This is a genomic window from Brachybacterium halotolerans subsp. kimchii (genome assembly GCF_020792675.1).
GTDB classification, from domain to species: Bacteria; Actinomycetota; Actinomycetes; order Actinomycetales; family Dermabacteraceae; genus Brachybacterium; species Brachybacterium halotolerans.
In genome coordinates, this window is the sequence record NZ_CP086254.1 from 1082060 (window position 1) to 1195000 (window position 112941).

Annotated in this window: 109 protein-coding genes (2 of these 109 only partly in view); 21 read left to right on the forward strand and 88 right to left on the reverse strand. The window is 72.7% G+C overall.

Going from position 1 to position 112941, the window contains the following annotated elements; all coding sequences use genetic code 11:
• The 22 genes from Bra3105_RS04840 to Bra3105_RS04945 form a co-directional block, all read right to left on the reverse strand.
• Positions 1–664, reverse strand: the 5' portion of a protein-coding gene (locus Bra3105_RS04840) for an RluA family pseudouridine synthase (RefSeq protein ID WP_228358828.1). Its footprint begins 266 nt before the window's first position; only the first 664 of its 930 coding nucleotides appear in the window; the start codon lies at positions 662–664; the stop codon falls past the left edge of the window.
• Complete coding sequence (gene lspA / locus Bra3105_RS04845; RefSeq protein ID WP_228358829.1) at positions 661–1392, reverse strand: signal peptidase II; 732 nt, start codon at positions 1390–1392, stop codon at positions 661–663. Before lspA ends, Bra3105_RS04840 begins: the two co-directional genes overlap by 4 nt.
• The gene (locus Bra3105_RS04850; RefSeq protein ID WP_228358830.1) at positions 1389–2105 is read right to left on the reverse strand and encodes a DivIVA domain-containing protein; all 717 of its coding nucleotides are present in this window, start codon (positions 2103–2105) and stop codon (positions 1389–1391) included. Before Bra3105_RS04850 ends, lspA begins: the two co-directional genes overlap by 4 nt.
• A 172-nt stretch (positions 2106–2277) precedes the next feature.
• A complete protein-coding gene (locus Bra3105_RS04855) occupies positions 2278–2568 on the reverse strand; it encodes a YggT family protein (protein WP_200501114.1) in 291 nt (96 codons plus the stop codon).
• A gap of 7 nt (positions 2569–2575) precedes the next feature.
• A complete protein-coding gene (locus tag Bra3105_RS04860) occupies positions 2576–3064 on the reverse strand; it encodes a cell division protein SepF (protein ID WP_200501115.1) in 489 nt (162 codons plus the stop codon).
• Positions 3065–3234: 170 nt separating this feature from the next.
• Complete coding sequence (gene pgeF / locus Bra3105_RS04865; RefSeq protein ID WP_228358831.1) at positions 3235–4041, reverse strand: peptidoglycan editing factor PgeF; 807 nt, start codon at positions 4039–4041, stop codon at positions 3235–3237.
• A 13-nt stretch (positions 4042–4054) separates the two neighbouring features.
• On the reverse strand, positions 4055–5437 hold the full coding sequence (gene ftsZ / locus Bra3105_RS04870) for a cell division protein FtsZ (protein ID WP_200501274.1): 1383 nt from the start codon (positions 5435–5437) through the stop codon (positions 4055–4057).
• Positions 5438–5723: 286 nt separating this feature from the next.
• On the reverse strand, positions 5724–6818 hold the full coding sequence (locus tag Bra3105_RS04875; protein ID WP_228358832.1) for a cell division protein FtsQ/DivIB: 1095 nt from the start codon (positions 6816–6818) through the stop codon (positions 5724–5726).
• Positions 6818–8416, reverse strand: a complete 1599-nt coding sequence (gene murC / locus Bra3105_RS04880) for a UDP-N-acetylmuramate--L-alanine ligase (RefSeq protein WP_228358833.1) — start codon at positions 8414–8416, stop codon at positions 6818–6820. The genes Bra3105_RS04875 and murC overlap by 1 nt, the downstream gene beginning before the upstream one ends.
• A 198-nt stretch (positions 8417–8614) precedes the next feature.
• Positions 8615–9706, reverse strand: coding sequence for an undecaprenyldiphospho-muramoylpentapeptide beta-N-acetylglucosaminyltransferase (murG, locus tag Bra3105_RS04885; RefSeq protein WP_228358834.1), 1092 nt, complete (start codon positions 9704–9706; stop codon positions 8615–8617).
• Complete coding sequence (ftsW, locus tag Bra3105_RS04890) at positions 9706–11373, reverse strand: putative lipid II flippase FtsW (RefSeq protein ID WP_228358835.1); 1668 nt, start codon at positions 11371–11373, stop codon at positions 9706–9708. Before ftsW ends, murG begins: the two co-directional genes overlap by 1 nt.
• The gene (gene murD / locus Bra3105_RS04895) at positions 11370–12914 is read right to left on the reverse strand and encodes a UDP-N-acetylmuramoyl-L-alanine--D-glutamate ligase (RefSeq protein ID WP_228358836.1); all 1545 of its coding nucleotides are present in this window, start codon (positions 12912–12914) and stop codon (positions 11370–11372) included. The genes ftsW and murD overlap by 4 nt, the downstream gene beginning before the upstream one ends.
• A complete protein-coding gene (gene mraY, locus Bra3105_RS04900; RefSeq protein WP_200501122.1) occupies positions 12911–14011 on the reverse strand; it encodes a phospho-N-acetylmuramoyl-pentapeptide-transferase in 1101 nt (366 codons plus the stop codon). Before mraY ends, murD begins: the two co-directional genes overlap by 4 nt.
• Positions 14008–15618 carry a UDP-N-acetylmuramoyl-tripeptide--D-alanyl-D-alanine ligase gene (locus Bra3105_RS04905; RefSeq protein WP_228358837.1) on the reverse strand — a complete coding sequence of 537 codons (1611 nt, stop codon included), beginning with the start codon at positions 15616–15618 and terminating at the stop codon, positions 14008–14010. Before Bra3105_RS04905 ends, mraY begins: the two co-directional genes overlap by 4 nt.
• Positions 15619–17241 carry a UDP-N-acetylmuramoyl-L-alanyl-D-glutamate--2,6-diaminopimelate ligase gene (locus Bra3105_RS04910; protein ID WP_228358838.1) on the reverse strand — a complete coding sequence of 541 codons (1623 nt, stop codon included), beginning with the start codon at positions 17239–17241 and terminating at the stop codon, positions 15619–15621.
• Positions 17238–19088, reverse strand: coding sequence for a peptidoglycan D,D-transpeptidase FtsI family protein (locus tag Bra3105_RS04915; protein ID WP_228358839.1), 1851 nt, complete (start codon positions 19086–19088; stop codon positions 17238–17240). The genes Bra3105_RS04910 and Bra3105_RS04915 overlap by 4 nt, the downstream gene beginning before the upstream one ends.
• Before the next feature lie 3 nt (positions 19089–19091).
• Entirely contained in the window at positions 19092–19586 is a 495-nt protein-coding gene (locus Bra3105_RS04920; RefSeq protein WP_228358840.1) for a cell division protein FtsL, read from the reverse strand.
• Positions 19587–19613: 27 nt separating this feature from the next.
• Entirely contained in the window at positions 19614–20597 is a 984-nt protein-coding gene (gene rsmH, locus Bra3105_RS04925) for a 16S rRNA (cytosine(1402)-N(4))-methyltransferase RsmH (RefSeq protein WP_228358841.1), read from the reverse strand.
• 162 nt (positions 20598–20759) lie between these two features.
• Complete coding sequence (gene mraZ / locus Bra3105_RS04930; RefSeq protein ID WP_109275379.1) at positions 20760–21191, reverse strand: division/cell wall cluster transcriptional repressor MraZ; 432 nt, start codon at positions 21189–21191, stop codon at positions 20760–20762.
• Positions 21192–21734: 543 nt separating this feature from the next.
• The gene (locus Bra3105_RS04935) at positions 21735–22133 is read right to left on the reverse strand and encodes an SCO2097 family morphological protein (RefSeq protein ID WP_200501129.1); all 399 of its coding nucleotides are present in this window, start codon (positions 22131–22133) and stop codon (positions 21735–21737) included.
• Positions 22134–22279: 146 nt separating this feature from the next.
• Positions 22280–23515 (reverse strand): DNA polymerase IV, encoded by a 1236-nt coding sequence (gene dinB / locus Bra3105_RS04940; RefSeq protein ID WP_228358842.1) that lies wholly within the window; start codon positions 23513–23515, stop codon positions 22280–22282.
• 115 nt (positions 23516–23630) lie between these two features.
• Positions 23631–24062 carry a hypothetical protein gene (locus Bra3105_RS04945; RefSeq protein ID WP_228358843.1) on the reverse strand — a complete coding sequence of 144 codons (432 nt, stop codon included), beginning with the start codon at positions 24060–24062 and terminating at the stop codon, positions 23631–23633.
• A gap of 159 nt (positions 24063–24221) precedes the next feature.
• Between Bra3105_RS04945 and Bra3105_RS04950 the strand changes: the two genes are divergently transcribed.
• Positions 24222–25115: a spermidine synthase gene (locus tag Bra3105_RS04950; protein WP_228358844.1), complete on the forward strand. Its 894-nt coding sequence runs from the start codon at positions 24222–24224 to the stop codon at positions 25113–25115.
• A gap of 39 nt (positions 25116–25154) precedes the next feature.
• Here Bra3105_RS04950 and Bra3105_RS04955 read toward each other — a convergent pair whose 3' ends face one another.
• Together Bra3105_RS04955 and Bra3105_RS04960 are read right to left on the reverse strand one after the other, a co-directional pair.
• On the reverse strand, positions 25155–25370 hold the full coding sequence (locus tag Bra3105_RS04955) for a cold-shock protein (protein ID WP_228358845.1): 216 nt from the start codon (positions 25368–25370) through the stop codon (positions 25155–25157).
• Positions 25371–25476: 106 nt separating this feature from the next.
• The gene (locus tag Bra3105_RS04960) at positions 25477–26436 is read right to left on the reverse strand and encodes a PAC2 family protein (protein ID WP_228358846.1); all 960 of its coding nucleotides are present in this window, start codon (positions 26434–26436) and stop codon (positions 25477–25479) included.
• Between the two features lie 145 nt (positions 26437–26581).
• On the opposite strand from Bra3105_RS04960, the gene Bra3105_RS04965 reads away from it, so the two are divergent.
• Complete coding sequence (locus Bra3105_RS04965) at positions 26582–28897, forward strand: HelD family protein (RefSeq protein WP_228358847.1); 2316 nt, start codon at positions 26582–26584, stop codon at positions 28895–28897.
• Between the two features lie 186 nt (positions 28898–29083).
• Here Bra3105_RS04965 and nrdR read toward each other — a convergent pair whose 3' ends face one another.
• Positions 29084–29557 (reverse strand): transcriptional regulator NrdR, encoded by a 474-nt coding sequence (gene nrdR, locus Bra3105_RS04970; protein WP_228358848.1) that lies wholly within the window; start codon positions 29555–29557, stop codon positions 29084–29086.
• A gap of 90 nt (positions 29558–29647) precedes the next feature.
• Positions 29648–30019: a LysM peptidoglycan-binding domain-containing protein gene (locus Bra3105_RS04975; protein WP_228358849.1), complete on the reverse strand. Its 372-nt coding sequence runs from the start codon at positions 30017–30019 to the stop codon at positions 29648–29650.
• A gap of 179 nt (positions 30020–30198) precedes the next feature.
• On the opposite strand from Bra3105_RS04975, the gene lexA reads away from it, so the two are divergent.
• Positions 30199–30879, forward strand: a complete 681-nt coding sequence (gene lexA, locus Bra3105_RS04980; protein WP_228358850.1) for a transcriptional repressor LexA — start codon at positions 30199–30201, stop codon at positions 30877–30879.
• Between the two features lie 21 nt (positions 30880–30900).
• Here the strand turns inward: lexA and Bra3105_RS04985 are convergent, their stop codons facing one another.
• Both Bra3105_RS04985 and hflX read right to left on the reverse strand, forming a co-directional pair.
• Complete coding sequence (locus Bra3105_RS04985) at positions 30901–32871, reverse strand: ATP-dependent DNA helicase (RefSeq protein ID WP_228359604.1); 1971 nt, start codon at positions 32869–32871, stop codon at positions 30901–30903.
• 176 nt (positions 32872–33047) lie between these two features.
• Positions 33048–34652: a GTPase HflX gene (hflX, locus tag Bra3105_RS04990; RefSeq protein ID WP_228358851.1), complete on the reverse strand. Its 1605-nt coding sequence runs from the start codon at positions 34650–34652 to the stop codon at positions 33048–33050.
• Between the two features lie 96 nt (positions 34653–34748).
• Here hflX and Bra3105_RS04995 point away from each other — a divergent pair, with 96 nt between their 5' ends.
• The gene (locus Bra3105_RS04995; protein ID WP_228358852.1) at positions 34749–35366 is read left to right on the forward strand and encodes a class I SAM-dependent methyltransferase; all 618 of its coding nucleotides are present in this window, start codon (positions 34749–34751) and stop codon (positions 35364–35366) included.
• A 149-nt stretch (positions 35367–35515) separates the two neighbouring features.
• On the opposite strand, the gene dapF is transcribed toward Bra3105_RS04995, so the two are convergent.
• Together dapF and miaA are read right to left on the reverse strand one after the other, a co-directional pair.
• Positions 35516–36424 (reverse strand): diaminopimelate epimerase, encoded by a 909-nt coding sequence (gene dapF / locus Bra3105_RS05000; protein WP_228358853.1) that lies wholly within the window; start codon positions 36422–36424, stop codon positions 35516–35518.
• 10 nt (positions 36425–36434) lie between these two features.
• Positions 36435–37376, reverse strand: a complete 942-nt coding sequence (miaA, locus tag Bra3105_RS05005; protein WP_228358854.1) for a tRNA (adenosine(37)-N6)-dimethylallyltransferase MiaA — start codon at positions 37374–37376, stop codon at positions 36435–36437.
• Between the two features lie 109 nt (positions 37377–37485).
• Between miaA and Bra3105_RS05010 the strand changes: the two genes are divergently transcribed.
• Both Bra3105_RS05010 and Bra3105_RS05015 read left to right on the forward strand, forming a co-directional pair.
• Positions 37486–37968, forward strand: a complete 483-nt coding sequence (locus tag Bra3105_RS05010) for a type III secretion system chaperone family protein (RefSeq protein ID WP_227488213.1) — start codon at positions 37486–37488, stop codon at positions 37966–37968.
• A 150-nt stretch (positions 37969–38118) separates the two neighbouring features.
• Positions 38119–38862, forward strand: a complete 744-nt coding sequence (locus Bra3105_RS05015) for a glycerophosphodiester phosphodiesterase (RefSeq protein ID WP_228358855.1) — start codon at positions 38119–38121, stop codon at positions 38860–38862.
• A gap of 52 nt (positions 38863–38914) precedes the next feature.
• Here Bra3105_RS05015 and miaB read toward each other — a convergent pair whose 3' ends face one another.
• The gene (miaB, locus tag Bra3105_RS05020; RefSeq protein WP_228358856.1) at positions 38915–40456 is read right to left on the reverse strand and encodes a tRNA (N6-isopentenyl adenosine(37)-C2)-methylthiotransferase MiaB; all 1542 of its coding nucleotides are present in this window, start codon (positions 40454–40456) and stop codon (positions 38915–38917) included.
• A gap of 169 nt (positions 40457–40625) precedes the next feature.
• On the opposite strand from miaB, the gene Bra3105_RS05025 reads away from it, so the two are divergent.
• Genes Bra3105_RS05025 through Bra3105_RS05040 form a run of 4 tightly spaced genes read left to right on the forward strand, consistent with a single transcriptional unit; the run spans position 40626 to position 43911 of the window.
• On the forward strand, positions 40626–41345 hold the full coding sequence (locus Bra3105_RS05025; protein WP_370646038.1) for an amino acid ABC transporter ATP-binding protein: 720 nt from the start codon (positions 40626–40628) through the stop codon (positions 41343–41345).
• 56 nt (positions 41346–41401) lie between these two features.
• A complete protein-coding gene (locus Bra3105_RS05030) occupies positions 41402–42373 on the forward strand; it encodes a glutamate ABC transporter substrate-binding protein (RefSeq protein ID WP_228358858.1) in 972 nt (323 codons plus the stop codon).
• A 24-nt stretch (positions 42374–42397) separates the two neighbouring features.
• Positions 42398–43045, forward strand: a complete 648-nt coding sequence (locus Bra3105_RS05035) for an amino acid ABC transporter permease (protein ID WP_200501147.1) — start codon at positions 42398–42400, stop codon at positions 43043–43045.
• The gene (locus Bra3105_RS05040; protein ID WP_228358859.1) at positions 43042–43911 is read left to right on the forward strand and encodes an amino acid ABC transporter permease; all 870 of its coding nucleotides are present in this window, start codon (positions 43042–43044) and stop codon (positions 43909–43911) included. Before Bra3105_RS05035 ends, Bra3105_RS05040 begins: the two co-directional genes overlap by 4 nt.
• Positions 43912–43939: 28 nt before the next feature.
• Here Bra3105_RS05040 and Bra3105_RS05045 read toward each other — a convergent pair whose 3' ends face one another.
• From Bra3105_RS05045 to Bra3105_RS05105, 13 genes are all read right to left on the reverse strand, one after another.
• Positions 43940–44572: a regulatory protein RecX gene (locus Bra3105_RS05045; protein WP_152353559.1), complete on the reverse strand. Its 633-nt coding sequence runs from the start codon at positions 44570–44572 to the stop codon at positions 43940–43942.
• A gap of 107 nt (positions 44573–44679) precedes the next feature.
• The gene (gene recA / locus Bra3105_RS05050) at positions 44680–45801 is read right to left on the reverse strand and encodes a recombinase RecA (RefSeq protein ID WP_152353560.1); all 1122 of its coding nucleotides are present in this window, start codon (positions 45799–45801) and stop codon (positions 44680–44682) included.
• A gap of 284 nt (positions 45802–46085) precedes the next feature.
• Complete coding sequence (locus tag Bra3105_RS05055) at positions 46086–46310, reverse strand: DUF3046 domain-containing protein (protein ID WP_152353561.1); 225 nt, start codon at positions 46308–46310, stop codon at positions 46086–46088.
• A gap of 1 nt (position 46311) precedes the next feature.
• Positions 46312–46617 (reverse strand): helix-turn-helix domain-containing protein, encoded by a 306-nt coding sequence (locus Bra3105_RS05060; protein ID WP_152353562.1) that lies wholly within the window; start codon positions 46615–46617, stop codon positions 46312–46314.
• A gap of 339 nt (positions 46618–46956) precedes the next feature.
• Entirely contained in the window at positions 46957–47487 is a 531-nt protein-coding gene (locus tag Bra3105_RS05065) for a CinA family protein (RefSeq protein ID WP_152353563.1), read from the reverse strand.
• Positions 47484–48092 (reverse strand): CDP-diacylglycerol--glycerol-3-phosphate 3-phosphatidyltransferase, encoded by a 609-nt coding sequence (gene pgsA, locus Bra3105_RS05070; RefSeq protein ID WP_152353564.1) that lies wholly within the window; start codon positions 48090–48092, stop codon positions 47484–47486. The genes Bra3105_RS05065 and pgsA overlap by 4 nt, the downstream gene beginning before the upstream one ends.
• A 71-nt stretch (positions 48093–48163) precedes the next feature.
• Positions 48164–51142, reverse strand: coding sequence for an FtsK/SpoIIIE family DNA translocase (locus tag Bra3105_RS05075; RefSeq protein ID WP_407650912.1), 2979 nt, complete (start codon positions 51140–51142; stop codon positions 48164–48166).
• A gap of 237 nt (positions 51143–51379) precedes the next feature.
• Positions 51380–53080: a ribonuclease J gene (locus Bra3105_RS05080; protein WP_200503562.1), complete on the reverse strand. Its 1701-nt coding sequence runs from the start codon at positions 53078–53080 to the stop codon at positions 51380–51382.
• A 15-nt stretch (positions 53081–53095) separates the two neighbouring features.
• Positions 53096–54016: a 4-hydroxy-tetrahydrodipicolinate synthase gene (dapA, locus tag Bra3105_RS05085; protein WP_228358861.1), complete on the reverse strand. Its 921-nt coding sequence runs from the start codon at positions 54014–54016 to the stop codon at positions 53096–53098.
• Between the two features lie 71 nt (positions 54017–54087).
• Positions 54088–54819, reverse strand: a complete 732-nt coding sequence (gene thyX / locus Bra3105_RS05090; RefSeq protein WP_200503564.1) for an FAD-dependent thymidylate synthase — start codon at positions 54817–54819, stop codon at positions 54088–54090.
• Between the two features lie 29 nt (positions 54820–54848).
• Positions 54849–55595 (reverse strand): type 1 glutamine amidotransferase, encoded by a 747-nt coding sequence (locus tag Bra3105_RS05095; RefSeq protein ID WP_255719683.1) that lies wholly within the window; start codon positions 55593–55595, stop codon positions 54849–54851.
• Between the two features lie 110 nt (positions 55596–55705).
• Complete coding sequence (locus tag Bra3105_RS05100) at positions 55706–57043, reverse strand: MurT ligase domain-containing protein (protein ID WP_407650899.1); 1338 nt, start codon at positions 57041–57043, stop codon at positions 55706–55708.
• A 29-nt stretch (positions 57044–57072) separates the two neighbouring features.
• On the reverse strand, positions 57073–57810 hold the full coding sequence (locus Bra3105_RS05105; protein ID WP_228358864.1) for an HAD-IA family hydrolase: 738 nt from the start codon (positions 57808–57810) through the stop codon (positions 57073–57075).
• A gap of 69 nt (positions 57811–57879) precedes the next feature.
• Here Bra3105_RS05105 and Bra3105_RS05110 point away from each other — a divergent pair, with 69 nt between their 5' ends.
• Both Bra3105_RS05110 and Bra3105_RS05115 read left to right on the forward strand, forming a co-directional pair.
• The gene (locus Bra3105_RS05110) at positions 57880–58674 is read left to right on the forward strand and encodes an AzlC family ABC transporter permease (protein ID WP_228358865.1); all 795 of its coding nucleotides are present in this window, start codon (positions 57880–57882) and stop codon (positions 58672–58674) included.
• Positions 58671–58985, forward strand: coding sequence for an AzlD domain-containing protein (locus tag Bra3105_RS05115; protein WP_200503568.1), 315 nt, complete (start codon positions 58671–58673; stop codon positions 58983–58985). The genes Bra3105_RS05110 and Bra3105_RS05115 overlap by 4 nt, the downstream gene beginning before the upstream one ends.
• On the opposite strand, the gene Bra3105_RS05120 is transcribed toward Bra3105_RS05115, so the two are convergent.
• The 6 genes from Bra3105_RS05120 to Bra3105_RS05145 all read right to left on the reverse strand — a co-directional run bounded on the left by Bra3105_RS05120 (position 58986) and on the right by Bra3105_RS05145 (position 65715).
• The gene (locus Bra3105_RS05120) at positions 58986–59483 is read right to left on the reverse strand and encodes a hypothetical protein (RefSeq protein WP_228358866.1); all 498 of its coding nucleotides are present in this window, start codon (positions 59481–59483) and stop codon (positions 58986–58988) included.
• 2 nt (positions 59484–59485) lie between these two features.
• Positions 59486–60241 carry a 4-hydroxy-tetrahydrodipicolinate reductase gene (gene dapB / locus Bra3105_RS05125; RefSeq protein WP_228358867.1) on the reverse strand — a complete coding sequence of 252 codons (756 nt, stop codon included), beginning with the start codon at positions 60239–60241 and terminating at the stop codon, positions 59486–59488.
• Between the two features lie 56 nt (positions 60242–60297).
• On the reverse strand, positions 60298–61647 hold the full coding sequence (locus tag Bra3105_RS05130) for a M16 family metallopeptidase (protein ID WP_228358868.1): 1350 nt from the start codon (positions 61645–61647) through the stop codon (positions 60298–60300).
• 109 nt (positions 61648–61756) lie between these two features.
• Positions 61757–64012, reverse strand: a complete 2256-nt coding sequence (locus Bra3105_RS05135) for a polyribonucleotide nucleotidyltransferase (RefSeq protein ID WP_200503627.1) — start codon at positions 64010–64012, stop codon at positions 61757–61759.
• A 256-nt stretch (positions 64013–64268) separates the two neighbouring features.
• Positions 64269–64538, reverse strand: coding sequence for a 30S ribosomal protein S15 (rpsO, locus tag Bra3105_RS05140; protein WP_152353576.1), 270 nt, complete (start codon positions 64536–64538; stop codon positions 64269–64271).
• Between the two features lie 166 nt (positions 64539–64704).
• Positions 64705–65715: a bifunctional riboflavin kinase/FAD synthetase gene (locus Bra3105_RS05145; RefSeq protein WP_228358869.1), complete on the reverse strand. Its 1011-nt coding sequence runs from the start codon at positions 65713–65715 to the stop codon at positions 64705–64707.
• A gap of 343 nt (positions 65716–66058) precedes the next feature.
• Here Bra3105_RS05145 and Bra3105_RS05150 point away from each other — a divergent pair, with 343 nt between their 5' ends.
• Positions 66059–67633 (forward strand): L,D-transpeptidase family protein, encoded by a 1575-nt coding sequence (locus Bra3105_RS05150; protein WP_228358870.1) that lies wholly within the window; start codon positions 66059–66061, stop codon positions 67631–67633.
• Between the two features lie 190 nt (positions 67634–67823).
• Here Bra3105_RS05150 and truB read toward each other — a convergent pair whose 3' ends face one another.
• From truB to Bra3105_RS05185, 7 genes are all read right to left on the reverse strand, one after another.
• Positions 67824–68774 carry a tRNA pseudouridine(55) synthase TruB gene (gene truB / locus Bra3105_RS05155; protein WP_228358871.1) on the reverse strand — a complete coding sequence of 317 codons (951 nt, stop codon included), beginning with the start codon at positions 68772–68774 and terminating at the stop codon, positions 67824–67826.
• Positions 68774–69280: a 30S ribosome-binding factor RbfA gene (gene rbfA / locus Bra3105_RS05160; RefSeq protein WP_200503575.1), complete on the reverse strand. Its 507-nt coding sequence runs from the start codon at positions 69278–69280 to the stop codon at positions 68774–68776. Before rbfA ends, truB begins: the two co-directional genes overlap by 1 nt.
• A complete protein-coding gene (locus tag Bra3105_RS05165; protein ID WP_228358872.1) occupies positions 69273–70688 on the reverse strand; it encodes a TRM11 family SAM-dependent methyltransferase in 1416 nt (471 codons plus the stop codon). The genes rbfA and Bra3105_RS05165 overlap by 8 nt, the downstream gene beginning before the upstream one ends.
• A 130-nt stretch (positions 70689–70818) precedes the next feature.
• Positions 70819–73749, reverse strand: a complete 2931-nt coding sequence (gene infB / locus Bra3105_RS05170) for a translation initiation factor IF-2 (RefSeq protein WP_228358873.1) — start codon at positions 73747–73749, stop codon at positions 70819–70821.
• Positions 73750–73845: 96 nt separating this feature from the next.
• Positions 73846–74178 carry a YlxR family protein gene (locus Bra3105_RS05175; protein WP_323188847.1) on the reverse strand — a complete coding sequence of 111 codons (333 nt, stop codon included), beginning with the start codon at positions 74176–74178 and terminating at the stop codon, positions 73846–73848.
• A gap of 55 nt (positions 74179–74233) precedes the next feature.
• Positions 74234–75376, reverse strand: a complete 1143-nt coding sequence (gene nusA, locus Bra3105_RS05180; protein ID WP_228358875.1) for a transcription termination factor NusA — start codon at positions 75374–75376, stop codon at positions 74234–74236.
• Position 75377: 1 nt separating this feature from the next.
• A complete protein-coding gene (locus Bra3105_RS05185; RefSeq protein ID WP_200503580.1) occupies positions 75378–76049 on the reverse strand; it encodes a ribosome maturation factor RimP in 672 nt (223 codons plus the stop codon).
• Positions 76050–76281: 232 nt separating this feature from the next.
• Between Bra3105_RS05185 and Bra3105_RS05190 the strand changes: the two genes are divergently transcribed.
• Positions 76282–77355 carry a DUF4439 domain-containing protein gene (locus tag Bra3105_RS05190; RefSeq protein ID WP_200503581.1) on the forward strand — a complete coding sequence of 358 codons (1074 nt, stop codon included), beginning with the start codon at positions 76282–76284 and terminating at the stop codon, positions 77353–77355.
• Between the two features lie 117 nt (positions 77356–77472).
• Here the strand turns inward: Bra3105_RS05190 and Bra3105_RS05195 are convergent, their stop codons facing one another.
• Both Bra3105_RS05195 and Bra3105_RS05200 read right to left on the reverse strand, forming a co-directional pair.
• Entirely contained in the window at positions 77473–79254 is a 1782-nt protein-coding gene (locus Bra3105_RS05195; RefSeq protein WP_228358876.1) for a proline--tRNA ligase, read from the reverse strand.
• A 111-nt stretch (positions 79255–79365) separates the two neighbouring features.
• Positions 79366–79644, reverse strand: coding sequence for a hypothetical protein (locus tag Bra3105_RS05200; protein ID WP_228358877.1), 279 nt, complete (start codon positions 79642–79644; stop codon positions 79366–79368).
• A gap of 300 nt (positions 79645–79944) precedes the next feature.
• On the opposite strand from Bra3105_RS05200, the gene Bra3105_RS05205 reads away from it, so the two are divergent.
• From Bra3105_RS05205 to Bra3105_RS05225, 5 genes are read left to right on the forward strand one after another with little or no spacing between them, the layout of a single operon-like run.
• Positions 79945–81573: a sugar ABC transporter ATP-binding protein gene (locus tag Bra3105_RS05205; protein WP_228358878.1), complete on the forward strand. Its 1629-nt coding sequence runs from the start codon at positions 79945–79947 to the stop codon at positions 81571–81573.
• Complete coding sequence (locus tag Bra3105_RS05210; RefSeq protein ID WP_228358879.1) at positions 81570–82577, forward strand: ABC transporter permease; 1008 nt, start codon at positions 81570–81572, stop codon at positions 82575–82577. The genes Bra3105_RS05205 and Bra3105_RS05210 overlap by 4 nt, the downstream gene beginning before the upstream one ends.
• The gene (locus Bra3105_RS05215; protein WP_228358880.1) at positions 82574–83575 is read left to right on the forward strand and encodes an ABC transporter substrate-binding protein; all 1002 of its coding nucleotides are present in this window, start codon (positions 82574–82576) and stop codon (positions 83573–83575) included. The genes Bra3105_RS05210 and Bra3105_RS05215 overlap by 4 nt, the downstream gene beginning before the upstream one ends.
• Positions 83576–83631: 56 nt before the next feature.
• Positions 83632–84507 carry a class I SAM-dependent methyltransferase gene (locus tag Bra3105_RS05220; protein ID WP_228358881.1) on the forward strand — a complete coding sequence of 292 codons (876 nt, stop codon included), beginning with the start codon at positions 83632–83634 and terminating at the stop codon, positions 84505–84507.
• 4 nt (positions 84508–84511) lie between these two features.
• Positions 84512–85366, forward strand: a complete 855-nt coding sequence (locus tag Bra3105_RS05225) for a class I SAM-dependent methyltransferase (protein ID WP_228358882.1) — start codon at positions 84512–84514, stop codon at positions 85364–85366.
• 6 nt (positions 85367–85372) lie between these two features.
• On the opposite strand, the gene Bra3105_RS05230 is transcribed toward Bra3105_RS05225, so the two are convergent.
• The 9 genes from Bra3105_RS05230 to rpsB form a co-directional block, all read right to left on the reverse strand.
• Positions 85373–86221 carry a GNAT family N-acetyltransferase gene (locus tag Bra3105_RS05230; protein ID WP_228358883.1) on the reverse strand — a complete coding sequence of 283 codons (849 nt, stop codon included), beginning with the start codon at positions 86219–86221 and terminating at the stop codon, positions 85373–85375.
• Between the two features lie 13 nt (positions 86222–86234).
• Positions 86235–87575 carry a M50 family metallopeptidase gene (locus Bra3105_RS05235; RefSeq protein WP_228358884.1) on the reverse strand — a complete coding sequence of 447 codons (1341 nt, stop codon included), beginning with the start codon at positions 87573–87575 and terminating at the stop codon, positions 86235–86237.
• Between the two features lie 76 nt (positions 87576–87651).
• A complete protein-coding gene (locus Bra3105_RS05240; protein WP_200503591.1) occupies positions 87652–88200 on the reverse strand; it encodes a hypothetical protein in 549 nt (182 codons plus the stop codon).
• 124 nt (positions 88201–88324) lie between these two features.
• Positions 88325–89677, reverse strand: coding sequence for a dual-specificity RNA methyltransferase RlmN (gene rlmN / locus Bra3105_RS05245; RefSeq protein ID WP_228358885.1), 1353 nt, complete (start codon positions 89675–89677; stop codon positions 88325–88327).
• Positions 89674–90588 (reverse strand): phosphatidate cytidylyltransferase, encoded by a 915-nt coding sequence (locus Bra3105_RS05250; protein ID WP_228358886.1) that lies wholly within the window; start codon positions 90586–90588, stop codon positions 89674–89676. Before Bra3105_RS05250 ends, rlmN begins: the two co-directional genes overlap by 4 nt.
• A gap of 34 nt (positions 90589–90622) precedes the next feature.
• Positions 90623–91189 carry a ribosome recycling factor gene (gene frr / locus Bra3105_RS05255; protein WP_228358887.1) on the reverse strand — a complete coding sequence of 189 codons (567 nt, stop codon included), beginning with the start codon at positions 91187–91189 and terminating at the stop codon, positions 90623–90625.
• Between the two features lie 177 nt (positions 91190–91366).
• Positions 91367–92125 carry a UMP kinase gene (gene pyrH / locus Bra3105_RS05260; RefSeq protein ID WP_200503594.1) on the reverse strand — a complete coding sequence of 253 codons (759 nt, stop codon included), beginning with the start codon at positions 92123–92125 and terminating at the stop codon, positions 91367–91369.
• A gap of 193 nt (positions 92126–92318) precedes the next feature.
• Complete coding sequence (tsf, locus tag Bra3105_RS05265; RefSeq protein WP_228358888.1) at positions 92319–93143, reverse strand: translation elongation factor Ts; 825 nt, start codon at positions 93141–93143, stop codon at positions 92319–92321.
• 99 nt (positions 93144–93242) lie between these two features.
• Entirely contained in the window at positions 93243–94265 is a 1023-nt protein-coding gene (gene rpsB / locus Bra3105_RS05270) for a 30S ribosomal protein S2 (protein ID WP_228358889.1), read from the reverse strand.
• 523 nt (positions 94266–94788) lie between these two features.
• Between rpsB and Bra3105_RS05275 the strand changes: the two genes are divergently transcribed.
• Positions 94789–95406 (forward strand): murein hydrolase activator EnvC family protein, encoded by a 618-nt coding sequence (locus Bra3105_RS05275; protein WP_228358890.1) that lies wholly within the window; start codon positions 94789–94791, stop codon positions 95404–95406.
• 10 nt (positions 95407–95416) lie between these two features.
• Here the strand turns inward: Bra3105_RS05275 and Bra3105_RS05280 are convergent, their stop codons facing one another.
• The 18 genes from Bra3105_RS05280 to Bra3105_RS05365 all read right to left on the reverse strand — a co-directional run bounded on the left by Bra3105_RS05280 (position 95417) and on the right by Bra3105_RS05365 (position 109757).
• Positions 95417–96478, reverse strand: a complete 1062-nt coding sequence (locus tag Bra3105_RS05280; RefSeq protein ID WP_228358891.1) for a tyrosine recombinase XerC — start codon at positions 96476–96478, stop codon at positions 95417–95419.
• Between the two features lie 81 nt (positions 96479–96559).
• On the reverse strand, positions 96560–97837 hold the full coding sequence (gene dprA, locus Bra3105_RS05285) for a DNA-processing protein DprA (protein ID WP_228358892.1): 1278 nt from the start codon (positions 97835–97837) through the stop codon (positions 96560–96562).
• Complete coding sequence (locus tag Bra3105_RS05290; protein WP_228358893.1) at positions 97837–99402, reverse strand: YifB family Mg chelatase-like AAA ATPase; 1566 nt, start codon at positions 99400–99402, stop codon at positions 97837–97839. Before Bra3105_RS05290 ends, dprA begins: the two co-directional genes overlap by 1 nt.
• Positions 99399–99806 (reverse strand): YraN family protein, encoded by a 408-nt coding sequence (locus tag Bra3105_RS05295; protein WP_200503600.1) that lies wholly within the window; start codon positions 99804–99806, stop codon positions 99399–99401. The genes Bra3105_RS05290 and Bra3105_RS05295 overlap by 4 nt, the downstream gene beginning before the upstream one ends.
• A gap of 146 nt (positions 99807–99952) precedes the next feature.
• A complete protein-coding gene (locus Bra3105_RS05300; RefSeq protein WP_109275318.1) occupies positions 99953–100255 on the reverse strand; it encodes a DUF2469 domain-containing protein in 303 nt (100 codons plus the stop codon).
• Complete coding sequence (locus tag Bra3105_RS05305; RefSeq protein WP_228358894.1) at positions 100252–101127, reverse strand: ribonuclease HII; 876 nt, start codon at positions 101125–101127, stop codon at positions 100252–100254. Before Bra3105_RS05305 ends, Bra3105_RS05300 begins: the two co-directional genes overlap by 4 nt.
• Positions 101128–101135: 8 nt before the next feature.
• On the reverse strand, positions 101136–101945 hold the full coding sequence (gene lepB, locus Bra3105_RS05310; protein WP_228358895.1) for a signal peptidase I: 810 nt from the start codon (positions 101943–101945) through the stop codon (positions 101136–101138).
• 10 nt (positions 101946–101955) lie between these two features.
• Positions 101956–102531 carry a signal peptidase I gene (gene lepB / locus Bra3105_RS05315; RefSeq protein WP_228358896.1) on the reverse strand — a complete coding sequence of 192 codons (576 nt, stop codon included), beginning with the start codon at positions 102529–102531 and terminating at the stop codon, positions 101956–101958.
• Between the two features lie 2 nt (positions 102532–102533).
• A complete protein-coding gene (rplS, locus tag Bra3105_RS05320) occupies positions 102534–102884 on the reverse strand; it encodes a 50S ribosomal protein L19 (RefSeq protein ID WP_200503602.1) in 351 nt (116 codons plus the stop codon).
• A gap of 290 nt (positions 102885–103174) precedes the next feature.
• Positions 103175–103906 (reverse strand): tRNA (guanosine(37)-N1)-methyltransferase TrmD, encoded by a 732-nt coding sequence (gene trmD / locus Bra3105_RS05325; protein WP_228358897.1) that lies wholly within the window; start codon positions 103904–103906, stop codon positions 103175–103177.
• A gap of 3 nt (positions 103907–103909) precedes the next feature.
• Positions 103910–104464, reverse strand: a complete 555-nt coding sequence (gene rimM, locus Bra3105_RS05330) for a ribosome maturation factor RimM (RefSeq protein ID WP_200503604.1) — start codon at positions 104462–104464, stop codon at positions 103910–103912.
• Positions 104465–104569: 105 nt separating this feature from the next.
• On the reverse strand, positions 104570–104812 hold the full coding sequence (locus Bra3105_RS05335) for an RNA-binding protein (RefSeq protein WP_200503605.1): 243 nt from the start codon (positions 104810–104812) through the stop codon (positions 104570–104572).
• A gap of 1 nt (position 104813) precedes the next feature.
• Entirely contained in the window at positions 104814–105314 is a 501-nt protein-coding gene (gene rpsP / locus Bra3105_RS05340; protein ID WP_228358898.1) for a 30S ribosomal protein S16, read from the reverse strand.
• Between the two features lie 202 nt (positions 105315–105516).
• Entirely contained in the window at positions 105517–106890 is a 1374-nt protein-coding gene (locus Bra3105_RS05345) for an Nramp family divalent metal transporter (RefSeq protein WP_228358899.1), read from the reverse strand.
• A 65-nt stretch (positions 106891–106955) separates the two neighbouring features.
• Positions 106956–107462 carry a MarR family winged helix-turn-helix transcriptional regulator gene (locus Bra3105_RS05350; RefSeq protein ID WP_228358900.1) on the reverse strand — a complete coding sequence of 169 codons (507 nt, stop codon included), beginning with the start codon at positions 107460–107462 and terminating at the stop codon, positions 106956–106958.
• Positions 107459–107695, reverse strand: a complete 237-nt coding sequence (locus Bra3105_RS05355; protein WP_228358901.1) for a hypothetical protein — start codon at positions 107693–107695, stop codon at positions 107459–107461. The genes Bra3105_RS05350 and Bra3105_RS05355 overlap by 4 nt, the downstream gene beginning before the upstream one ends.
• Before the next feature lie 146 nt (positions 107696–107841).
• Positions 107842–108483 carry a DivIVA domain-containing protein gene (locus Bra3105_RS05360; protein ID WP_228358902.1) on the reverse strand — a complete coding sequence of 214 codons (642 nt, stop codon included), beginning with the start codon at positions 108481–108483 and terminating at the stop codon, positions 107842–107844.
• 77 nt (positions 108484–108560) lie between these two features.
• Positions 108561–109757 (reverse strand): amidohydrolase family protein, encoded by a 1197-nt coding sequence (locus tag Bra3105_RS05365; RefSeq protein ID WP_200503610.1) that lies wholly within the window; start codon positions 109755–109757, stop codon positions 108561–108563.
• Between the two features lie 113 nt (positions 109758–109870).
• Here Bra3105_RS05365 and Bra3105_RS05370 point away from each other — a divergent pair, with 113 nt between their 5' ends.
• On the forward strand, positions 109871–110797 hold the full coding sequence (locus Bra3105_RS05370; RefSeq protein ID WP_228358903.1) for an SRPBCC family protein: 927 nt from the start codon (positions 109871–109873) through the stop codon (positions 110795–110797).
• 25 nt (positions 110798–110822) lie between these two features.
• On the opposite strand, the gene ffh is transcribed toward Bra3105_RS05370, so the two are convergent.
• Both ffh and Bra3105_RS05380 read right to left on the reverse strand, forming a co-directional pair.
• Complete coding sequence (ffh, locus tag Bra3105_RS05375; RefSeq protein ID WP_228358904.1) at positions 110823–112412, reverse strand: signal recognition particle protein; 1590 nt, start codon at positions 112410–112412, stop codon at positions 110823–110825.
• Positions 112413–112555: 143 nt separating this feature from the next.
• Positions 112556–112941 carry the final stretch of a [protein-PII] uridylyltransferase family protein gene (locus Bra3105_RS05380; RefSeq protein ID WP_228358905.1) on the reverse strand. It continues 1963 nt past the right edge of the window, so the window shows 386 of its 2349 coding nt (coding positions 1964–2349); its start codon lies beyond the right edge, outside the window; its stop codon occupies positions 112556–112558.

A 112941-nucleotide genomic window follows, 5' to 3' on the forward strand; every position in this document is an offset into this window, starting at 1 on the left:
CGGGCAGCTCCTCCATCACGTCGTAGTGCGTGACCGAGGGCTTCCCGTCGCGCAGCACGGCGAACTTGTAGTGATGGTTCGGCGAGCGTCCGATGGGCGAGTCGATCGTGCCCTGCGGCGGCATGGGCCGCCCCTGGCACAGCGCGTGGTAGGTCTTGGAGACCTCGCGGGCGCGGAAGGCATCCTTGAGCACGGTGTAGGCGCGCTCGGTGCGGGCGACGACCATGAGGCCGCTCGTGCCCACGTCCAGGCGGGAGACGATCCCGCGCCGCTCGGGGTCGCCCGAGGTCACGATGCTGACGCCCGCGCCGGCGAGGTGCCCGAGGACCGTCGGCCCGCTCCAGCCCGCGCTGGGGTGGGCGGCCACGCCCACGGGCTTGTCGATCACCACGATGTCGTCGTCCTGGTGCACCAGCCCCATGCCCTCGACGATGCTCGGACGCACCTCGAGAGGCGGCGCCTCCTGCGGGATGCGCACGGTGAGCATCGCGCCGGGCTCCAGGCGGGTCGAGCGCGCGGGCATCGCGCCGTCCACCTCGACCTCGCCGGCCATCACGAGGTCCGCGGCGCGTGTGCGCGAGAGTCCGAACAGACGGGCGATGCCGACGTCCACGCGCTCGCCCGCGAGACCGTCGGGGACGGGGACGGTGCGCTCCTCGCTCATCGCGGCGGCTCCTGGGAGGTCGGGTCGGCGGGGGCGGTCGGATCGGCGGTCGCGTCCGGGCCGGCGGGGGTGGCCGGGCCGGCGGGGGTGGCCGGGCCGGCGGGTGCGGCCGGGCCGTCGGACCCGGTCGCGTTCTCGGCGGCCGACGGGTTCGCGGGGCGGCCGATCAGTCCCAGCAGCACGACGAGCAGGGCGCCGCCGGTCACGCCCATGTCGGCGACGTTGAAGATCGGCCAGTGCGGCAGCTGCAGGAAGTCGACGACCCAGCCGGTGAAGGGGCCGGGGGCCCGCAGCAGCCGATCGTGGATGTTCCCGAGCGCTCCGCCGAGCACGAGGCCGAGGGCGATCGCGTAGGGGCGCGAGCGCACCGAGCGCAGGGCGAACACCACCACGGCGACGGCGATCACGATCTGGACGATCGTCACCACGGGAGTGATGCCCGAGCCCATCCCCCAGGCCGCGCCCGAGTTGTACAGCAGGTTCAGCTGCAGGATCTCGCCGAGCAGCGGCTGCGGGGTGAGCGGTGCGAGGTGCGCCTCCGCCCAGTGCTTGGTGACCTGGTCGAGGATCAGGATGACCGCGGCGACCACCACGACGACGATCAGGGTCGTCGTGCGGGTGATGCCCCGCAGCCCGCTGCCCCCGACCTCGCCGGAGACCGTCGAACGGCGGCGGCCGCCGGACCCGTCAGGTCCGGCGGCCGCCGACTCGGTGGATCTGCGGCTCACAGGCCGAAGTTCGCGTGCTTGTCCTGGGTCTCGCTCGTCTCGAGCTCGCTGAGCTGGTTCTCCAGGTAGTTGCGCAGACGGTTGCGGTAGTCGCGCTCGAAGGTGCGCAGCTTCTCGATCTTCTTCTCGAGATCGGCCTTCTTGGTCTCGAGGTCGTCGAGCGTGGTGCGCGACTTCTCCTCGGCCTCGCCGACGATCCGCTGGTGCTCGTCGTTCGCCTCGGAGATGAGGCGGTCGCGCTCGGCCTCGCCGTTGCGCACGTGCTCGTCGTGCAGGCGGTTGGCGAGGGCGATGATGCCGGCGGCCGACTGGTCGGGCGTCTCGGCGACGGCGGCCGCGGCGTCCTGCGTGGACTGCGCATCGGCGAGGGCGGCGGTGTCCGCCTCCGTGGCGCCGGTCTCGGCGGTCGCGGCCTCGGGGGCCGCGGTGCTCTCGCTGACCGCTGCGGTCTCGGAGGTCGCGTCCTCGGCCGGCTCGGCCGGAGCGGCGGCCGAGGCGGCGGAGCCGTCCTGCGCGGAGCTCTCGAGCTCGGCGACGCGGTTGTGCGCCTCCTCGAGCTCCTTGGTCAGCCGGGCGTTCTCGTCGATGAGCTCCTGCAGGCGCGGAAGCACCTCGAGGTCGAGGTAATTGTCGACCTCGTCCATGTCGTAGCCTTCGGAGAACCGAACCGGGGTGAACCGCTTGTTCTCCAGGTCCTCGGGCATCAGAGCCATGGGTCACCTTCTCGTACGTCGTGTGGTCAACGCGCCGCTCAGCGTCGCACTGCACAGCGTAGCGGATCGCGCGCGGTGCCACGGCCAGGTCGTGAACCCCGCCGCCGTGGCAGGCGCCACGTCCTCGGGTCGAGCCTCTCGGCCCGTCGGTGCGCGGGCGTCGGCGCGGGCCTCAGATCGCGATGCCCCAGAGCACGCGCATCAGCAGGGAGCACACCAGCAGCAGGATGAGCAGGCTGAGGTCGAGGGAGAAGCTTCCCAGCCGCAGGGGCGGGATCACCCGGCGCAGAGCGCGCACAGGAGGATCCGTGAGCGTGAAGACGATCTCGAACAGCAGCAACACGATGCCGCGGGGCCGGAAGTCGCGCGCGTACGAGCGGATCCAGTCGAGCACGAGACGTGCCAGCAGGACCAGCGTGTACAGCAGCAGCGCGAGGTAGAGGATCGAGGCGATCAGCTGCACTGCGCGCTCAGCTCTGGTTGTAGAAGCTGCCCTCGTCCGTGGTGGACTCGCCGTCCACCTCGACGAACTCCGGGGAGAGCAGGAACACCTTCCCGGTGATGCGCTCGATGCTGCCGCGCAGCCCGAAGACCAGACCGGCGCAGAAATCGACCATGCGCTTGGCGTCGCCGTCCTGCATGTCGCTCAGGTTCACGATCACCGGCACGCCGTCCCGGAAGGACTCGCCGATCGCCTTGGCGTCGTTGTACGAGCGCGGGTGAATGGTGGTGATGCGCTGCATCGTGTCCTCCGACGGGTGGCTGACGGCCACCACGCTGCTCTGGCGCTGACGGATCGGGGTCACCTGCGCCTCCCGCTCGTGGGCCGGCTCCGGCGCGCGCTCGGTGCGGCGCACGGGCGCCACCTCGTCGCGGCGCGGCTGCTCGTCCTCGTAGTAGTCCTCGTCGACCTCGTTGGCGAGGCCGAGAGCGACCATCGCGTTGTGCCAGGCTCCCATGGTGCTCTCCCTGTGCATTCGTTCGTCCGCTGCGGTTGGTGGGACTCCGGGGAAGCACGGGGAGTGCGCGGGAGTCCCGGTCAAGAACCTACCGGAGGGTCGGGACGCTCCGACGGACGTGGACGGCGTGTCGTCGCCCGGCGTGTCGCATCACCTGCGGTCGCGGCGGATCAGTCGCGCCGGATGACTCCGGCGAACCGGCCCGTGCGCTGCGCACGGCGGTAGGAGAACAGGGCGTCGGTCTCGAGGGTGCACGGGTGGTCGTCGTCGACGGCCGACGGCTCCAGCCCCGCTCCCTCGAGGATCGCGCGCGCTCCGGCGCGCAGGTCGAGGGCGGGGGTGCCCTGACGCGTGGTCGCCCGGACGGCGGGAAGATCCGCGGAGGCCCGGGCGCGCATCTCCTCGGGCACCTCGTAGCAGGACCCGCAGATGCCGGGTCCGATGGCCGCCTGCATGTGCTCGGGGCGGGCGCCGAGCGCCCGCATCTCTTCGAGCGTGCGCTCGAGCACTCCGCCGAGAAGACCGGCGCGGCCCGCGTGCGCCGCCGCCACGACGCCCGCCTCGGCGTCGCTGAGCAGCACCGGGAGGCAGTCGGCCACCATGATCGCCAGGGCCACGTCCCCTCGGTCGGTGACCAGCGCGTCCGCGGTCACCACCCGCCGCTCCCCCGCCTCCGACGCATCCGCCGCATCTCCCGCGGCTGCCGCTTCTCCCGCGGCCGCTTCCGAGGCCCGCAGCACGTGCACGCGGTCGGAGTGGACCTGCTCGACGAAGACGAGGGGCGCGCCGATGCGCGCGGCGATCAGCTCGCGGTTCCGCGTCACGGCCTCCGGGGCATCGCCCACGTGGTGGGCGAGGTTCAGACCGTCGAAGGGAGGCTCGGACACCCCGCCGAGACGGGTCGTGAACAGGGCTCGGGCCCCGCGAAGCCGCGGGGCCCGAGCACCGGTGACGGCCGTCGGCCGCTGGTCGTTCACTGCTGCCGATCGCTCACTTGAGGAACGAGGGCAGGTCCAGGTCGTCGTCGTCGGCCGGGGGCTCCTCGACGCGCGGCGGGCGCACCGGGGAGGACTGCGGCTGGACGGGCGCCGGCTGGACGGGCTGCGCCTGCTGGGGCGCCTCCTCCTCGACGTCGGCCGGATCGGCCGCGGCGGGCTCGGCGGCCGGCGCCTGCTGCGACGGCGTGAAGCTCTGCTGGGGAGCGCCCCAGCCGCCGCTGGTCGCGGTCGACGCGGAGTCGGCCGAGCGCACCGGGCGCGGCTCGGGGCGGGCCGGGGCCGACGGCGAGGGACGGCTCGCACCGAAGGCGCGGGCGGCGCCCTCCTGTCGGGAGGCGCGGTCCGATCCGCCCGCGGCCAGGCCGCGATCCCCGCGGTCCGATCCGCCCGAGCGCACGGCGCTCGAGGAGTCGGTGCGCGGGGTGGGCCCGCCGCCCTCGAAGCCGGCGGCGATGACGGTCACGCGGACCTCGTCGCCCAGGGCGTCGTCGATGACGGAGCCGAAGATGATGTTCGCGTCCGGGTGCGCGGCCTCCTGCACCAGGCGGGCGGCCTCCGAGACCTCGTACAGACCCAGGTCGCTTCCGCCCTGGATCGAGAGCAGCACTCCGTAGGCGCCGTCGATCGAGGCCTCCAGCAGGGGGCTGGAGACCGCGAGCTCGGCGGCCTGCAGCGCGCGATCGTCCCCGCGGGAGGAGCCGATGCCCATCAGGGCGCTGCCGGCTCCCTGCATGACGGACTTCACGTCGGCGAAGTCGAGGTTGATCAGGCCCGGGGTGGTGATCAGGTCGGTGATGCCCTGGACGCCGGAGAGCAGGACCTGGTCCGCGCTCTTGAACGCGTCGAGCATCGAGACCTGCTTGTCGGCGATCGAGAGCAGGCGGTCGTTGGGGATGACGATGAGGGTGTCGACCTCGGACTGCAGCGCCTCGATGCCGGACTCGGCCTGGCTCGAGCGGCGACGGCCCTCGAAGGTGAAGGGGCGGGTGACCACGCCGATGGTCAGAGCGCCCAGGCTGCGGGCGATCTTGGCGACGACGGGCGCGCCGCCCGTGCCGGTGCCGCCGCCCTCGCCGGCGGTCACGAAGACCATGTCGGCCCCGCGCAGGACCTCCTCGATCTCCTCGCCGTGGTCCTCGGCGGCCTTGCGGCCCACCTCGGGATCGGCGCCGGCGCCGAGGCCGCGGGTGATCTCCTTGCCCACGTCGAGCTTCACGTCGGCATCCGACATGAGCAGCGCCTGGGCGTCGGTGTTGATCGCGATGAACTCGACGCCCTTGAGGCCGGACTCGATCATGCGGTTGACGGCGTTGACACCGCCGCCGCCGATGCCGACGACCTTGATGACAGCGAGATAGTTCTGGGATCCGGCCACGTTCAGGTCCTTGCTCTTGTCGTACTCGTGCTGATGAGAGAGGGGCGAGATCCACGAACCCTGACCCTCGACCTCGAGTTGAGGTTGGGACTTCTCCGCTCTCATCCCTTGTCTCGACGCTATGGACGAGGTCTGATCGGCGCAACGACCGACCTGCGCGTGTCGCGGCGTGTTGCGTTGATCTGTGTGGGTCCGTCGTCCGACGGTGCGCCGCGGACGGGCTCGCAGGGTCGTCGGCGTGAAGGCCGGGGAGCTCCCGCCTCCGCGGGCGGGCGCTCCCGCCGCCTCAGCGGGTGACGGGGGCGACCGGGCTGGTGACGTCGATCTCGCTGCCCGGCTGCGTGAGCAGGGTCGTGGCGACCTTCGCCTTCAGCTCGCTGTCCTGCGCATTGCCCCACACGATGGTCTTCGTCCCGGAGTCGCTCTTCACCGTGAGCGTCACGTCGTTCGTGGAGGACGCGGTGATGCCGGTGACGGTGCTGCGCATCGAGTCCGGCAGGGCCGCGAGGACGGAGAGCATGGAGCCGGAGATCGCGTCGGTGTCGCCGCCCTTCCCGCCGATCGTCAGCGGGACGAGCTCCTTGTCCTTGCCCGCGGCCTCGGGGAGCTCGACGCCGTCCGCATCGAGGATGTGCGTGGAGCCGTCGGAGTCCTTGAGGGTCGCCAGCGGCGTGCGCTCGGTGACCTCGACGCTGAGCGTGCTCGGCCACTTCTTGGAGACCTGTGCCGTCTTCACCCCGGGCACCTTCTCGACCTCCTTCTCCACGGCGCCCGAACGCACGAGCAGCATGCTGTGGTCCTCCTGCGGAGCCGCGGCGTCGGTGACCGCGGATGCGTCCACGTAGCCGGCGCCGCTCACCGTCACCTCGTGCACGCGCAGCGGGGGGATCGTGATCGCGACGACCAGCAGGACGATCAGGGCGAGGACCGTGCCGGCGGTGCCGAGGATGATCGCGCGGCGGCGGCGCCGCCAGGGGCGCGCCCGCAGCATCCCGCCGAAGCGGTCGGCGGCCTGGACGACGCGACCCCGGCCCGTCGTCTCCTCGTGCGACGCGTCGGCGCCCGTGCGTCCCTGCGCAGCCGGGGTCGACGCGGACCCGGAGGCCGCGGTGCGCTGCGCGGAGCTCTTCTGCTCCGCCGAGCCCGGACGCTGCGCAGGGCGCTTCTGCGCCGCGGTCCCCTGGCGCTGCGCGGCGCTCTTCCGGGACGCGGGCGCCTGCCGCTGCGCGGGCGCCGCGCGCTGCGCCGAGGTCTGGCGCTGCGCAGGGGTCTCGCGCTGCGCGGGTGCCTGACGGCGAGGGGCCGCCGGGCGCTCGTCGGCCGACGGGCGGGCCTCCGGGACTCCGGGGCGAGGCCGCGGAGGGGTGGGACGGCGCGCCATCAGGACAGCTCACCGCCGAGCGCTGCGAGCACCCCCGGGGTCGCCTCGACGATGTCCCCCGCTCCGAGCATGAGGACGATGTCGCCGTCCTCGGCGGCGGCCGCGAGGGAGGGTGCGACCTCGGCGCGATCGGTGAGCGCGTGCAGCACGGCGCCCGGCTCGGCACGATCGGTGATGGTGCGCGCGTCGATGGCCGGGTCGAGATCCTCCCGGGCGCCGTAGACGGGCATCACCCAGCTCTCGTCGGCCCGGCCGAGGGCGCGGGCGAAGTCCTCCGCGAACGCGCGGGTGCGCGAGTAGAGATGGGGCTGGAAGGCGACGAGCACGCGCCCGGTGGAGCCGACGATTCCCCGGGCGGCGGCGATCGTCGCCTCGACCTCGCGCGGGTGGTGGGCGTAGTCGTCGAACACGGGCACTCCCCGGACCACTCCGCGCAGGTCGAAGCGGCGGGAGGCGCCGGCGAACGGGCCGACGCCCGTCGCCAGGGCGCGCGCCATCGCCGCGGGGTCCGGCGTCGAGGCGGAGATGCCCGCGGGATCGGCGACGTCGGCGGTCTCGTGTCCGTCCGCGGCCAGCAGGGCGAGGGACCCGGCCAGCGCGCCCATGGCGTTCAGCACGTTGTGGTGCCCGGTGACGTGCAGGTCCAGCTCGATCTCGCCGACAGGGCCTGCGACCCGGGCGTGGGTGCCGGTGGCCTCGGGCGTCTCATCGAGCAGACGCCAGTCGGCGCCCGAGGCGCGTCCGTAGGTCTGGACGTCGACGCCGCGCCCGGCGGACCGCTCCCCCAGCGCCGCGGCACCCGCGTCGTCGGCGCAGACCACGAGCGTGCCGCCCGGGACGACACGGTCGACGAGGGCGTCGAAGGCGGCCACGAGGGTCGCCTCGTCGCCGTGGAAGTCCAGATGGTCGGCCTCGAGGTTGGTGACCACGAGCGCGGAGGGGGCGAAGGCGAGGAAGGAGCCGTCGGACTCGTCGGCCTCGATCACCGCGAGCGCAGCGTCCGGACCGGCCTCATCGGTCGGCCGCTCGGAGTCCGCGTCCTCGCGCAGCCCGGCATTGCGGCCCAGGTCCGGGACGGCGGCGCCGAGGGCCCAGGCCGGGTCCGCGTCCGTGCCGCGCAGCGCGAGCACGGCCATGGCGGTCGTCGACGTCTTGCCGTGGGTGCCCGCGACCGCGAGCAGTCGGCGATCCTGCAGCAGCCCGGCGAGGGCCGCGGCGCGATGAATGACGGGGATGCCGCGCTCGCGGGCGGCGATCACCTCGACGTTGTCGGCGCGCACGGCGGTGGAGACGACGACGAGATCGACGTCGTCGGCCAGCAGGCCCGCGTCGAAGCCGATCCCGATGCGGGCGCCCGCCGCGCGCAGCGGGCCGATGAACTGTCCGTCCTGCGAGTCCGAGCCGCTCACGGCGAGCCCCGCTTCGAGGGCGAGCCTCGCGACGGCGGACATGCCCGCACCGCCGATGCGCACCACGTGGATCGAGCGCACGGGGCCCTGGGGCCATGCGGAGTCGGTGACCACGTCTCCGGGACGGAGCATCGTGCGCACCCCGTCGGGCAGGGCGGGAAGGTCGTCGGAGGCAGCGCGCGGGGTCATGCGCCCACGGTAACCGGCGCCCCTCGGAGCCTCCCGGAGGCTCTCCGCGCGTCGTCGGTCACGTGCCCGGGGAGAGCCGGACGGGACCCCGCGACGGAACCCCGCGGCCGGCTCGCGGAGCGGCCACCCACAGTGGGGTGAACTGCTCTGGGACCAGCAGCGCCGGGGCCGGCCCCGGTGGGGTAAGCAGCGCTGGGATCAGCCGCGGTGGGCGGCGGCGAGGACGAGACCGGCGAGGCGCTCGGCGGCGTCGGTGATGCCGAAGGCACGGGAGGCCTCGGACATCGCCCGCAGACGCTCGGGGTCGCTCAGCAGCGGCAGGATCGTGCCGGTCATGACCTGCTCGTCGAGGTCGGCGTCGGAGATCATGAGGGCGCCGCCGGCGCTCACGACCTCCTGGCCGTTCAGCGCCTGCTCGCCGTTGCCGACCGGCAGGGGCACGAACACCGCGGGCAGGCCGACGGCCGTGAGCTCGCTGACGGTGCCGGCCCCGGAGCGGGTGACGGCGAGGTCGGCGGCGGCGTAGGCGTCCTCCATGGCGCTCACGTATTCGACCAGCTGGTAGCCGTCGCGGTCCGCGAGGGCGGCTCCGACCTCGGTCTTCCCTCGGCCGGTGACGTGGAGGATCTGGCCGCCGTGCGCGAGCACCGTCTCCGCGCTGTGCACGACAACCTCGTTGAGGTGCTGGGCACCCAGGGACCCTCCGGTGACCAGCAGCACGGGGCGCTCCGGGTCCAGTCCGAAGGAGCGCACGGCGTCGGTGCGGCGGGCGGCGCGGTCGAGGGCCGCGATGCCCTCGCGCATGGGCATCCCGATGCGGCGGGCACCGGGCAGCGGGGTGTGCTCGAAGGCCGTGAGCACGGCCGCGGCCCCGCGGGCACCGAGACGGTTGGCGAGGCCGGGCCGGCGATTCGCCTCATGGATCAGGCGAGGGATGCGCGCGGAGGCGGAGGCGAGATAGGCGGGCGGGCACACGTAGCCGCCGAAGCCGCAGACAGCGCCGACGCCTCGGTCCTTCATGAGTGCGCGCACCTCGCGCAGGCTGCCGCCGAAGCGGGCCGGGAAGCGCAGCGCAGCGCCGTTGGGACGGCGAGGGAAGGGAACCTTCTCGATGGTGGCGAGCTCGAGGCCCGCGGCCGGGACGAGGTGGGCTTCCAGGCCGTCCGCCGTGCCGAGAGCGAGCACCTCGGCCTCGGGGTCCAGCTCGCGGATCTTCGCGGCGGTGGCGAGCAGGGGCGAGACGTGGCCTGCGGTGCCGCCTCCGGCCAGCAGGACGGTCGGTGCGTTCATCAGCGGGCGTATCCCTCGGTGTCGGGGCGGGCAGTGGGCTCGGCCGATCGGGCCGACGGACGAGCAGGGGTGCGGCGCGCGGTGCCGGTCGAGCGGGCTCCAGCGGATCGTCCGCCGGTCGCGCGCGAGCCGCCGGAGCGGGTTCCGGTCCCCCGGGCGCCCGAGCTGCGGGATCCGGCGCCGCGGGACCCTGTGGTGCGGGTCCCGGAGCTGCGGGCCCCGGCACCGCGGGAGCGGGAGGACGGGGCCGCGGTGCGGGCGCGCCCGCCGGAGGCGGCTGCGCGCGTAGTGGTCGCCTTCGCGGTTCCTGCCGTCGCCTTCGTCTTCCGCGACGACGCCCCGCCTGCCGACTTCGCCCCGCGGCGACCGCGGCGACGACGACGCGTCCCCTCTCCCCCGCGGCTCGCGGGGATCACCGCGAGAGCGCTGCGCACGGTGCCCATGCGGGCGGTGAGCGCCTCCTGGGCGCCGGGCTCGTGGCGGGCGAAGGACAGCAGCATGCCCAGGGCCAGCATGGACGCGACCAGGGCGGAGCCGCCGGAGGAGATGAAGGGCAGCGGCACGCCGAGCACGGGGAGCATGCCGGTGACGACCATCATGTTCACGAAGGCCTGGCCGAGCAGCCAGGCGCCCACGCCGCCGATGGTGATCTGGATGAACGGGTCCCGGGCGCGGGTGATCATCCGGAAGAGGATGAGCGCGAGCACGGAGAACAGCAGCAGCACGCCGAGCGTGCCGATCAGCCCGAGCTCCTCGCCGATGATCGCGAAGATGTAGTCGTCCTGGGCGGCGGGCAGGCGCCCCCACTTCTGGCGCGACTGCCCCAGACCGACGCCCCACCATCCGCCCTCGGCGAGGCCCATGAGGCCCTGGTCGGACTGCAGGCAGGAGTCGCCCTCGCAGGTGCCGTGCAGCCAGTTGCCGATGCGGGCCATGCGGTTGGCGTTGGTCAGGGCGAAGAAGAGGATCGCGGCGACGCCCACGCCGCCGCCGAGCACGAACCAGCGCCGCGGCACGCCGCCGATCCAGAGGGAGCCGGCGACCAGCATCGCCATGATCATCATCGTGCCCAGGTCGTGGCCCAGCAGCACGAGGCCCAGGGCGACCACGATGACCGGCACCACGGGGATCACGAGATGCATCGTGCGGTGCAGCAGCGGGCGCTTGCGAGTGAGGATCGCGCCGAGCCAGACGGCGAGCGCGAGCTTGAGGAGCTCGGAAGGCTGCAGGGTCTGGCCGGCGATGCGGATCCAGTTCGTGTTGCCGCCGGCGGCGACCCCGATGCCCGGCACATGCACGAGGCACTGCAGGGCGATGCCGAGACCGAGCAGCACCCAGGCGAACCTCTCGTAGGTGCGCGGGGGCAGGAACGCGGCGACGAGCAGGCCGACGAGCCCGATCAGTGCGAACTTCCCCTGTGCGAGAAGGCCCGCGAACGGGGAGTCGCCCTTGGCGATGCTCACCACGGAGCTGCTGGAGAGGACCATCACCAGGCCCGTGCCGATGAGCAGGGTGCCCACGCAGATCAGGCCGTAGAAGTCCAGGACCGGGGAGCGGCCCCAGTCGCCGAGGCCGTTGCGCACGCGACCGCCGACGTCGCCCAGGGGGCGGTCCTCGTCCGGGCGCACCACAGCAGGGGCCCGACGGGGCGTCTGCTGGGGGCTCATGCGCGTCCTTCCGGTCCGTCCGGCTCCTGCGTGTCCTCGGCGTCCTGCGTCCCGGTGGCCGCGCGGGCGGCGGCGGCGAAGAGGTCGCCGCGCTCGGCATAGTCCGTGAACTGGTCGATCGAGGCCGCGGCGGGTGCGAGGAGCACCGCGTCGCCCTCCCGTGCCAGTCCGGCCGCCGCGTCGACGGCCTCCCGCATCAGTCGGGAACGTCCTTCGGGATCCTCAGTGTCACCCGCGGGCACGCGCACGCGGGGTATTGCGGGGGCGTGTCGCTCGAGCGCCTCGCGGAAGGGCGTGTCGTCGGATCCGATGAGCACGACGCCGCGGAGGCGTCCGGACACCTCGGCGACCAGCGTGTCGACGTCGGCCCCCTTGGTGTCGCCGCCCGCGATCCAGACCACGTGCTCCATGCCGAGCAGGGAGGCGCGGGCCGCGTCGGGATTGGTGGCCTTGGAGTCGTCGACGAAGGCGATGCCGGTGCCGACCGCGACGATCTCGCTGCGATGGCTGCCGGAGCGGAAGGCGCGCAGCCCCTCGCGCACGGCCGCCTGGGAGACGCCGTGGGCGCGGGCGAGGGCCGCGGCGGCGAGCGCGTTGAAGACGACGTGGGGCGGGGCGCCGTGGGGGCCCAGGTGCGCCAGGTCGGCCAGCGAGCCGAGCTCGGCGGCCTGACGGCGGCGGTCCTCGACGAAGGCGCGGTCCACGAGCAGGTCGTCGACGACGCCCAGCTCGGACGGGCCGGGGGCGCCCAGGGTCACGCCCACGGCACGGGCGCCCTCGACGACGTCGGCGTCCTCGACGAGCCTCCGGGTGAGGTCGTCGGCCGTGTTGAAGACGCAGGCCACGCGGACGCCCTCGAAGATCTTTCCCTTGGCGCGGGCGTAGGCCTCGAGGCCGCCGTGCCAGTCGAGGTGGTCCTCGGTGATGTTGAGGACGGCCGCGGCCTCGCAGTCCACGTGCTGGGTCCAGTGCAGCTGGAAGCTCGAGAGCTCGACGGCCAGGACGTCGAACCCCTCGGGGTCGAGGGCCGCCTCGATCACGGGCAGGCCGACGTTCCCGCAGGCGACGGCGCGCAGCCCCTCGGCGCGCAGGATCGTCTCGAGCATCGTCACGACGGTGGTCTTGCCGTTGGTGCCGGTGACGCCCAGCCAGGCGGGGCCGTCCGGCGCCTGCATGCGGCGCGCGAGCTCGACCTCGCTCCACACCGGGATGCCCGCGGCGGCGGCCTGCGCGAGCAGGGGCTGGTCGGGACGCCATCCGGGGGAGGTGACCACGAGGTCGACGTCCGCGTCCTCGGGCAGGGCGAGCGTGTGCTCGGCGCCCAGCCGCACCTCGACGTCGAAGACCTCGAGGATGCGGGCGCGCTCGCGGTTGCGCGGGGTGTCCGCCGCGTCGACGACGATCACGCTCGCACCGCGCTGCATGGTCTGGTCGGCGACCGCGTACCCGGAGACGCCGAAGCCGACGACGAGGATCCTGAGGCCGGCGACGTCCAGGCCCGGCCAGGGGCGCGCGTCGACCGGCGAGCCGTCCGAGCTCACGAGGCGATCCCCGGGAGCGCGTCGAGGTAGAACAGGCCCAGCCCGGCCGCGCCGAGGACGCCCGCGATGATCCAGAAGCGGACCACGATCGTGACCTCGTTCCAGCCCTTGAGCTCGAAGTGGTGCTGGAGCGGCGCCATCCGGAACACGCGCTTGCGGGTGAGCTTGAAGCTCGTGACCTGGATGATGACCGACAGCGAGATGATCACGAAGAGGCCGCCGATGATCGCGCCGAGCAGCTCGGTGCGCGAGACGATCGTGAGGCCTGCGAGAGCGCCGCCCAGGGCGAGGGAGCCGGTGTCGCCCATGAAGATCTTCGCGGGCGAGGTGTTGTACCAGAGGAAGCCGATGCACGCGCCGCCGATCGCGGCCGCGATGATCGCCGTGTCCAGCGGGTCGCGCGCGCTGTAGCAGTGGGCGGAGTCGAGCAGGAGGTGCCCGCTCGTGCAGGTCTGGCGCCACTGCCAGAAGGAGATCACGAGGTAGACGCCCGCGAAGATGATGGTGGCGCCGGTGGCGAGGCCGTCGAGCCCGTCGGTGAGGTTCACGCCGTTGGACCAGGCGGCGACCAGGAAGTTCGCCCAGATCGCGAAGAGCACGAAGCCGATCGTGGTGCCGGCGAAGGCGAGATCGAGCCAGGGCAGGTCGCGCACGAAGGAGAGGCGCGTGGACGCGGGCGCATGGCCCGAGTCGTTGCGGAACAGCAGGGCCATGACGGCGAAGGCCGTCGCGATGGCGAACTGGCCGATGAGCTTCTGGTAGGCCCGGAGGCCCAGGCTGCGCTGGCGGGTGATCTTGATGAAGTCGTCGAGGAAGCCGACGACGCCCAGTCCCGTCATCAGGAACAGCACGAGCAGGCCAGAGGCCGACGGCGGCTGCTGGGTGATGAGGTGGGCGACCGCGTACCCGATCAGCACCGAGAGGATGATCGCGACGCCGCCCATGGTGGGGGTGCCGCGCTTGGTGGAGTGCGAGGTCGGTCCGTCGTCGCGGATGAACTGCCCGTAATGGCGCTTGACGAGCACCCGGATGTACAGCGGGGTGCCGATGAGCGCCAGGACGAGCGCGGCGCCGCCGGCGATGATGATCGCGATCATGCGCGTGCGCCTCCTGCGTCTCCCGGCTCGTGGTCGTCGGTCGTGGGTGCCGGCCCGGTCGTCGCCGGGTCCGTCGCCGTGTCCTGCGAGTCTGCCATGCCGTGGGCCGCCGGGACGTGAGCACCTGCGGATCCGTCGCTCGGCGCGGCGGCCGGATCTCCCCCGCCGCGCTCGCGCGCGTCGAGGGCATCGCGCAGCGGTTCGGCGAGCGTGCGCAGCCCGGCGTCGCGCGAGGACTTCAGCAGGATGACGTCGCCCGGCTCCACGATCTCGACGAGGCGCTCGAGGGCGGCGTCGAGGTCGGGGACCTCCTCGGACTCGTCGCCGAAGCTGCCCTCGAGGCAGGCGCCCCGATGGATCAGCCGGGCCCCGGGGCCGACGGCGATCAGCTGGGAGATGTTGAGGCGCACGGCGAGGCGGCCCACCTCGTCGTGCAGGCGCAGGGAGTCCTCGCCGAGCTCGAGCATCTCGCCCAGCACGGCGATGGTGCGCCGGGTGCGGCCCAGATGCGCGAGGGTCTTCAGGGCCTGGCGCATGGAGTCGGGGTTCGCGTTGTAGGCGTCGTTGAGGATGAGCACGTCCCCGGCGGCGTGCACGGCCTCCATCCTCTGCCCGGAGCTGAGGTGCAGGCGCGGCAGCAGGCGCGCGACGTCCTCGAGGTCCATGCCGAGCACGAGGGCGGCGGTCGCGGCGGCGACGGCGTTCAGCGCCTGGTGCTCGCCGAGCAGGTCGAGGGTGATCTCGCGGGTGTCCGCGGGGATGGCGCTGCCGTCCAGGCGGGTGAGGCCCTCGGGGACGGCGAGGGTGAGGCGGGCGCGGGCCTGCTCGTCGAGGCGGAGGTCCTGGACGCGCACGTCGCCGGAGGCCATGCCCCACGTGGTGACGGGCGCCGAGGTGCGCGAGGCCATGCGCGCGACGCGGGCGTCGTCGGCGTTGAGGATCGCCCGGCCCGCGGGCTGGAGGGCCTCGACGATCTCCCCCTTGGCCTGCGCGATCGCCTCGACCGATCCGAACTCGCCGAGGTGCGCGCTGCCGACGTTCAGCACGAGGGAGACGTCGGGCGGGGCGATCGCGGTGAGATGGGCGATGTGGCCGATGCCGCGGGCGCCCATCTCCAGCACGAGGAAGCGGGTGTCCTCGGTCAGGGACAGCACCGTGAGCGGCAGGCCGAGCTCGTTGTTGGGGCTGCCGGAGGGCGCGACCGTCGGCCCGATCTCCCGCAGCAGCGCACCCAGGAGGTCCTTGGTGCCGGTCTTGCCGGCGCTGCCCGTGAGGGCGACGACGCGCAGGTCCTCGCGGCGCGCGCGGGCGCTCGCGAGCTGGACGCGGGCCAGGTCGGACAGGGCTGTCACGACGTCGGCCACGCGCACGGCGGGGACGTCGACCGCGTCGGTGACCAGGGCGAGAGCCGCGCCGGCGTCGCGGGCGGAGTCGACGAAGCGGTGGCCGTCGACGTTCTCGCCGTGGAAGGCGGCGAACAGGTCGCCCTCGCGCACGGCGCGGGAATCGATGCGCGCCTCGCCGGTGACCTGCTCGGTGCCCGTGGCGCCGCCGATCAGCTCACCGCCGGTGAGGTCGGCGATCTCCTGGGCTGTGATGGCGAGCATTCAGCGTCCTTCTCGGGGTCGGGTCGGGGCGTCGTCCGGATCCACGGGCGCGGCGTCGGACCCGGGGAGTCGTCGCCGCAGCTGCACGCGATCATCGAACGGAAGGACTGTATCGCCGATCGTCTGGCCGGTCTCCGCGCCCTTGCCGGCCAGGAGGATGGTGTCGCCCACGTCGGCCAGCTCGCACGCGAGGTCGATCGCGCGCTCGCGACCGGCGACGACGTGCACCTCGGCGGAGGTGTCCGCGGGGATGCCGGCGCGCACCTGCTCACGGATCGAGGCGGGGTCCTCGCTGCGCGGGTTGTCGTCGGTGATGATCACGACATCGGCGAGGTCGGCGGCGACGGCGCCCATGTGCGGCCGCTTGCCGGCGTCGCGGTCGCCGCCCGCGCCGATCACGGCGAGGAGCCGCCTGGTGCCCGGCACCGCGCGCAGGGTGGCGAGGGTCTTGGCGAGGGCGTCCTCGGTGTGGGAGAAGTCGACGACCCCGCGCACGGGCTCCTCGGCGACCAGCTCCATCCGTCCGGGCACGCGGCCGGAGCGCGAGATCGCCTCGCGCACCTCGGGGCCGCCGCGGCCGACGGCCTCGAGCAGGAGCAGGACGGCGACGGTGTTGGCGACGTACGGCATGCCCGGGATCTGGGAGTTCAGATCGTGGGTAGAGCCGTCGGCCTCGCGCACGCGCAGGGAGCTGCCGAAGGCATGCGGCTCGACCTGCTCGACCACGACGTCCGCGGAGCGGGCCGGGTCCGTGGTGAACGTCGTGACCGGGATGGACGACTCGCGGGCGAGCCGCGTGCCCCAGTCGTCGTCCACGCAGACCACGCCAACGCGCGCGTGCGCGGGCGCGAACAGGGAGGCCTTGGCGCGGAAGTAGTCCTCCATCGTGGGATGGAAGTCCAGGTGGTCCTGGGAGAGGTTGGTGAAGGCGACGGCGTCGAAGGCGATCTCGTCGGCCCGGTGCTGGACCATCGCGTGGCTCGAGACCTCCATGACGCACACCTGCACGCCGCTCTGGAGCATGCGCGCGAGGATCCCCTGCAGGTCAGGCGACTCCGGGGTGGTGCGCACGGTGGTGACCACGGCGTCCTCCCCGTCGCCGTCGCAGTACTCGGTGCCGTTGGTGCCGATGACGCCGGCCGGCACCCCCAGGGAGAGCAGGGTGCGGTGAAGCATCGTGGCGACGGACGTCTTGCCGTTCGTGCCGGTGACGCCGATCATCGTGAGCCGCTGCGAGGGGTCGCCGTAGACGGCGGCCGCGGCGCGCGCGGTCGCCGCACGGGGATCGTCCAGGACCAGGGCGACCAGGCCCGCGCGCACGCACTCCTGGGCGCCGACGGGATCGGTGAGGGCCGCGAGCGCGCCCGAGGCCGCGGCCTGGGAGGCGAAGCGGGCGCCGTGGGTGCGGGCCCCGGGCAGGGCGCAGTAGAGGTCGCCGGGCTCGACGGCGCGGGAGTCCAGGGTCGCGCCGGTCAGCACGATGGCGTCGTCCGCAGGACCGACCACCTCCGCCCCGAGCAGACGGGCGAGCTCCCCCGCCGTGATCCGCGGGGCCGCGGAGACGCCTTCTCCGTCCTCGGCGCGCCGGGGACGGGGCGGGACCGCGCGGGGATGACCGCTCACCACTCGTCCTCCAGGGTCTTGCCCTTCGTGCCGGTGGGCGCGATGCCCTGGGTCTGGAGGGTGTACTGCATGAGCTCGGAGAACGCGGGGGCGGCCGCCGTGTTGCCCGAGATGAAGGTCTTCAGTCCGTACACGAACACGCCGATGGCGATCTCCGGGTCGTCGATGGGTGCCATCCCGATGAAGGACGCGGTGTAGCCGGCCCCGCTCTCCGCCGTGCCGGTCTTGCCGCCGACCGCGTAGTTCGGGACGGCCGCGTTGGACGCGGCGTCGTCGTCGATGTCATTGTCCATGAGGTTGCGGATGGTCCGCGCGGTCTCGCTCGAGCAGGCGCGCACGCCCTTGGCGGTGGTGGCCGCGGTCAGCGTGCCCTTCTCGTCGCGGGTGCCCGCCACGATCGTGGGCTGCATGCGCACGCCGTCGTTCCCGAAGGCGCCGATCGCGGCGGTCATCTGGATGGGGGTCACGGAGTACCCCTGGCCGAAGGCGATCGTGAAGCGCAGGCGACCCGCCCAGTCCGCCACGGGGTGCAGGATGCCCTCGGACTCCCCGGGCAGGCCGATGCCGGTCTTCTCGCCGATCCCGAAGGCCTTGAGCGTCGCATAGCGCTGCTTGTCGGAGACGGTCTTGGAGATCTGCACGGTGCCCACGTTCGAGCTGTTCTTCAGCACGCCCGCGAGGGTGAGGTGCTGGGTCTCGTGCGGGTGGGAGTCCTTGATGCGGTTGCCGTCGAAGTCCATCGTGTAGGGCACGGTGTAGTGGGAGGACGGCGTGACCTTCTTGTGCTCGAGAGCGCACGCCACGGTGAGGAGCTTGCCCGTGGAGCCCGGCTCGAAGACGTTGGACAGCGACTGGTTGCCCAGGTACTCCGGGTCGGTCTTGCCGGGCTTGTTCGGGTCGAACGTCGGGTAGTCGGCGAGGGCGAGCAGCTCGCCGGTGCGCACGTTGTAGATGACGGCGCTGCCGGCGTCGGCACCGAACTTCTTCACGGTCTCGGCGACGACCTGCTGGGACTTCCACTGCAGGTTCTCGTCGATCGTGAGCACGAGGTCGTCGCCGTCGACGGCCTCCACGGTGGTCTGCTTGCCGGTGGGGATGACCTGGCCGCCGGCGCCGCGCTCGTAGCGGACCTTGCCGTTCTTGCCGCGCAGGTTCTTGTCGTACTTGTACTCGGCGCCGGCGAGCGCCGCACCGTCGCCGCCCATGAAGCCGATGACGTTGGCGCCGATCTCCCCGGCCGGATAGATGCGCTCGGAGACGCGGTCCGATCCGATCCCAGGGATCTCCTGCGAGATGACGGCTTCGCGCACGTCGGGCTCGACGTTCTTGCGCAGGTAGAGGAAGCCGCGCTTCCCCGTGAGCGTCTTCTCGAGATCGTCGACGTCCTCGTCCAGCAGCGGGGAGAGCACCTTGGCGGCGGCCTTCACGCCGGTGCCCAGATCCTTGTCCTTGGGCTTGAAGTCGCCGACCTGCAGCTGGTTCACCCAGAGGTCGTAGCGCTCGACGCTGCGTGCGAGCACGGCGCCGTTGCGATCGACGATCTCTCCGCGCAGGGCGGTGATGGTGCGATCGGTGGTGCGCTGGTCGACCGCCTCGGCGGCGCGCGCGCTCGCGTCCAGCCCCTGCACCCAGACCAGGCGGCCTCCGAGCGTGACGGCACCGGCCCCCATGAGCGTGAGCATGAGGCGGCGGCGCATCAGCGGCTCGCCCACGCGCGGGGCCGGGATCACCGGATGCGCGGGTCGGGTCTGACGGCGTCGGGACGACGACGCGCCGCGCGCCGATCCGGACGACGCGCGCGAGGACGAGGAGCCCGAACGTCCTCGGTCACGGGAGTTCGAGGCCATCGATCAGTCCCCCTCGTTGCCCATTCCGTGGTACGTCTCCGCGTCCTCGTAGATCGAGGCCGCGGGGATCGAGGACGATTCTGCCCCTGAGGCGCCCTGGACCGTCTGCGCCTCGCCGACGACCTTGCCATTTCCCAGATCGATGTAGCCCGGGTCCCCGGCCTGGACCATGCCCAGATCCTTCGCGCGCTTGCCGAGCTCCTGGGGAGTGCTCAGTTCGTCCTCCTGCTCCTGCAGCCCCTGGGACTGCTCGGTGAGCTTCTGCGAGGTGGACTGAAGGCGGGTGATCTCGTAGCTGGTGTCGGACATCTGGATGTTCAGGAACAGCACCGCGGCGAGGGTGACCACGGCGATCAGGGTGCACAGGATCGCGAACGGGAGCGGGCTGCGGCGCGTCGACGGCGCGGCGACCACCGCGAGGCGGGGCCTGGCGGAGGTGCGGGCGACGGGTCGCGCGGCGCGGCGGGGTGCGACGCGGGGTGCGGTGCTGATGGCCATGATGCGTTCCGATTCGTCGGTCGTTCGTCAGTGTGCGGGTCGGAGGCGCTCGGCGGCGCGCAGGCGCACCGAGGCGGAGCGGGCATTGGACCCGCGCTCGGCCTCGTCGGCCTGGAGCGCGCCGCGCGTGAGAGCGGCGAAGGTGGGCTTGTGCTCCTCGAGCTCGAAGGGCAGGTCCGGAGGCGCCGAGGAGCGGGTGCGACGGGCCAGGGCCGACTTCACGAGCCGGTCCTCGCCCGAGTGGTAGGACTCGACGACCACGCGGCCGCCGACGCCGACGGAGTCGAGGGCCCCGTCGATCGCGCGGGCGAGGATCGCGAGCTCGTCGTTCACGGCGATCCGCAGGGCCTGGAAGGAGCGCTTGGCGGGGTGTCCGCCGTGCGCGCGGGAGGCCGCGGGGATCGCACGGTCCAGGAGGTCGACGAGCTCTCCGCTGCGCTCGAGGGGGTGCTCGGCGCGCTCGGAGACGATGCGGCGGGCGATGCGCGGGGCGAAGCGCTCGTCGCCGTACTCCCGCAGGATGCGGGCGAGCTCCTTCTCGTCGAGGTCGCGCAGCAGGTCGGCCGCGGTGGGGCCTCCTGAAGCGGGATCCATGCGCATGTCCAGGGGTGCGTCGGCCGCATAGGAGAAGCCGCGCTCGGACGTGTCGATCTGGAAGCTGGAGAGCCCCAGGTCCATCATCACGGCCGACGCGGTCAGCCCGCGCTCGGCGAGGACCTCGGGGATCGCGTCGTAGGTGGCGTGCACGAGGTCGATGCGGTCGGCGAAGCCGTCCTGCGCGAGGCGCTCGCGGGCGAGCTCGAGGGCTGCGGTGTCACGGTCGATGCCGATGAGGCGGGAGTGCGGGCAGGCGGCGAGCACGGCGCTGGCGTGGCCGCCCATGCCGAGCGTCGCGTCCACGTAGACGGAGCCCGGCTCGACCAGAGCCGGAGAGAGGAGATCGACGCACGCCTGGAGCATGACGGGAGCGTGGCGGTCCTGGGCTCGGACCGGATGCTGGTTCTCGTCCATGCCACCGCCTCTCCTGCGTGATGCGTGCTTCTCGATCGTCGTGGTGCGGCATCGCGTGCTGCTCGTGGTGCCGTCCGGCGGGATTCCTCGTCGCTCCCGACCCGCCACCGGGGAAGTTGCGTCGGGGCGGGAGCGACGAGAGGTCTCGCGGGACGGAGTCCCTCAGAACAGGCCCGGGACCACCGACTCGGCGGTCTGGGCGAAGCCCTCCTCCTTCTGCTCGAGGTAGGTCTCCCACGCGGGGAGCGACCAGACCTCGAGGCGGTCCAGAGCGCCGATCACGGCGCATTCCCGGTCCAGGCCCGCGTAGGTGCGCAGCTGGCCGGGGATCGTGATGCGGCCCTGCTTGTCCGGGATGACGTCCTCCGCCCCCGAGAGCAGCACACGCAGGTAGTCGCGCGTGCGCTGATCCGTGGTCGGAGCCCGCCTGGCCTCCTCGAGCTTCTGGCGGAACTCGGCCAGGGGGTACACCGCGATGCAGTGCTCCTGTCCCCGAGTCATCACCAGGCCCGAGGCGAGCTCGTCCCGGAACTTCGCGGGAAAGATCAGGCGGCCCTTGTCGTCGAGCTTGGGCGTGAAGGTTCCGAGGAACATCCGCGCCCCCTTTCTCGACGAGGGATCACCATCTCCCTCCTGCACGCCCCACTTTACCCCACAACTCACCACTTCCCGCTACCCATTCGTCGAACCGACCTCAGATTCGCGGCATCAGGGCAGGTCAAGAGTGTGGAGCGGGGTGGAGGGAAATCCTGCGGCACAGCCGTTCCAGGGCGTGTCCGTGCCTGGCGGGGCCGTCGAACCCTGGGAACGCGTTCAGCAAGAGCGCAGGTCACTGCCCCTCGGAGGCCTTCGGCGGGGGAACCGGGCATGCGCGGGACGGAAGGTGGGGCGAAGTGGGGGGACTCCGGGGAGCGGAGTGGAGGGGTCCCGGGGAGCGGAGTGGGGAGACCCCGGGGAGCGCAGTGGAGGCGCGCGGCGACGAGGCGCGGTCACACGCAGCGCGGGGGCGCGGTGGAGCGCCGAGGGGAGCGCCGAGGGGAGCTCCGCACAGGGCCCGGACAGACGACGACCCCGGGCCGAGGGCTCGGGGTCGCGGGTGGTGACGCGGTGGTGGGGCGCGGTGGAGAGGGCGGGCGTTCAGCCCCGGGGATCATCCCCCGAGCGCTTCTCCCAGCGCTCCTCCATGCGGCGCATGAAATCGCTGCCGCCGTTCTCGGGCTGCCGGGGCTGCTCGCCCCCATCGCCCTGATCGGCGGCCGGACCGCCAGGGCGGCTGCGCGGCGAGGTCACGGCGTAGACCGCTCCGGCGAGCATCAGCAGGAATGCCAGCACGCCCAGCCAGATGTAGTTCAGGGAGACCCCGAGGACGAGGACGCCGAGCCCGACGACGACTCCGGCGAGGCCGAGGACGATGCGGCGGCGGTCGCGCCGGTCCTGGGCGCCGGAGCGGAAGGCGCGGGCGAGCCGGGGATCGTCGGCGAAGAGCTGACGCTCCATCTCATCGAGCATCTTCTGCTCGTGCTCCGAAAGCGGCATCGTTCCGGCTCCTTGTCCCGTGCCGTGTTCCCTGCGGCTGAACGCGATCGACGTGGGCGGCTCGAGCCCCATCGTCGATCCCCTAAGGATACTGCCGCCCGCCGGGGAATGGGAACTCGTCGGCCCACCGCATGACACTCTCCCTCTCACGTCCCGGACGCGTCTCCCCGGGCACCTTCCTGCTGGGCTCCGTCCTCTCCCGCTGCGTCCGGCGCGCGGAGGGTCGATCCGCGGGAGAGGCTTCCCGAGCCGAAGCGGTCGCGCGCGCGGTCCATCGCGCTCTCCAGTCCCTGCCAGCCGGTTCCGCGGCCGGAGAGCTCGGCCGCGGCGGGCTGCGCGCTGGTCTCCTGCAGGCGCTCGGCCCGCACCCCGGCCAGGCGCACCGCCGGCATGCGCGGCACCTCCCTCTCCCAGAGGGCGACCACGTGCTCGCGAAGACGCTCGCCGCTCGCCGTCGGCTGATCCATGGTGGCCGATCGGGTGATGGTGGTGCCGTCCGGCGAACGGAGCTTGACGGAGACGGCGCGCGCGGCGAGGTGACTGCGGCGCAGGCTGCGGGACACCTCGTCGGCCATGAGGGTGAGGCGGCGACGCACCTCGGCGGGGTCCACGAGGTCCTCCTCGTAGGTGCGTTCGGTGCCGACGCTGCGATCGCGCACCCGCGTGCCCAAACCGGTGCGGTCCTCCCCCGCCGCGAGCCGCGCGATCATGGGGGCCTGGGGGCCGACGGCGCGACGCAGGGTCCCCGCGGGGATGTCGCGCAGCTGACCGACGGTGCGCACCCCGAGCCGTTCGAGCGCCTGCTGCGCCTTGGGGCCGACGCCCGAGATGACGCCCACGGGCAGCGGCGCGAGGAAGGCGGCGGTCTGCTCGGACGGGACGATCAGCATGCCGTCGGGCTTGGCACGGGCGGACGCGATCTTCGCGACCGCCCGGGACACGGACCCTCCGACGCTGCTGGGCAGGTCCAGCTCCTCGCGGATGCGGGTGCGCAGGCGGTGGGCGATCTGCTCGGGCGATCCGAACAGGCGGCGGGCACCGGAGATGTCGAGGAAGGCCTCGTCGACGCTGATCTGCTCGATCGCGGGCGTCACCTCCCGGAGCAGATCCATGACCTGCGCGGAGACCTCGCGGTAGCGGTCGATCCGCGGCGGGACGATGACCAGGTCGCGCGCGAGGCGGCGGGCGGTGACCATCGGCATGGCGGAGCGGATGCCGCGCTCGCGCGCCGGATAGCTCGCCGCGGCGACGACGCCGCGCGAGCCCGCACCCCCGACGACGACCGGCAGACCCTGCAGGGCGGGATCGTCGCGGATCTCGATGGAGGCGAAGAAGGCGTCCATGTCCAGGTGCAGGATCGTGCAGTCCTCCGTGCCCGACATCCGTGCTCCCTCCGATGCTCCTCCCCCGCGCCCGCGCGTGCGGGCCGGAGCGCACCATGGTAATCGGCGCGGGGCAGGCCCCGGAGGTCCCGGAGGAGCCCTCGTGCCGGGGGCCTCACCCGGCGAGCGCGACTGCCTCCGAGGGGGCGAGGGAGGCCAGCAGCTCCTCGCGGACCTGGGCGATGCGTGCGCGGGTCCCCTCGCGGTGCAGTGCCAGCAGGACGGGATCCGGGGTCGCGCGCTGGTCGCGGTCCAGGCGGTCGCGCTCGACCACGAAGCGCGAGGCGTCCTCCGCCCAGCGCCGGCGATCCCCGCCCATGCGGTCCAGCGCCGTCCACACGTTCAGCGGCAGCTTGCGCCGACGGGTCCGGTTCGCCCGCGTGACGAGGACGCCCGCGATGCGCAGCGCCGCACGGTGCACGAGCTCGTAGGAGGCGCGCGGGTCGGTCCCGGCGAGCTCCTGGGCGCGTGCGAGCATCGCCTCGGCCCTCTCGAGGGCGGCGAGATCCTGATCCAGGTGGACGAGCTCCGCTGTGTGCGTGGTCATGGTGGGAACGCTAGGCGGAGGCACCGACATCCGACGCGGGAGCGTCGGTGCTGTGGACGCAGGGCACCTGGGGAGGACCGACGGCCCGCGCGCGGTCCGCCCGCACCGCCCCCGCGTGCAGAGACCAGTGCGCGCGCCTCCCGGCCCTAGAGTGTCCGGGTGACCCCACCACCCCGCGGCCGTCGCCGCAGCTCCTCGGAGGCGCCGTTCCCCGATCTCGGGCCCGTCGGCGAGGCCATCCCCATCACGACCGGCAGCGCCGAGCTCGTCGTCGAGTCCGACGGATCGGTGCTGCTCCTGGTCAACGGCGTGCCCTCCTCGCACCTGGATCCCGATCCGGAGCACCTCGTCTTCGAGTACATGCGGTGGATGCGCACGGCGATGCGCTGCTGGGCCGCCGAGAGGCGCGCCGGGGACGGGAAGGACGGCGACGGCTCGCCGCGGCGCGGGCTCGAGCTCGCCGTCGCGCATCTGGGCGGCGCCGGATGCGCGCTGCCCCGCACCCTCGCCCATGACTGGCCGCGCGCCCGCCAGATCGTCGTGGAGCTCGACGCACTCCTCGCCGAGCACGTCAGGACCTGGTTCTCCCTCCCCCGCTCCCCGCAGCTGAGGATCCGCGTCGACGACGCCGCACATGCCCTCGCGGACTGGCGCAAGGACCGCTTCGACGTGCTCACCCGCGACGTCTTCGCGGGAGATCGCACCCCGTCCTCGCTCACCTCGGTCGCGGCCGCCCGACACGCCCGCCGCGTGCTCACCGCAGACGGCCTCTACCTGGCCAACTGCGCCTCCCGCCCCGGATCGCGGCTTCTCGCCGACGAGCTGACCACGCTCTCGAGCGTGTTCGCGCATGTCGGCGCGATCGCCGAGCCGGCGCATCTCAAGGGCAGGCGGCGCGGGAACTGCGTGCTGCTCGCCTCCGACGTCCCGCTGCCCGCCTCGCTCGACCGGGCGCTGCGCTCGGATCCGGTGGCGGTGCGACTGGCCGCCGGGGAGGACGCGGCGCGGATCGCCGCCCCGGGAACGGTGCTCGAGGGCGCTGCGCAGGGCTGATGCGCGGCGGCCGCAGCCTCCCGGGAGGAGGGCCGGACCTCAGAGCGGGCGGACCTGCTCGGCCTGCGGCCCCTTCTCGCCCGGCACCACGTCGACCTCGACCCTCTGGCCCTCCGTGAGCGTGCGGTAGCCGTCCATGTCGATGCGGCTGTGGTGCACGAAGACGTCGGCCCCGGGCCCGTCGACCTCGATGAAGCCGTAGCCCCTCTCTCCGTTGAACCACTTCACGGTGCCCTGCACGGTGCTCTCTGCCATGGAAAGCGTCACTTCCTGTGTCCTGCGATGGTGCTCTGCTGCGTGCCCCGAGGGCGCGCGATGACCGGCGCCCGGCGGCTCGCCGATGCGGCCGACGGGCCCGTCCTCAGGGGACCTCGGGGCCGGAACCGGGCCCCCGCCCCGATCCGCCGCCGGTCCCGTCGTCCTCCTCGCCGGCGAGGAAGCGCTCGAAGCGGTCGGCGAGCTCCTCGCCCGTGGGCAGGTCCATCGTGGTGCTGAAGACGCCGTCGCTCTCGGTGGACTGCGCGTCGTACTGCTCCTCGAGGGCCGCGACCATGCTGAGGACCTCCTCGTTGTCGGTGAGGGTGCTCTCGAGCGCCGCGCCCGCGGCCTCGGTGAGATCTCCCAGGTCCACCAGCGGGATGTCCAGGCCGGCGCCCTCGCTGACACGGCGCAGCAGCGCGAGCGCGCCCGCCGGGAAGTCGGTGCGCGTGAGGTAGTGCGGGATCTGCGCGGCGTAGCCGATCGCAGGGTGCCCGGCCTTGCCGAGCTCGTGCTCGAGGAGCGCGCCGAACGATGCCGGGACCACGATCTCCCCTCCCTGCTCGGGCTCGTGCGCAGGGATCAGGTCGGGGTCGTTGGCGTGGGTGATCATGGCGATCGGCCGCGTGTGCGGCATGGCCATGGGGATCGCGCTCATGCCCACGACCTTCTCGACGTCGAAGAACTCGATGAGGTCGATCACGGCCTGGCTGAGGCGGCGCCACTGCAGGTCCGGCTCGGGGCCGTCGAGGTAGAGGAACGGCCGGTCGCCCTCGTCGTACATGAGGTACAGGGACATCTCGGGGACGGTGACCTCGGTGTACACCGCGCCGTCGAAGACCGCCTGCGGGCGGGAGCCGCGGTAGTCCACGAGCTCGTCGACGTCGAAGGTCACGATCCGCACGTGGCGCAGGGAGTCCTTGAGGTAGGTCGAGGCGATCCGGCACGAGTTGCCGGCGTCCACGAGACCCGGGAGTGCGTGCACGAGCGTCAGGCGGCCGCGGGGAACCGCGGCGATCACATCCGCGGACTCGTAGGCGTAGAGGTCACGGGGGTCACGCATCGATGCACCTCGCTCCTCGCAGTCGCCGTCGAGCAGGGCTTTTCCCCGCGTTCGACGCGTTCCACCATAATGGATCGCCATGTCATCGCGCGCACAGGATCAGGGCGGCACCCCCTCGTGCGCGCGGCCACCGGAAGGACGCCCCGTGGAGCCAGCAGAACCCCGGCCAGATGCGCCAGCGAGCGAGGAGGCGCACGTCGCCCGAGAGATCGCCCTCGAGCAGGACTACGCGGACCGCCTGTACGCGCGCGTGGACGAGCTGATGGCGCAGATCCAGACCAGCCTGGACGAGGTCCAGGGATCGCAGGACGCGGCGACGCATCAGAACCGCTCCGAGCGGGACGCGTTCATGGCGCTGTACGAGGACCGGCTCGCGCTGCTGCGCACGGTGAGCTCGAGCGTCGTGTTCGGCCGGCTCGACACGGACGAGGGCGAGCGCCACTACATCGGCCGCATCGGCCTGTTCACCCCCGAGCGCGAGCAGCTCCTCGTGGACTGGCGCGCCCCGGCCGCGGCCGCCTACTACCAGGCGACCAGCCTCGAGCGGCTGGGCGTGCGTCTGCGCCGCCACCTCATCTCCCAGGGGCGCGCCGTCGTCGGACTCGAGGACGACGTGCTCGACCAGTCCATGCTCGCGCAGGGCGCGGGAGGCGAGGAGGTCGTGCTGCAGGGCGAGGGCGCGCTCCTGGCCGCCGTATCCTCGCAGCGCACCGGGCGCATGGGCGACATCGTCGCCACCATCCAGGCGGAGCAGGACCGCATCATCCGCTCCGCGAACCGCGGGGTGATGGTCGTCCAGGGCGGCCCGGGAACCGGCAAGACCGCCGTCGCCCTGCACCGCGCCGCCTACCTGCTCTACACCCATCGCCGCCGCCTCGAGCACTCGGGCGTGCTGATCGTCGCTCCCACGCGCGGCTTCCTGCGCTACATCGAGCGCGTGCTGCCGAGCCTCGGCGAGTCCGGCGTGGTGATGTCGACCCCGGGCGGGCTCTTCCCCGGTGTAGAGACGACGCTGCACGAAGCGCCCGAGGTCGCGCGCCTCAAGGGCGCGGGCGCGATGGCCGAGCTGCTCTCGCGCGCGGTGAAGCAGCGTCAGCTGGTGCCGGAGCGGGATCTCGAGCTGTCGATCGACGGCACGCCCCTCAGGATCACCCGGAAGATCCTGGCCGATGCCCGCCGCGAGGCCCGCTCGACGCACAAGCCGCACAACGCCGCGCGCGCCGTCTTCGTGCGCGCGGCCCTGGACCGGCTGGTCCAGCGGTACGAGGCGGAGCTCTCCCGCCGCGGGACCACGGTGATCCCGGAGGACAGACCGGGATACCTCGACGACCTTCGCCGTGACCCCGAGGTGCGCCGCGCGCTGAACCTGGCGTGGCTGCCGTACACCCCGGAGTCGTTCCTGAGGGTCCTGTTCGCGCATCCCGAGCGGCTGCGCGCGGCCGCCCCGCGCTCCCTCGCCGGAGCGGATCTCGACCTTCTCGTGCGCTCCAAGGACGCGCCGTGGACGATCGAGGACGTGCCCCTGCTCGACGAGGTCGCGGAGCTGCTGGGCGAGGACGACCAGGCCCAGCAGGCGGACGCCGAGCGCTCCCGCCGACGCCGCGAGGCCGATCTCAGCTATGCGCGCGAGGTCATCGAGAACATCGACACCTCGGGGATCGTGCGCGACGAGGACCTCGCGGACCGCATGGACCGCGCCTCCGACGGCCGCACGCTCGCAGAGCGGGCCGCGGAGGACCGCAGCTGGACCTACGGGCACGTGGTCGTGGACGAGGCGCAGGAGCTCTCGGCGATGATGTGGCGCACGCTCATGCGCCGCTGCCCCTCGAAGTCGTTCACGATCGTCGGCGACGTCGCGCAGACCTCGTCGTCGGCGGGGACCTCCTCGTGGGAGCGCGCGCTCGCCCCGTACGTCGAGGATCGTCTCGAGGTCGAGCCGCTGAGCGTCAACTACCGCACGCCGCGTCGCATCATGGACGTGGCGCAGGCCGTGGCCGAGTCACGCGATCTCCCGATCACCGAGGTCACCTCGGTGCGCGAGGGCGACTGGCCGGTACTGCTGCACTCGGCCGACGGCGCGGGACTGCCGGACGCCGTGGCCGACGCCGTCGCCGCGCAGCAGGCCCAGGCGATCGGGCGCCTCGTCGTCCTCACTCCGGGACGGCTGCTCGAGGATGTCGTGCGCGCGCTGCGGGCACGGGACGAACTGGGCCGCATCGGCACCGGGAGCCGCGGCATCGACGACCCGATCGCCGTGATGACCCCGCAGGACGCCAAGGGCCTCGAGTTCGACGGGGTGGTCCTCGTGGAGCCCGCGGAGATCCTCGCCGATTCCGAGGGCGGCGCCGGCGACCTCTATGTCGCGATGACCCGTGCGACCCAGCGCCTGGACGTGGTGCACGCTCGGGAGCTCCCGGCGGGTCTCACCGGCCCCGCGGTCGATTCCTCACCCCGGACATGAGAAGACCGGCGGCCGTGGCTTCCCCTCCACGACCGCCGGTCGGCGGCGCGCCCGCTGGGCGCACCCTGAACATCTTAAGGGCATGACGGCCGTGCTTCGGACCGTTTTCCACCGATCGACACGGATCCCCCACGATTCCCGCGGCTCGCAGGCCTCGTATCGAGGGCCGACGGGCCGCTCCGCGACTCAGGACGCCGCGCCTCCGCTGCCGGCGGACGCGTCCTGACGCAGCTCCGAGATCGCGGACTCGAAGTCGTCGAGGGAGTCGAAGTCCTGGTAGACGCTCGCGAACCGGAGGTACGCGACGACGTCGAGCTCGCGCAGGGGCTGGAGGATCGCGAGGCCCACGGCGTGGGCGTCGACCTCGGCCTGGCCGCTCTGGCGGATGGTCTCCTCGACGCGCTGGGCGAGGACAGCGAGCTGGTCGTCGCTGACCGGACGGCCCTGGCAGGCCTTGCGCACTCCCGAGATCACCTTGGAGCGACTGAACGCCTCGCTGACTCCCGAGCGCTTGACGACCGAGAGGGATGCCGTCTCGATCGTGGAGAAGCGCCGCGAGCAGTTCGGGCACTGGCGGCGACGCCGGATCGAGGCGCCGTCGTCGGCAGTGCGCGAGTCGACGACGCGCGAATCGGGGTGGCGGCAGAACGGGCAGTGCACGTCCTCCAGCCTACCGGGCGCACCGCGGGGCGGAGAGCGGAGCCATGAGGCTCCCGTCGCACTGCCCCTGACGGATCAGGGGGCGCCGACTCAGGCGGCGTCGACGCTGCCCTCGGGGAGCTCGAGCGACTGCCCCTCGGTGATGCGGGGGCTCGAGAGGCCGTTGAGCGAACGCATCTCGCGCACGAAGTCCTGCGGGTCCTCCCCGGCGGGCGCGTACTGCTCGGCGTAGTCGCTGAGGGTGTCCCCCGCCTGCACGGTCACGGTGACCGGCTCCTGCGGATCGCCCGCGAAGGCGGAGGGGACGCCGAGGACGAGGACGCCCAGCAGGGCGACGAGGATCCCCGCGAGGAACGCGATGGCGGCCAGCAGGATGCGGCCGCGACGGGTGAGCTGCAGTCGAACACCCTTGCGAGCAGAGGCCTGCTCGGCGTGGGCCGAAGAGGTGGGGAGGGGAAGCATGGTGGCCATTGTCCGAACTCCTGTTCGATCGAATACGTGTACGACTGTAGGCCCGTCGTGCGCGACACGCAAGACCTTCCTCGAACACATGTTTGGAATCAAGCCGCCCGACGCCTAGGCTGGGCGACGAGTCCCACTGAATCGCAGGGGTGGGACAGACGAAGCGAGGAGCCGCGCAGATGACCCCGACGACCTCTGGTCCCGACCTGACCGACGACGGCCTCACCGCGCGCCAGCGACGGATCCTCGAGACGATCACCGCCGCCATCGAGCGCCACGGCTACCCGCCGACCATGCGCGAGATCGGCGATGCCGTCGGCCTCACCTCCCCCTCCTCCGTCTCCCATCAGCTCCAGGCGCTCGAGCGCAAGGGCTTCCTTCGCCGCGATCCGAAGCGCCCGCGCGCGCTCGAGGTGGTGCTGCCCGATGACGCCGGCGAGCCGACCCTCGCGCCCGTCGAGGCGATCGGCGCCGCCGCGGCCTCCGCATCGGTGAGCGTGCCGCTCGTCGGCCGGATCGCCGCCGGCATCCCGATCACCGCCGAGGAGCAGGTGGAGGACGTCTTCACCCTCCCCCAGCAGCTCGTGGGCGACGGGGAGCTGTTCCTGCTGCAGGTCGTCGGTGACTCGATGGTCGACGCCGCGATCTGCGACGGCGACTGGGTCGTCGTGCGCTCGCAGCCGGTCGCGCAGAAGGGCGAGATCGTGGCGGCGATGATCGACGGGGAGGCGACGGTCAAGACCTTCGCCCAGAGCGACGGCCACGTCTGGCTGATGCCGCACAACCCCGCGTTCGCCCCGATCCTGGGCGACCACGCCGAGATCCTCGGCAAGGTCGTGGCGGTGCTGCGCGCCGTCTGACGCGCGCCCATCGCCCCGCGCTCACTCCCCCGCGCGGGCCAGTCGTCCGAGGGCGGCGAGGGCGACCTCGGGATCCTGCGTGGGCCACAGCGGCGGCATCGCCTCGCGCAGCACGGCCCCGTAGCGCTTGGTGCGCAGACGCGGGTCGAGCACCGCGACCATGCCGCGGTCCTCGTGCGAGCGGATCAGTCGCCCTGCCCCCTGCGCGAGCAGCAGCGAGGCGTGGCGCACCGAGACCTGCATGAAGCCGCTGCCGCCCTCCGCGTCCGCCCGCTCGGAGCGCGCGGAGGTCAGCGGATCGTCGGGGCGCGGGAACGGCAGACGGTCGATGGTCACCAGGCGGCAGGTGCGTCCCTGCACGTCCACGCCCTGCCACAGGCCGATGGTCCCGAACAGGCTCGCGGTGTCGTCGCCGCGGAACTGCTCGACGAGCCGGGGCAGGGAGTCCTCCCCCTGCAGGCCGATCGGCAGGTCGAGTCGCGCGCGCACGTGCTCGGCGGCGGCCTCCGCTCCTCGCCGCGAGGAGAACAGGCAGAGCGCCCCGCCGTGCGAGGCCTCGACGAGCTCGGTGAGGTGGTCGAGCATCGCGAGCGACGGGCCCTCACGGCCGGGCGCGGGCAGGTGGGAGGCGACGTAGAGGATCCCCTGGCGGCGATAGTCGAAGGGGCTGCCCACGTCGATCCCCGCCCACGCGCTGCGGTCCTCGAGCGGGGGGACGTCCTCGGCGTCCATGCGTCGGCGCGAGCCCAGTCCGATGGCGCGGGCGGACGGCTCGAAGCGTCCGCCGAGGGCGAGCGTCGCGGAGGTGAGCACGGCGGTGGTGTCCTCGAGGATGCGTCCGCGCATGGCGCCCGCGACGTCGAGCGGGGCGACCTGGAGGCTCGAGCGGCCGGTGCGCTCGGAGTGGGAGACCGAGACGACATCGTCCTCGTCGGGCGCGGTGAGACGCTCGCAGACATCGACGATCTCCTGCAGGTTCGCGCGCACCGCCTTGCGGGCGCCGGCCGCGGTCGGTGCGTCGCCGCCCGCGTCCTTGGCGTCGGCGTGCGCGCCGCGCGCCTCCGTGCGCAGGTGCGTGAGGGCGTCGGTGGCGGCTGCGGGCAGGGCGCCCATGACGCGTCCGTCGGGCAGCTCGGGCAGGACCGTGTTCAGCTCCTCGCCGGCGTCGTCGAGCGCGGTCGCGGCGACGCCGAGACCGCGCAGCTCGCGCACGGCTCCGCGCACCATGCCCACGGTCAGCTGGTCGGTGACGGCGCTCGTCACGCGAGCGGTGAGCTCGTGCGCCTCGTCGAAGACCACGGCGTCGTGGTCGGGGATGATGCCGTGGTTGTCGAAGGAGTCGATCGCGAGCAGCGCGTGATTGGTGACCACGAGGTCGACCTCGCGGGCGACGGCGCGGTTGCGCTCGGCGAAGCACTGGTCCACGAGCGGGCAGTGCCCTCCCAGGCACTGCGAGCCGGTCACCGAGACCTGGTGCCAGGCGCGGTCGGAGACGGGCATGTCCAGATCGTCGCGGTCGCCGGTGTCGGTGAGCGCAGACCACTCGCGCAGCCGCTTCACCTGCTCCCCGAGGCGTTCGGAGGAGCCGCTCGCGGGATCGGCGGCGGTCTGGGAGAAGAGCGCCCCGGGGTCGATGTCGCTCGGGTAGCCGCCGTCGATCTTGTGCAGGCACAGGTAGTTCCCGCGCCCCTTGAGCAGGGAGAAGGTGGGGGTGCGCGGGAGGTGCGGGGCGAGCGCCTCGACGATGCGCGGGAGGTCCTTGCGCACGATCTGCGACTGCAGGGCGATGGTCGCCGTGGAGATCACGACCGGCCGTCCCGTCACGACCGCGTGGCGCAGTGCGGGCACGAGGTACGCGAGGGATTTACCCGTGCCGGTGCCGGCCTGGACCAGCAGGTGACGCTGTCCCTCGAGGGCCGTGTCGACCGCGTTCGCCATCCGGGTCTGGCCCTCGCGGCGCGTCCCCTCCAGTCCCTCCACGGCGGCGTCCATGAGCACGTCGAGATCGGCGATCGGCGACGCGGAGGCTTCAGGGGCGGCAGGCACCGGCCCACCCTAGCCGCGGGCCGTGCGCGCATCGCCGAGGCGCGTCGGGGCCCGCGGAGGTGACGCGTCACGTCGGCCGGGGAGGGGCCGATGCTCGGGAGCGGCCCCTCAGGCACAGCGCCTCAGGCGTCGACGAGCGACCGGATCTCCGCGGCGAGCGCGGAGTCGACCCGGGCGTGCAGGCGCGTGCCCTCGGGCAGGTGCTCCTCGCCGAGGATCTCGCCGGTCGAGTGGGCGCGCGAGACGAGGTCGCCGCGCGTGTACGGCACGACCGTGTCGATCTCGACGGCCGGCCGCGGGAGGCGCTCGGCGATGAGGTCGCGCAGTTCGTCGACCCCCTCGCCCGTGCGCGCGGAGACCACGGCGGACTCCCCTGCCAGGCTGCGCAGGCGCGCGATCGTCTCGGGCGACGCGATGTCGGCCTTGTTCAGCACGATGATCTCGGGGACGTCGAAGCCGTCGATGTCGGCGAGCACACCGCGCACCGCCCGGATCTGGCCCTCGGGATCAGGATGCGAGGCATCCACCACGTGGAGCAGCAGGTCGGCGTCGCCGACCTCCTCGAGGGTGGAGCGGAACGCCTCGACGAGCTCCGTGGGCAGGTGTCGCACGAAGCCCACGGTGTCGGCGTAGGTGAACTCGCGGCCGTCGGGCGTCTGAGCCCGTCGGACCGTCGGGTCCAAGGTCGCGAACAGGGCGTTCTCCACGAGGACGCCGGCGCTCGTGAGCCGGTTCAGCAGCGAGGACTTCCCGGCGTTGGTGTAGCCGGCGATCGCGACGGCGGGCACCTCGCGGCGGTTGCGGTCGGCGCGCTTGGCCTCGCGGCTCGGGGCCATGTCCCTGATCTCGCGGCGCAGCTTGGACATCCGCGTGCGGATGCGACGGCGGTCGAGCTCGATCTTCGTCTCGCCGGGTCCGCGCGAGCCCATGCCGGCGCCGCCCGCGGCGACGCGCCCGCCGGCCTGACGGGACATGGACTCGCCCCAGCCGCGCAGGCGCGGCAGCAGGTACTCGAGCTGCGCGAGCTCGACCTGCGCCTTGCCCTCGCGGGACTTGGCGTGCTGGGCGAAGATGTCGAGGATCAGCGCGGTGCGGTCGACGACCTTGACCTTGACGATGTCCTCGAGGGCGCGGCGCTGGCTGGGCGCGAGCTCGCCGTCGGCCACGACGGTGTCCGCACCGGTCTCGGCGACGATCTCGGCGAGCTCCGCGGCCTTGCCCTTGCCCAGGAAGGTCGCGGGGTCGGGGTGCTGGCGGCGCTGCATGACGCCGTCGAGCACCTCGGAGCCGGCGGTCTCGGCGAGCGCGGCGAGCTCCCGCAGGCTGTTCTCGGCGTCATCGGAGTTGCCGGAGGTGTAGATGCCGGCGAGGACCACGCGCTCGAGGCGCAGCTGGCGGTACTCGACCTCGGTGACGTCCTCGATGTCCGTGCGGATGCCCGCGACGCGGCGCAGGGCGCGGCGGTCGGCGAGGTCGAGCTGCTCGCCGTCGGTGTCCGAGGCGTAGGTGACGGCGGAGACGGAGGCGTCGCCGCGCGCGAGGATCCGACGGGTCAGGGGGTCGCTGCTCGTGCGCTCGTCCGCTCCGGCGACCTCCTCGCCGCCGTGCTCCTGCGCGGGGGCGTTCTCGGAGTCCGGGTGAAAAGCGATCGGCACGGTGGCGGCCTTCTTCCTGTGGGGTGCGTCGGGCGGGTGCTGCGGGGATCCGCCGGGGCGGATCGTGAGCATCAAGAATCCCACGGCGCGGCGCGCGGGGCGAGAGATTTATGCCCAGGGCGCATCGGCCGACGCGGTCCCGGCGCGGCGGATGCGTACGCTGTGTCCGTGTCCGAGCACTACTTCTCCCCCACCAGCGCGACCGACGCCTCCCGCCTGCCGCTGACCGCGCGGCTCGCGGGCGCCGAGAGGGACCTCGTCAGCTCCCGCGCGGTGTTCTCCGCACGCGGGCTGGACAAGGCGACCGCGGTGCTCCTGGACCGTCTGGACACGCTCGCCCCGGTGCCGTCCGGGGCGCGGATGCTGGATCTGGGCTGCGGGTGGGGGCCGATCGCGCTCAGCGCCGCGCTGCTCCACCCGGACGCAGACGTCTGGGCGGTCGACGTCTCCGAGCGCGCCCGCGAGATCACCGCGGAGAACGCCGAGCGGCTGGGCCTGCGGGTGCGCGTCGCCGCACCCGACGACGTCCCCTCCGACCTGCTGTTCGACACCATCTGGTCGAACCCGCCCATCCGGATCGGCAAGCAGGAGCTGCACGATCTCCTGCTGCGCTGGTGCGGACGCCTCTCCGCGCAGGGGACCGCCGGCCTCGTGGTCGGCAGGAACCTCGGCGCGGATCCCCTGGCCGCATGGCTGGACGAGCAGCTGCCGGGTCGCACGGTGCAGAAGGTCGCGAGCGCGAAGGGCTTCCGGATCCTCGAGGTAGGACCGCTCGCGGGGTCCTGAGCGCGCCCCTCCCGGGCGCATGCGAGCACGGCGCGCGATCCGACGCGATCCGACGCGATCCGATCTGCAGAGCGTGAGCCGTGCGGCTTCCGATCGAGCGATCGGCTGCCGACCGGACGATCGGCGGCCGATCGTCCCCTCGGGACCGGTCAGGCGTGCGGGAGCGCGGTCTCCCCGTCGGCCACGAGCTGCGCGGGGCCGGCGAGGGTGACCTGGCCGTCCTCGGCGCGGGCGACCTCGAGGGTCCCGCCGGGCACGTCGACCCGCCAGGGTCCGCTGCCGTCGTCCCCGGCCCAGAGGGCGGAGACCACGCCGACGGCCGCCGCGCCCGTCCCGCAGGACTGGGTCTCGCCGACGCCCCGCTCGAAGACGCGCATCGCCACGTGCGCGGGACCGCGGCGGACGACGAACTCGATGTTCGCCCCGTGCTCGGGCTCGGGGTCGAGGCCCGGGCGGACGGCCAGGTCGAGATCCTCGAGGACCAGGTCCTCGGGCAGCTCGACGACCGCATGGGGATTGCCCATGTCCGCGTCCCACGCGGGCAGCTCGCGCCCGGCGATGCGCACCGTGCGGACGGGCCCGTCGGACACGCCGGCGGGGCCCATGCCCACGCGCACCTGCCAGGGGTCGCCCGGGCTCGGCGGATCCGCCAGGACCTCGAGGCGGCGCACGCCGGAGCGGGTCCAGATGTCCAGGGGCGCCTCGCCTCCGGGCAGGCGCCCGGCGCGCGAGAGGAAGGCGGCGAACACGCGCACGCCGTTCCCGCACATCTCCGCGACCGAGCCGTCGGCGTTGCGGTAGTCCATGAACCATTCGGGGGCGTCGTCGGGGGCGTCGATGCCGGCGGCGCGGGTGCGCACCACGCGGATCACGCCGTCGCCGCCGATGCCGCCGCGACGGTCCGCGAGCGCCGCGACCACGGAGGCGTCGAGCGCGAGAGCGCCCTCCGGGTCGTCGAGGATCACGAAGTCGTTGCGGGTGCCGTGCCCCTTGGTGAAGCGCAGCGCGAGGGGCGCGGAGGCGGCGGCCGCGGAGGACTCGTCACGGTGTGTCGGCATGCCCGGAAGCCTACGCGCGCACCTCCGCGCGATGCGCGGCGACGAGGTCCAGCGCACGTGCGAGGAGATCGTCGGAGGACGCCGGCAACCAGGCCACGCGCTCGTCGCGCCGGAACCAGGTGTCCTGCTTGCGCACCAAGCGCCGGGTCCCGGCGACGGTCGCGTCGATCGCCTCGCGGCAGGTCATGGCGTCGTCGAGGACGGCGAGCGCCTGCTCGTACCCGATCGCGCGGCGCGCGGTCGCGCCCTCGTCGAGCCCCTGCGCGCGCAGGGCGCGGACCTCGTCGAGCAGTCCCTGCTCGACCATCCGATCCACGCGCACCGCGACCCGTGCACGCAGGTCCTCGCGTTCACGATGCAGTCCGATCTGCAGCGTCGCGGGGTCCAGGTGCTCGCGCCGCGGGAGGTAGGCGCGGAAGGATCCTCCGGTGATCTCGCCGACCTCGAGGGCGCGCACGATGCGTCGCGCGTCCTGCGCTCCGATGGCCGCGGCGGCCTCGGGGTCGGTGCGCTCGAGCTCGGCCCGCAGGGAGGCGACACCCTCGCTCTCGGCGCGCCGCTCCAGTCGCGCACGGACCTCGGGATCAGTGGGCGGGAAGCGGATGTCGTCGAGGAGGGCGCGCACGTACAGACCGGATCCGCCGACGACGACGGGCACGTGCCCGCGGGCGCGGATCTCCGTGATCGCCGCACGGGCCTCGCGCTGGTAGGCGGAGACGCTGGCCTCCTGCGTCACCTCGAGCACGTCCAGCAGATGGTGGGGGACGCGCTCGCGCTCGGCGGCGCCGACCTTCGCCGTGCCGATGTCCATGCCGCGGTAGAGCTGCAGGGCGTCCGCGTTGATGATCTCGCCGTCCAGGCTCTCGGCGAGGTCGAGGGCCAGGTCGGACTTGCCCGTGGCGGTCGCACCGACGATCGCGAGGATCGGCAGGTGCGGGGCGGGCGCGGGCATGCTGCGCACTGTACCCGGAGTGCCGTGGACAACCCCCGCGGTGCCCTCGCGCGCGCAAGGGGCTAGTGTGGGGCCCGTCCCGATCGCCCCTACGTCCACGAGGTTCCAGGTGACACAGCAGCAGGCCTCCTCCGCCACCGCGTCGATGGAGGGTCTGGACCCGATCAGCACCGACCGCGTCGAGGCGGCGCTGTCCGGCCACGGCTACGCCTTCGTGGAGGACACCGATCATCCCGAGGTGCTGCGCGCGCGGTTCGACGACTACCGCTTCCAGTTCATGCTCACCGGCGAGGCCGGCAGCGTGCTGCAGATCCGCGGCCGCTGGAACCGCTCCGTCTCGCGCGCCCACAAGCCCGAGATGCTCAAGCTCTGCAACGAGTGGAACATGAGCCGTGTCTGGCCCAAGGTGTACGTGCGACGCGAGTCCGAGGGCCTGCTGGGGCTGTACGGCGAGGTCACCTCCGACTTCAGCTCGGGCGCCTCCGATCAGCAGATCGACCGCGCGATCGAGTGCGGGCTGCGCACCGTCATCGCGTTCTTCCACGAGCTCGAGGAGCGTCTGGGCGCGGAGGTCGACGAGCTCGACGACTGAGCCCGCCCGTTCGGGGGATCCCCCCCCCCCGGGAGCCGGGGCCCGACCGCGCTGACGTCCGTGCCGCAACACCGCGTACGTGCCGATCGCCGAGGCCGTCCAGAAGATCCTCGACGAGAACCATGACGACCTGCAGGAGGTGATCGGCTGATGCAGCCGAAGATCGTAGGACACCGCGGCGCCGCGAGGCTCGCTCCCGAGAACACGCTGCGCGCCTTCCGCGCGGGCGTCGACGCGGGCGCGGACCTTCTCGAGTGCGACGTGCACCTGAGCGCCGACGGGCAGCTCGTGATCATGCACGACACCACGATCGACCGCACCGCCGCCGAGGACTCCCCGCTGCGCAGCGGGTCCCTCGCGGAGCTCACCCGCGCCGAGCTCGACACCGTGCTGCTGCCGGACGGCGAGAGCGTCCCCTCCCTCGAAGCGGTCCTCGACATCGCCCAGGGCGCGGGCGTCCCGATCTTCGTCGAGGTCAAGGCGGTCGCGGCCGCCGAGCAGACGGCGCAGCTGCTCGTCGACCGGGACCTCGACCAGAGCAGGGACGGGGTGGCCCCCGCCTGGATCATCTCCTTCAAGCCCGAGGCGCTGCGCGCCGCCCGGGCGGTGGCTCCGCAGATCCCGCTCTCGGCGATCACGCACGTCGCCGACGAGGACTTCTGGGCGCTCGCCGAGGAGCTGCGGACCGAGGCGGTGAGCCTGCAGATGTCGAAGCTGCCGGACGCCGACGTCGCCCGCGCCCGCGAGGCCGGGCATCTCGTGAACGCCTGGACCATCAACGACGAGGAGCCGCTGCACCGCGCCGTCGCCCTCGGCGTCGACACGGTCACGAGCGACGACCCGGCGTGGGCCCGCCGCGTCCTCGCGGGTCGCGGGGGCGTCGGCGCGCACTGACCCGCGTCAGCGCGGGCGGAGGATCACCGGCACGGCCGCGGACCGGGCGTCGTCAGCGGGCGCGCAGGGTCGGCATGCCGAGGCCGACGGGCCCCTGCGGGGCCGGTGCCCCGGTCCCGCACGCATCCCCGTCGTCGAGGCCGCTCTCGCGTGCCTCCCAGGCGTCGCCCGAGCGGGTGCGGCGGACGGCGAACGGACTGTCGGCGATGAGGTAGTGCCCGGCCGCGCGGGTGACCGTCGTGGTCACGAGGTCGCCGGGGCGCGGCCGCTCTCCGTCCGCCGTGTCCTCGGGCAGGGCCACGTGCACGAGTCGGTTGTCCGCCGCGCGGCCCGAGATGCGGTGGGTGTCCGCGTCGCGCGTGCCCTCGCCCTCGGCGATGAGCACCTCGACCTCGCGGCCCTCGAAGGCGCGGTTCTCCTCGAGGCCGATGCGCTCCTGGAGCGCGGTGAGCCGCTCGAAGCGCTCGCGGACGACCTCGGGCGGGACCTGGTCCTCCATGGTCGCGGCGGGCGTGCCCGGGCGCACCGAGTACTGGAAGGTGAAGGCGCTCGCGAAGCGGGAGGCCTCCACGACCTCGAGGGTGCGCGCGAAGTCGTCCTCCGTCTCGCCGGGGAAGCCGACGATGATGTCCGTCGTGATGGCCGCATGCGGGATCCTCTCGCGCACGCGGTCGAGGATGCCGAGGAACTTCTTCGACCGGTAGGACCTGCGCATGCGCCGCAGCACGTCGTCGGAGCCGGACTGCAGCGGCATGTGCAGCTGGGGCATCACCGCGGGGGTCTCGGCCATCGCGTCGATGACGTCGTCCGTGAACATCGCCGGGTGCGGGGAGGTGAAGCGGACGCGCTCGAGGCCGTCGATCTCCCCGCAGGCGCGCAGCAGCTTCGCGAAGGCGCCCCGGTCCCCGAACTCCACGCCGTAGGAGTTCACGTTCTGCCCCAGCAGGGTCACCTCGATCGCGCCGCTCGCGACGAGGTCGCGGACCTCCGCCAGCACGTCTCCGGGTCGGCGGTCGCGCTCCTTGCCGCGGAGGGAGGGGACGATGCAGAAGGTGCACGTGTTGTTGCAGCCCACGCTGATCGACACCCAGCCCGCGTAGACGGATTCGCGGCGCGTGGGGAGCGTCGAGGGGAAGACCTCGAGGGACTCCAGGATCTCGACCTCGGCGCGGGCGTTGTGGCGGGAGCGCTCGAGCAGCACGGGCAGGGAGCCGATGTTGTGGGTGCCGAAGACGACGTCGACCCAGGGCGCGCGCTCGGTGATCGCGGAGCGGTCCTTCTGGGCGAGGCAACCGCCCACGGCGATCTGCATGCCGGGGTTCGCGTCCTTGCCGGGGCGCAGGGCGCCGAGGGTGCCGTAGAGGCGGTTGTCGGCGTTCTCGCGCACGGCGCAGGTGTTGAAGACGACCACGTCGACCTCGCCGCGGCGGGGATCCGCTGCGGCGGGCGCGGCGACGTAGCCGGCCTCCTCGAGCAGGCCCGTGAGGCGCTCGGAGTCGTGGACGTTCATCTGGCAGCCGAAGGTGCGGACCTGGTAGGTGCCGCGGGCGGCGGAGGCGGCGTCGGCGTTCTGCGGGGCGAGCACGGAAGTCATGATGCGACCAGGGTACGACCCGTCCACGGGGGCTCCGCGAAGGTCACCATGGGGTAACGGACCGGGCGGAGCAGGGATGCGGGCGGCCGGGAGAGCGTACGGTCGCGCCATGACCCAGACCACATCTGCGTCCCGGAGTGAGTCCGGGACGGCCCCTCCTCTCGTGACGATGCGAGAGGTGCAGAAGCATTTCGGGGACCTCCACGTGCTCCGGGACATCGATCTCGAGGTCGATGCGGGCGAGGTGGTCGTGGTGCTGGGCCCCTCGGGTTCCGGGAAGTCGACGCTGTGCCGCACGATCAACCGCCTGGAGACCATCGACTCCGGCGACATCACGATCGACGGCAGTCCGCTGCCCTCCTCCGGCCCCGGGCTCGCGCGGCTGCGGGCGGAGGTGGGCATGGTCTTCCAGTCCTTCAACCTCTTCGCCCACAAGAGCGTGCTGGACAACGTGACCGTCGCCCCCATCAAGGTCAAGAGGATGCCGCGCCGGGAGGCCGAGGAGCTCGGCATGAGGTTGCTCGAGAGGGTGGGCGTGGCCGACCAGGCGCAGAAGCTGCCCGCGCAGCTCTCGGGCGGGCAGCAGCAGCGGGTCGCGATCGCGCGCTCCCTGGCGATGCAGCCCAAGCTCATGCTGTTCGACGAGCCCACGTCGGCCCTCGACCCCGAGATGATCAACGAGGTCATCGAGGTGATGACCGACCTCGCCCGCGAGGGGATGACGATGATCGTTGTCACCCACGAGATGGGCTTCGCCCGCCGCACGGCCGACAGGGTCGTGTTCATGGACGCGGGACGGATCCTCGAGGTCGCCCCGCCCGACCGGTTCTTCACCGCGCCCGAGTCCGAGCGCGCGAAGGACTTCCTGTCCAAGATCCTCCACCACTGACCGCACTGACCGCCGTGCGAAGCCGCTCGGCACCCGAGGCACCGAAGGAGCCCGTCATGTCACGCCAGCGTCCCGATCACGTCCCCACCGAGCACCAGCCCTCCCCCACCGGTCCCGCCGTCCGCACGGGCCTCTCCCTGCGCCCGGGCACCCCCAGCCGTCGCGTCTTCCTCACCGGGACGGTCGGCGCCGCCGCGGCGCTCACCCTCGCCGCGTGCGGCGGAGGCGACGACGCCTCCGACGACGTCGCCGATGTCGACTCCTCGAGCTTCGAGGAGGGCTCGACGATGGCGAAGCTCGCCGACGCCGGGAAGATCACCGTCGGCACCAAGTTCGACCAGCCGCTGTTCGGCCAGGCGGGCCCCGACGGCAAGCCCACCGGTTTCGACGTCGAGATCGCGAAGATGATCGCCGCGGCCCTCGGCATCAAGGCCGACAAGATCGAGTGGACCGAGACCGTCTCGGCGAACCGCGAGCCGTTCATCCAGAACGGGCAGGTCGACATCGTGGTCGCGACCTACACGATCAACGACGAGCGCAAGAAGGTCGTCGACTTCGCGGGCCCGTACTACACGGCCGGCCAGGCGCTCATGGTGAAGAAGGGCGACGACGCGATCACGGGACCGGACGATCTCAAGGACAAGAACGTCTGCTCGGTCGAGGGCTCGACCCCTGCGCAGAACATCGAGGACAACTACCCCGACGCGAAGCTCGTCACCTTCGACACCTACTCCAAGTGCGTCACCGCCCTGGACAACGGTCAGGCCGACACCGTCACCACCGACAACGTGATCCTGGCCGGCTTCGTCGCGGCCGACAAGGACAAGCTGCAGATGGTCGACGACGGCAAGACCTTCACGAAGGAGCCCTACGGGATCGGTCTGAAGAAGGGCGACGACGACTTCCGCGAGTTCATCAACGACACCCTCCAGAAGGCCTACGACGACGGCAGCTGGGCGGAGGCCTGGAAGTCGACGGCCGGGCAGGTCCTGCCCACCCCGGATCCGCCGAAGATCGACCGCTACTGAGCGCCCGCCTCCGAGCCGCCGCCCATGGGAAGCCTCCTCGCCTCGCGCGCCGCCGTCTGGGACGCGTTCACCACCACCCTCTTCCTCGCCGTCACCGCCGGAGTGCTCGCACTGCTGGTGGGGACGCTGCTCGCCGCCATGCGGGTCTCCCCCTACGCGCCGCTGCGCACCGTGGCGACCGTGTACACCGAGTTCCTGCGCAACACCCCGCTCACGATCGTGTTCTTCTTCTTCGTGTTCGTGACCCCCTCGATGGGGTTCACCTTCGCCTACAAGGTGGCGGCGGTGATCGCGCTGACCTGCTACACCTCGGCGTTCGTCGCGGAGGCGGTGCGCTCGGGCATCAACTCGGTGGCGGTGGGGCAGGCGGAGGCGGCGCGCTCGCTGGGCATGTCGTTCGGCCAGAACCTCGCGATCGTGGTGCTCCCACAGGCCTTCCGCACGGCGATCCCTCCGCTGATCAGCGTGCTCATCGCTCTTGTGAAGAACACGTCGGTCGCCGGCGCCTTCAGCGTGCTCGAGCTGTTCGCGCTCTCGAAGCGGCTGACGAACGCGCACTCCTCGGACGTCATCGCGATCCTCGTGGGCATCGCGCTGTGCTATCTGGTCATCTGCATACCGCTGGGGCGTCTCGCGGCGGCCCTCGAACGGAAGGCGGCGTTCGCACGATGAGCAGCGGTCCTGTCCTGTACGACGTCCCCGGGCCCGACGAGAAGCGGCGCGAGCGCCGCGTGAGCTGGGTGGTCGGCGCCTTCCTGGTCATCGTCCTGGTGGTGCTGGGGTGGCGTCTCGCCTCCAACGGCGTGTTCGACGACCGCTGGCGGATCCTCGTCGAGGCGCCCCCGAACTTCGCCGGCTACCAGGTGCAGGACATCTGGTCGGCCGTCTTCCGGGGACTGCTCAACACGCTGCTGGCCGCGGTGATCTCCCTTCCGCTCGCGATGATCCTGGCGATCCTCCTGGTCTCGCTCCGCTCGGCGCCGTGGCGCGGTCTGCGGTGGCTCGCCTCGGCGGTGATCGAGATCTTCCGTGCGCTGCCCGTCGTGCTCGTCATGCTGTTCGGGATCCTGGTGCTCCCCGGCGCCTCGCCCCTGGTCGCCGTGGTCTTCGGCCTCGTCGTCTACAACGCGGCGGTCTTCGCGGAGATCCTGCGCGCGGGCATCAGCGCGCTGCCTGCAGGCCAGACCGAGGCCGCGTACTCGCTGGGGATGCGCAGCGGTCTGATCTACCGCACGATCCAGCTGCCGCAGTCGGTGCGCATGATGCTCCCCTCGCTCATCGCCCAGGGCGTCGTCCTCATCAAGGACTCCTCGCTCGGGTACATCGTGGGCTATGCGGAGCTGCTGCGCCAGATCAGCCGGGTCGCCGACGCGCTCACCAACGCCGACTACCTGCTCCCGCTGCTGGCCGTGGGCGCCGCCGTGTTCGTGACCCTCAACGTGTTGCTCTCGCGCCTGGCGGTGTGGGTCCAGCGCCATGGGCGTCTGCAGCGCCGGGGCGCCCGCGTGGCGCGCACCGCAACTCTCGTGGAGGAGTGACCCGCCCGCCGCAGCGCCCTCAGCGTCGTCAGCGCCCGGTGGCGGCGAGGAGCTCGCTCGAGACCACGCGCCGGATGAGCGCGCCGTCGTAGCCGCGACGGCGCAGGTACCCCTCGAGGCGGCGGGCCATGCGGGCGCGCTCTGAACGATCCTCCATGTCGGTGCGGCGGCTCTCGGGTGCGATGCGGCAGCGCACGAGCTCGCGGCAGCGCTCCTCCTCCTCGAGCTCCGCGTGCTGCGGCGTGCCCGCCTGCGCCACCAGCGCCGCGTCGATGTCGGCGTCCGCGACGCCTTTCGCCTCGAGCTCGCGCCGCAGCGCCTCGTCCGCCAGACCGCGGAGCTCCCGGCGCTGCATCACCCAGTCGCGGGCGAAGGCCGCGTCGTCGATGAGGTCCGCGCGGGCGATCCGCTGCATGACCTCGTGGGCCACATCGGCCGGGACCTCGCGCTCGCGCAGGCGCGCGGACATCTCCCCGGCGCTGCGTCGCCTGGTGGCGAGCAGGCGCATGAGATACCGGCACTGGGAGACGACCTGCTTCTCGCGCTCGCGCTCGGCTTCGGTGGGCTCGGCGGGAGCGCGGGCGAGGATCTCGTCGGTGCGCGCGGCGAGGTCGCGCTGCACGGGGGCGCGGTGCGCGGGCGTGGGGTGGGTCGGTGTCATGGCTCAGGGGTCCTGGGGACGAGAGCGCGCGACGGCATGGGATGCATGCCGCCGCGCGCTGGGTCGGATTCCGTCCCGGTCATGGCTGACCGATCCGGGTGGCCGGATCAGATCGTCGCCGGGACGTCCTCGTCGAGGAACTCGCCGGCGTCGAAGGACTCACCCTCGGCCTCGGCCGGAGCCTCCTCCTTGACGGCGTACTCGCCCACACCGAGGGTCTGCAGGATCTTCTGCTCGATCTCGGCGGCGAGGTCCGGGTTGTCCTTGAGGAACTGGCGGGCGTTCTCCTTGCCCTGGCCCAGCTGGTCGCCCTCGTAGGTGAACCAGGCACCGGACTTGCGCACGATGCCGTTCTCCACGCCCATGTCGATGAGACCGCCCTCGCGGGAGATCCCCTCGCCGTAGAGGATGTCGAACTCGGCCTGCTTGAAGGGCGGGGCCATCTTGTTCTTCACGACCTTGACGCGGGTGCGGTTGCCCACGGAGTCCTGACCGGTCTTGAGGGTCTCGATGCGGCGGATGTCCATGCGCACGGAGGCGTAGAACTTCAGGGCCTTGCCGCCCGTGGTGGTCTCCGGGCTGCCGAAGAACACACCGATCTTCTCGCGCAGCTGGTTGATGAAGATCGCGGTGGTGCCCGAGGAGGACAGCGCACCGGTGAGCTTGCGCAGCGCCTGGGACATGAGGCGCGCCTGCAGGCCGACGTGGGAGTCGCCCATCTCGCCCTCGATCTCCGCCTTGGGCACGAGCGCGGCGACGGAGTCGACGACCACCACGTCCAGGGCGCCGGAGCGGATCAGCATGTCGGCGATCTCGAGGGCCTGCTCACCGGTGTCCGGCTGGGAGACCAGCAGGGCGTCGGTGTCCACGCCGAGCTTCTTCGCGTACTCGGGATCCAGGGCGTGCTCGGCGTCGATGAAGGCGGCGATGCCGCCGTTGCGCTGGGCGTTGGCGACCGCGTGCAGGGCCACCGTGGTCTTGCCCGAGGACTCCGGGCCGTAGATCTCCACGATGCGGCCACGGGGCAGGCCGCCGATGCCGAGGGCGGCGTCGAGGGCGACCGAGCCGGTGGGGATGACCTCGACCGGAGGGCGGGTGTCATCGCCCAGGCGCATGATCGAGCCCTTGCCGAACTGGCGGTCGATCTGGGCGAGGGCGTTGTCGAGGGAGGACGCTCGGTCCTTGGACGCGCGGTCCTTGGGTGCGGAGCTGGACTTCGCTGCGGGCATGTTCTGTTCCTTCCGGGGAGCCGGTGCGACCGGCGGATGCGTGCCGTGCGGCCACACTAGGTCGACGGTCGGACATCCGGGAGGATCCCGCCCCGCCTGTGGATGGAGGGCCCCTGTGGAGGACCCGTGGGCGAGGGCGGATCGGTCCTGTGCGGAACCGGTCGTCGGGCGCCACGATACCCGAACAGATGTTCGAACGCACGTATGCGACACGCGGCGCGCCGGTCGTCCGGCGCGCCGCGTGGAAGAAGGGCCCGCGTGCTGGCGAGGCGCCCTGCGGCCCCTCAGCGATGCCGCAGCTCGGGAGGGATCTCCCAGCGCCGCGACTCCGGGACGTCCATCTCGTCGCACAGAGCGGTCCAGACCGCCCGCACGTCCTCGCCCTGGGCGATCGCCTGGGCGGGGGTGCGGTGGCCGAGCCGCGCGAGGGCGAGCTCCTGCGTGTACGTCGTCGCGAGGGTGCGCCCGAAGACGTGGTCCGCGAGCTGCGTGTACTCGCTGCGGCGCACGTCAGGCGGCGCCGACGAGGCTCTCGGTGCCGTCGGCCAGACCCTCGGGGATGGTGTCGGGGATGCTCATGCCCTCGGCCACGGCGATGCGGTCGGAGACCTCGCGCAGCACGAAGGACAGGGGCATGCCGAGCGCCTCGGTGACCGAGGAGAGCAGCTCGCTCGAGGCCTCCTTCTGGCCGCGCTCGATCTCACTGAGGTAGCCCAGCGAGACGCGGGCGTCCGAGGAGACCTGTCGGAGGGTGCGACCCTGGGAGCGCCGGGTCTCGCGCAGGACGTCGCCGAGCTCCTGGCGGAAGAGGATCATGGGTCGGACTCCCTTCGTGTGCGCGGGGGCGGCCGTGGCCGCATCCGCGTGTGCGTGCGTGTCCCTGCGGGGGGTGCGGAGCGCCCCGGCGGGGAGCTGCGCTCCCGCGCGCAGGGTCCCGGGACGGGTGGTCGCGCGGGCGGGCGCCGGGTGTCCGGGGCGCCGTGCGCGGGTGGGATTCATCGTGCTCATCACGGTGAGTGCAACGTCCCGACCGCTCCGGGTGTTCCCGATCCTACGGTCGGCTCCCTCGGAGAACCCAGTGCATTGCCCCTCATGACGCTGTGCGGACGGGCCGTCGAACCCCGGCCGAGGGTCCCCTCGGCGCATCGCGCGAGGTCAGAAGGGGGCCTGCGCCATCCGCTCGAGCTCGGTGCGCAGCAGGTCGAGCGCGACGCCGACGCTCTCCTCACGGATCTCGGCGCGCGATCCGGCGAGATGCAGCTCACGCTCGAGGGCGATCCGGGACTCCGGCGCGGACCGCTCCCCGCCCCCGCGCACCGCGACGGCGAGGTGGACGGTCCCCTCGGGGACGCCGCGATCGTCGGCCCCCGGACCGGCGACCCCGGTGGTCGACACGGCGAGATCGGCGTCGTAGAGGGCGAGGGCGCCGCGGGCCATGGCCCGGGCGACCTCCGCCGTGACGGCGCCGGTGCGCTCGAGCTCGGAGGCGTCGACCCCGAGCACGCGGTGCTTGGCCCCGTAGGTGTAGCAGGCCGCTCCCCCGGCGACGCATGCGCTCGCGCCGGGAACGTCCACGAGCCGCGCGACGACGGCTCCGGCAGTGAGCGACTCCGCGGTCGCGAGCTGCAGCCCGGCCTCGGTCGCGAGAGCGATCACCGCCCGGGCGGTGTCCGGGGACCCGCTCATCGGCGGGAGGTCGAGGAGAGGGCCTCGCGACGCAGCCGCAGGCCGTCCTTGAGGTTCACCAGGCCCGAGTAGACGGTGAGGACCAGGGCGATCACCACGAGGGCGAGGCCGATCCAGCGCGCCGGGCCCCACCACAGCTCGAAGGGCAGCAGGCAGAAGGTGATCGCGATCGTCTGCATCATCGTCTTGGTCTTGCCCGCGAGGTTCGCCGGCAGCGCGCCGTACTTGAGGATCGTGAAGCGCATGATGGTGATGCCGAACTCGCGCAGCAGGATCAGGATCGTCATCCACCAGGGGATGTACTCCCAGACCGAGAGCATGACGAAGGCGGCGCCCGTCATGGCCTTGTCCGCGATCGGGTCGACGATCTTCCCGAAGTCGGTGATGAGGTTCCGGCTGCGGGCGAGGTGCCCGTCGAGGAAGTCCGTGATCATCGCGAGCACGAAGATCGCCGTGATCACGAGCCGCCCGGAGATGACGTCCGGGTAGAAGGCGGCGACGACGACGAACACCGGCACCATCACGCAGCGGATCATCGTGAGGATGTTCGCGATGTTCCACAGCGGGACGGGCGGGGCGTCCGGGTGGGTCTGCGGGGCGTTCATGCCTGCTCCTCGGTCGGCGTCGATGACGCCCGGTCGGGACTCGCGGTGTCGATCGCTCGGGCGCCGACGGCTCACCTGCCGGTGAGCTGCCAGGCGTCCTCGCTCTCTCCCTCCGCGGAGTCGTAGTCGTCGTAGTAGTCGGTCGCGACGTCGCCCGCGTCGTGGGCGAGCGGGTCCTGGCCGTAGCGGTCGGGGGCGCCGCCCTGCGCCGAGGCGGAGGGGGCGGGTCCGCCGGGCCCCGCGGGCGCGTCCCCGGAGCCGTCGTCGCCCTCGTCCGCCCCGCCGTATCCGGCGTCGTCGTACGCGTCCTCGGAGTACCCGGCCCCGTCGCCCACGTCGGTGCCGGAGTCGAAGGGGGCGTCGGAGTCCGAGGGGGCGCGGCCCGCTGACCCGGGGTCGTCCTCGCCCTTGATGCGGGCGACGGCGCCGGCGAGGTCGTCGGGGCCGACGAGGACGTCGCGGGACTTCGAGCCGATCGACGGGCCGACGATCTCGCGGGACTCGAGCAGGTCCATCAGGCGGCCGGCCTTGGCGAAGCCGACGCGGAGCTTGCGCTGCAGCATGGAGGTCGAGCCGAACTGCGTGGTCACCACGAGCTCGGCCGCCTGCAGCAGCACCTCGAGATCGTCGCCGATGTCGTCGTCGATCTGCTTCTTGGCCGCGGCGACGGTGACGTCCTCGCGGTAGTGCGGCTTCATCTGCTTCTTGACATGGTCGACGACCTTGTGGATCTCCGACTCGTTGACCCAGGCGACCTGGGCGCGCATCGGCTTGGCCTTGCCCATCGGGTGGAACAGGGCGTCGCCCTGCCCGATGAGCTTCTCGGCCCCGGGGGAATCCAGGATCACGCGGGAGTCCTGGAGGGAGGAGGTCGAGAAGGCCAGGCGGCTGGGCACGTTCGCCTTGATGATGCCGGTGACCACGTCGACGCTCGGACGCTGGGTCGCGAGCACGAGGTGGATGCCGGCGGCGCGGGCCAGCTGCGTGATGCGCTGGATCGAGGCCTCGACGTCGCGCGGGGCGACCATCATCAGGTCCGCGAGCTCGTCGACGACGACCAGCAGGTACGGGTACGGGGCGAGGCGCCGCTCGCTGCCCGCGGGCACCTCGACCTCCCCGGCGCGCACGGCCTTGTTGAAGTCGTCGATGTGCTTGAAGCCGAAGGTCGCGAGGTCGTCGTAGCGGGCGTCCATCTCCTTGACGACCCACTCGAGGGCCTCGGCGGCCTTCTTCGGGTTGGTGATGATCGGCGTGATGAGGTGCGGGATGCCCTCGTAGATCGTGAGCTCCACGCGCTTGGGGTCCACGAGCACCATGCGCACCTCCTCCGGGGTGGCGCGCATGAGGATCGAGGTGATCATCGCGTTCACGAGGCTCGACTTGCCCGAGCCGGTGGCACCCGCGACCAGCAGGTGCGGCATCTTCGCGAGGTTCGCGACGACGTAGCCGCCCTCGACGTCCTTGCCCACGCCCATCACCATCGGGTGCTCGTTGCGGGTCGCGACGGGGCTGCGCAGCACGTCGCCCAGGGCGACGGTCTCGCGGTCGGCGTTCGGGATCTCGATGCCGATGGCCTTCTTGCCCGGGATCGGCGAGAGGATGCGCACGTCCGAGCTCGCGACCGCGTACGAGATGTTCTTGTCGAGCGCTGTGACCTTCTCGACCTTCGTGCCGGGTGCGAGCTCGACCTCGTAGCGGGTGACCGTCGGGCCGCGCGAGAAGCCGACGACCTCCGCGTTGACGTTGAACTGGGCGAAGACCTCGCCGAGGGCCTCGACCACGCGGTCGTTGGCCTCGGAGCGGGACTTCGCGGGCGGGCCCTCGAGGAGGAACGACGAGTCCGGGAGGGTGTAGACGACGTCGCCCGCGAGCTCGAGCTGCTCCCCCGCGCGCGGCAGGTCCCCGCTGGGCGGGAGGATGATCTCGGGGCGCTCCTCCTGCGCCGCCTTCGAGGCCGCGGCCGCCGACGGGGCCTGGCGGGTCTGCTGGCCGTCCTGCGCGCCCGCGGCGCCCTGACCGCGCGCGCCCTTCTGTCCGCGCGCACCGGAGGCCGGCATCGGCGCGGTGCGCCCGTCGGCCCCGGCGCCGCCGGCCGGGAGGGCGGCGGTCTTCCCGGGGAAGCCCTTGGCGCGGGCGTTCTCGTCGGCGACGACGTCGAAGACCTCGGTGCTGTCGGTGCCCTCGGCGCCGTCCGCGGCGCGGGAGCCCTTGCGGGTGCGGGCACCGCGGGAGCGACGGCCGCCGGCGGCGTCCTCGTCGTCCTGCACGGCGCCGGAGAAGGCCTCGTCGCCCGCGTAGCCGAACTCGTCGTGGTCGCGCGCGGCGTCCTCGGCGATCTCCTTCTTGGTGCGGCGGCGACGGGGCTTGGGAGCGGTCTCCGCCTGCTCCTCGGTCGCGGCGGGGGCGGCGGAGCGGCGCGGGCGCAGTCCGAAGCTCTCGCGCTCGGCGTCCTCCTCCTCGCTGTGGCCGACGAGGCTCGCGTACACCCCGCGGATCCGTGAGGGCAGCGCCTCGACGGGCGTGGCGGTGAGCACGAGCACCGCGAACAGGGCCACGAGGACGTAGACGGCGATCACCACGGGGGCCGGCACGAGCGCCTCGAGGGGCGCGGCGCCCAGGTAGCCGAGGACCCCGCCGCCGGAGGCGAGCGCGTCGATCCCGTCGGACGGGGCGGGCAAGCGGGCGTGGATCGAGGCGATCGCGGAGAACGAGACCATGAGCAGGGCGACGCCCAGGGCGATGCGCGTGTTCGCGCGCACGAAGTCGGGGCGCCGGAACATGCGCAGCGCCCAGCCGATCGCGAGCAGGGGCACCGCGACGGAGGCGATGCCGAAAGTCCCGCCGACCACCGCGTGCACGCCGTCGAACAGCGCGCCGGGCGCGCGGAACCACTCGCGGGTCGCCACGAGGGCCGCGATCAGCAGCAGGAACAGGGCGTAGCCGTCACGGCGCTGGTCGAAGGGGACCTCCCAGCGGGCCACGCCGATCGCGCGGATGAATCCGCCGATCGCGCGGGCGATGCCGAGGTACCCGGCGCGGACTGCGCGCACCGGGAGCGGGAGCGTCGACGGATCGTGGGCGGCCGCGCCGGCTCCTTGCGAGGAGCGGGAGGACGAGGTCCGGGACGAGCCCTTCGACGCACGTGCGGGGGAAGACGTACGTGTCGCCATGGGGCCAATCTACCCTCTCGGGCCCGTCGGACCCGGGTGCGGCGACACGGAGACGTCCCGGATCCCGCTCGGGGCGAGCGGGATCCGGGACGTCCGGCACGGCGTGCGCCGGCCCGATCAGGCCTCGACGACCACCGGGATGATCATCGGGCGGCGGCGCAGGCGCTGGCCCACGTAGCGGCCCACGACCCGCCGCATGACCTGCTGCAGCTGGTGCGTGTCGCGCTTGCCGGTCTGCTCGGCGAGGGCCTTCTCGAGGGCCTTGACGATGTCGGGGCGGATCTTCTCGAAGACGGCCGTGTCCTCCGCGACGCCGCGGGCGTGGATCTCCGGGCCCGCGAGGATCTCGCCGGTCTCGGAGCTGACCACGGTGAACAGGGAGATGAAGCCCTCATCGGCGAGGATGCGGCGATCCTTGAGGTCGGCCTCGGAGATCTCGCCGATGCTGGATCCGTCCACGTACACGTAGCCGTTGGGGATCTCGCCCACGACCTTCGCGTTCCCGTCCTTGAGGTCGACCACGGAGCCGTCGTGCGCGAGGACCACGTGGTCGGAGGGCACGCCCGAGGACTCGGCGATGCGACCGTTGGCGATGAGGTGGCGGACCTCGCCGTGCACGGGCATGACGTTCTTCGGCCGCACGATGTTGTAGCAGTACAGGAGCTCCCCCGAGCTCGCGTGCCCGGAGACGTGCACGCGGGCGCTGCCCTGGTGGACCACCTCGGCGCCGAGGGCCATCAGGCCGTTGACGATCCGGAAGACCGCGTTCTCGTTGCCGGGGATCAGGGAGCTCGCGAGGATCACGACGTCCCCGGGGCCCACCGAGACGCGGTGGTCGCTATTCGCGATCCGGCCCAGCGCCGCCATCGGCTCGCCCTGGCTGCCCGTGCACATGAGCACGACCTTCTCGTCGGGCAGGGAGTCGATCTTCTTGACGTCCACGAGGGTGTTCGGCGGCACGTCGAGGTAGCCCATGTCCGAGGCGATCCCCATGTTGCGCACCATCGAGCGGCCCACGAAGGCGACCTTGCGGCCGTGCTTCGCGGCGGCGTCGAGGACCTGCTGGACGCGGTGGACGTGGCTCGAGAACGAGGCCACGACGATCTTCTGGCGCGAGCGCGCGAAGATCGAGTCGATGACCGGGCCGATCTCCCGCTCGGCGGTCGTGAAGCCCGGGACCTCGGCGTTCGTGGAGTCGACCATGAACAGGTCGACGCCCTTCTCGCCCAGCCGCGCGAAGGCGCGCAGGTCGGTGATGCGGCCGTCGAGCGGCAGCTGGTCCATCTTGAAGTCGCCGGTGTGCAGGACGGTCCCGGCGGGGGTCTGGATGTACACGGCGAGCGCGTCGGGGATCGAGTGGTTGACGGCGACGAACTCGCAGTCGAAGGGGCCGAAGCTCTCGCTGTCCCCCTCCTTGACGGCGAGGGTGTACGGCTTGATGCGGTGCTCGCGCAGCTTGGCCTCGATGAACGCGAGGGTGAGCTGGCTGCCGACGACAGGGATGTCGGGCTTGAGGCGCAGCAGGTAGGGCACGGCGCCGATGTGGTCCTCGTGGCCGTGGGTGAGGACGATCGCCGCGATGTCGTCGAGGCGGTCCTCGAGGTACTGGAAGTCCGGCAGGATCAGGTCCACGCCGGGCTGGGACTCCTCGGGGAACAGCACGCCGCAGTCGACGACGAGCAGGCGCCCGTTGTAGTCGAAGACGGTCATGTTGCGGCCCACGTCGCCGAGGCCGCCCAGCGGGATGATCCGCAGGGTGTCCTTGGCGGGCTTGCGGGGCTGCTGGAGCCGCTCGCTGAAGGGAGTGGTGAGTGTCATGGGTCCTTCCGGTGTTCAGACGAGCGGCGGGATCCCCTCGACGGCGGCGAGCGATTCTCTGAGCTCGGCCATCTGGGGTGCGCTCGCAGGGGCGAGGGGGCCGCGGACGGTCGCGTGCGGGAGGACGCCCTGGAGCACCAGGGCCGTCTTCGCGGCGACCGCACCGGGCATGCGGGTCATGACCGCCTCGACCACGGGGGCCAGGCGGCGGTTGAGCTGCTGAGCAGCGGGGAGGTCGCCGGCCTGGACGGCGGCGACCATCTGCGCCTCGAGTTCACCGGCGACGTGGCCGACGACCGAGACGATGCCGGCCGCTCCGACGGCGAGCCAGGCGAGGTTCAGGGCGTCCTCCCCCGAGTAGTACACGAGGTCGGACTGGGCGGTGACCAGGGCGGCCTGCTGGAGGTCTCCCTTGGCGTCCTTGACCGCGAGGATCCGCTCGTGCTGGGCGAGGCGCAGGAGCGTCTCGTGCGCGAGCGGGACGCCGCTGCGGCCGGGGATGTCGTAGAGCAGGATCGGCAGCTCGGTGGCGTCGGCCACCTGCTCGGTGTGCGCGATGATGCCGTCCTGGGAGGGCTTCGAGTAGTAGGGCGTGACGACGAGCAGGCCCTGCAGGTCGAGGTCCGCGTGGGCGCGGGCGAGTTCGATGCTGTGGCGGGTGTCGTTGCTGCCGACGCCCGCGAGCAGCGTGATCCCGGGGCCGACGGCCTCGCGCACGGCCCTGACCAGGGCGATCTTCTCCGCGTCGCTCGTGGTGGGCGATTCGCCCGTCGTCCCGTTGACCACGAGGCAGTCGTTGCCGTGCGCGACGAGGTGCGCGGCGACGGCCTGCGCCGCATCCAGATCGAGCTTCTCACCGTCCTCGGTGAAGGGGGTGACCATCGCGGTGCCGACGGTGCCGAAGGGCCGTGCTGCCGGTGCGGGCTGGACGGTCATCTGTCCTCCTGGTGGGACTGCCTGGCTGGTGGGACTGCCTGATGGGGGTGCGGGTGCGGCGAGCGGGCGCGTCAGGGTGCGACGCGGCCGCCCGCCTCGAAGGCGGCGTGGGTGAGCGGCATCTTCTCGGCGAAGTGCTGCTCCATGAGCTCGGCGACCATCTCGATCTCGCGCTGCGGGAAGGAGGGGAACGCAGAGTCGGGGCGCTGGGTGCGCAGGCTCAGGAAGTTCATCATGCTGCGCGCGTTCACGGTGACGTACATCGAGGAGTACAGGTTCAGCGGCAGCACCGTGCGGGCGACCTCGCGGGCGACGCCCGCCTCGAGCATCCGGCGGTAGCCCTCGTAGGCGGAGGTCGACTGCGCGCGCACGGTCTCGGTGACGAGCGCGTGCTGCTCGGGGGTGCCGGGCTCGAAGGTGTAGGCGCCGGGCTTGCCGACCTGCTGGAGGTTGCGCTCGGGGCCGGGCACGTAGAACACCGGCCGCATCTTCCGGTAGCGGCCGGACTCCTCGTTGTAGGAGGCCATGCGGTGGCGCATGAACTCGCGGAACACGAAGATCGGCGCCTCGACGTAGAAGGTGAAGCTGTTGTGCTCGAAGGGGCTGCCGTGGCGGTCGCGCATGAGGAACCGGATCAGGCCTTTGTCGCGCTCGCTCGCGTCCTCGCCCGCGGTGGCCAGCGTCTTCTCCCCCTGGGTCGAGACGCGGGCCGCGAAGACGACGTCGCCGTCCTGCGCCGCCGACCGCACCAGCTGGACGGTCATGTCGGACCGGAAGACGATGTCGCTCTCGCTGTCGCTCATGGTTCCCCAGGGTAGTCGAGGCGGAGGCCTCAGCGAGGCCGGGACATGGCGATGTCGCGGGCGCGCTGGGTGACGATCCCCTCCAGGTCGGGCGCGGTGTACGCGTCCTCCCCCACCCGGTGGCGCACGGCCGCGGCGAGCAGGTGGTCGGCGAGCGCCGGGTTCTTGGGGAGCACGGAGCCGTGCAGGTAGGTGCCGATGACCTCGCGGTGCACCGCGCCCTCGGTGCCGTCGGCCCCGTTGTTCCCGCCCGCGCGCGAGCTCTCCTGGCCGAAGGCGCGCACGGAGCCGAGCGCCGTGCAGTCCGCCCCGAGGGTGGTCAGCCCGGAGTGGTTCTCGTAGCCCACCACGGGTCCGAAGCGCTCGGTCTCGACGGTGAGGTTGCCGATCAGGCGGGTACTGCTGCCGCGGGTCTCGACGTCCAGCAGCGAGATGCCGGTCAGCGGCTCGTCGGCCGTGTCGCCGGTCGCGGGCACGAACACGTGCCCGAACAGCTGGTAGGAGCCGCACACGGCGAGCATGGGGACGTCCTGCTCGGCCCACTCGCGGATCGCGGGGCCGTGGGAGAGGAGGTCGGCGGCGATGCGCACCTGGCCGGAGTCCTGGCCGCCGCCCGCGACCACGAGGTCCACGTCCGCGGGGAGCCGGTCACCGACCTCGTGGGCCAGCAGCTCGACCTCGAAGCCGCTCCACTGTGCCCGCCGGATCAGCGTGAGGGTGTTCCCCCAGTCTCCGTAGATGTTCATCTCGGAGGGGTAGAGCTGCAGGATCCGCAGCGCCGGGGCGTCCTCGCGCGCGGGCTGCCGGTGCGGCGTCGGGACGGGGGTGAGGTCCGGGCCGGTCCCCGCGCTGCGCGGGGCCGACGGGGCGGGGTGCTCGTTCGTGCTCACAGGACCGTCTCCACGTGGGTGATCCGCGAGAGCTGCGCGCGCACGGCGAGCATCGCGGTGTAGGTGCAGAAGATGCGCATCGGCCGGCCGCTCGCGCGGGCGGCGTCGATCAGCGACCGCACGGCAGGCCCGAGGTCCGTCTCGACGCCGTCCACGAGCACCTCGTCGTAGCGCAGGCGCAGGGCCATGTCGTAGGCGCGCACGCCGCTGACCACGTGCACGCCGCTCGCGCGCAGGGCGCTGAAGTCGACGTCCCAGAGCCATGACATGTCCCGGCCGTCGGCGTACTCGTCGTTGATCGCGATCATCGTCTCCGCCGGGTCCGTGCCCGCGCTCAGCAGGCTCATCCGGAAGCCGGCGGGATTCTTCACGAGGGCCAGCTCGAGGGGGACGCCGTCGACCTCGAGCATCTCGCCGCGGCCGAAGGCCGCGCGCACGTGCGCGAGGGCGCGCAGCAGGGCCGGGAGGTCCGCGTCGGCCCCGAGCAGGGAGGAGGCGAGCGCCAGGGCGCCAGTGGCGTTGAGCATGTTGTGCACGCCGGGCAGCACGAACTCGACCTCGTGCTCCGCGCCGTCGACGAGGATGCGGGCGCGGCGCCCGTCGATGGCCTCGAGCCGCGTGGCGGGGGTCTGCGCGTCGTCGGCGGGGCCGGCGCCGAGGCCCGCGTCCTCGAGCATCGCGCCCCCGGCGTCCTCGCGGCGCAGGTCGTCGTCGGAGAGGAAGACGCGGCGCAGCCCCTCCCCGATGCCGAAGCGCTCGACGCGAGCGCCCAGGTCGTCGGTGAAGCGCGGCGCGGACAGGCGCGGGTCGTCGCCGTTGAGGACGACGAGCTCGGTGCTGGCCTTCGCGACCGTGTGCAGGAGGTCGGCGGTGTGGTCGATCTCCCCGAAGCGGTCGAGCTGGTCGCGCATGACGTTCAGCAGCAGGCTCGCGCGCGGGCGCACCTGGCGCACGAAGTGCACGGCGTGGGCCTCGTCGAGCTCGAGCACGGCGATGTCGGCGGCGAGGCGGCCGCGGGCGTCGACCTCGGTGAGCAGGGCCGCCGCGACGCCGCGCACGAAGTTGGAGCCGGTGGGGTTGGTGAAGACCCGCAGACCCTGGGAGCGCAGCAGCTCCACCAGGATCTTCGTAGTGGTGGTCTTCCCGTTGGTGCCGGAGACGACGACCACGCCCAGCGGCAGCTCCTCGAGGGTGCGCGCGAGGAAGCCGGGGTCGATCCTCTCGACCACGAGTCCGGGGAAGGCGCTGCCCCCGCGGCCCCCGCCGCGGAGTCTGGCCAGGCGGCGCGCGGCACGGCCGGCGGCCACGGTGAGAGCGGAACGCATGCTCGGCATCGTACTGGAGCCGGGACCGGGCGACGCCCTCAGCGGCGGACGACGCGCAGGCGTCCCTCGTGGACCTCCACGGCGACGTCGTCGAGCGAGGTCAGGAGCGCCTCGGCGTGGGGCGCGAGCTCGTGCGCGAGGGTGGTCGTGGTCACCGCGATCGCCGGGCATCCCGCGGCACGGGCGGACGCGAGCCCTCCCAAGGAGTCCTCGATCACGAGCGCACGGGAGGGGTCCGCGCCCAGGCGCTCGGCGCCGAGCACGTACGGCTCCGGATCGGGCTTGCCGCGACTCACCTGGTCGGCGGTGACGAGGGTCTCCTCGGGGTAGGGCAGGTCGGTGATCGCCCAGCGGGCCTCGAACAGGCGCCGCGTGCAGGAGGTCACGATCGTCCAGGTGGGCCGACCGAGCTGCTCGGCGGCGGACTGCAGCTCGCCGATCAGCCGGGCCGTGCCCGGGAGGATCGAGATCCGCTTGGCGTCCTCGACCTCCAGGTCCTCGACACGCGCGTGGGCGGCCTCGATCTCGTCGGCCGGCATGTCGGGGAAGACGTCGGCGAGCACCCCTCGGGCGGGCATGCCGTGGAGGGTGTGGTCGAAGGTCCGGTTCGAGCCGTGCTCCTCGAACAGCTTCGTCCAGGCGCGCTCCACCGAGGGGCCCGAATCGACGAGGGTCCCGTCCATGTCGAGCAGCAGGGCGTCGACGTCGAGGGGGAAGGGGTCCTGGGGGGCCTGAGCGTCCCCCTCGGGGGCGCCCGCGGCGGCGGCTGCGTTCATGCTTCCCACGGTCTCATACCCCGTGCGACCTGCGCATGCGGGAAACTCCCCGGTTACTGTGGACGGGTCATGAACACGCACGATCCGAGCGACCACTCCCCCGCCGCGCGGAGCGCCCACGAGGCGCCGTCGCCGGACGCCGCATCGGTGTCCCTCGCCGTCTCGGCCGCCCGCCGCAAGGGGCTGTCCGTGGGGGTCGCGACGGGTCTGTACGGGATCTCCTTTGGGGCGCTCGCGACCGCCTCGGGGCTCGACGTGTGGCAGGCGATGGTGCTCTCGGCGATCATGTTCACCGGTGGCAGCCAGTTCGCCTTCGTGGGCGTGATCGGAGGCGGCGGCAGCGCCCTGGGCGCGGCGCTGGCCGCCGTGCTGCTGGGCATCCGCAACACCCTCTACGGCCTCGTGCTCGCGCCGACCCTGCCCCGAGGCGGGGCGAAGGGGGCCGCGCGCTCCCTGCTCACGATCGACGAGTCCGCAGCCGTGGCCGCGACCGCCGGTCCCCCGGCCGCCAAGCGCGCCGGCTTCTGGGCGGCAGGCATCGCGGTCTACGTCTTCTGGAACCTGTTCTCCCTGGTGGGAGCGCTGATCGGCCAGAGCGTCGGCGATCCTGGCGCATGGGGCCTGGATGCCGCGGCCGCCGCGGCGTTCCTGGGGCTGCTGTGGCCGCGCCTGGTCTCGAAGGACGTGGTGGCCGTCGCCGTCGCCGCGGCGTTCATCGCGCTGATCGCGACGCCCGTCCTGCCGGCCGGCCTGCCGGTGCTCGCTGCGGCGCTGGTCGCCGTGGTCGTCGGGCTGCTGCCGCGTCGCCCGGTGGCCGGCGGGAATCGGGTCGACGCGACGGAAAAGGACGGTGAGCAGGCATGAGCTGGCTGTGGGCGGGCGTGATCGCGGCGGCGGTGCTGTCGTTCGCGCAGAAGTGGATCGGCTACCAGGTGCCGCCGGGAGTCCTCGAGAAGCCGCGCATCGCGCGGGTCACGTCCCTGCTGCCCGTCGCGCTGCTGGGCGCGCTGGTCGCCACCCAGGCCGCTGCCGACGGCCCGCAGCTGATGGCCGACGCCCGTCTGCCCGCGCTCGCGGTCGCCGCGCTGCTGCTCGCCCTGCGCGCGCCCTTCCTGGTGGTCGTGATCGCGGCCGCCGTGGTCGCGGCGCTCTGCCGGGCGCTCGGCTGGGGCTGATCACACCCCGCGGCCGGCCTCCACGGCGATCGCCCGGCGCACGGCGGCGCGGGCGTCGCGGGTGTCCCGGTTCGCGGAATAGGCCAGGCCCAGGCGGTACCAGGCCCGCCAGTCGTCCTCTCCCCCGTCCTGGACGGCGTCGCGCGCCGCCTCGAACTCCGCGCGGGCCGCCGCCCTGCGCGCATCGCGCTGGGCGACGGGGTCCTGCTCCGCACGGGCTCCGGTCCCGTCGGCCGCCATGCCCTCGGTCCCGTCGTCGGCCCGGGGCTCGAAGCGCGCCGCGCCGTAGAGCCGGGCGAGCCGTCCTGCGCGCAGCCCGAACAGGACCTCGCGCCAGGTCACCCACACGGTGAGGACGAGCAGCACGACGAGGCCCGCTGCCAGCCCCCAGCCGATCACGCCGCCTGCGCGCGCGAAGCCGGTCGCGATCCAGAGCAGGCCCCAGCAGTAGGCCGCCGTGACCAGCAGCAGCAGGGCGACACCGATCTTCGCGCGCATGCTCAGCCGAGATCCATGTAGCCGTCGAGGCCCACGGTGAGCCCGGGGCGTGAGCCGACCTCGCGCACGCCCAGCAGCACGCCGGGCATGAAGGACACGCGATCGAAGGAGTCGTGGCGCAGCTCGAGCTGCTCGCCGACGCCGCCGAACTGGACGACCTCGTGGGCGACGAGGCCGCGCTGGCGGACGGCGTGCACGTGGATGCCGTCGACGACCGCGCCCCGCGCACCGAGCTCGTCCTTCTGCGTCGCGTCGGGCACGGCCCCCAGTCCTCCGGCCTCGCGGCCGCGGGCGATCGCGGCGGCGGTGTGGCGGGCGGTCCCCGAGGGCGCGTCGAGCTTGTCGGGGTGGTGCATCTCGATGACCTCGGCGCTCTCGTAGTAGCGGGCCGCGGCCTCGGCAAAGCGCATCACCAGGACGGCGCCGATCGCGAAGTTCGGGGCGATGAGCACACCGGTGCTCGGGTGCTCGCCGAGCGCGGCGCGGACCTCGGCGAGGGACTCCTCGTCCCAGCCGGTCGCCCCGACCACGGCGTGGATCCCGTGCTCGATCGCCCAGAGCACGTTGCGCTTGGTGACGGAGGGGACGGTGAGGTCGACGACGACCTGCGCGCCGGCGTCGGCCGCGGCGTCGAGCGGGTCGGAGCTGCCGATGCGGGCGACGAGCTCGAGGCCGTCGGCCTCCTCGACGGCGGTGCAGGCGGCGCTGCCCATGCGACCGTGGGCGCCGAGGACGGCGACGCGGATGCTCTGCGACATGGTGGGTTCCTTCCGGGAGGGCGGTGGGATGCGGTGTGCGGGGCCGAGCCGGCGGCTCAGCCGGCCTCGGGGCCGACGTCGACCCGGGTGGTGAACGACTCGGCGAGGCGCGCGGCGAGGTCCCGCACGTCCTGGGCGGTCACGCCGGCCATCTTCTCGAGTGCCTCGTCGACCGTCGAGTAGCGGCCCTGGACGAGCTCGAGGCTGCCCAGGCGCCCCATCCGCGACGCGGTGTCCTCGAGACCGAGCGCAAGAGCGCCCGTGATCTGCCCGAGCGCGCGGCGCATCTCCTCGTCGGTGACGCCGTGATCGCGCATCTGCTCGATCTCGGCCCCCATGAGCTCGACGACCTGCTCGGCGCGCGAGGGCCGGCAGGCGGCGTACATGCCGAACAGGCCCGCGTCGCGGTAGGCGGCGCTGAAGGAGTAGACGGTGTAGACCAGCCCGCGCTCCTCGCGGATGTGCTGGAACAGCCGCGAGGACATGCCGCCGCCGAGGATCGCCATCAGCACGTTCATCGTGTGGCGGTCCTCGCTGGTCGCGCAGATCGACGGCCCGCCCAGGTAGATGTGGGTCTGCTCGAGGGGACGCACGATGTGGTGCGGGACGACGGCCGATGCCGGTCCGGGCGTCGCGCCGGCGGCGGGCAGCGAGCGCTCGAGGGCGGGCCGACGCTCCGACGGAGCGACGCCCTCCGGGAGGTCCCAGCCGCCCGCGGCCAGGCGGTCGGCGAGGCGCCCGGCGAGCTCGTCGTGGTCGAGGTCGCCGACGGCGGTGACCACGAGGTTCTGGGGCCTGTAGTGGGCGGCGAAGTGCGCGCGCACGTCGGCGTCGGTGAGGGCGCTGACGGTCTCGAGGGTCCCGCCGACGGGCCGTCCCATCGGGGTGTCCGGCCCGAGCACCTGGGCGAGGAACTCCTCGTACCCGGAGTCGGTGGGATCGTCCCGCGCCATCGCAAGCTCCTCGAGGATCACCTCGCGCTCGGTCTCGAGGGCCTCGGGCGCGAGCTGCGAGGACGTGACCATGTCGGTGAGCACGTCCAGGGCGAGCGGCAGGTCGGCGCTGCGCACCCGCCCGTGGTACACGGTGTGCTCCTTCGCGGTGACCGCGTTGGACTCGCCGCCGACCTCGTCGAAGGCCGTCGCGATGTCCAGGGCGCTGCGCCTGGCGGTGCCCTTGAACAGCAGGTGCTCGAGGGCGTGGGTGGAGCCGGCGTGCGCCGGGGTCTCGTCCCGCGAGCCCACGGGCAGCCAGAGGCCGAGCGTCGCGCTGCGCACCGAGCGGTCGGTCTCCGTGAGCAGGCGGACGCCGCCGGGGAGGATCGTGCGTCGCACGAGCGGCCCGTCTCCCCCGGGTTCGAGGAGCTGGTCGCGCTCTGCGGCGTCAGTGGTCAGGTCGATCGGCACCGGAGGGTCCTCCCAGGGTCGGGTGCGGGGAGATGGAGAGCGAGCGCGGGCGGCACCCCGTCGAGGGGTGCCGCCCGCGGCGGTCACGCGTTCACGCGGTCGGTCGGGCTCACTCGGAGTCGGACGCCTTCTCGGAGCCCTCGTCGGACCCCGTCTCCTCGGCGTCGTCCTCGGCGATCGCGAGGCTGATCTTGCCGCGCGCGTCGATCTCGCGGATCTCGACCTCGATCTTCTGGCCGACCTTCGCGACGTCCTCGACGTTGTCCACGCGCTTGCCGTCGTTCAGCTTGCGCAGCTGGGTGACGTGCAGGAGGCCGTCCTTGCCGGGGGTCAGCGAGACGAAGGCGCCGAAGTCGACCACGCGCACCACGGTGCCGAGGTAGCGCTCGCCGACCTCGGGGACCATCGGGTTGGCGATCGCGTTGATCGTCGCGCGGGCGGCCTCGGCCGACGGGCCGTCGGTCGCGCCGATGTAGACGGTGCCGTCGTCCTCGATGGTGATGTCGGCGCCGGTGTCGTCCTGGATCTGGTTGATCATCTGGCCCTTGGGGCCGATGACCGCACCGATCTTGTCGACGGGGATGGTCACCGCGAGCACGCGCGGGGCGTTCGGGCTCATCTCGTCCGGCACGTCGATGGCCTCGTTGAGGACGCCCAGGATGTGCAGGCGGGCCTCGCGGGCCTGGGACAGCGCGGCGGCCAGCACGGAGGCCGGGATGCCGTCGAGCTTGGTGTCCAGCTGGATCGCGGTGACGAACTCGTTGGTGCCGGCGACCTTGAAGTCCATGTCGCCGAAGGCGTCCTCCGCACCGAGGATGTCGGTGAGGGCCGCGTACTTGGTCTCGCCGCCCACGGTGTCGGAGACGAGGCCCATGGCGATGCCCGCGACGGGCGCCTTGAGCGGCACGCCGGCGTTGAGCATCGACAGGGTCGAGGCGCAGACGGAGCCCATCGAGGTCGAGCCGTTGGAGCCCAGCGCCTCGGAGACCTGGCGGATCGCGTAGGGGAACTCCTCGCGGCCCGGGAGGACCGGGACCAGGGCGCGCTCGGCGAGCATGCCGTGGCCGATCTCGCGGCGCTTCGGGGAGCCCACGCGGCCGGTCTCGCCGGTCGAGAAGGGCGGGAAGTTGTAGTGGTGGATGTAGCGCTTGTGATGGACCGGCGAGAGCGAGTCGATCTGCTGCTCCATCTTGAGCATGTTCAGCGTGGTCACACCCAGGATCTGGGTCTCGCCGCGCTGGAACAGGGCGGAGCCGTGCACGCGCGGGAGCACCTCGACCTCGGCCGAGAGCTGGCGGATGTCGCGCAGGCCGCGACCGTCGATGCGCACGCCCTCGGTGAGGATCTTCTGGCGGACGACCTTCTTGGTCAGCGCGCGGAAGGCGCCGGAGATCTCCTTGTCGCGGCCCTCGAGGGCTGCGCCCTCGGCACCGAGCTCGGAGACGACCTCGGCGGCGAGCGCGTCGGTGGACTCCTCGCGCTCCTGCTTGCCGGCGATGCTCATGACCTCGCGGAGGCGGTCGGCGGCGGTCTTCTCGACCAGCTCGTAGGCGTCGTCCTGGTAGTCCAGGAAGAGCGGGAACTCGCGCACCGGCTTGGCGGCGGCGTCGGCCAGCTCCTGCTGCGCCTCGCACAGCGTGCGGATGAAGACCTTGGACGCCTCGAGGCCCTCGGCCACGACCTCCTCGGTGGGGGCGATCGCGCCCTGGTCCTTGATCATGGACCAGGCGTTGTCGGTGGCCTCGGCCTCGACCATCATGATCGCGACGTCGTCACCGACGATGCGACCGGCGACGACCATGGAGAACACGGCCTCGTCGAGCTGGCTGAAGGTCGGGAACGCGACCCACTGGCCGCCCTCGGCGCTCGGCATGAGGGCCACGCGCACGCCGCCGATCGGGCCGTTGAAGGGCAGGCCCGAGATCTGGGTGGAGGCGGAGGCGCCGTTGATGCCGACCACGTCGTAGGCGTCGTCGGGGTTGACGGCCATGACGGTGAGGACGACCTGGACCTCGTTGCGCAGGCCCTTGACGAAGGCCGGGCGCAGCGGGCGGTCGGTGAGGCGGCAGGCGAGGATCGCGTCGGTGCCCGGGCGCCCCTCGCGGCGGAAGAACGAGCCGGGGATGCGGCCCGCGGCGTACATCCGCTCCTCGACGTCGACCGTGAGCGGGAAGAAGTCGAAGTTGTCCTTCGGCTTGTTGGAGACGGCGGTCGCCGAGAGCACCATCGTGTCGTCGTCGAGGTACACGGAGACCGCGCCTGCGGCCTGCTGGGCGAGGCGGCCGGTCTCGAAGCGCACCTCGCGGGTGCCGTAGCTGCCGTTGTCGATGACGGCGGTGGTCGCCGTGATGTCGGGGCCTTCCATGGCCATGGGGATCTCCTTCGATGGGATCGGTGCCCCTCGCCGGACGCGGCCATCGTCAGGGGCCCGCGGGGAGCCTCCTGATCCGGGCGGATCGGGGTTCCCGAAGGTCTCTGCCGAGGACCGTGCCCACGGTCGAGGGGCTGGTGGGTCGTGCGGGCCGGCGCTCTGGGCGCGGCCTCGCGGGTCGTGCCCCGCGCGTGGCACGGGGCCGGATGCGAACCGCCGCCCGCCCCGTGGGGACGAGCGGCGGCGGGTGTCACCGGCGGATGCCGAGGCGCTGGATCAGCGCACGGTAACGCTCGATGTCGACGTTCTGCAGGTACTTGAGCAGACGGCGGCGCTGACCGACCAGGAGCATCAGACCACGACGGGTGTGGTGGTCGTGCTTGTGCTCCTTGAGGTGCTCGGTCAGGTAGGTGATGCGGTGGGTCAGGAGCGCGATCTGGACCTCGGGCGAACCGGTGTCGCCCTCAGCGGTCGCGTATTCCTTGATGATCTCCTGCTTGGTGGCGGAGTCGAAGGCCATGTCGGCTTCTCCCTCGGTCGTTGCGCGGCGCACCGGGGCCTGTTCTCCCGGGCTCTGTGTGTCGGATCCTGCTGCGCTCCGGGCACGTCCCGGGCTTCACGAGCCTGGGCGCGCCGTGCGGGCGCGCGGAATCCTCCGCGGCCGATATGACGGCGCTGAGAGTTTATCAGCGGCGATGGAGGACATCGGGCTGCACTCCGTCCAGAGTGCGGCGAGTCACGTCCTTGTCGATCTCCATCTGGGCCACGAGCGCGTCGACCGAGGAGAAGCGCAGCGTGGGCCGCTGGCGCTCTACGAACTCGAGGCGCACGGTGTCCCCGTACAGGTCGAGGGTGTCGTCGCCGTGCACGTAGGCCTCGACCATCCGCGGGGAGTCGTCGCTGCCCTCGTGGAAGGTGGGATTGGTGCCGATGGAGATCGTCGTGACCGCGCCGACGAGGGGCTCGATCCCCCGGTGCTCGCTCGCCTGCTCGACGACGGTGAGGAAGCCCGCGTAGACGCCGTCCTGCGGCACCAGCCCATGAGGGCGCGGGCCGAGGTTCGCGGTGGGGAACCCCAGCTCGCGTCCGCGCTTGAAGCCGTGGTGGACGGTGTCGGACACCGTGTGGAAACGGCCCAGCATGGCGGTCGCCTCGGGCATGTCCCCGCCGAGCAGCGCCGCGCGGATCGCCGAGGAGGAGATCCGCTCCCCGTCGAACGGCAGATCGGGCAGCACGACGACCTCGAAGCCGTACTTCTCCCCGAGCGCGCGCAGGGTCTCGACGTCGCCGGTGTTCCCGCGGCCGAAGCGGGTGTCCGCACCCGTGACGATGCAGCGCATGCCCAGGCCCTCGACGAGGAAGACGCGCACGAAGTCCTCTGCGCTGTACTGGGCGAAGTCCCAGGTGAACTCGAGGTCGAGCACGCCGCTCATGCCGGCCAGGAGCAGCAGGCGGTCGCGGTCCTCGTGCGCGGTGACGAGGGCGGGATCGCCCGGGGTGTGCATGACGTGGCGCGGATGCGGCCAGAAGGTCAGGGCGACCGGCTCCAGCGAGCGGGCCGCGGCGTTCTCCCGCAGCGCGTCGAGCACGTAGCGGTGGCCCAGGTGCACGCCGTCGAAGTTCCCGATGGTCACCGCGCTCGCGCCGAGGTCGGCGGGCACTTCCTCGAGGGAGTGCCAGATCTGCGCACGGGTCACGGTGAGGATCCTTCCGACGGGGCCCGGTCCCGCGCCGGAGCCGGGATCCGGGGGCGCGGGCGGGAGGACGGGGAACACTGTATCGCCGCACGGGCGTCCCGGCGCGACAGCCCGGGCGGTCGTCACGGACCCGCGGCTGCCGGGGCGGGCGGGAGCGGACAGCAGCCGGAGGACCTCCGCGCGTCCCGCCCCGACTGTGACGCGTCTGTGACTCCCGTCCCCTCGGCTCGACCGGGGAGTCTGACGTATGGTGAAGGGTACGAATGCGGACCCGTGGACCTTCTGCGGGCGGTCCCGTGACGAGGGGGAACCGGAACCGCAGCGAAGAGATGAGCGAGACCATATGTCGCACCTCACCGACACCACCGATGTGGGCCGGTCCGGCGGCGGACGCCGACGTGTCCTGCTGATCGTGATCGCGATCCTGGCCGTGCTGGCCGTCGTCCTCACGGGCGGCGCCTTCGCGTACGCCAAGAACTTCGAGGGCAAGGCCCTCCCGGGCACGACGGTCCTGGGGCAGGACGTCTCCGGCAAGAGCGCCGAGGAGATCTCCGCGCTCGTCCAGAAGAAGGCCGAGAGCACGGAGGTCACCGTCGACACCGACGGCGAGACCACGACCGCTTCCCTGGCCGACCTCGGCGTCGACGTCGACGCGAAGAAGACCGGAGAGCAGGCCGTCGCCCACGACGGCTCGATCGGCGAGGTCGTCTCCTCCACGATCTCCGGTTCGCGCGGCGTGGACCCGGTGGTGTCCGTCGACGAGAAGGCTGCCGCCGACTTCGCCACGAAGCAGATCCCCGAGGATCGCACCGCTCCCGTGGACGCGAAGGTGTCCTACGACGAGGACGCCGGGACCTGGAACGTCGCCAAGGCGAAGAACGGCCAGGGCGTGGAGACCGACGCGTTCGTCTCCGCCCTCACGAAGGACGCCTCGAAGCTCGAGAGCTTCACCCTCACGCAGAAGGTCACCGAGACCGCCCCGAAGATCTCGACGGACACTGCTCAGAAGGTCAAGGACCAGATCACGAAGATGCTGGACCAGCCGATGTCGATCACGGGGCCCGACGGGGCGACCCACTCGGTCTCCAAGGATCGCCGCTCCGGCTGGCTCTCCGTCACGACCGATGACAAGGGCAAGGACCTGAAGATCGGGGTCGACGAGGACGCCGTGCGCGAGTGGGTCTCGGCACGCGCCGACGAGGACAGCGTCGAGAAGAAGGACGGCATCGAGCAGGTCGACACCGACGGCAAGGTCGTCAAGACCATCGCCGAGAAGACCGACGGCGTGGAGATCACCAACACCGATGCCGTCACCGAGAAGCTCGTCGCGGCGATGACCGGGACGAGTCCGCTCGAGGCGTCCTTCGAGACCAAGAAGGTCGAGGCCGAGATGACCAAGGCCAAGGCCCCCGAGTCGAAGGACGACGAGGACTCGGACTCGAAGGACGACGACACGTCCAAGGACGACGAGAAGTCGAAGGACGACGACAAGTCCAAGGACGACGACGCCTCCTCCGACAAGCCGACCGGTGAGAAGTGGATCGACGTCAACCTCTCGAACAAGACGGTGACCGCCTACCAGGGCGACACCCCCGTGTGGGGCCCGCGCTCCATCGTCGACGGCGACGGGGCCAACGGGCACGGCACGGTGACCGGCTCGTACAAGATCTACCTGCGCTACGACAAGCAGGACATGACCAACGGCGCCTACAAGGATCAGCAGGATCCCGAGTACTACAACACCAAGGACGTCCCCTGGGTGCAGTACTGGTACCGCGGATACGCGTTCCACGGCGCGCCGTGGCGCTCGTCCTTCGGGTACTCCGGCTCGCACGGCTGCATCAACATGCGCGTCTCGGACGCCAAGTGGCTGTACAACTGGGCATCGATCGGCACCCGAGTCGAGGTGCACCGCTGATCAGGAGACCCTGATCCGGTCCCCTCATCGAGGCACCGGCGGCGCGCCGAGCCGATGGCCGCCCGAACGACAGAAGGGCCCCGCCGAGAGGCGGGGCCCTTCTGCTGCGCCGGTGGACGTGCGGCGGATGCGGAGCGGAGACCGAGCGCGGTGTCGAGCCCGGATCGGACGACCCGGCGCCGGCCTCCCGTCAGCTGCGCACCTCCGGGGGGACGACGAGGACGGGCCGCAGACGCTCGCCCTCGGCGTCGGCCTCGGTCTCGACGACGGCGACCAGGCGACCCTCCGGGTCGAGCGCAGCTCGCACTCCCCCGTCGGCCCCGCCCGGGGACGGCGTCGCGTGCACGCGCTTGCCCTGCCCGAGGGCGATCGCCCTCTCCTCGTCCAGTGCGACGGTGGGCATCACGTGCGCGGCGGTCTCGCCGAGGCCCCGCAGCGGAAGCTCCACGTCGTCGCCCTCGCCGCGGGCGGGCACGTGCACCGCGTCCTGGACGTCGAAGGGGCCCACGCGCGTGCGCCGCAGAGCGGTGAGGTGCCCGCCCACGCCCAGCGCAGCGCCGAGGTCCCGGGCGAGCGCCCGCACGTAGGTGCCCGAGCTGCAGGTCACGGTTACGTCGAGATCGAGGAAGGGGTCCGCGTCGCGCCGGGCGAGCACCGTGAAGTCGCTGATCGTCACGGGACGCGCGGAGAGCACCACGTCCTCGCCCGCACGGGCGCGGGCATAGGCGCGCTTGCCGTCGACCTTGATGGCGCTGACGGTCGAGGGCACCTGCTGGATCTCCCCTCGCAGGGCGTCCAGGCTCTCCTCGATCCGTTGCGGCGTGAGGCCCACGGCGGGGACGACCTCCCCGATCTCCTCGCCCTCGCGGTCGTCGGTGGTGGTGGCGAGACCCAGGCGGATCGTCGCCGTGTAGGTCTTGTCGAGCCCCACGAGGTGGGTGAGCAGGCGCGTGCCTTGCCCGACGCCCAGGATCAGCAGCCCCGTGGCCATCGGGTCGAGGGTGCCGGCGTGGCCGACCTTCTTCGTGCCCAGCAGCCAGCGCACGCGGGCGACCACGTCATGGCTGGTGCGCTCGGGCGCCTTGTCCACGAGCAGCACGCCGTGGGGCAGGGCCGCGAGGTCCTGCGGACCGCGCGCCATCACGCGCGCGCGTCGCCCGCGGGGTCCTCGTCCGCGGGATCGTCCGCTGAGCCGTCCTCGAGGTCCTCCTCGACGTCGTCCTCGTCGCGGGGCTTGCGGTAGGGGTCCTCCTCACCCGCGAAGGACGCGCCCTCCTGCTGGCGGGCGAGATCGGCGTCGCGGGACCTGGCCTGGACCAGCAGGTCCTCAATCGTGCGGGCGTTCTCGGGGAGAGCGTCCTCGACGAACTCGAGGGTCGGGGTGAGGCGCACGCCGGTCTGGCGGCCCACCTCACGGCGCAGCATCCCGGTGGCGCTCTGGAGGGCGGCGGCGGTGCCCGCGCGCTCCTCGTCGTCCCCGAAGACGGTGTAGAAGATCGTGGCGTGCTGGAGGTCGCCGGTCACGCGCACCTCGGTGATCGTGATGAAGCCCAGGCGGGGATCCTTCACGCGGGTGTCGAGCATGGTCGCGACGATCTGCTGGATGCGGTCGGCGAGGCGCCGGGCGCGGGGGCTGTTCTCACTCATGGCGGGTCCTTTCGCGGGGCTCGTGCGCCTCGGCACGGGCGGGCGGGTCTGTCGTGGTGGCTTCGGAGTCTGTGGCGGCCGCGGCCGATGTCCCGTCCCCCGTCGTGGACGACGGGGCCGTCGCAGGAGTGGCCCGCGGGGCGGCGGCCTGCGGGGTGGTGAGCTGCGGGGTGGTGAGCTGCGGGGTGGTGGGCTCGTCGGCGGAGGCGGCGAGGGCGCGCAGCAGGTCCAGCTGGGGATGGTCGTCGGGGACGGCGAGGACCACGTCCCGGTCGATGGCCTGGTCGACGCGATGGCGGAACGCCCCGTCGCTGCTGAGCACGGTGAGTCCGTGGGATCCGAGGATCTCACGCACTCGCTCGTAGGGCGCGGTGCGGCGGTTCAGGGCGAGCGCCATGCCGCCGCCCGTGCGCAGCAGCGCGCGCCATGCGGGCATCGCCTGCTCGAGCAGGTCCAGCGGGGAGCGCTGCCAGCCCTCGGTCCGTGCGCCGTGCTGGACGCCGTAGGGCAGGTCCGCCACGAGCGCGTCGACCGAGCGGTCCGGGAGCACCTCGGCCAGCCGGGTCGTGTCGCAGGTCAGCAGGTGGAGCTTCTGGACCTCGCCCGCGCGCTGCGCCCGGCGGTCGGCGGCGAGCTCGAGGTCCCAGCGCGATCCTGCGCCGCGGCCGCCGGCCGGGGAGCGGAGTCCCAGACGGCCCGAGCTCTGGGTGTGCGGGAGGTGATGCTGCTTGGCCCACGTGGTGAGGAAGGTGCGGTAGGCGTCGATGTCCTTGGCGTCGATGTCGGCGCCGGTGGGGCTGAGGCCGAGGCGCAGGGCGCGGCTGAGCGTCGTGCCTCGTCCGCACGTGGGGTCGAGCAGTGCGAGATCGCCGCGCAGCACTCCCCCGCGCCGGCTCGACAGGGCGGCGGCGAGGTTCAGCAGCAGTGCGGTGAACTGCTCGTTCGTCTTCCCCGGGTACCGCAGGGTGGTCTCGAGCTCGCTGCCGTGGCGCATGACCTCCGGCAGGGGCGTCGGACGCAGCAGCGGGAGGGCGGAGCCGTTCGGTTCCGGGCCGGTCGGTTCCGGGCCGGTCGTATCCGCGCCCGCCGGAGCCGCACCTGCCGGATCAGCGCCTGCCGGGGCGGTCCCAGCACCCGAATCCGACGCCTCGAAGACCGCGAAGGTCGAGGAGAGCTGCGCGACGAGCGGTCGCAGGGAGTCCCCGGAGGATCCCGGCGTCGTGTCCTGGGGGTCCGTCCGGATCTCGAGGTAGTCGACGCCCGCGATCTCGCGCTCGCGCACGTCCACCGGCGCACCGAGATGGGCGCCGAGCACCCAGCGGGCCTCGCGGACGGCGAGAGGACCGGCCGACGCGGTGAACACGCGGTTCGCCGAGGGGGCGCGCAGCACGAGCAGGCTCTCGGTCATGGTCTCGGCTCCCTCCCTGTCGGCCTGTGAGGCCCCGGCCGAGCTCGCATCGCCGGAGCGGGCCCTGCGTCGCCGGGATGCAGGGACGCGTCGGGCGCCCCGGTTCGACCGGGGCGCCCGACGCGCGCTGTCACTTCGAGGTGTTCTCGCGAGGCTTCTCGCGCATCTCGTAGGTGGTGATCAGGTCATCGGTCTGGAGGTCGTTGAAGCGCCCCAGGTTGATGCCGCACTCGAAGCCCTCGCGGACCTCGGTCACGTCGTCCTTGAAGCGACGCAGACCGGCGATCTCGAGTCCTTCGGTGATGACCACGCCACCGCGGGTGATGCGTGCCTTCGCGCCGCGGCGGATCTCGCCGCTGCGCACGATCGAACCGGCGATGTTGCCGAACTTCGAGGAGCGGAAGATCTCGCGGATCTCCGCCGACCCCGTGTCGACCTCCTCGTACTCGGGCTTGAGCATGCCCTGCAGGGCCTGCTCGATCTCCTCGATGGCGCGGTAGATCACGGAGTAGTACTTGATCTCCACGCCCTCGCGGTCCGCGTACTCGGCGTTCTGGCCCTCGGCGCGCACGTTGAAGCCGATGATCACGGCGTCGGAGGCGACGGCGAGGTTGATGTTGTTCATCGTGATCGCGCCGACGCCGCGGTCGATGATCCGCAGCTGCACCTGGTCGTCGATCTCGATGCCCAGCAGGGCCTCCTCGAGCGCCTCGACGGAGCCCGCCGCATCGCCCTTGAGGATGAGGTTGAGGGTCTCGACCTTGCCCTCGGCCATCGACTTGGTGATGTCCTCGAGGCTGATCCGCTTGCGGGCCTTCGACAGCGCGGCGGCACGCTTGGCGGCCTCGCGCTTCTCGGCGATCTGACGGGCGGTGCGCTCGTCGGCCGCGACCAGGAAGGAGTCGCCGGCGCCGGGCACGGAGGTCAGACCGAGCACCTGCACCGGGCGGGACGGGCCCGCCTCCTCGACGTTCTGGCCGTGCTCGTCGAGCATCGCTCGCACGCGGCCGTGGCCGGTCCCGCAGACGATCGCGTCGCCCACGTGGAGCGTGCCCTGCTGCACGAGGACCGTGGCCACCGGGCCGCGACCGCGGTCCAGGTTGGCCTCGATCGCGATGCCGCGGGCCTGCTTGTCCGGGTTGGCGCGCAGATCCAGGGCGGCGTCCGCGGTGAGCAGGACGGCGTCCAGGAGCTTGTCGATGTTCTGCCCCTCGCGGGCGGAGACGTCGACGAACATGGTGTCGCCGCCGTACTCCTCGGCGATCAGGTTGTACTCGGTCAGCTGCTGACGGACCTTGTCCGGATTCGCGTCCGGCTTGTCGATCTTGTTCACCGCGACCACGATCGGCACGTCGGCCGCCTGGGCGTGGTTGAGCGCCTCGATCGTCTGCGGCATCACGCCGTCATCGGCCGCGACCACGAGGATCGCGATGTCGGTGACGTCGGCGCCGCGGGCACGCATGGCCGTGAAGGCCTCGTGACCCGGGGTGTCGATGAAGGTGATCGCGCGGTCCTCGGGACCGTCCTCGCTCTCGTGCTCCACCTCGACCTGGTAGGCGCCGATGTGCTGGGTGATCCCGCCGGCCTCGCCGGCCTGGACCTTCGCGTTGCGGATCGAGTCCAGCAGGCGGGTCTTGCCGTGGTCGACGTGACCCATGACGGTGACAACGGGCGAGCGGGGCAGACGATCCTCGTCGTCCTCCTCGGCGAGCTCGGCATCGAGATCGATGTCGAACTGCTCGAGCAGCTCGCGCTCCTCGTCCTCCGGGGAGACGATCTCGATCTTGTAGCCGAGCTCCTCCCCCAGCAGGTGGAAGGTGTCCTCGTCGAGGGACTGGGTGGCCGTGGCCATCTCGCCCATCGCGAAGAGCACGGTGATCAGCGACGCGGGGTTCACCTCGATGCGGTCGGCGAAGTCGCTGAGCGACGCGCCGCGGCGCAGCCGGATGGTCGTGCCGTTCCCGCGAGGGATCGACACGCCGCCCGGTGCGGGCGCCTGCATCTGCTCGAACTCCTGGCGCTTCGCGCGCTTCGACTTGCGCGAGCGCGCGGGCTTGCCGCCGCGGCCGAAGGCGCCCTGGGTGGCGCCGCGTCCGCCGCGGCCGCGGGGACCGCCGAAGCCGCTGCGGGGACCGCCGCCACCACCGGGACCGCCGCCGCTGCGGGGACCGCCGCCACGGCCGCCGCGACCGCCGCCGCCCGGCTTCTGGGCGTCGGCGAGGCCGCCGTGGGAGTGCTGGCGCATGATGCCCGGGGTGGGCATGCCGGGACGGGGAGCGCCCGAGCGTGCGCCGCCCTCACGGGGCGGACGCGAGCCCTGGTCTCCGCCGGAGCCGGAGCCGGCGCCGCCACGACCCTGCGGGCGCGGCCCACCGGGACGGGGCATGCCCTGCGCGGTCGCGAAGGGGTTGTTGCCGGGGCGCGGGCCGCCGGGGCGGTTGCCGCCGCCGTCGCGCTGCGGGCGCGGACGGCCGGGACGCGGCATCCCCTGGGAGGTCGCGAACGGGTTGTTGCCGGGGCGGGCGCCGCCGGGCTTGGGAGCCGCGCCGGGGCGCGGGGCGGCCGAGCCGGACGACTCCTTGCCGTCCGTGTCGTCCGCATGGGACTGCTCGCTCTGCGCGGCGCTCTCGGCGGCGTCCTCCTGCTTCGCCGCGGCGGTGCGGGGCGTGGGCGCGGAGGGCTTGGAGGGAGTGCTCGAGGGCTTCGCCGCGGGCGCCTCGGCGCTCTCCGGCTTCTCCTGCGAGGGCTCGGGCGCCGGCGCGGGCTTCTCGGCGGGGGCCGAGGGGGCGGGCGCGGCGGCATCGTCCTTGGCGGGCGCCTTCGGGGAGGTGCCGGGCTTGGCGGGAGCCGGCTTGGCGGCTCCGGGCTTCGCAGCGGGCTTCTTCTTCTCGCTGCCGGCCTCGGAGGCCGGGAACGCCTCGCGCAGCCTGCGCGCGACGGGTGCTTCGATGGTCGAGGAGGCGGAACGGACGAATTCGCCCATGTCCTGCAGCTTCTGCAGAACGACCTTGCTCGGCTGTCCGAGCTCCTTGGCGAGCTCGTGGACGCGGACCTTAGCCACAATTCTCCTGTCTCGGTCCGGCCGACAGAAGGGCGCGGACCATTAGTTCCTGTGGGTGCTCATGACCGAGTACTCATCGGATGTCCATTGGTTCTTCTACCTGTTCCCCTGGAAGGCGAGTGGGTAAGAGGCCTCGAGATCCCGGGCGAGGAGCCCGGTGTCGACCGCGCCGCGGAAGGACCGGGCGAAGCCGCCCCGCTTCAGGGCGAGGTCGAGGCATGATGCGTCGGCGTGGAGCCACGCTCCCCGACCCGGCGCGGATCCGGAGGGATCCGCACGCACGCGGGGCGCGACCCCCTCGGGGGTCTGCTCCATGACGAGGCGCACCAGCTGGTCGCGAGGGGCCACCCTGCGGCAGCCCACGCACGTGCGCTCGGGCCGATGGCTCGTGGAACGGTTCTCCACAGGGCCTCCAGTTCGCGCGCACACAGCCTGACCAGTGTAGCCGACCTGCTCGTGGAGCCCGGCATCCGCGAGGCGTGCGTTACAGCTGCGAGGATTCCTCGCCCGGCGCGGGCTCGGCGGTGGACTCCTCGGCGGCAGCGGGGGCGTCCGACGCGACGGGGGCCGACCGCGCCTCGCCCGACGGGGCCGTGGTCGACGGCGCCTGCTCCGACGGGGCCTCGTCCGACGGGGCGGCCTGCGCGACAACGGGCTGCTCCGGGGCGGCGTCCGAGCGGATGTCGATCTTCCAGCCCGTGAGCTTCGCGGCGAGACGGGCGTTCTGCCCCTCCTTGCCGATGGCCAGGGAGAACTGGCCGTCGGGCACGATCGCGCGGACGGCGCGGCCCACCTCGTCGGTCACGGCGACCGAGGTGACGCGCGCCGGCGAGAGCGCATGGGCGACGAAGACGGTGGGGTCCTCGTCGAAGTCGACGATGTCGATCTTCTCGCCGTTCAGCTCGTTCATCACCGAGCGGACGCGCGCGCCCATCGGGCCGATGCACGCACCCTTGGGGTTCACCCCGGGCACAGTCGCGCGCACAGCCATCTTGGTGCGGTGGCCCGCCTCGCGGGCGAGCCCCACGATCTCGACGGTGCCGTCGGCGACCTCCGGGACCTCGAGCGCGAACAGGCGGCGCACGAAGTTCGGGTGCGAGCGCGAGAGCGTGATCTGCGGCCCCTTGGGACCGCGGCGGGTCTCCACGACGTAGGAGCGGATGCGGCGTCCGTGCGAGTAGTCCTCGCCGGGCACGCGCTCGTGCGGGGGCAGCACGGCCTCGACGGTGCCGAGGTCGACCATCACCATGCGCGGGTCGCGGCCCTGCTGGATGATCCCCGAGACGATGTCCTCGGTGCGGTCGGCGTACTCGCCCAGCACCGCGTCGTCCTCGAGCTGGCGGATGCGCTGGAAGATCACCTGGCGCGCGGTCGAGGCGGCGACCCGGCCGAAGTTCTCCGGGGTGTCGTCCCACTCCTCGACGAGCTCGCCGTCGGCATCGCGCTCGCGGGCGAGCACGGCGACGGCGCCGGTGCGCTCGTCGATCGTGACCTCGGAGTCCTTCACCGGGTGGTCGGTGTGCAGGTAGGCGGCGTACAGCGCCTGGCGGATCGCGTCCAGGAGCACGTCCACGGGGATCTCCCGCTCGCGCTCCAGGGCCCGCAGGGCTCCCATGTCGATGTCCATGTCAGCGCTCCGAATCGTCAGCGGCGGATGAGGGGCGGGTGGTGCCGTCCTCGGGGGCGGCGGGGTCTGTCTGCCCGGCGGGCACGGCCGCGGCGGCGCGGGCGGCGAGCTCGTCCAGCTGCGCCTGGTCCGGCGGCGGGGTGAACTCGACCTCGACGCGTGCCGAGACGACGTCCGAGAGGGGCACGGCGAGGAACTCGGGAGTTCCCGCCGGGAGCTTGCGGGGGCGTCCGCGGTCGTCGACGCCGGGCTCGGGATGCAGCGTGAGCGTCCCGTCCTCGGCCACGGCGAGCAGCCGGGCGCGCAGGCTCGTCTCGCCCGCACCGGCGGCGCCCGCCAGCGTGGTCGTGAGCAGGCGGCCGCGGGAGCGGCGGAAGTGACGGGGCTGCGTGAGCGTGCGCTCGGCACCGGGGGTGGTGACCTCGAGCAGGCTCGGACCGGGGCCGAGGATCGACTCGTCCTCGTCCAGCAGCTCGGAGATCTCGCGGGACGCCTCCGCGACCGCGTCGAGGTCCGCGCTCCCCGTGCGGTCCTCGGGGAGGTCGACGACGAGCGTGACCTCGGTGGTGCCCTGGCGCTCGTGGACGGCGGCGTCCTCGAGCACGAGGTCGTGGCGGGAGAGGATCTGCGATGCGGCGTCCTCGACGCGTCCGACGGTCTGCTCGGAGGTCATGGCTCCCACCTCTTCTCCTGTGTTCTGCTGTGCGTCCTGCGGGGACACCACTCTAGTCCGCGCACGCGGGTCTCGCCCGCGTGCGAGGCCCCGGACCGCGCGCACGTGGCGAGGCGCACGCCCGAGAGGCAGGGCGCTCACGGGGAGGTCGGGCGGCCATGACGGCGCCGCACGATCGCGGCGGCGTCGCACGATGGCGGTGGAGCCGCGCGGTGATGGCAGAATCGGGCTCATGCGTGCCGAGCTCCCCCACCCCGGGCCCCGCCGTCGTGCGGTCCTGCTGGGCGGGCTCTCGCTCGGCGCGCTCGCCCTGTCCGGCTGCGACGGCGTGAGGATCGGCCAGCCCGCCGTGTACACCCCGCCGCCGGAGGGCATCGACGACCTCTACCGCCGCGACCTGCTGGCCCTGCTCGAGACGGGCCTCGGCGCGCAGATCGAGGCCGACGAGCGCTCGCGCGGCCTGGTCACCGGGGTGCAGGAGGCGCTCGGCCGACAGCGCGAGGCCATGCTCACCGGAGCCGAGGCGGAGGACGAGAGCTCCGCGTCGAGCGACGGCGGCGGCAGCGGCGACTCGGGCGGCAGCGGCGGCACCGGCAGCAGCGATGGCGGCGGCACGGGGAACGGCGGTGGCGGCGATGCCGCGCCGACCGACCTGCAGGGGCTCTCGGACCTGCTCGTGGCGATCCGCGACCTCACCACCGACGCGGCCCGGCAGGTCTCCGGCTCCCTCGCGCGCCCCATGCTCGCCACCGGCGTCTTCTCGGCCTGGGCGGCGCAGAGGCTCGCCCGGATCGGCGGCACCAAGGCACCCACCCGTCCCCCGTCGGCCGAGAAGATCGTGCCCACGCGCGACGTGCCGGAGTCCGACCCGCCGTCGATCGGTGCGGAGGTCGACTACCACTCCTCGCTCGAGCGGGCGCAGGAGGACGAGTGGTACGCGGGCTACGTGCGCGAGGTGCTCGCGGCCTCCGCGAGCGGGACGCAGCGCTCGGCCCTCATCGCCCAGAGCGATGCCGACCGCGAGCGCGCCGAGCAGCTCGGCGCCTTCGCCCGCGAGGACGGTGCGAAGGAGGTGCTGCGCGCGGCCGTGTACCCGCTGCCGGGCGGCGGCGTCACGCAGGAGCTGCGGAAGGACGAGCCCGAGGCGCTCGCCCTCACCCTCGTCGAGGACCACGTGATCCTCACCGGCGCCGCGCCCTTCGAGCGCCGGTCGCTGTCGATCGCGGCCGCCCTGGACCAGGCGGTGCTGCTGGCGTCCCTGCGCTCCTCCCTGTCGGCGCTGCCGACCCTCGATCCGGAGGGCTGAGCACGGGCGTCCGCGTTCCGCGGCGTTCGGCGCCCGCGGCGTCCGACTCCTCGACGAGCGGACGCCCCGTCCCTCGCGGTGAGGGACGGAGCGTCGGATCGAGGGATCGCGCGCGGTTCAGGCGCGGACGGCGCGGACCACGAGGTCCACGACCTCCTGCGGGGAGACCTCGGCGACCTCGCCGCTCGCACGATCGCGGATCTCGACCTTGCCCTCGGCGAGCCCGCGACCGACGACGACCGTGGTGGGCAGGCCCAGCAGCTCGGAGTCCTTGAACTTCACCCCCGGGGAGACCTTCGGGCGGTCGTCGTAGAGCACCTCGAGGCCCTGGGCCTCGAGCTCCCGCGCGACGCGGTCGGCCTCGTCGAAGACGCTCTGGTCCTTGCCCGTCGCGAGCACGTGGACGTCCGCCGGGGCGACGGCGCGCGGCCAGGTCAGGCCCTTCTCGTCGTGGTGGAGCTCGGCGATCGCGGCGACCGCGCGCGTGACGCCGATGCCGTAGGACCCCATGGTCACCACGGCGGACTTGCCGTTCTCGTCGAGCACGCGCAGGTCGAGCGCCTCGGCGTACTTCCGTCCCAGCTGGAAGATGTGCCCCATCTCCATGCCGCGGGTCAGGCGCATCGGGCCCGAGCCGTCGGGCGCGGGGTCGCCGTCGCGGACCTCCGCGGCCTCGATCGTGCCGTCGGCGGTGAAGTCGCGGCCGAACACGAGGTCGTAGACGTGCTTGTCCTTCGCGCCGGCCCCGGCGACCCAGCGGGTGCCCGGGACGACCCGCGGGTCGACGACGTAGCGGATCTTGGACGGCGCCTCGAGGCCCAGCCCCTCGGGGCCGATGTACCCCTTCTTCAGCACGGGGTGCTTCGCGAAGTCCTCCTCGGTGAAGGCCGTCGCGATCGCGGGGGCCACGGCCACCTCGAGGCGCTTGTCGTCGACCTCGCGGTCACCGGGCAGGGCGATCACGAGCGGCTCCGTGGTGCCGTCGGGGTGGGTGAGCAGGTAGACGAGGTGCTTGAGCATCTCGTAACGGGTCCACTCCCCCGATTCCGCGACGTACCCCTGGCCGGGGAAGGCCTCGTTGGAGAAGTCGGTGAGCTTCGCGATCGTCGAGGCGCCCGGGGTGTCCTCGACGTGCGCGGCGGGCAGCTGCGCGATGCGGTCCTCGGCGAGCGCCTCGGGGGCGACGGTCGTGACGGCCTCGACGTTCGCGGCGTAGCCGCCGTCGGAGACCACGAAGGTGTCCTCGCCGATCGGCGTGGGGTGCAGGAACTCCTCGGAGCGGGAGCCGCCCATGGCGCCGGCGTCGGCCTGGCAGATGACGGTGGGCAGGCCCAGGCGCTCGAAGGTGCGCTGGTAGGCGCCGCGCTGCTTGAAGTAGGAGGCGTCCAGGCCCGCGTCGTCGATGTCGAAGGAGTAGGCGTCCTTCATGATGAACTCGCGCACGCGCAGCAGTCCGGCGCGCGGACGCGCCTCGTCGCGGTACTTGGTCTGGATCTGGTACAGCATGACCGGGAGGTCCTTGTACGAGTTGAACAGATCCTTCACCGCGAGGGTGAACATCTCCTCGTGGGTGGGTGCGAGCAGGTAGTCGGCCTGCTTGCGGTCCTTCAGGCGGAACAGGGTGGGGCCGTACTCCTCCCAGCGGCCGGTCGCCTCGTAGGGCTCGCGGGGCTGCAGCGCGGAGAACAGCAGCTCGTTGCCACCGATCGCGTCCTGCTCCTCGCGCACGATCTGCTCGACCTTCCGCATCACCCGCAGGCCCAGGGGCAGCCAGGTGTACACGCCCGGCGCGCTGCGGCGGATGTACCCGGCGCGCACCAGCAGCTTGTGGCTCGCGACCTCGGCGTCCGACGGGTCCTCGCGCAGGGTGCGGACGAACGAGGAGGACATGCGGATCATGGAGGGCCTTTCGAACGGAGTGGTGGGCGCCCCACGACGGCGGGAGGAGCCCCCACCATCGTAGAGGAGACGCGCCCGTGCCTCGTGCAGGTCCGCCGCCCGGGGCCCCGCTCAGTTCTGCTGGAGCAGCGCCATGCCGACGCTGGAGACGAGCACGATGCCCACGAGCACGATCCAGCCGAGCAGCGCGATCAGGTTCAGCGCGATCCCCCAGCCCGCGCGCCCGCGAGCCAGCGGCTCGCGGCCGCGCGAGGAGACGCCCAGCCACAGGCCGATGATCGGGCCGATGAAGATCCAGCCGGCCATCAGCGAGCAGATGCCGATGACGAGGCTCGCCGTGCCCCGTCCGGTCTCGTCACCGGTGCGGACGCTCATGGACGTGTGTGTCAACGTGCTCTCCTTCGTGGGTTTCTGCGTGCCGGACGGCGGTGGCTGCTCGCGCTCGTGCGCTCGCCGCTCCGACCGGGATGCCCCCATCCTCGCGCGGCGCCGACATCACCGCATCGGCCCCCGGGGTGGTCCTCGGGGCCCCTCCTACGACCTGGGGTGGAAACGGGGCGACGAGCGGCGCGACCTGCGGAGGGGCGCAGGGGAGGACATCGTCGCGCACCGGGTTGACACGGCGCACCGTCTCCCCCGTACCATCGAGTAATCGATTTCCGACAACGATGTCCGGACGGTGCGTGTGCGATGACGGATCCGCAGAGGGCTCCCGATCCCGAGGGCGAGCTGCTGCTCGAGGTGCGGGGCGCCGTGAAGACGTTCCCCGGAGTGCGCGCGCTCTCCGACATGCGTCTCGACCTGCACGCGGGAGAGGTGCTCGCCCTGGTCGGCGAGAACGGCGCCGGGAAGTCCACGCTCATGAAGGTGCTCACCGGCGTGCACCGCCCGGACGCGGGCGAGTTCCGCTACCTGGGGCGGCCCCTGCGGGTGAGCGGCCCCCTGGACGCGGCCCGTCAGGGGCTCGCGATCATCCACCAGGAGCTGAACCTGATCCCCGCGCTCACCGTGGCGCAGAACGTCTTCCTGCGCCGTGAGAACCCTGCAGCAGGCCTGTTCACCCGTCCCCGGGACCTGGAGTCGCGCACCCGGGACCTGCTGGACCGGCTCGGCATGGACCTCGACCCGTCGGCCCGCGCAGAGGACCTCACCGTCGCCCAGCAGCAGATGGTCGAGATCGCGAAGGCGCTCAGCTTCGACGCCCGCGTGCTGGTCATGGACGAGCCCACGGCCGCGCTCAACGAGACCGAGGCCGCCGCGCTCCACACCCTCATCCGCGACTTCGTCACCCCGCGCACAGGCGTCGTCTTCATCTCGCACCGCATGGAGGAGCTGCGGGGTCTCGCCGACCGCGTGCAGGTCATCCGCGACGGCGAGTACGTGGACGACTTCCCGATGGCCGGCGCGACCCTCGACGAGGTCGTCACGAAGATGGTCGGGCGCCCCGTGACCACCGGGCGTGCGCGCGCTCCCCGGGACGCGCAGCCCGGTCGCGAGGACCGTCAGGTCCTCCTCTCCGTCGAGCACCTGCGCAGCGAGCCGCTCGTCCGCGACGTCTCCTTCGAGCTGCGCGAGGGCGAGATCCTGGGCTTCGCGGGCCTGATGGGCGCCGGGCGCACCGAGACGGCCCAAGCGCTCATCGGCTCCCTCCCCCGCCAGGGCGGAGAGGTCCGCCTGCGCGGACGACCCGTCGCCTTCCGCTCCCCCGCCCAGGCGGCCCGCGCGGGCATCGGCTACCTGCCCGAGGACCGCAAGCGCCTGGGCCTCATGCTCGAGAGCTCCGTGCTGGCGAACATGGAGCTCTCCTCGCTCGGCTCCCGCTTCCAGCGCGCGGGCCTCGTGCGCCGCGCCGACGCGCGCCGGGCGGCCGAGGAGCAGGCGAGCGCGCTGCGCATCCGCACCCCGCACCTCGAGCAGCCGATCAAGAACCTCTCGGGCGGCAATCAGCAGAAGGCCGTCATCGGACGCTGGCTGATGCGGGAGAGCGACGTGCTGATCTTCGACGAGCCCACCCGCGGCATCGACGTCGGCGCGAAGGAGGAGATCCACTCGCTCCTCGAGGACCTCGCCGCGCAGGGCCGCTCCCTGATCGTCATCTCCTCCGAGCTGCCCGAGGTGCTGCGCCTGGCCCACCGCGTCGTCGTCATGGCCGAGGGCCGCGTCGCGGGGGTGCTCGACGCGGCCGACGCCGACCCCGAGTCCGTCATGCGCCTCGCCGCCGTCGAGGAGGCCCCCGGCCACCCACGCGCCGCAGATCCCGACCCCGCCCCCGAGCGCGGACGCACCGACGCGACCGCCACCACGGAAGGACACCGATGAGCACGCTCGCCGCCTCCCCGACCCGCGAGGAGTCCGGCACCGGCCGCCCGCGCGGACCGCGCCGCGTCCGCCTCCAGCAGCTGCTGGCCGCCGGGACTCTCGTCCTGATCTTCCTCGCGTTCTCCATCGCGAGTCCTTCGATCTTCCCCACCTGGGGGAACATCGTCACGATCCTGTACTCGACCGTGGTGATCGGCCTGCTCGCCCTCGGCGCGACCTTCGTGATCACCACTGCGGGCATCGACCTGTCGGTGGGCACGGGAATGGCGCTGTGCGCGGTGATGAGCGGCATGTTCATCGTGAACTGGGGGATCCCTGTCCCGCTCGGCATCGTGCTCGCGATCCTCTTCGGCGGCCTCATCGGCCTGATCAACGGGGTGAGCGTCGCGATCCTCGACCTGCCGCCGTTCATCGCGACCCTGGCGATGATGATGGTCGCCTCCGGGCTCGCGCTGGTGATCTCCGGCGCCGCACCGATCTACTTCGAGGACCCCTCCTACATGGGCTTCTCGACCGGGACGATCATCCCCTCGATCCCCAATGCCGTGCTCGTGCTGGCCCTCGCCGCCGTGATCGCGGCCGTGCTCATGTCCCGCACCCTGCTGGGGCGCTACGCGACGGCGATCGGCTCCCACCAGGAGGCCGCGGAGCTCGCGGGCGTGGCCGTGAGGAAGTGGCTGATGATCGTCTACATCGTGGGCGGTCTGTTCACCGGGCTCGCGGGCGTCATGATCTCGGCCCGGCTCGGCTCCGCGCAGCCCGCGACCGGCATGGGCTACGAGCTCGACGCGATCGCCGCCGTCGTCATCGGCGGGACCTCGCTGTCCGGCGGGCGCGGGACGATCGTCGGCACGGTGATCGGCGCGCTCATCATCTCCGTGCTCACCAACGGTCTGCAGATCCTCTCCATCCCCCAGGAATGGCAGGACGTCCTGCTCGGAGCGGTGATCCTGGTGGCCGTGTTCATCGACCGCCTGCGTCGTCGCGCGGAGCGCACGGCATGAACGGGGGCGGGGCCGGGGCGGTCGGCGGGCCGCGTCCCGGTCGGCGCGCGCCGAGCCGTCGGACGGTGCTCGCCCTCGGCGGTGCGGTCCTGCTGCTGCCGGCGGCGGGCTGCGGACGCTCGCGTGAGGACGTCACGCACATCGCCCTGGTCTCGAAGGGCTTCCAGCACCAGTTCTGGCAGGCCGTGCGACGCGGCGCCCGCGCGGAGGCCGAGGAGAAAGGCGTGGTCCTCACCTTCGAGGGCCCGCCCGCGGAGACCGACGTCGAGGCCCAGATCACGATGCTGCAGAACGCCGTGACGCGGAACCCCGACGCGCTGGGCCTCGCGGCCCTGGACTCCCGCGCGGCGGCGCTGGCCCTCGAGGAGGCGGACTCCAAGGGGATCCCGGTGATCGCCTTCGACTCGGGCGTGGACTCCGACATCCCGCTCGCGACGGTCGCCACCGACAATGCCGCGGCCGCGAAGGAGGCCGCCAAGCACATGTGCGAGCTGATCGAGGGGAAGGGCCAGGTGGGGATCGTCGCCCACGACCAGGTGTCCCTCTCCGGCACCGACCGCCGCGACGGCTTCCTGGCCGGGCTGAAGGAGTACGGGCCCGGGGTGGAGGCCCTCGAGGTGCAGTACGGGGAGGGCGACCAGGCGAAGTCCGCCGACATCGCGCGCTCCATGATCACCGCGCATCCCGACCTGAAGGGGCTGTTCGGCACCAACGAGGGATCGGCGATCGGCGTCCTCAAGGGCGTCGAGGAGTCCGGGCGCACCGACCTGGCCGTGATCGGCTTCGACTCCGGGCGCGCGCAGGTCGAGGCGATCCGCGCCGGCGAGATGGCGGGCGCCGTCACCCAGGACCCGATGCAGATGGGACGCCTCACCGTGGGCACGGCGTTGCAGGCCCTCGCGGGGAAGAAGGTCGAGAGGATGATCGACACCGGCTTCCTCTGGTACGACGGGGACAACATCGACAGCGACGACGTGCAGCGGGCGGTGTACCTCTGAGCGTGCCGGGCGAAAACCCCTCGGCTCCTGCGGCCCCCGCCCGCTACCGTCGGAGCATGGACCCCCGTGCACAGCACTTCGCCGACAACCGCGCCAACTGGGACGACCGCTCGGCGCTCCACGAGACCTCGGGCTACGGCATCGAGGAGCTCGTCGCCGACCCGTCGGCGATCAGTCCCGCGCTGGCCCAGGACCGCGAGCGCCTCGGGGACCTCACGGGGCTCGACGTCATCCACCTGCAGTGCCACCTGGGCACCGACACGGTCGGGCTCGCACGCCTCGGCGCCCGCCGGGTCGTGGGCCTGGATCTCTCCCCCGCCTCCCTCGCCCGGGCCGCACGGATCGCCGAGCGCTGCCGCGCCGATCTCGAGCTGGTCGAGGCCAACGTGTACGACGCGCGCGAGGCGGTGAGCGGGGACTTCGACCTCGTGTACACGTCGATCGGGGTGCTGTGCTGGCTGCCCGACGTGCGCACCTGGGCGCGCGTGATCGCCTCCCTGCTGCGCCCCGGCGGCAGATTCCTCGTCCGCGACGACCATCCGATGTTCATGGCCATCGGCGAGGACGTGAGCGACGGGCTGCGCATCGAACAGCCCTATTTCGAGCGCGAGCAGCCCATGACCTGGGACGAGGAGTTCAGCTACGTGGAGGCTCCGCCCGATGCCCCCGCGATCGCGCACAGCCGCAGCCACCAGTGGAACCACTCCCTCGCGCAGATCGTGAACGCCCTGCTGGAGGCCGGCCTGGTGCTCGACTCGCTCGAGGAGACGCCGTACTCGGCCTGGTGCCCGTGGCCCGATCTCATGGTGCGCGAGGGAGATCGCTGGCGTCTCCGGGAGGACCCCGACCGGATCGCCCTGCAGTTCGTCGCGACCGCCCACCGGCCGGCGGGCGGGGCCGGTGAGTCCGACGGGACCGATGGTGAAGGATGAGCGCATGACGCACTCCTGGGATCCCGCATCCGCCCCCGCCCCCGCCTCCTCGACGTCCCCCGATCCCTCCGCCCCCGCCGGCACCGCGGCGCCCGGCGGCGACGGCTCCGCCGGGGACGCCGACTACTCGGCGATCGGCGCGGGCTACCGCACCTACCGCCGGCCTGACCCGCGGATCGCGGAGGCGATCGAGGACGCGCTGGGCACCGCGCGCACGCTGGTGAACGTGGGCGCGGGCGCCGGTTCCTACGAGCCGACGGACCGCGAGGTCACGCCCGTCGAGCCGAGCGCCACCATGCGCGCGCAGCGGCCGTCGGACCTCGCCCCCGCGATCGAGGCGAGCGCCGAGGACCTCCCGTTCGCCGACGGCGCCTTCGACGCGGCGCTCGCCTCCTTCACCGTCCACCAGTGGGGCGACCTCGAGAAGGGGCTGCGCGAGGTGCGGCGGGTGACCGCGGGGCCCGTCGTCGTGCTGAGCTGCGATCCGGCGGCGCTCGACCGGTTCTGGCTGGCCGAGTACGCGCCCGAGGTGATCGCGACCGAGGCCTCCCGCTACCCGGCTCCCGCGCGGATCGCCGAGATCCTGGGCGGCGACGTCGAGGTGCGGGAGCTGCCGATCCCGCGCGGCTGCACCGACGGCTTCGGCGAGGCCTACTTCGGCAGGCCCGAGGCCCTGCTGGATCCGGGCGCCCGCACGGCGAACTCGGCGTGGAGCTTCGTGGGCCCGGAGGTCTCCGAGCGCTTCGTGCGCGAACTGGGCACGGACCTCGAGTCCGGGGCTTGGGATGCGCGGCACGGGCATCTGCGCGAGGCGGAGGCGTTCGACGGCTCCCTGCGGCTGATCATCGCGCGGCCCTGAGCGCGTTCAGAAGAGGATCGTGGTGAGCTCGCCGCGCTGGGTGAAGCCGGCGGCCGCGTACGCGCGGCGCGCGGGCTCGTTGAAGTCGTTGACGTAGAGGGAGACCCGCGGGGCGTGGTCCCGGGCCACCAGGCCGACGAGGTCGTGCATGGCCGCGCGGCCGATCCCCTCCCCGCGGCGCTCGGGGTCCACCCAGACGCCATGGATCTGGGCGACGGGGCCCAGCACAGCGCCCACGTCGGCCTTGAACAGCACCCGCCCGTCGCGCACGACCACGTAGGTGCGGCCCAGCGTGATGAGGTCGCGCACGCGCGAGCGATAGCCGCGCCCTCCGTCATGCGCGAGGGGGTCGGTGCCGACCTCCTCGCGGAACATGGAGACCGCGGCGGGGAAGACGATCTCCTCCTCCCCGCGCACCGCCCGGCGCAGGCCCGAGGGCGGCAGGGGTCGCGACGGCTCTGCGGTCGCCTCGAGCAGGGGCTGGGACCAGCGCTGCTCGCGGATCTGCCGGCCCCAGACGGGGGCCAGCTGCGCCCACAGCGACGTGACCGCCGAGCGCTCCCCGACGATCGAGCTGCAGCGGCGGGGCCGGGCGGCGAGGTGCTCGGCGAACAGGCCGATCGCGCGGGGGCTCGCGCTCACCGGGGACACGTTCACGCCGTGCCAGAGGAGCCCGTCGGTGCGCCGCTCCTCCCCCGCGACGCTGAACTCCTGGCCGACGCTCAGGCTGTGGCGGATGTCGACGAGCCGCGCGCCCGGCAGGGCGTTGACCAGGGGGTCCGTGAGGACGTGGTCGATCGCGCCCTGCACGCCGGTGGGTCTCAGGGCTCGCAGCCGAGGACCGCGGGAGAACATGGATCCGAGCCTCTCACGGGAACAGGGTGATGGGGTCCACGATGTCCGCATACAGCAGCATGACGGTCATCGCGAGGAAGAGCAGCGCGACCACGTTCGTCAGGGGCAGCAGCCGCGACATGTCGACCGGGCCCGGGTCGGGCCTCCCGCGCCAGCGGGCGATGCGCCGTCGGACCCCTTCGACGAGGGCGCCCGCGACGTGCCCGCCGTCCAGCGGCATGAGCGGGATCAGGTTGAACACGAACAGTGCCATGTTCAGCGAGGCGAGCATCGAGATCAGCGTGGAGACCTTCGCCGTGAGGTCGAAGCGGGGCTGGTCGGCGCTCGCGACCTCCCCCGCGAGCCGGCTCACGCCGACCACGCCGATCGGCCCGTCGGGGTCCCGCTCGCCGTCGCCGAAGGCGGCCTTCGCGACGTCGATGAGCCGCATGGGCAGCGTGACGACGATGCGGGCGGTCCCCTCGAAGGTCTGCCAGACCGTGCCCGGCACGTCGAGCGGGGACTGCCGCTGCAGCTCCTGACCGGGGCCGACGCCCAGGAAGCCGACCTCCTCGGTGACCACGTCGCCGTGCGCGTCGGTCTTCGCGCTGCCGTCCTCCGCGATCACGGGGCGCTCGTCGAGGATCGGTGTCGCGTGCAGGGCGAGCCGCTCCCCGTCGCGCTCGACGACCACGTCGATCTCGCGGTCGCCGGCGCCGCGCACGGCGCTCGTGACGTCGGCCCACTGATCGATCGCGTGCCCGTCGATCTCGAGCAGCCGGTCGCCGGGCTCGATCCCCGCGGCGAGGGCGGGGGCCTCGGGATGACCCGTGCAGGAGGTGCCCTCGGGGGCGTCGGCCGGGAGCACGCAGCGGGAGACGGTCTCGACGGTCGTCGAGGACGCCGGCAGGCCGATACCGCACACGAGCACACCGAGCAGCACCGCGCTGATCAGGAGGTTCATCGTCGGCCCGCCGAGCATGACGACGAGCTTGCGCGGCACGGTCAGCGCGGAGAACGTGCGATGGGACTCGGCCGGGTCGTACTGCTCGGCCTCCCACTCGCGGGCGTCCTGCGCCATCTGCTGGAACAGGCCCGTGGAGTCCTCGCGGATCGTCCCCGGGGCGTCGTCGCGGCGCGGCGGATACATGCCGATCATGCAGATGTACCCGCCCAGCGGGATCGCCTTGACGCCGTACTCGGTCTCGCCGCGGCGACGGGAGAGGATCGTCGGCCCGAAACCGATCATGTACTGGGTGACGCGCACCCCGAACGCCTTGGCGGGGATCAGGTGCCCCAGCTCGTGCAGGGCGATCGAGACCGCGATGCCCAGGGCCACGGCCAGCACCCCGAGCGCGTACAGGAGGACGGTCATGGGCGGGGGCGCCCGCTCGCGGCGGGTGCGTTCCGGGGGTCCCCGGATGCGGCCGACGGGGTCCGGACAGGCAGGATCACGGCACGGAGGCCATGAGGTCGGCGACGTGGTCGAGGTACACGTCCACCACGGCCTCCTGGTAGCCGTCCTCGCCCTTGCGGCGGCGGAAGGCCGCGCGGCGCACGTCGTCCACGCTCATCGGCAGGCCCTCGGTGAAGTAGGCGATGAGCTGGTCGCACAGGGCGTCGACGTCGGTGCGGTCGTAGGAGCGCTCACCGTGGGCGCCGGGGGCGAACCGCTCCCCGGCGGGGCGCTCGAGGCGGTCCTTGAGGGTCTCGGCGCGCTCGGTGAGGCGCGAGATCCACTGCTCCTCGCCCTGGCGGGCGATGGCGTCGTCGCGCTGCTGGAGGGCGAAGGCGTCCGAGAGCCGGTCCAGGGCCTCGTCGACGGTGCGCATGTCGTAGCCGCCCCGGAGGGTGCCGAAGCTCGCGGACGTGACGTCGGCGCTGTCGAAGCCGGAGCCGCCGTGCTCGTAGGCGGTGCGGGCGCGCGCGAGGAAGTCGTCCACCTCATGCGGGTCGTAGCCGACGCTGAAGCGGGAGACGCGCTCGAACGATGTGCTCACGGGGCAGTTCCTTCCAGGGGTCGATGCCGCTCCCCCACTGTACCGAGCGGGCGGGGCGGGGAGCTGATGCCGCGCCGGGCGGGACGCGCCGGGCGGGACGGACGCGCCGGGTGGGGCGCGACCCTCAGCCCACGGTCTCGGGAGCGTCCTCGAGCACGGTGCCCTCGTCGTCCTCGGGACGGGAGGCGATGGCCTCGACGCGGGCGACGCGCGCCTCGCGGTCGGCGCGGTGCGTGTCGGACTCGATGACGGTCGCCGCGAGCTGGCCGCAGGCGCCGTCGATGTCGGAGCCGCGGGTGTCGCGGATCGTGGTGCGGATGCCGTTGTCCCGCAGGGTCTCCACGAAGCGCTTCTCCACCATCGGGTCCGAGGCGGTCCACTTCGAGCCCTTGACGGGGTTCAGGGGGATCGGGTTCACGTGCACCCAGTGCCGCCCGCCCTTGTCGATCAGGCGGTCGGCGAGCAGCTGGGCGCGGTGCTCCTGGTCGTTGATGTCGCGGATCAGCGCGTACTCGATGCTCACACGACGGCCGGTGGCCTCGAAGTACTCGTGGGCGGCGCTGAGGATCTCGTCGACGTCGAAGCGGGTGTTGATCGGGACGAGCTCGTCGCGCAGGGCGTCGTCCGGAGCGTGCAGGGAGACCGCGAGGGTCACCGGGATCTCCTCCTTGACGAGCTTGCGCACCGCCGGGGCGAGGCCCACGGTCGAGACGGTGATGTTGCGGGCGCTCATCCCGAAGCCCTCGGGGGCCGGGGCGTTCAGGCGCTTGCAGACGGTCGCGACCGGCCGGTAGTTCGCGAGCGGCTCGCCCATGCCCATGAACACGATGTTGCTGACGCGGCCGGTGCCGCCGGGGACGTCGCCCGCGGCGAGCTTCCCGTTGGCGATGCGCACCTGCTCGAGGATCTCGGCGGTCGAGAGGTTGCGGCTCAGCCCCATCTGCCCGGTCGCGCAGAACGGGCAGTTCATGCCGCAGCCGGCCTCCGAGGAGATGCACAGGGTGGTGCGGCCCGTGTAGCGCATGAGCACGGACTCCACGAGGGAGCCGTCGAACAGCCGCCAGAGCATCTTCTGGGTGGCGCCGTTGTCGGCGCTCTGCATCGAGACGAGCGTGAGCAGCTGCGGGAAGAAGCGGGCGACGAGCTCCTCGCGGCGGTCCTTGGGCAGGTCCGTCATCGCCTCGGGGTCGACGGTCGCGTGCTCGAAGTAGTGCACGGACAGCTGCTTGGCGCGGAACCCCGGCAGGCCCATCTCCTCGACGGCCGCGATGCGCTCGTCCATGGTCAGGTCCGCGAGGTGGGCCGGCGGCTTGCCGCGCCGGGTGGGGCGCAGCTGCAGCTGACCGGGGGCGAGGGCGATCTTCTCGCCCGGGACCGCCTCGCGGGAGAGGTCGGGCAGGCTCGCCCCGTCGGCCGACGGGCCCGCGTCGCGGGCGCCGGGGGCGGGCACGGCGGGATCGGGAAGGTCGTGCGTCATACCAGCACCTCCAGGAGGATGAACGTGGCGGGGGCCGCCAGCAGGATCGAGTCGATGCGATCCAGGACGCCCCCGTGGCCGGGCAGCAGGTGCCCCATGTCCTTGATGCCGAGGTCCCTCTTGAGCAGGGACTCGGCGAGATCGCCGCAGGTCGAGATGATCACCAGCACCGGGCCGATGACCAGGCCCGTCCACCAGGGCGCGGTGTCCGCGAACACCAGGAAGACGACGGCCGCGGCGGTGCCCAGCACCAGCGAGCCGAAGAATCCCTCCCAGCTCTTCTTGGGGCTGATCGACGGGGCCATCGGATGCCTCCCCAGCAGCACCCCGGCGATGAAGCCGCCGGTGTCGTTGGCGACGGGCACGAGGAACGCGAGCAGCACGAGCAGGGCGCCGTCGGGCCGATCGAAGAGCAGGAGCGCGAAGCAGCCCAGGAAGGGCACCCAGGCGATCGTGAACACGCCCGCGGCGACGTCGCGCAGGGCGACGGTGCCCATCGACTCGGTGACGCGCCAGAGGATCAGCACGCACACGGCCAGCGCCGTCGCGATCACCAGGCCGTCCAGGCGGAAGACCTCGGTGGTGACGACCATGCCGACCACGCCCACGAGCACGGGCATCACGGGCACCCGCATGCCCCCGGCGGCGAGCGCGCGGGTCAGCTCGAGGACGGCGAGGACGAGCGCGAGCGCGATGAAGGCGGGGAAGACGACGGGGACGACGAACAGGCACACCAGCAGCACGGCCACGAGGCCGATGCCGACGGGGATCGCCGCGCGCAGGTCGCGGCCCGGCCCGCGCCGCTTGGCCGCCGGGGCCTCGCCCTCGGGCCGGGTCCCGTCCTCGGGCGCACCCGGCACCGCCCCGTCCGGGAGGGACGGGGCGGTGCGATCGGGTGCTGCGGGGACCACGGCGCGGACGAGCGGGCGGAGGGAGCGCGAGCGCTCAGACCGTGGCCAGCTCGGTCTCCTTGGCCGCGAGGGCCTCGTCGACCTGCTCGATGTACTTCTTGGTGAGCGCCTCGAGGTCCTTCTCGGCGCGCGAGCCCTCGTCCTCGCCGACCTCCTTGTCCTTGACCAGCTTCTCGATGGCCTTCTTGGCGGTGCCGCGGCTGGCTCGCACGGCCACGCGGCCGTCCTCCGCCTTGGACTTGGCCTGCTTGATGTAGTCCTTGCGGCGCTCCTCGGTGAGGGCCGGCAGGACGATGCGCAGGTTGTCGCCGTTGTTCGTGGGGTTCACGCCCAGGTCGGAGTCGCGCAGAGCGCTCTCGACGGCCCCCGTGGAGGACTTGTCGTAGGGGGTGACGATGACCGTGCGGGCCTCGGGGAACTGCAGGGAGGCCAGCTGGTTCAGCGGGGTCGGGGCGCCGTAGTACTCCACGGTGATGCCCTGGAACATGGCAGCGTTCGCACGACCGGTGCGGATCGTGGAGAAGTCCTCCTTGGTGACCTCGATCGTCTTGGTCATCTTGGTCTCGGCGTCCTTCAGGACACCGGGGATGTCATCGCTCACGTCGCGCTCCTCGCTGCTCTTCTCGTGGCTCAGGTCGTGGTGGCACCGGCTCCGTGCGCCGGCACCGCGGTCCATTCTCCCCCATCGCTCCCCGTCGTGCGCGACCGGCGGCGGTCGGGCGGCGCGGGACGGGGCCGACGGGGCCGGGCCGGACGGCGTCCGCCCCGCCTCGCGGGCTCAGTCGCCGGTGACGAGGGTGCCGATGCGGTCGCCCACCATGGCACGGGTGATGCTGCCGGGGGTGTCCAGGCCGAACACCATCATCTGCTGGGCGTTGTCCATGCAGAGGCTGAAGGCCGTGGCGTCCACGACCTTGAGGCCGCGCTGCAGGGCGTCGCCGTACGTGATCTGCTCGATCTTCTCGGCCGTCGGGTCCTTGTGCGGGTCGGCGGTGTAGACGCCGTCCACGCCGTTCTTGGCCATCAGCACCTCCTGGCATCCGATCTCCAGGGCGCGCTGCACGGCGACCGTGTCGGTCGAGAAGTACGGCATGCCCGCGCCCGCGCCGAAGATGACCACGCGGCCCTTCTCGAGGTGGCGCACGGCGCGCAGCGGCAGGTAGGGCTCGGCGACCTGGCCCATCGCGATGGCGGTCTGCACGCGCGTGGAGACGCCCTTCTGCTCGAGGAAGTCCTGGAGCGCGAGGCTGTTCATGACCGTGCCGAGCATGCCCATGTAGTCGGCGCGGCGGCGGTCCATGCCGCGCTGCGAGAGCTCGGCGCCGCGGAAGAAGTTGCCCCCGCCCACGACGACGGCGCATTCGACGCCCTGCGCGACGCCCTCGGCGATCTCGCCGGCGATGCGGGAGACGACATCGGGGTCCACGCCCACGGTGCCGCCGCCGAAGGCTTCGCCCGAGAGCTTGAGGAGGACGCGGCGACCGCCCTCCTTCTTCGGGAGAACCGGGATCTGGGAGGTGACGGACGCCTGGGTCATGGAAGGTCCTTCCGGTCGAGGTCTCGGGCGATGATACCGGCGCACGGGGCGACGGACCCCATGGATCGGCGCGGACGTGATCACGTCCGCACGCGTGACGACGCAGGGCCCCGCATCCGTGGCGGATGCGGGGCCCTGCCGTTGGCGGGCGCGGCGCGGGCGCGGGGCCCGGGCGCTCGTCAGATGCGCGGGATCAGTTGCCGACGCGGAAGCGGACGAAGCCCGTCAGGGTGCCGCCGGCGCCCTCGAGGACCTTGCCCACGGTCTGCTTGGGATCCTTGGCGAACGCCTGGTCGAGCAGGACGTTCTCCTTGAAGTAGCCGTTGAGTCGCCCCTCGATGATCTTCGGGATGGCCTTCTCGGGCTTGTTCTCGTTCTTCGCGGTCTCCTCGGCGATGCGGCGCTCGTCGGCGACGATCTCCGCGGGCACCTCGTCGCGCGTGAGGTACGCGGGCGAGTAGGCGGCGATGTGCATCGCCACGTCGCGCGCGACCTCGGCGCCGGCCTCGTCGGTGGCGACGAGCACGCCGACCTGCGGGGGCAGGTCCTTGTTGGTGCGGTGCATGTACGAGGTGACGACCTCGCCCTTCACGCGGCCGATGCGGCGCACGACGATCTTCTCGCCCATGGTCGCGGCGGCGCTGGTGAGGGCCTCGCCGAAGGAGGTCTCGGCGAGCTGCTCGGGGTCGGTCGCGCCGGACTCGACGGCCGCGGCCACGGCCTCGTCGCCCAGGGCGACGAACTTGTCGTTCTTGGCGACGAAGTCGGTCTCGGAGTTGAGCTCCACGAGGGTGCCCTCCTGACCGCCCTCGGCGTCGCGGATGTCCGCGGCGATGAGGCCCTCGGAGGCGCTGCGGCCCTCGCGCTTGGCGATGCCCTTGAGACCCTTGACGCGGATCAGCTCGACGGCCTTGGCCTTGTCGCCCTCGGCCTCGTCGAGTGCCTTCTTGACGTCGAGCATCCCGGCGCCGGTGGACTCCCGGATCTCCTTGATGTCAGCAGCCGTGTAGTTCGCCATGTGTTCCTTCTTCCTGGTGGGAGAGGTCGTGCGGGGAGGTGGGGAGGAGCCCCCGAGCGGGGCGCGCCGCGAAGGACGCACCCCGCCCGGGGAGCGCGCTCACTCGGAGGGCTCGGTCTGGACCTCGGTCTCGCCGGTGGACGCCTTGGCGTCCTCCTCGGCACCGAGGACCTCGGAGGCCTCGACGTCGGAGGCGTCGGCGGTGGGGACCTCGGGGGTCTCCTCGACGGCCTTCTCCTCGGCCGCGGCGGCCTTCTGCTCCTCGAGCTTCTTCTCGGCACCGGCGACGCCCTCGGCCTCGGCGGTGACGGACTCCTCGGCGGGGGCGCCGTCCTGCTGGACCTCGGACTGCTTGAGCAGCTCCTGCTCCCACTCGGCGAGCGGCTCGGCGTCGACCGCCGAGACGTTCTTCTCGCCCTTCTCCGACTTCGCGTGGCGGTCCTGGAGGCCCGCGGCGACGGCGTCGGCCACGACGCGGGTCAGCAGGGCGACGGAGCGGATCGCGTCGTCGTTGCCCGGGATCGGGTAGGTGATCTCGTCGGGGTCGCAGTTGGTGTCGAGGATCGCGACGACCGGGATGTTGAGCTTCTGGGCCTCGTCGACGGCGAGGTGCTCCTTGTTGGTGTCCACGATCCAGACGGCGCTCGGGGTGCGGCCCATGTCGCGGATGCCGCCCAGGGTCTTCTCGAGCTTGTCCTTCTCGCGGCGCATCATCAGCAGCTCCTTCTTGGTGCGGCCGGAGGAGGCCACATCGTCGAAGTCGATCTGCTCGAGCTCCTTGAGGCGGTTCACGCGCTGCGAGACCGTCTGCAGGTTGGTGAGCATGCCGCCGAGCCAGCGCTGGTTCACGTAGGGCATGCCCACGCGGGTGGCCTGCTCGCGGATGGACTCCTGCGCCTGCTTCTTCGTGCCGACGAACAGGATGGTGCCGCCGTGGGCGACGGTCGCGCGGACGAACTCGTACGCCTTGTCGATGTAGGTCAGCGTCTGCATCAGGTCGACGATGTAGATGCCGTTGCGCTCGGCGAACACGAAGCGCTTCACCTTCGGGTTCCAGCGACGGGTCTGGTGTCCGAAGTGGACGCCGCTCTCGAGGAGCTGGCGCATGGTGACGACTGCCATGGTCTGTCTCTTTCCCGGCCCTGGGCTCGCGCGGCGCACCGTGGCGGCGTCCGCGGTCCTCGCGCAGGACCTGCATTCTCGGTTCTCCCCTGCCGCCGGACGGCGCAGGGCCTGGTGCCCGGTCCTCCGACCTCCCCGGATCCCTCCCCGCCGGGAGGCGGGGACGCGGATCGCGAGGACCGACGACCGGATGGACCATGCGGGCACGCGAAGTCGCCCGGACATGCCGGACGCTGTCGTCAGTCTAGCCGACCGCGGTGCCCGCAGGCACCCTCCGGGGAGCGCCGTGCATCACGCGCGCACGTGCGTTCATCCCGCCGATCCTCCCCATGCCCCGGTTGTCCACCGTCGGGCCCCGGGGCCGACGGGACGGCGCGTGCGGAGCGAGGATCCGGGCATGGCTCCTCACCCGACCCGCCGTGCTCATGGTGCGCACCCCACTCGCTCTGCCCAAGGCGCGCACGCCGCGCGGACCGCGCACCGTCCGGGCGCCCCTCGGGACGCCCACGTCCCCTGCGGCGCTGTGCGCCTCCTGGTCGCGCTGATGGGCCTGGTGCTGGTCGCCGCGGTGCAGATGACGGTCCCCGCGCACGGGGATCCCGGGTCTCCCGGGGACACCGCGGGCGGCGACGGGGCCGGTGCGACCTCAGCTGCGCGGGCCCGCTGGGAGTGGCCGATGGCTCCCCCGCTTCGGATCATCGCTCCGTTCGTCGCGCCCGAGCACCGCTACGGGCCGGGCCACCGGGGCGTGGACATCCTCGCCAGCGGCACCGAGGTGCGGGCCGTCGAGGACGGGACGGTCCGGTTCGCCGGCTCCGTGGCCGGTCGGGGCGTGGTCTCGATCCTGCACGCCGACGGGCTGCTCTCGACCTACGAACCGGTGACGGCGGAGGTGGCGGCGGGTGATCGGGTGCGCGCCGGCCAGGTGATCGGCGAGCTCCAGGAGGGCGGGGACGGCGGGCCGGGCGACGGCGAGGGGGCGAGCCACTGCGCGCAGGCGTGCCTGCATCTCGGGGCTCGACGCGGAGGCGCCGACTACGTGGATCCCGAGCCGCTGCTGCGCGGGGCCGAGCCGAGCGTGCTGCTGCCCCTGGAGGCGGCAGGGACGGCGCTCGCCCTGCTCGCTCGGCGCGCGGGTTGAGGGCCGGCGGTCAGGCGCGCGGGTGCGCCTGGTCCAGGGTGCTGCGCAGGCGCTCGGCGCTGACGTGGGTGTAGATCTGCGTGGTGCCCAGCGAGGAGTGGCCCAGGAAGTCCTGGACGCTGCGCAGGTCCGCGCCGCCCTCCACGAGGTGCGTGGCGGCGGTGTGGCGGAGCGTATGCGGGCTGATGTGGCGGCGGATCCCCGCCTCCTGGGCGTGGCGGTCCACGAGGGTGCGCACCGCGCGGTCGCCGAGGCGACCCCCGCGGGACCCCAGGAACAGCGCCTCGCCCGAGCCCCCGGACGCGAGCACCGGGCGGCCCGTGCCGGTCCACTCCTCGATCGCGCGGATCGCGGGGAGGCCGACGGGCACGATGCGCTCCTTGGACCCCTTGCCGAGGACGCGCACGGTGCGCTCCGCGTGGTCGATCGAGCGCAGGTCGAGGGCGACGAGCTCGGAGACGCGCAGGCCCGAGGAGTAGAGCAGCTCGAGCACCGCCGCATCGCGCCGGCGCAGCGCTTCGTCGATCTCGCGGCGGGAGTCGTCTGCGAGCTGGCCGTCGATGCTCCGGTCGTCTGCGCTCCGTCCCGACCGCTCCCCGCGCCCCGTGCCGTGCGCGCCGCCCGCGGGGCGAGGCGGGGTGGTCCCGTGCTCGGCCGCTTCGAGCAGTTCCTCCGTCTGGCCCTGGCTGAGCACGGCGGGCAGATGGCGACCCCGCTTGGGAGCCTTGAGCCGGCCGCCGATGTCCTGAGGGATCCGTCCGGTGCGCGCGAGCCAGGTGGTGAAGGTGCGCGCGGCAGCGGCCGCCCGGGCGAGGGACGAGGAGGCGAGGCCGGCCTCGGCACGGGCGCCGAGCCAGGAGCGCAGGGCCGTCACGTCGAGATCGGCGAGCTCGATGCGCTCGACCTCGTGCAGATGCACGAGCAGGCTGCGCGCCTCTCGGGAGTAGGCGGCGACCGTGTGCTCGGAGCGTCCTCGCTCGAAGCGCAGGTGCTCGGCGAAGGCGTCGAGCACCTGATCGTCCTCCGGGGCACGCACCGCTCCCCCGTCGCGTGCAGTGCTCCCGGTGGCCATGGGCCCAGTGTCGCACCGCGCCGGCGACGGGGCCGGGCGGCGCGCAGTCGGCGAGGGCGCGTCGCCGGGCCGTTCGCTCGCTCAGCGCCGGCCCACGTTTTCCCCGGTGATGCGTACGTGCCCGAGGGCGTCGAGCCTCCCCAGGGCCGCCATCACCTCGCTCTCGCGGCGGCCGACCTCGCTCGCGAGGCGGTCGATCGTGATGCGCGAGCGCGGCGGGACGGCGTCCAGCACGTGCCGGTCGGCGGGGTCGAGGAGGTCCAGCTCGTCCTGCTGGGCGAAGGAGGAGTCGCCGGCCGGTGCCGAGTGCGGCAGCAGTTCGCGGATCTCCTGCGCCTCGGTGACCAGGACGGCCTGCCCGTCGCGCACCAGCCGATGGCAACCCGCGGAGGCGGCCGAGGTGACCGGCCCGGGCAGCGCAGCGACGGTGCGCGGCGGCTCGATCGCCCCGGCGTGCCGCGCGGTGGACAGCGCGCCGGAGCGCCAGGCCGCCTCGACGACCACCACGATGCGCGCGAGCGCCGCGATCAGCCGGTTGCGGGCGAGGAACCTCCATCGCGTGGGCGCCGTCCCCGGCGGTGCCTCGCTCAGCAGCACGTGGCGCTCGCGGATGGCGCGCAGCAGCTGGTCGTTCCCCCGCGGGTACAGCCGGTCGAGACCTCCGGCGAGGACGGCGATCGTGGGTCCTCCGGCGGCGAGCGCCCCGCGGTGCGCGGCGGCGTCGATGCCGTAGGCCCCGCCCGAGAGCACCGTCGACCCCTCCGCGGCGAGCTGCGCGGCCATCGATGAGGCGCAGTCCTCGCCGTACGGGGTGGAGGCGCGGGAGCCGACCATCGCGATCGCCCGCTCGTCGGCGAGCCGTGCCGGATCCCCGGGGCCGTGGGCCCACAGGCAGAACGGGGCGGCGGGGCCGAGGTCGTCGAGACCCGCGGGCCATTGCGCGTCCCCGGGCACGATCACGCGCATTCCCTGGCCGGCGGCCCGATCCAGGACGGACCGCGCATCGATCCTCCCCTCGCGCTCCTTCCAGCGCGAGAGCCCGGCCGCGGCGGCGGCGCGACGATCCATGCGCTGCGCACGCGGCGCGGTGGGGTCGTGGACCGGCAGGATGCGCAGGGCGTGCTCGACCGCGTCGAGATCTCCTCGGGCGAGGATCTCGAGCCCCTCGCGCACGCCGTGGACCGTGCAGGTGGAGTGCGCGACATCGTCGGAGGGCTCCGCGAGCAGCGACCAGGTGATGCGGGCCATGCGATCCGCCGACGACGCCGCGTCGGACGTGCCTCGCGCGTCCGACGCGAGTCGTTCGTGCGCCTGCGCACTCTCCTCGCACGCGCGGTCCCGGGAGCTCGCCGCGGTCATCACAGGTCCTTCCCGCGCAGGGTGAGCGCGAGGCCCACGTGGTCGGTGTCGGGGCGCGCGCTGCCGTCGAGGTCGGCGAGGGTCCAGGCGACGCGCAGCACGCGGTCGTGGCCGCGCAGGGTCAGGCGGCCGTGGGACAGGGCGCGCTGGAGCATGGCCGCGGCGCGCTCGTCGGCGCTGTACGTGCGCCGCAGCTCGGGGCCGGGGATCTGGGAGTTCAGGTGCCAGGGCTCGTCGGCGAAGCGCGCCGCCTGGCTCTGACGGGCGCGGGCGACGCGCCGGGCGATCTCCGCGCTGGGCTCGGAGGCGCCGGCGTCCCGTCGCATCGGGTCGACCGGCCCCACGTCCACGCGCATGTCGATCCGGTCCAGCACCGGGCCGGAGATCTTCCGGAGATAGCTGCGGCGCTGCATGGGGGTGCACGTGCAGCGGGTGCCCTTCCCCCACGACAGCCCGCAGGGGCACGGGTTGGCGGCGAGCACGAGCTGGAAGCGCGCGGGATAGCGGGTGACGCTCAGCGCGCGGTGCAGGGTGATGTCGCCCGTTTCGAGGGGCTCGCGCAGCGCCTCGAGCACGCGGGAGTTGAACTCGGGGGCCTCGTCGAGGAACAGCACCCCGGCATGGGCGCGGGAGACCGCGCCGGGGCGGGCGATGCCGCTGCCGCCGCCGATCACGCTCGGCGCGCTCGCGGTGTGGTGCGGGCTCTCGAAGGGGGCGGTGCGGATCAGGCCGCCTCCGGCGTCGAAGCTCCGGTCCAGGGAGCGGATCGCGCTGACGGCGATCGCGTCCTCGTCCTCGAGGGCGGGCAGGATCCCGGAGATCCTCGAGGCGATCATCGTCTTCCCCGTGCCCGGAGGCCCCTGCAGCATCAGGTGGTGCCCGCCGGCGGCGGCGACCTCGGCGGCACGGCGCGCCTGGGCCTGACCGATGACGTCGGCGAAGTCGAGGCCTGGGCGGCGCGCACCGGCCTCCGCTCGGGTCGCGGGAGGTCTGCGCGGTGCGAGGGTCTTCTGGGCGGGAGGGTTCAGCGGCGCCCGGCATCCGTGGTGGCGCATGACCTGGCCCAGGTCCACCGCGGAGAACACCTCGATGCCCTCCACGAGGCGTGCCTCGCGCGCGTTCTGCTCGGGGACGACGGCGCGGCGCACGCCCGCCGCGCGCGCGGCGATCAGCGCGGGCAGCACTCCCGGGATCGGGCGCAGCGTCGCGTCCAGACCGAGCTCGCCGAGGTGGACGACGTCCGCCACCGCCTCCGGGTCCAGCGTGCCCTGGGCGGCGAGGATCGCGACGGCGATCCCGAGGTCGAACCCCGAGCCCACCTTGTGGATGAACGCGGGACTCAGATTCACGGTGATCCTGCGCTGGGCGAGCGGGGTGCCGATGGCCCCCGCAGCCGCGCGCACCCGCTCGCGCGCCTGGAGGGTTGTCGAGTCCGGAAGGCCGACCAGGGAGAACGCGGGCAGCCCTGTGGCGACGTCGGCCTCGACCTCGACGAGGGTCCCGGTGACGCCGCGCAGCCCGACGGCGCCCGTCCTCGCGCCCCGGCGCGTGGTCACGGCGCTCATGACACGGACCGCAGGTGCTCGATCTCGCAGCCGCCCGCGCCCAGCACGTGCACGGCGACCACGTCGATCCGCACCTCGTGGTGCCGCGGGGCGTGCTCCATGAGGTACGCGCCGGCGAGTGCGCGCAGGCGTCGCATCTTCAACGGGGTGACGGCCGCCTGCGGGACACCCGTCACCAGGGTGCGGCGCGTCTTGACCTCGACGAACACGAGGGTGGTGCCCTCGAGGGCGACGATGTCGATCTCGCCGGCGCGGAAGCGGGCATTGCGCTCCACGATCTGCCAGCCGGCCCCGGCGAGATGGTCGGCGACGACCTGCTCGCCGATCCTCCCGAGCTCGAGGGCGCTGAGCCTGGCCAGCGGGACGGCGGCGGGGAACGGGATGGGTGCGGGTCGACGTGTCATGCCCTCACCCTGGCGCTCGCGCACGCCTCGCGCGCGGCCGGGGTCGCCGTTGTGGATGACGGGGCACTGGGGAGGAACGGAGGGCGACCCGCGGCCGGCCGACGGGATCGGCCCGTCCGTCGCCCCAGGGGATCAGGGCTCAGGGATCAGGGAAGCGCGATGTCCGGCTTCGCGAGCTCCTCGATGTTGACGTCCTTGAAGGTCACCACGCGCACGGAGCGGACGAAGCGGCTCGAGCGGTAGATGTCCCAGACCCAGACGTCGGCCAGGGTGAGCTCGTAGAAGACCTCGCCACCGGCGGTGCGGACCTGCATGTCGACCTGGTTGCACAGGTAGAAGCGGCGCTCGGTCTCGACGACGTAGGTGAACAGCCCCACCACGTCGCGGTACTCCCGGATGAGCTGCAGCTCCATGTCGGACTCGTAGCTCTCGAGGTCCTGCGTGCTCACGGCTGCGCCTCCTTCGGGATCCGGGGACGGGGCTGCTCGCCCGCGTCCGACCACAGTACGCCAGGGACGCCCGGCGTCTCCTGGACGTTCGCGGCCCCGCTCACGGGGAGTCCCAGGTTCCAGGACCTGCGGTGCTGGGCGTGGGCTCCGCGGGTCCGCAGCGCCTCGCGGTGCGCCGCCGATCCGTACCCCTTGTTGCCCGCCCAGCCGTAGTGGGGCGCGAGGGCGTCGAGCTCGACCATGTGCGCGTCGCGAGCGACCTTCGCGAGCACGCTCGCCGCGGCGACGCTCATGCAGTCGCGGTCGGCCTTCACGCGCAGGTGCACGGAGGGCAGGGGGCGCCCGGCCTCCCGCCCGTCGGCCGCTCCGGGTCCCTGTGCGGCGAGGGCCGGGGTGATGACGTCGGCGTCGCCGTCCATGAGCACGATGTCCGCGGCGACGCCGAGCCCGGCGATCGCGCGGCCCGCGGCGAGGCTCAGCGCGGCGAGGATGCCGCGGGCGTCGATCTCCTCGGGGCTCGCCCACCCCAGGGCGTGGGCGTGGGCGACCTCCCGGAGGGGGCCGACGAGGGCTTCGCGGCGGCGGGCGGTGAGGGCCTTGGAGTCGCGGACGCCCTCGGGCAGGGCGCGCTCCGGACCGTCGGCTCCGATGAGCACCGCGAAGGCCCCGACGACCACCGGGCCCGCGAGCGCGCCGCGACCCACCTCGTCCACCCCCGCGATGACGACGGGGCGCGCGGGGTCGGCGGCTGCGTCGCCGTGCGGCGCGGGGTGCGCGGCATCGGCGTGCGCGAGCGCGAGGGCGATCTCGGTGTCCCAGGTCGGGGCCGACGCGCGGCGCCGACCAGCAGTCGAGGACGCGGGCGCGGTCACGGGCGCCCTCAGGAGGGGTCGGGGACCGAGGCGAAGGCGTCGCGCCCGTCGCCCAGTCCGGTCCAGCGGCTCACGGGCCAGAAGATCGCGACCGCGCGGCCGGTGACGTCGTCCTCGTCGACGTAGGGCTCCTCGCCCTGCGAGTAGTGGTACGAGGAGTCCGCGGAGTCGAAGCGGTTGTCGCCCATGACCCAGAGCTTGTCCGCCGGGACCGTGACGTCGAAGGAGGTCTGACAGGCGGGGGTCTCGGGGTTGATGTACGGCTCGTCGAGGGTCTTGCCGTTCACAGAGAGATCTCCGCCCTCGACGCACTTCACGTGATCACCCGGAAGGCCGATCAGGCGCTTGACCAGGTGGTTCTGCGAGGGATCGGGGGCCAGTCCCACCCAGCTGAGCACCGTGAGCAGGCGGTAGCGGGAGGACTGGTCCGTCCCCGTCTCGCTCTGCATCCAGTTCTGCGTGTCCTCGAAGACGACGACGTCGCCGCGATGGAGGTCGAAGACCCCGGGGCTCAGCTTCGAGACCAGGATCTTGTCGTTCTGGACCAGCGTCGGGTTCATCGAGTCCGAGGGGATGAAGAACGGCTGGATGAGGAAGGTCTTGACGAGCACGGCGATGATCAGCGCGACCAGCATGGTCACCGCGTAGTCGAGCCAGCTCCCGCGGTATCCGCGGCGCCGTGCGGCGCGTGCGCCGCCGCTCCGGCCGGGCTGGGGCCGCTGCCCCGGGCCGTCGGCGCTCACGCCCTCCGACGACTGGTCGCGGACGGTCGCGTCCTCGGGATCGTGGTCCCCGGGGGTCGGCGCCTTCTCGTTCATCGCGCTGATCCTATCGGTCGAGTCGGCCCGCTCTTCCCAGGGGCCAGACAATGCGACTGGCCTCACCGATCACGCGATCGGTCGGGATCATGCCCCCGCCGGGCGATCCGAGCAGGAAGCGGGAATCCGTGGAGTCCGCGCGGTTGTCGCCGAGGACGAACATGCGCCCCTCGGGGACCTCGAGGTCGAAGCGGACCGTGGTGGTGTCGGTGCCGGGCGCGAGGTAGGGCTCCTCGAGCCTCTCGCCGTTCAGCACGAGGTGCCCGCCGTCGTCGCAGCAGCGGATGCTGTCGCCGCCCACGGCCACCACGCGCTTGACCCAGTAGCGCGAGATCGCGCCGTCCTTCGGGAAGTAGCCCGAGCCGTCGAAGACGACCAGCTCGCCGCGATGCACCGCCGTGCCGCCGGTGCGGTCGGCGAGGATCACGTCGCCCGAGCGCAGCGTCGGCTCCATCGATTCGCTGGGCACCCGGAACGGCGCGGCGACGAACTGGCGCACCCCGAACGCGACGACCAGCAGCAGGACGACGCACGCGGCGGTGGCCACCAGGAGTGGCCGCCGCCGCGTGGACGAGGTGCTGGGCACGCTCAGGAGTGCTCGCGCTTCTCCTTGATGCGGGCCTTCTTGCCCGTGAGGTTGCGCAGGTAGTACAGCTTCGCGCGGCGGACGTCACCGCGGGTGACGACCTCGATCTTGTCGATCGTGGGGGCGTGGACGGGGAACACGCGCTCCACGCCGACGCCGAAGGACACCTTGCGCACGCGGAAGGTCTCGCGGATGCCGTCGCCCTGACGGGCGATGACGTATCCCTGGAAGACCTGCACGCGGGAGCGGTTGCCCTCGACGACCTTCACGTGGACCTTGATGTTGTCGCCGGCGCGGAAATCGGGGACGTCGTCCCGCAGCTGCGCCTGATCGATCGCATCGAGCTTCTGCATCGTTCTCTCCTGCCGTTCGCCCCAGGTCGGACGGGGTTCTCGAAGGGGCTGAGCCCCTGCATGGTGAACCGTGGGTTCCGGTGCGGCGCCGCTCGCGAGGAGTCGCGCCGCTCCGTGGTGCTGGGCCTCTGGCCGCGTTTCCGACGCGACGGACCTGCCCGGCCGCTGCCTGCATCGCTCCCCTGGGGCAGAGCGGTGCGCGGCATGCACACAGCGGGTCATTCTGCCAGCAGCGCGAGCACCCCGGCAATCCGGTCCGGCGCAGATCACGCCCGGACGGCGCGACGCGGTCAGCCGCGGGCGTCCCAGAGGTCGGGGCGGCGCTCCCGCGTGCGCTCGGCGGAGCGCTCGGCGCGCCAGGCCGCGATCCGCCCGTGATCCCCGGAGAGCAGGATCTCGGGGGCCTCGCGCACGGCGCCGGACGGGTCCGTCCAGCGCGCCGGCCGCGTGTACAGGGGGTATTCGAGCATCCCGTCGGAATGGGACTCCTCGACCAGCGACGCCGCGTTCCCGACGACACCGGGGACCAGGCGCACGATCGCCTCGGTGAGGGCGAGCACGGCGACCTCTCCCCCGTTCAGCACGTAGTCGCCGAGGGAGACCAGGGCGACCTCGTGGCCTTCGTCGGCCAGGTGCTCGTAGACCCGCTCGTCGATGCCCTCGTAGCGCCCGCACGCGAAGACGATCCACTCGCGCGCGGACCACTCCTGGGCGAGGTCCTGCCGGAACACCCGCCCCGCGGGATTCGGGAAGACGATGAGCGGACGGGCGTCGGCCCCGAGCTCGGCGCGGCCCGCGGCGAGCACGGCGGCGAAGGCCTCGGCCCAGGGCTCGGGCTTCATGACCATGCCGGCGCCCCCGCCGAGCGGCGAGTCGTCGACGGTGCGATGGCGGTCGTGGGTCCAGGTCCGCAGGTCGTGACGGTGCACGGAGATCAGGCCGTCGCGCGCCGCCTTCCCGATGAGGGAGAGGTCGAGGGCCTGGAGGTACTCGGGGAAGATGGTGATCGCGTCGATGCGCACGGCTCAGGCCCCGGTTCCCGGGGCGTCCTCGTCCGTCGCCTCGAAGAGACCTCCGGGCGGGTCGGCGAGCACCGTGCCGGCCTCGATGTCGACCTCGGGCACGAGCTCCTCGACGAAGGGCAGCATGACGCGGCGGCCGTCGGCGGCGCGCACGATGAGCAGGTCCTGGGCCGGGTAGTGCTCGAGATCGATGACGGTGCCCAGCTCGCGTCCGTCGACGTGGCGCACGGCGAGGCCCTTGAGCTCGGAGGGGTACCAGGCCTCCGGGTCCTCCTCGGCCTCGACCTCGGTGTCCACGGCGAGGGTCAGCTCGACCCCTCGCAGGGACTCGGCGTCGGTGCGGCTCGAGACCTCGGAGAAGCGCGCGTACCAGCGTCCCTGCTGGATGCGGGTCGCGGCGACCGTGAGGTCCCGCTCGCCGGTCTCCGTCGCGGCGGTGAAGACGGTGCCGGCGGCGAGGCGCTCCTCGGGCTGGTCGGTGCGCAGGATCAGCGCGACCTCGCCCTTGAGCCCGTGGGCCTTGCCGATGGTCGCGACGGTGACGTCCAGTGCGTTCATGGGATCGCTTTCTGCCGGAGGGGATGGGGCCGACGGGCCCTGACGCGACGGAGGCGGCACCGGTGACCGGTGCCGCCTCCGTGTGCGGTGCGAGATGCGCTCTGCTCAGCGCCGGTCGACATCGACGATGTCCACCCGCACGTCGTCCTCGGAGATCGCTCCGGTGACGGTGCGCAGGGCGCGGGCGGTGCGGCCCGAGCGGCCGATCACGCGCCCCAGGTCCTCGGGGCTGACGCGCACCTCGAGGAGCGGGCCGCGCCGGGTGTCCTTCTCGGTGACGCGGACGTCGTCGGGGTTGTCGACGATGCCGCGGACCAGGTGGTCGAGAGCCTCAGCGCGTGCGCTCATCTCAGGCCTCGTCGGACTTCGCGTCGTCGGCGGCGGCGTCGGCCTCGGCGGTGGTCTCGCCCTCGGCGGGGGCCTCCTCGGAGCCGGGCTCGACGTCCTGGCCCTCGGGCTGCTCGGCCGCGTCCGCGTCCTTGGCCTTCTTCGCGTCCTCGCGGGACGCGGCGGCGGCCTTGTCGGCCTCGGCGATGAGGTCCTCGGCGGACTGCTTGGACTCGGCGCCCTTGAGGGAGCCGGCGGCGTCGCCCTCACCGGTGAACTTCTGCCAGTCGCCGGTGACCTTGAGGATCGCGGCGACCTGCTCGGTGGGCTGCGCACCCACGCCGAGCCAGTACTGCGCGCGCTCGGACTGGACCTCGATGAACGAGGGCTGCTCGGTGGGGTGGTACTTGCCGATCTCCTCGATCACGGCGCCGTCGCGCTTCTTGCGCGAGTCGGCCACGACGATGCGGTAGAACGGTGCACGGATCTTGCCCATGCGCTTGAGACGGATCTTGACGGCCACGAGTGTGGACTCTCCTTCGGCGATGTTCGGGTGAGCCGCGCCGCAGCCTGTGGGGTCATGCGGGCGCTGACGCGTCTCGGGGTGACGCGCGAAGACGGGTAGAGGGCCGGTCGGCGCGCATACAGGGGTCGATTATGCCAGGCCCGACGGGCGGTCGCCAGGCGAGGGCGTGTGCCCCGAGGCACACGGCCCCTCCCCCGCCTCAGGCGCCGGCGATCGCGCCCACGAGCTGATTGCCGCCGAGCGCGATGAACACGACCGCGACGATCCCGAGGATCGCGTTGAGCACCCAGCCGTTGCGCCAGCGCTCGGGCATGTGCCGGGAGTTCATGAGCACCAGCAGCGTGATCGCGAGGAAGGGCATGAACAGCGACCCCAGCACGCCGTAGGCGACGATCACCTGCACGGGCTTGCCGAGCAGCAGCAGGAGCATCGGCGGGAACGTCAGCCAGAGGATGAAGAAGCGGTAGTAGGTGCCGCCGATGCGCCGCTTCGGGTGGTCCTCGGGGAGCTTGCGGGCGCTGCCCCAGAAGTCGGCGAACATGATGGAGACGCCGTTCCACACGCCCAGCACAGAGGAGAACGACGATGCCCAGAAGCCGATGAGGAAGACCCAGCTCATGGCGGTGCCGTAGCGGGAGGCGAGGACGTCCGCGAGATCCAGCAGACCGCGGTCCTCCTCGCCGATCGCGATGCCGCTGGAGTACAGCAGCTCGGCGCCGACGATGAGCATCGCGACCACGAAGATGCCGGAGATGACGTAGGCCATCGCGTTGTCGATCCGCATCACGCGCATCCAGCGCGACGTGGACCAGCCCTTCTCGGTGAGCCAGTAGCCGTAGGCGGCGAGCGTGATGGTGCCGCCCACGCCGCCCGCGATGCTCAGGGTGTACCAGAGTCCGCCCTCGGGGATCCGCGGGATCAGCCCTCCTAGGATGTCCGGGATGTTCGGCAGGGTGATGACGGCCGCGCCGACGACGGTCACGAACATGATGCCGACCAGCACCGCGACGACCTTCTCGAGGGCGTGGTAGCGGCCGAACCACACGAGCCCCGCGCCGACCAGACCCGAGAAGACCGCGTAGACGGCCAGAGGCATGTGGGCGAACAGACCGATGTCGCCGATCACGGGCAGCTGCGGGACGAGCGCGGCGATCGGCAGCGCGGAGGCGCTCATGGCGGTCGCACCGTACACGAAGCCCCAGACCATGATGTAGGGCCCGAAGTACCAGGAGGTCCAGCGGCCCACGCGCCGCCAGCCCTCGAAGATCGAGTGCCCGGTGGCGAGCGTCCAGCGGCCCGCGCCTTCGACGAGGAAGATCTTGATGACGACGCCGGCGACCGCGGCCCACAGCAGGGCGTAGCCGTAGCGGGACCCGGCGACGAGGGTCGCCACGAGGTCGCCCGCGCCGATGCCGGTCGCGGCCACGACGAGGCCGGGTCCGATGATCCGCCAGCGGGCGGGGCCGGAGGCCTCCTCGACCGCGTCGACGGCGGTGGGCGCCTCCGACGTCGAGGGGGCGTCGGTGCGATCTCTGGGGTGCGGGGAGGGGTGCGCTGCGTCCTCGGAGTGCATGCGCCGACGCTACAGGGCCGAGGCCGCCGTCCGCGCACCGCGGCGCGCCGTCCGCCCGACGCCCGTCAGATCTCCGCGGGCCCGCCCCGCTCGGAGCGCGCCGCGAGCTCGACGACCTTCATCATCCCGGCGTGCAGCGCCTGCACCTCGTCCTCGTCCATCCCCAGGCGCTCGCGCATGATGCCGGGGACGGCCTGCGCGCGCTCGCGCAGGGCCCGGCCGGTGTCGGTGAGCACGATCGCGAGCGAGCGCTCGTCCTCCGAGGCCCGGGTCCGCTCGAGATAGCCGGTGGACTCGAGCCTCTTCACCAGGGGCGACAGGGTCCCGGGGTCCAGAGCCAGCCGGGAGCTGAGCTCCTTCAGGGAGAGCGGGGACTCCTGCCACAGGGCGAGCATGACCAGGTACTGCGGATGCGTCAGATGCAGGGGTTCGAGCACGGGCCGGTAGGCCGCGACGATCCCGCGGGACGCGCGCGTGATGGCGAAGCACACCTGGTTCTCGAGCGCGAGGGGGTCGACCTCCTGCCGCGCGGCATCGCTCGTCGCGCCCGCGTCTGCTCGAGTCCCGCTCACGTCGAGGATTCCTCCCGCTGGTCCGTCTGCCTGCTCTCGCTGTCCGTCCGCCTGCTCTCGCGCCACTGCCGATGCAGGTCGCGTCGGCGCAGGTACTCGCGCTTGCGCCGGGCGCGGGGGTCGATGGCCGAGTCGAGCGTGGCCGGCCCCATGATGTGCAGCAGGATATAGCTCGTCCGGAACCCGGTGCGATACAGCCAGGAGAAGGAGTCGGTGCCGCGTGGCCTGTCCATGTGCCCTCCGTCGACGTCGGTGCCTTGCGCACCAATGTTTGGTGCACAAATCCATTGTGCGACGCGGAGCGCCTTTCGGCCACCCCTGGGCCGAGAGGGCGATGGGCATCACGGCGGCCGCCGCCCGTCGGACGGCGGCGCGGCGCTCAGATCCCGCGCAGCCGCTCGACGATGCCGCGCAGGAAGTCGTCGACGTCGGCGCTGCGGTACCCCTCGCGCAGGCGGCGGACGGCGGTGGGCCGTCCGCCGAGGAGCAGCTGCAGGGCGGCGGCCGCGCGGGAGTGCTCGTCGCCCTCGGCCGTGAGCGCCGCGAAGGCCTGGTCCAGGAGCTGGTCGATGCCGTCCATGTCGTAGCGGTCCCCGCGGCGCGCCGGGGCGAAGCGCGATTCCTGCAGCTCGGCCGCGATCGCACCCGTCGCGGTGCCCTCGGCGATGCGGCTCGCCCCCTGCGCCCGCCCCAGCACGGCGGCGACGGCGGGAGCCGCCCGGGAGTCCAGGAAGTCGTCGACCGAGTCCATCGCGTAGCGGACGCCGGACATGCGCGGGGTGAAGCGCACGTCGGAGATCCCGCCGAGCAGCTCGAGGTCGCGCCGGCGCCCGGAGGTCCCGACCTCCCGGGCGAGGCGGTCGAGGTACTGGTCGACCTCCTCGCAGTCGTAGCCGGATCCGAAGCCCTTGACCGTCACGAACCGTGCGCCGGTGAGCAGCGCGACGACGTCGGCGTCGGAGGGGGCGGCGGGGTCGGGAGCGGTGGGGTCGGAGGCGGAGCCGAAGGGGTCGACGGTCATGGTGGTTCTCCCGGAGCGGAGTGGGATGGGATGAAGGGGATGGAGGGAACGACCGCCGCCGTGAGCGGATGCCGCCGTCAGCGGATGACCGCGCCGCCGAGCACGATGTGCGCGGGATCCCGCAGCGCGCGATGGTCGCGGCGGGGATCCTCGCACGCGACGAGGAGATCGGCGGGGGCGCCGTCCTCGAGGCCGGGGGCGCCGAGGAACGCGCGAGGCCCCCAGGAGGCCGCCTGGAGGATCGCGAGCGGATCGAGCCCGCAGGCGGCGAGCTCGTCGAGCTCGTCGTGGATGATGCCGTGGCCCAGCACTCCCCCGGCGTCCGTGCCGGTGAGCAGCTGGACGCCGGCGTCGTGGGCGTCGCGCGTGCGCTCGAACCGCCGTGCGCGCAGGCGCCGCATGTGCGCCGCGTAGTCGGGGAACTTCCGCTCCCCCTGGCTCGCGTACGTCTCGAACTCGTCGACGTTCACGAGCGTGGTCACCACGGGCACGCCCGCCTCGGCGGCGCGGGCGATGGTGTCGCCCGTGAGACCGGTCGCGTGCTCGAGGCAGTCGAAGCCCGCGTCGAGGACCAGCGGCAGGGTCTCCTCGTCGAAGGTGTGCGTCGTGATGCGGGCGCCGTGGGCGTGCGCGGCCTCGGCCGCGGCGCGGAAGTCGTCGGCCGACCAGGTCGGGGTGAGGTCCCCGACCTGCCGGTCGATCCAGTCGCCGACGAGCTTCACCCAGCCGTCGCCGCGCTCGGCCTCGGCGGCGACGGTGGCGGGCAGGTCCTCCGGGTCGACCTCGTGGGCGTAGCCGATGAGGTAGCGACGGGTGCGGGCGACGTGCCGTCCCGCGCGGACGATGCGGGGCAGATCGGCCTCGCGCTGCAGGGGCGCGGTGTCGGTGATGGAGCCGGCGTCGCGGATGAGGAGCACGCCGGTGTCGCGGTCGATGCGCGCCTGGGCGCGGGCGCCCTCGAGTCCCGTCGCGGTGCCCTCGTCGCTGATGCCCACGTGGCAGTGGAGGTCCGCGAGGCCGGGCAGCACGAAGCCGTCGATCCGCTCGATCCCGGTCCCGGCGGGGAGGTCCGGCTTCTCGTGGTGGATGCGCCCGCCCGCCACCCAGGCCTCGGCGAGCTCCTCCTCGGGCCCGAGCAGGATCGGCCCGGTCAGGTGCAGGACGGGCGAGGCCGTCGCCTCGGCGCGGTCGTAGGCGGGGCCGTCGGCGGCGGGGCGTCGGCCCTCGGCGAAGGACTCGCGGGCGGCGCGGACGGAGGGGGCATCGGTGCGCATGCCCCGAGGCTATCGAGCAGCGGGCCGCCGCGAGGGCGAGGGCTGTCGTTCGAGACCCCGGAGTGCTTCACTGGATGTGCCGTGCGTCACTCACCACCGTCGAAGGAGCACCCATGAGCACGCACCCGACCTCCCGCTTCCTGCTGGGGACGGCGGAGTCCCCCGAGCTGGTGCTGCTCCGCCGCGTCTCCGCCGCGCCCGAGGCTGTGCGCGAGGCCCTCGCCGACCCCGAGCGGCGCGGACGCTGGCTGGGCGCCCTCGACGGGGATCCGGCCGCGGCCGGGGACGCCTTCGAGCTGAGACTGGGCGACGAGGCCTCGGACGCAGCCGTCGGCCGGCTCCTGCTGCTGGACCCTGAGCACCTGGCGACCACGTGGTCCTGGCAGGGCGAGCGCGAGAGCGTCCTGCACGCGCGCGTGCGCCCCGGGCCGGACGGTGCGGGCAGCGAGATCGGGGTGCGCCACTCCCTCGCCGAGCCCGATCACGTCGAGGGCTACGGCGGCGGCTGGGAGCAGGTGCTCCAGGCCCTCGCCCGGGAGCTCGGCTGCGAGGCGGCCGACGCGGAGGACGATGCGGCGATCGAGACCGCCGCCGCCGAGCGCTGGCACCTGATGACGCAGCGCCCCGTCGAGATCGAGCGCGTGCTGCCGGCCTCCCCCGAGCGGGTCTGGGAGGCGCTGACCACGCGCGAGGGGCTCGCGTCCTGGTGGTGGCGCCACTGGGACGACGTCGAGGTCGAGCTCGACCGCGAGCGCGGCGCGGCCCGGATCACCGCCCCGAGGATCGCCACGACCCTCGACCTCGAACGCCTCGTGGTCGAGCGCCCCGCCCGCCTCGCGGCGACCTGGGTGTGGTCCGAGGCGAGCGGCACCGCGGCCGACGAGGCGATCGACCTGCGCCTGGAGGAGGGGACGTCCCCGGGGAACACCCGTCTGCGCGTGCGCCACACGGGCCCCTGGGCCGAGGACTCCCTGCCGGAGAACTACCGGCAGGGCTGGGAGTCCACCCTGGGCCAGCTCGCCGAGGTGCTCGGCGGCTGAGGACCCGCGAGGATCGCGCGGCGGCTCAGCGGCCGCGGCCGAAGAGCTTCTGCATCTCCGCGGGCAGCTGCGAGGGATCGATGTCCGAGAGGTCCGAGGACCCGCCGCCCGCGCCGGGGCCGAAGGCCGAGCCGGAGTCCGCGGGCTCCTCGGCGGCGCGGCGCGCGGCCTCGGCCTCCTCGCGGGCCGCCTTCGCCGGGTTCTTCGACTTCGACTTCTTGCCCTTCTTCGCCGGGGCCTGCATGCGGCCACGGGACTTCTTGCCGCCGCCCATGCCGGGCATCCCGGGCATGCCCGGCATGCCTCCGCCGCCGCCGCGGCCCATCGAGCGCATGGCCTGCTGGGCGTTCTTGAAGTTCTCGAGCAGCTGGTTGACCTGCTGCACGGTCGAGCCGGAGCCCTTGGCGATGCGGGAGCGGCGCGAGCCGTTGATGAGCTTGGGGTCGGCGCGCTCGGAAGGGGTCATCGAGTGGATGATCGCCTCGATGCGGCCCAGCTGGCTGTCGTCGAAGCTGTCGAGCTGGTCGCGGAACTGCCCCATGTTCGGCATCATGCCGAGCATCTTCTTGAGGCTGCCCATCTTCTTGACCTGCTGCATGAGGCCCAGGAAGTCGTCGAGGGTGAGGTCCTGGCCGCTCTGGAGCTTCTTCGCGGTCTTCTCGGCCTCGGCCTGGTCGAAGGTGCGCTCGGCCTGCTCGATGAGGGTGAGCACGTCGCCCATGTCGAGGATCCGCCCGGCCATGCGGTCGGGGTGGAAGCGCTCGAAGTCGCCCAGCTGCTCGCCGGTGGAGGCGAAGAGGATGGGGCGCTGGGTGACGCCCGTGATCGAGAGGGCAGCGCCGCCGCGGGCGTCGCCGTCGAGCTTGGACAGGACGACGCCGGTGAAGCCGACGCCATCGCGGAAGGCCTCCGCGACGCGCGCGGCGTCCTGGCCGATCATCGCGTCGACCACGAAGAGGGTGTCGTCGGGGTGCACGGCGTCGCGGATGTCGCGCGCCTGCTGCATCATCTCCTCGTCGACGCCCAGCCGGCCGGCGGTGTCGACGATGACGACGTCGTGCTGCTGGAACTGCGCGGTGGAGACGCCGTTGAGGGCGACCTGCACCGGGTCGCCCACGCCGTTGCCCGGCTCGGGGGCGAAGACCGGCACGCCCGCGCGCTCGCCGACGATCTGCAGCTGGTTGACGGCGTTGGGCCGCTGGAGGTCGGCCGCGACCAGCATCGGCGTGTGCCCCTGGTCCTTCATCCACTTCGCGAGCTTGCCCGCGAGGGTGGTCTTGCCGGCGCCCTGGAGGCCCGCGAGCATGATGACCGTGGGCGGGTTCTTCGCCCAGGTGAGCTCGCCGGTGGCGCCGCCGAGGACGTCCACCAGCTCGTCGTTGACGATCTTCACGACCTGCTGGGCGGGGTTGAGGGCCTTCGAGACCTCCTCGCCGAGGGCGCGCTCGCGCACGCGCCCGGTGAAGTCCCGGACGACGGGGACGGCGACGTCGGCGTCGAGCAGGGCGCGGCGGATCTCGCGGATCGTCTTGTCGACGTCCGCCTCGCTCAGACGGCCATGGCCTCGCAGCCCCTTGAGGGACGCGGTGATGCGGTCGGAGAGGTTGTTGAACACGAAAGCGGCTTCCCCTTGCTCGGACGGACCGCCCCAGTGTAGTCAGCCGCGCGGGGCGGATCCTGGCCGCAAGGCCCCGGCGCGGCCCACCTCACCCTCGGGTCGCCCTCGGACCCCTCGCACGCGGAGCACACTCGCGCCGCTCAGGTCGCGGCGGCATCCATGAGCGCGGCGATGACCCGGCCCACCATCGGCGCCTCGAGCGGACGCCCGCGCGCATCGGTGAGGTAGAGGACGTCGACGGCGCGCTGGCCGAGGGTCATCACGTGGGCGCTGCGCACGTGGAGGCGGAGGAGAGTGATCATCTCGGCGACGTCCGCGAGCAGGCTCGGGCGGTTGCGGGCGTTGACCTGCACCACGGTCGCCTCGCTCGAGGCCCCGGGCAGCAGGGTCACCACGGGGGCGTCCTCGGCGGTGCGCGGCGGGGCGCCGGGGTCGACGTCCAGGACGCGCGCCGCGGGATCCTCCCGGCGGCGCAGCTCCCTCTCGAGGGCCGAGCGCAGCGCGGTCGGGTGCGGCTGGTCCGACG

Coding starts and splice junctions, on each gene's coding strand:
- Bra3105_RS05345 (WP_228358899.1), bottom strand. CDS start 106,890: ATGCACTCCGAGGACGCAGCGCACCCCTCCCCGCACCCCAGAGATCGC.
- dapA (WP_228358861.1), bottom strand. CDS start 54,016: ATGACCGTCCAGCCCGCACCGGCAGCACGGCCCTTCGGCACCGTCGGC.
- Bra3105_RS04975 (WP_228358849.1), bottom strand. CDS start 30,019: ATGCTTCCCCTCCCCACCTCTTCGGCCCACGCCGAGCAGGCCTCTGCT.
- Bra3105_RS04915 (WP_228358839.1), bottom strand. CDS start 19,088: ATGGCCTCGAACTCCCGTGACCGAGGACGTTCGGGCTCCTCGTCCTCG.
- rsmH (WP_228358841.1), bottom strand. CDS start 20,597: ATGGACGAGAACCAGCATCCGGTCCGAGCCCAGGACCGCCACGCTCCC.
- Bra3105_RS05080 (WP_200503562.1), bottom strand. CDS start 53,080: ATGACACTCACCACTCCCTTCAGCGAGCGGCTCCAGCAGCCCCGCAAG.
- rpsB (WP_228358889.1), bottom strand. CDS start 94,265: ATGGCAGTCGTCACCATGCGCCAGCTCCTCGAGAGCGGCGTCCACTTC.
- Bra3105_RS04945 (WP_228358843.1), bottom strand. CDS start 24,062: ATGACCACGCACACAGCGGAGCTCGTCCACCTGGATCAGGATCTCGCC.
- Bra3105_RS05185 (WP_200503580.1), bottom strand. CDS start 76,049: ATGACCTCCGAGCAGACCGTCGGACGCGTCGAGGACGCCGCATCGCAG.
- truB (WP_228358871.1), bottom strand. CDS start 68,774: ATGGCGCGCGGTCCGCAGGACCTCGCGGCCCTGCCCCACGGCGTGCTG.
- Bra3105_RS04960 (WP_228358846.1), bottom strand. CDS start 26,436: ATGCGTGACCCCCGTGACCTCTACGCCTACGAGTCCGCGGATGTGATC.
- mraZ (WP_109275379.1), bottom strand. CDS start 21,191: ATGTTCCTCGGAACCTTCACGCCCAAGCTCGACGACAAGGGCCGCCTG.
- Bra3105_RS04955 (WP_228358845.1), bottom strand. CDS start 25,370: ATGGCAGAGAGCACCGTGCAGGGCACCGTGAAGTGGTTCAACGGAGAG.
- Bra3105_RS05040 (WP_228358859.1), top strand. CDS start 43,042: ATGAGCAGCGGTCCTGTCCTGTACGACGTCCCCGGGCCCGACGAGAAG.
- ftsW (WP_228358835.1), bottom strand. CDS start 11,373: ATGAGCCCCCAGCAGACGCCCCGTCGGGCCCCTGCTGTGGTGCGCCCG.
- rlmN (WP_228358885.1), bottom strand. CDS start 89,677: ATGACGCACGACCTTCCCGATCCCGCCGTGCCCGCCCCCGGCGCCCGC.
- Bra3105_RS05105 (WP_228358864.1), bottom strand. CDS start 57,810: ATGAACGCAGCCGCCGCCGCGGGCGCCCCCGAGGGGGACGCTCAGGCC.
- murG (WP_228358834.1), bottom strand. CDS start 9,706: ATGAACGCACCGACCGTCCTGCTGGCCGGAGGCGGCACCGCAGGCCAC.
- Bra3105_RS05335 (WP_200503605.1), bottom strand. CDS start 104,812: ATGAGCGCACGCGCTGAGGCTCTCGACCACCTGGTCCGCGGCATCGTC.
- Bra3105_RS05230 (WP_228358883.1), bottom strand. CDS start 86,221: ATGTTCTCCCGCGGTCCTCGGCTGCGAGCCCTGAGACCCACCGGCGTG.
- Bra3105_RS05100 (WP_407650899.1), bottom strand. CDS start 57,043: ATGCCGAGCATGCGTTCCGCTCTCACCGTGGCCGCCGGCCGTGCCGCG.
- lexA (WP_228358850.1), top strand. CDS start 30,199: ATGACCCCGACGACCTCTGGTCCCGACCTGACCGACGACGGCCTCACC.
- Bra3105_RS05190 (WP_200503581.1), top strand. CDS start 76,282: ATGCGTGCCGAGCTCCCCCACCCCGGGCCCCGCCGTCGTGCGGTCCTG.
- Bra3105_RS05150 (WP_228358870.1), top strand. CDS start 66,059: ATGTCGCACCTCACCGACACCACCGATGTGGGCCGGTCCGGCGGCGGA.
- Bra3105_RS04905 (WP_228358837.1), bottom strand. CDS start 15,618: ATGCTCGCCATCACAGCCCAGGAGATCGCCGACCTCACCGGCGGTGAG.
- Bra3105_RS05120 (WP_228358866.1), bottom strand. CDS start 59,483: ATGCGCGCGAAGATCGGTGTCGCCCTGCTGCTGCTGGTCACGGCGGCC.
- Bra3105_RS05035 (WP_200501147.1), top strand. CDS start 42,398: ATGGGAAGCCTCCTCGCCTCGCGCGCCGCCGTCTGGGACGCGTTCACC.
- rplS (WP_200503602.1), bottom strand. CDS start 102,884: ATGCAGAAGCTCGATGCGATCGATCAGGCGCAGCTGCGGGACGACGTC.
- Bra3105_RS05165 (WP_228358872.1), bottom strand. CDS start 70,688: ATGACCGAGAGCCTGCTCGTGCTGCGCGCCCCCTCGGCGAACCGCGTG.
- Bra3105_RS04985 (WP_228359604.1), bottom strand. CDS start 32,871: ATGGACGCCGCCGTGGAGGGACTGGAGGGGACGCGCCGCGAGGGCCAG.
- hflX (WP_228358851.1), bottom strand. CDS start 34,652: ATGCTCACGATCCGCCCCGGCGGATCCCCGCAGCACCCGCCCGACGCA.
- pyrH (WP_200503594.1), bottom strand. CDS start 92,125: ATGACCCAGGCGTCCGTCACCTCCCAGATCCCGGTTCTCCCGAAGAAG.
- nusA (WP_228358875.1), bottom strand. CDS start 75,376: ATGGACATCGACATGGGAGCCCTGCGGGCCCTGGAGCGCGAGCGGGAG.
- Bra3105_RS05205 (WP_228358878.1), top strand. CDS start 79,945: ATGACGGATCCGCAGAGGGCTCCCGATCCCGAGGGCGAGCTGCTGCTC.
- Bra3105_RS05030 (WP_228358858.1), top strand. CDS start 41,402: ATGTCACGCCAGCGTCCCGATCACGTCCCCACCGAGCACCAGCCCTCC.
- Bra3105_RS05025 (WP_370646038.1), top strand. CDS start 40,626: ATGCGAGAGGTGCAGAAGCATTTCGGGGACCTCCACGTGCTCCGGGAC.
- Bra3105_RS05235 (WP_228358884.1), bottom strand. CDS start 87,575: ATGACCGTCCTCCTGTACGCGCTCGGGGTGCTGGCCGTGGCCCTGGGC.
- Bra3105_RS05015 (WP_228358855.1), top strand. CDS start 38,119: ATGCAGCCGAAGATCGTAGGACACCGCGGCGCCGCGAGGCTCGCTCCC.
- tsf (WP_228358888.1), bottom strand. CDS start 93,143: ATGGCGAACTACACGGCTGCTGACATCAAGGAGATCCGGGAGTCCACC.
- Bra3105_RS05370 (WP_228358903.1), top strand. CDS start 109,871: ATGAGCACGCACCCGACCTCCCGCTTCCTGCTGGGGACGGCGGAGTCC.
- Bra3105_RS04860 (WP_200501115.1), bottom strand. CDS start 3,064: ATGGGAGCCTGGCACAACGCGATGGTCGCTCTCGGCCTCGCCAACGAG.
- miaB (WP_228358856.1), bottom strand. CDS start 40,456: ATGACTTCCGTGCTCGCCCCGCAGAACGCCGACGCCGCCTCCGCCGCC.
- rbfA (WP_200503575.1), bottom strand. CDS start 69,280: ATGAGTGAGAACAGCCCCCGCGCCCGGCGCCTCGCCGACCGCATCCAG.
- miaA (WP_228358854.1), bottom strand. CDS start 37,376: ATGCCCGCGCCCGCCCCGCACCTGCCGATCCTCGCGATCGTCGGTGCG.
- Bra3105_RS04935 (WP_200501129.1), bottom strand. CDS start 22,133: ATGCCGCTTTCGGAGCACGAGCAGAAGATGCTCGATGAGATGGAGCGT.
- Bra3105_RS05280 (WP_228358891.1), bottom strand. CDS start 96,478: ATGGCCACCGGGAGCACTGCACGCGACGGGGGAGCGGTGCGTGCCCCG.
- lepB (WP_228358895.1), bottom strand. CDS start 101,945: ATGAACGAGAAGGCGCCGACCCCCGGGGACCACGATCCCGAGGACGCG.
- Bra3105_RS05290 (WP_228358893.1), bottom strand. CDS start 99,402: ATGAGCGCCGTGACCACGCGCCGGGGCGCGAGGACGGGCGCCGTCGGG.
- dinB (WP_228358842.1), bottom strand. CDS start 23,515: ATGTCGGGCACGGAGGACTGCACGATCCTGCACCTGGACATGGACGCC.
- Bra3105_RS05045 (WP_152353559.1), bottom strand. CDS start 44,572: ATGACACCGACCCACCCCACGCCCGCGCACCGCGCCCCCGTGCAGCGC.
- Bra3105_RS05135 (WP_200503627.1), bottom strand. CDS start 64,012: ATGGAAGGCCCCGACATCACGGCGACCACCGCCGTCATCGACAACGGC.
- rimM (WP_200503604.1), bottom strand. CDS start 104,464: ATGAACGCACTGGACGTCACCGTCGCGACCATCGGCAAGGCCCACGGG.
- Bra3105_RS05060 (WP_152353562.1), bottom strand. CDS start 46,617: ATGATCCTCTTCCGCCAGGAGCTCGGCGACGTCCTGCGCGAGACCCGG.
- Bra3105_RS05365 (WP_200503610.1), bottom strand. CDS start 109,757: ATGCGCACCGATGCCCCCTCCGTCCGCGCCGCCCGCGAGTCCTTCGCC.
- dapB (WP_228358867.1), bottom strand. CDS start 60,241: ATGTCGCAGAGCATCCGCGTCGCCGTCCTCGGCGCCCACGGTCGCATG.
- Bra3105_RS05110 (WP_228358865.1), top strand. CDS start 57,880: ATGAACACGCACGATCCGAGCGACCACTCCCCCGCCGCGCGGAGCGCC.
- Bra3105_RS05115 (WP_200503568.1), top strand. CDS start 58,671: ATGAGCTGGCTGTGGGCGGGCGTGATCGCGGCGGCGGTGCTGTCGTTC.
- Bra3105_RS05225 (WP_228358882.1), top strand. CDS start 84,512: ATGACGCACTCCTGGGATCCCGCATCCGCCCCCGCCCCCGCCTCCTCG.
- Bra3105_RS05065 (WP_152353563.1), bottom strand. CDS start 47,487: ATGAGCGGGTCCCCGGACACCGCCCGGGCGGTGATCGCTCTCGCGACC.
- Bra3105_RS05195 (WP_228358876.1), bottom strand. CDS start 79,254: ATGATCCGCATGTCCTCCTCGTTCGTCCGCACCCTGCGCGAGGACCCG.
- Bra3105_RS04875 (WP_228358832.1), bottom strand. CDS start 6,818: ATGGCGCGCCGTCCCACCCCTCCGCGGCCTCGCCCCGGAGTCCCGGAG.
- Bra3105_RS05215 (WP_228358880.1), top strand. CDS start 82,574: ATGAACGGGGGCGGGGCCGGGGCGGTCGGCGGGCCGCGTCCCGGTCGG.
- Bra3105_RS05360 (WP_228358902.1), bottom strand. CDS start 108,483: ATGACCGTCGACCCCTTCGGCTCCGCCTCCGACCCCACCGCTCCCGAC.
- Bra3105_RS05220 (WP_228358881.1), top strand. CDS start 83,632: ATGGACCCCCGTGCACAGCACTTCGCCGACAACCGCGCCAACTGGGAC.
- dprA (WP_228358892.1), bottom strand. CDS start 97,837: ATGACCGCGGCGAGCTCCCGGGACCGCGCGTGCGAGGAGAGTGCGCAG.
- Bra3105_RS05210 (WP_228358879.1), top strand. CDS start 81,570: ATGAGCACGCTCGCCGCCTCCCCGACCCGCGAGGAGTCCGGCACCGGC.
- Bra3105_RS05295 (WP_200503600.1), bottom strand. CDS start 99,806: ATGACACGTCGACCCGCACCCATCCCGTTCCCCGCCGCCGTCCCGCTG.
- Bra3105_RS04850 (WP_228358830.1), bottom strand. CDS start 2,105: ATGGCTCTGATGCCCGAGGACCTGGAGAACAAGCGGTTCACCCCGGTT.
- Bra3105_RS05355 (WP_228358901.1), bottom strand. CDS start 107,695: ATGGACAGGCCACGCGGCACCGACTCCTTCTCCTGGCTGTATCGCACC.
- mraY (WP_200501122.1), bottom strand. CDS start 14,011: ATGATCGCGATCATCATCGCCGGCGGCGCCGCGCTCGTCCTGGCGCTC.
- Bra3105_RS04920 (WP_228358840.1), bottom strand. CDS start 19,586: ATGGCCATCAGCACCGCACCCCGCGTCGCACCCCGCCGCGCCGCGCGA.
- thyX (WP_200503564.1), bottom strand. CDS start 54,819: ATGAGCGACAGCGAGAGCGACATCGTCTTCCGGTCCGACATGACCGTC.
- pgsA (WP_152353564.1), bottom strand. CDS start 48,092: ATGAACGCCCCGCAGACCCACCCGGACGCCCCGCCCGTCCCGCTGTGG.
- rpsO (WP_152353576.1), bottom strand. CDS start 64,538: ATGGCCTTCGACTCCGCCACCAAGCAGGAGATCATCAAGGAATACGCG.
- dapF (WP_228358853.1), bottom strand. CDS start 36,424: ATGCCGACACACCGTGACGAGTCCTCCGCGGCCGCCGCCTCCGCGCCC.
- murC (WP_228358833.1), bottom strand. CDS start 8,416: ATGACCCCGCGCGCTGCCTCCGACGACCTTCCCGCCCTGCCCGACGGG.
- recA (WP_152353560.1), bottom strand. CDS start 45,801: ATGCCCGCAGCGAAGTCCAGCTCCGCACCCAAGGACCGCGCGTCCAAG.